83 protein-coding genes, 2 tRNA genes and 1 riboswitch (1 of these 86 cut by a window edge) are annotated in these 93,013 nt (G+C 38.4%); of the genes, 40 read left to right on the top strand and 45 right to left on the bottom strand.

The genetic code is table 11. The features are described 5' to 3' along the window. Positions 1-97: 97 nt before the first annotated feature. Positions 98-928, top strand: a complete 831-nt coding sequence (locus tag DES39_RS03315; RefSeq protein WP_281271068.1) for an IS3 family transposase — start codon at positions 98-100, stop codon at positions 926-928. 252 nt (positions 929-1,180) lie between these two features. Here DES39_RS03315 and DES39_RS03310 read toward each other — a convergent pair whose 3' ends face one another. From DES39_RS03310 to DES39_RS03235, 16 genes are all read right to left on the bottom strand, one after another. Further along, positions 1,181-1,930 carry an ABC transporter ATP-binding protein gene (locus tag DES39_RS03310; protein WP_121144330.1) on the bottom strand — a complete coding sequence of 250 codons (750 nt, stop codon included), beginning with the start codon at positions 1,928-1,930 and terminating at the stop codon, positions 1,181-1,183. Next, entirely contained in the window at positions 1,914-2,741 is an 828-nt protein-coding gene (locus DES39_RS03305) for an ABC transporter ATP-binding protein (protein WP_121144329.1), read from the bottom strand. Before DES39_RS03305 ends, DES39_RS03310 begins: the two co-directional genes overlap by 17 nt. Further along, the gene (opp1C, locus tag DES39_RS03300) at positions 2,734-3,600 is read right to left on the bottom strand and encodes a nickel/cobalt ABC transporter permease (RefSeq protein ID WP_121144772.1); all 867 of its coding nucleotides are present in this window, start codon (positions 3,598-3,600) and stop codon (positions 2,734-2,736) included. Before opp1C ends, DES39_RS03305 begins: the two co-directional genes overlap by 8 nt. Before the next feature lie 2 nt (positions 3,601-3,602). After that, the gene (opp1B, locus tag DES39_RS03295) at positions 3,603-4,532 is read right to left on the bottom strand and encodes a nickel/cobalt ABC transporter permease (protein WP_121144328.1); all 930 of its coding nucleotides are present in this window, start codon (positions 4,530-4,532) and stop codon (positions 3,603-3,605) included. A 61-nt stretch (positions 4,533-4,593) separates the two neighbouring features. Then, positions 4,594-6,165: a nickel ABC transporter substrate-binding protein gene (nikA, locus tag DES39_RS03290; protein ID WP_121144327.1), complete on the bottom strand. Its 1,572-nt coding sequence runs from the start codon at positions 6,163-6,165 to the stop codon at positions 4,594-4,596. 21 nt (positions 6,166-6,186) lie between these two features. Next, positions 6,187-6,957: a class I SAM-dependent methyltransferase gene (locus tag DES39_RS03285; RefSeq protein WP_121144326.1), complete on the bottom strand. Its 771-nt coding sequence runs from the start codon at positions 6,955-6,957 to the stop codon at positions 6,187-6,189. A gap of 28 nt (positions 6,958-6,985) precedes the next feature. Then, positions 6,986-7,981 carry an urea transporter gene (gene yut, locus DES39_RS03280; RefSeq protein WP_121144325.1) on the bottom strand — a complete coding sequence of 332 codons (996 nt, stop codon included), beginning with the start codon at positions 7,979-7,981 and terminating at the stop codon, positions 6,986-6,988. A 54-nt stretch (positions 7,982-8,035) separates the two neighbouring features. Continuing rightward, entirely contained in the window at positions 8,036-9,016 is a 981-nt protein-coding gene (locus tag DES39_RS03275; protein ID WP_121144324.1) for an urease accessory protein UreD, read from the bottom strand. Next, positions 9,013-9,651, bottom strand: coding sequence for an urease accessory protein UreG (ureG, locus tag DES39_RS03270; protein WP_121144323.1), 639 nt, complete (start codon positions 9,649-9,651; stop codon positions 9,013-9,015). The genes DES39_RS03275 and ureG overlap by 4 nt, the downstream gene beginning before the upstream one ends. Positions 9,652-9,682: 31 nt before the next feature. After that, positions 9,683-10,369, bottom strand: a complete 687-nt coding sequence (locus tag DES39_RS03265; protein WP_121144322.1) for an urease accessory protein UreF — start codon at positions 10,367-10,369, stop codon at positions 9,683-9,685. Between the two features lie 26 nt (positions 10,370-10,395). After that, complete coding sequence (locus tag DES39_RS03260) at positions 10,396-11,031, bottom strand: urease accessory protein UreE (RefSeq protein WP_121144321.1); 636 nt, start codon at positions 11,029-11,031, stop codon at positions 10,396-10,398. A gap of 96 nt (positions 11,032-11,127) precedes the next feature. Next, positions 11,128-12,846, bottom strand: coding sequence for an urease subunit alpha (locus tag DES39_RS03255; protein ID WP_121144320.1), 1,719 nt, complete (start codon positions 12,844-12,846; stop codon positions 11,128-11,130). Positions 12,847-12,901: 55 nt separating this feature from the next. Continuing rightward, positions 12,902-13,315: an urease subunit beta gene (locus tag DES39_RS03250; protein ID WP_121144319.1), complete on the bottom strand. Its 414-nt coding sequence runs from the start codon at positions 13,313-13,315 to the stop codon at positions 12,902-12,904. Positions 13,316-13,363: 48 nt separating this feature from the next. Beyond that, complete coding sequence (locus tag DES39_RS03245) at positions 13,364-13,666, bottom strand: urease subunit gamma (RefSeq protein WP_121144318.1); 303 nt, start codon at positions 13,664-13,666, stop codon at positions 13,364-13,366. Between the two features lie 364 nt (positions 13,667-14,030). Next, on the bottom strand, positions 14,031-14,975 hold the full coding sequence (locus DES39_RS03240) for an AEC family transporter (RefSeq protein WP_121144317.1): 945 nt from the start codon (positions 14,973-14,975) through the stop codon (positions 14,031-14,033). 270 nt (positions 14,976-15,245) lie between these two features. Beyond that, positions 15,246-16,487 (bottom strand): ammonium transporter, encoded by a 1,242-nt coding sequence (locus DES39_RS03235; protein ID WP_170143325.1) that lies wholly within the window; start codon positions 16,485-16,487, stop codon positions 15,246-15,248. A 526-nt stretch (positions 16,488-17,013) separates the two neighbouring features. On the opposite strand from DES39_RS03235, the gene DES39_RS03230 reads away from it, so the two are divergent. From DES39_RS03230 to DES39_RS03195, 8 genes are all read left to right on the top strand, one after another. Beyond that, complete coding sequence (locus DES39_RS03230; RefSeq protein ID WP_121144316.1) at positions 17,014-18,591, top strand: carboxylesterase/lipase family protein; 1,578 nt, start codon at positions 17,014-17,016, stop codon at positions 18,589-18,591. Between the two features lie 781 nt (positions 18,592-19,372). After that, complete coding sequence (locus DES39_RS03225) at positions 19,373-20,032, top strand: XRE family transcriptional regulator (protein WP_121144315.1); 660 nt, start codon at positions 19,373-19,375, stop codon at positions 20,030-20,032. 254 nt (positions 20,033-20,286) lie between these two features. Beyond that, complete coding sequence (locus DES39_RS10920; RefSeq protein WP_170143324.1) at positions 20,287-20,457, top strand: hypothetical protein; 171 nt, start codon at positions 20,287-20,289, stop codon at positions 20,455-20,457. Positions 20,458-20,891: 434 nt separating this feature from the next. Next, positions 20,892-22,205 carry an ATP-dependent RNA helicase SrmB gene (srmB, locus tag DES39_RS03215; protein WP_121144313.1) on the top strand — a complete coding sequence of 438 codons (1,314 nt, stop codon included), beginning with the start codon at positions 20,892-20,894 and terminating at the stop codon, positions 22,203-22,205. A gap of 141 nt (positions 22,206-22,346) precedes the next feature. Further along, complete coding sequence (locus tag DES39_RS03210; protein WP_121144312.1) at positions 22,347-22,949, top strand: peroxiredoxin C; 603 nt, start codon at positions 22,347-22,349, stop codon at positions 22,947-22,949. Between the two features lie 250 nt (positions 22,950-23,199). Beyond that, positions 23,200-24,522 (top strand): 30S ribosomal protein S12 methylthiotransferase RimO, encoded by a 1,323-nt coding sequence (gene rimO / locus DES39_RS03205; protein WP_121144311.1) that lies wholly within the window; start codon positions 23,200-23,202, stop codon positions 24,520-24,522. Between the two features lie 7 nt (positions 24,523-24,529). Beyond that, positions 24,530-25,918: an MATE family efflux transporter gene (locus tag DES39_RS03200; protein WP_121144310.1), complete on the top strand. Its 1,389-nt coding sequence runs from the start codon at positions 24,530-24,532 to the stop codon at positions 25,916-25,918. 161 nt (positions 25,919-26,079) lie between these two features. Continuing rightward, a tRNA-Val gene (locus DES39_RS03195) sits at positions 26,080-26,156 on the top strand. Between the two features lie 279 nt (positions 26,157-26,435). On the opposite strand, the gene DES39_RS03190 is transcribed toward DES39_RS03195, so the two are convergent. The 4 genes from DES39_RS03190 to DES39_RS03175 all read right to left on the bottom strand — a co-directional run bounded on the left by DES39_RS03190 (position 26,436) and on the right by DES39_RS03175 (position 30,830). Next, entirely contained in the window at positions 26,436-27,041 is a 606-nt protein-coding gene (locus tag DES39_RS03190; protein WP_121144309.1) for a hypothetical protein, read from the bottom strand. A gap of 721 nt (positions 27,042-27,762) precedes the next feature. Beyond that, positions 27,763-28,347 (bottom strand): 2-oxo-4-hydroxy-4-carboxy-5-ureidoimidazoline decarboxylase, encoded by a 585-nt coding sequence (uraD, locus tag DES39_RS03185; protein ID WP_121144308.1) that lies wholly within the window; start codon positions 28,345-28,347, stop codon positions 27,763-27,765. Between the two features lie 107 nt (positions 28,348-28,454). Then, complete coding sequence (gene pabB, locus DES39_RS03180; protein ID WP_121144307.1) at positions 28,455-30,251, bottom strand: aminodeoxychorismate synthase component I; 1,797 nt, start codon at positions 30,249-30,251, stop codon at positions 28,455-28,457. 3 nt (positions 30,252-30,254) lie between these two features. After that, positions 30,255-30,830: an anthranilate synthase component II gene (locus tag DES39_RS03175; RefSeq protein WP_121144306.1), complete on the bottom strand. Its 576-nt coding sequence runs from the start codon at positions 30,828-30,830 to the stop codon at positions 30,255-30,257. Positions 30,831-31,090: 260 nt separating this feature from the next. Here DES39_RS03175 and DES39_RS03170 point away from each other — a divergent pair. From DES39_RS03170 to DES39_RS03155, 3 genes are all read left to right on the top strand, one after another. After that, a tRNA-Cys gene (locus DES39_RS03170) sits at positions 31,091-31,164 on the top strand. A gap of 518 nt (positions 31,165-31,682) precedes the next feature. After that, positions 31,683-32,537, top strand: a complete 855-nt coding sequence (locus tag DES39_RS03160) for a pertactin-like passenger domain-containing protein (protein WP_121144304.1) — start codon at positions 31,683-31,685, stop codon at positions 32,535-32,537. Beyond that, positions 32,525-33,583, top strand: coding sequence for an autotransporter outer membrane beta-barrel domain-containing protein (locus tag DES39_RS03155; protein WP_121144303.1), 1,059 nt, complete (start codon positions 32,525-32,527; stop codon positions 33,581-33,583). The genes DES39_RS03160 and DES39_RS03155 overlap by 13 nt, the downstream gene beginning before the upstream one ends. Positions 33,584-34,418: 835 nt before the next feature. On the opposite strand, the gene cspE is transcribed toward DES39_RS03155, so the two are convergent. Beyond that, complete coding sequence (gene cspE / locus DES39_RS03150) at positions 34,419-34,628, bottom strand: transcription antiterminator/RNA stability regulator CspE (protein WP_121144302.1); 210 nt, start codon at positions 34,626-34,628, stop codon at positions 34,419-34,421. A gap of 641 nt (positions 34,629-35,269) precedes the next feature. On the opposite strand from cspE, the gene dcm reads away from it, so the two are divergent. Beyond that, positions 35,270-36,265, top strand: coding sequence for a DNA (cytosine-5-)-methyltransferase (gene dcm / locus DES39_RS03145; RefSeq protein WP_121144301.1), 996 nt, complete (start codon positions 35,270-35,272; stop codon positions 36,263-36,265). Positions 36,266-37,213: 948 nt separating this feature from the next. On the opposite strand, the gene DES39_RS03140 is transcribed toward dcm, so the two are convergent. Further along, entirely contained in the window at positions 37,214-38,083 is an 870-nt protein-coding gene (locus DES39_RS03140; protein WP_170143323.1) for a LysR family transcriptional regulator, read from the bottom strand. Positions 38,084-38,196: 113 nt separating this feature from the next. Here DES39_RS03140 and DES39_RS03135 point away from each other — a divergent pair, with 113 nt between their 5' ends. Further along, positions 38,197-39,222 carry a YeiH family protein gene (locus tag DES39_RS03135; protein WP_121144299.1) on the top strand — a complete coding sequence of 342 codons (1,026 nt, stop codon included), beginning with the start codon at positions 38,197-38,199 and terminating at the stop codon, positions 39,220-39,222. A 71-nt stretch (positions 39,223-39,293) separates the two neighbouring features. Here the strand turns inward: DES39_RS03135 and DES39_RS03130 are convergent, their stop codons facing one another. After that, entirely contained in the window at positions 39,294-39,665 is a 372-nt protein-coding gene (locus DES39_RS03130; protein WP_121144298.1) for a rhodanese-like domain-containing protein, read from the bottom strand. 317 nt (positions 39,666-39,982) lie between these two features. Between DES39_RS03130 and trhP the strand changes: the two genes are divergently transcribed. Next, positions 39,983-41,359: a prephenate-dependent tRNA uridine(34) hydroxylase TrhP gene (trhP, locus tag DES39_RS03125; protein ID WP_170143322.1), complete on the top strand. Its 1,377-nt coding sequence runs from the start codon at positions 39,983-39,985 to the stop codon at positions 41,357-41,359. 49 nt (positions 41,360-41,408) lie between these two features. Here the strand turns inward: trhP and proA are convergent, their stop codons facing one another. The 4 genes from proA to gpt form a co-directional block, all read right to left on the bottom strand. Then, a complete protein-coding gene (gene proA, locus DES39_RS03120) occupies positions 41,409-42,662 on the bottom strand; it encodes a glutamate-5-semialdehyde dehydrogenase (RefSeq protein ID WP_121144296.1) in 1,254 nt (417 codons plus the stop codon). 9 nt (positions 42,663-42,671) lie between these two features. Next, a complete protein-coding gene (gene proB / locus DES39_RS03115; protein WP_121144295.1) occupies positions 42,672-43,772 on the bottom strand; it encodes a glutamate 5-kinase in 1,101 nt (366 codons plus the stop codon). 26 nt (positions 43,773-43,798) lie between these two features. Then, positions 43,799-45,058: an alpha/beta hydrolase gene (locus DES39_RS03110; protein WP_121144294.1), complete on the bottom strand. Its 1,260-nt coding sequence runs from the start codon at positions 45,056-45,058 to the stop codon at positions 43,799-43,801. Positions 45,059-45,119: 61 nt separating this feature from the next. Next, on the bottom strand, positions 45,120-45,653 hold the full coding sequence (gpt, locus tag DES39_RS03105) for a xanthine phosphoribosyltransferase (protein WP_121144293.1): 534 nt from the start codon (positions 45,651-45,653) through the stop codon (positions 45,120-45,122). Between the two features lie 154 nt (positions 45,654-45,807). Between gpt and DES39_RS03100 the strand changes: the two genes are divergently transcribed. Next, the gene (locus DES39_RS03100) at positions 45,808-47,271 is read left to right on the top strand and encodes an aminoacyl-histidine dipeptidase (protein ID WP_121144292.1); all 1,464 of its coding nucleotides are present in this window, start codon (positions 45,808-45,810) and stop codon (positions 47,269-47,271) included. Between the two features lie 71 nt (positions 47,272-47,342). On the opposite strand, the gene DES39_RS03095 is transcribed toward DES39_RS03100, so the two are convergent. Beyond that, the gene (locus DES39_RS03095) at positions 47,343-48,527 is read right to left on the bottom strand and encodes a sugar efflux transporter (protein ID WP_121144291.1); all 1,185 of its coding nucleotides are present in this window, start codon (positions 48,525-48,527) and stop codon (positions 47,343-47,345) included. A 100-nt stretch (positions 48,528-48,627) separates the two neighbouring features. On the opposite strand from DES39_RS03095, the gene DES39_RS03090 reads away from it, so the two are divergent. The 11 genes from DES39_RS03090 to DES39_RS03040 all read left to right on the top strand — a co-directional run bounded on the left by DES39_RS03090 (position 48,628) and on the right by DES39_RS03040 (position 60,037). Further along, positions 48,628-49,371, top strand: a complete 744-nt coding sequence (locus DES39_RS03090; RefSeq protein ID WP_121144290.1) for a copper homeostasis protein CutC — start codon at positions 48,628-48,630, stop codon at positions 49,369-49,371. Between the two features lie 344 nt (positions 49,372-49,715). Then, the gene (gene licT, locus DES39_RS03085) at positions 49,716-50,576 is read left to right on the top strand and encodes a BglG family transcription antiterminator LicT (protein WP_121144289.1); all 861 of its coding nucleotides are present in this window, start codon (positions 49,716-49,718) and stop codon (positions 50,574-50,576) included. Positions 50,577-50,747: 171 nt separating this feature from the next. Next, positions 50,748-52,625 (top strand): beta-glucoside-specific PTS transporter subunit IIABC, encoded by a 1,878-nt coding sequence (locus tag DES39_RS03080; protein ID WP_121144288.1) that lies wholly within the window; start codon positions 50,748-50,750, stop codon positions 52,623-52,625. A gap of 3 nt (positions 52,626-52,628) precedes the next feature. After that, positions 52,629-54,020: a glycoside hydrolase family 1 protein gene (locus DES39_RS03075; protein ID WP_121144287.1), complete on the top strand. Its 1,392-nt coding sequence runs from the start codon at positions 52,629-52,631 to the stop codon at positions 54,018-54,020. A 29-nt stretch (positions 54,021-54,049) separates the two neighbouring features. Next, positions 54,050-54,841 (top strand): histidine phosphatase family protein, encoded by a 792-nt coding sequence (locus DES39_RS03070; protein WP_121144286.1) that lies wholly within the window; start codon positions 54,050-54,052, stop codon positions 54,839-54,841. Between the two features lie 123 nt (positions 54,842-54,964). After that, complete coding sequence (locus DES39_RS03065) at positions 54,965-56,296, top strand: OprD family porin (RefSeq protein WP_121144285.1); 1,332 nt, start codon at positions 54,965-54,967, stop codon at positions 56,294-56,296. 54 nt (positions 56,297-56,350) lie between these two features. After that, positions 56,351-57,103 (top strand): histidine phosphatase family protein, encoded by a 753-nt coding sequence (locus DES39_RS03060; protein ID WP_121144284.1) that lies wholly within the window; start codon positions 56,351-56,353, stop codon positions 57,101-57,103. 159 nt (positions 57,104-57,262) lie between these two features. Further along, positions 57,263-57,955, top strand: coding sequence for a phosphate regulon transcriptional regulator PhoB (phoB, locus tag DES39_RS03055; RefSeq protein ID WP_121144283.1), 693 nt, complete (start codon positions 57,263-57,265; stop codon positions 57,953-57,955). A gap of 12 nt (positions 57,956-57,967) precedes the next feature. Next, a complete protein-coding gene (gene phoR / locus DES39_RS03050; RefSeq protein ID WP_211324599.1) occupies positions 57,968-59,266 on the top strand; it encodes a phosphate regulon sensor histidine kinase PhoR in 1,299 nt (432 codons plus the stop codon). Between the two features lie 31 nt (positions 59,267-59,297). Next, positions 59,298-59,540 carry a hypothetical protein gene (locus DES39_RS03045; RefSeq protein WP_121144281.1) on the top strand — a complete coding sequence of 81 codons (243 nt, stop codon included), beginning with the start codon at positions 59,298-59,300 and terminating at the stop codon, positions 59,538-59,540. A 32-nt stretch (positions 59,541-59,572) separates the two neighbouring features. Beyond that, entirely contained in the window at positions 59,573-60,037 is a 465-nt protein-coding gene (locus tag DES39_RS03040) for a GNAT family N-acetyltransferase (protein ID WP_121144280.1), read from the top strand. A 135-nt stretch (positions 60,038-60,172) separates the two neighbouring features. Here DES39_RS03040 and DES39_RS03035 read toward each other — a convergent pair whose 3' ends face one another. Continuing rightward, complete coding sequence (locus DES39_RS03035; RefSeq protein WP_121144279.1) at positions 60,173-61,612, bottom strand: 6-phospho-beta-glucosidase; 1,440 nt, start codon at positions 61,610-61,612, stop codon at positions 60,173-60,175. 12 nt (positions 61,613-61,624) lie between these two features. Next, the gene (locus tag DES39_RS03030) at positions 61,625-63,493 is read right to left on the bottom strand and encodes a glucose PTS transporter subunit IIA (RefSeq protein WP_121144770.1); all 1,869 of its coding nucleotides are present in this window, start codon (positions 63,491-63,493) and stop codon (positions 61,625-61,627) included. Between the two features lie 294 nt (positions 63,494-63,787). Here DES39_RS03030 and DES39_RS03025 point away from each other — a divergent pair, with 294 nt between their 5' ends. Beyond that, positions 63,788-64,492: a GntR family transcriptional regulator gene (locus DES39_RS03025; RefSeq protein WP_121144278.1), complete on the top strand. Its 705-nt coding sequence runs from the start codon at positions 63,788-63,790 to the stop codon at positions 64,490-64,492. A 1-nt stretch (position 64,493) separates the two neighbouring features. Here DES39_RS03025 and DES39_RS03020 read toward each other — a convergent pair whose 3' ends face one another. The 5 genes from DES39_RS03020 to yejK all read right to left on the bottom strand — a co-directional run bounded on the left by DES39_RS03020 (position 64,494) and on the right by yejK (position 69,405). Further along, positions 64,494-65,174: a methionine ABC transporter permease gene (locus DES39_RS03020; protein ID WP_121144277.1), complete on the bottom strand. Its 681-nt coding sequence runs from the start codon at positions 65,172-65,174 to the stop codon at positions 64,494-64,496. A gap of 11 nt (positions 65,175-65,185) precedes the next feature. Beyond that, a complete protein-coding gene (locus tag DES39_RS03015) occupies positions 65,186-66,247 on the bottom strand; it encodes a methionine ABC transporter ATP-binding protein (protein ID WP_121144276.1) in 1,062 nt (353 codons plus the stop codon). 38 nt (positions 66,248-66,285) lie between these two features. Further along, the gene (locus DES39_RS03010; protein ID WP_121144275.1) at positions 66,286-67,113 is read right to left on the bottom strand and encodes a MetQ/NlpA family ABC transporter substrate-binding protein; all 828 of its coding nucleotides are present in this window, start codon (positions 67,111-67,113) and stop codon (positions 66,286-66,288) included. A gap of 296 nt (positions 67,114-67,409) precedes the next feature. After that, the gene (nfo, locus tag DES39_RS03005; protein ID WP_121144274.1) at positions 67,410-68,252 is read right to left on the bottom strand and encodes a deoxyribonuclease IV; all 843 of its coding nucleotides are present in this window, start codon (positions 68,250-68,252) and stop codon (positions 67,410-67,412) included. A 154-nt stretch (positions 68,253-68,406) separates the two neighbouring features. Beyond that, complete coding sequence (yejK, locus tag DES39_RS03000) at positions 68,407-69,405, bottom strand: nucleoid-associated protein YejK (protein WP_121144273.1); 999 nt, start codon at positions 69,403-69,405, stop codon at positions 68,407-68,409. Between the two features lie 203 nt (positions 69,406-69,608). Between yejK and DES39_RS02995 the strand changes: the two genes are divergently transcribed. Next, positions 69,609-70,982, top strand: coding sequence for an MATE family efflux transporter (locus DES39_RS02995; protein ID WP_121144272.1), 1,374 nt, complete (start codon positions 69,609-69,611; stop codon positions 70,980-70,982). On the opposite strand, the gene DES39_RS02990 is transcribed toward DES39_RS02995, so the two are convergent. From DES39_RS02990 to DES39_RS02975, 4 genes are all read right to left on the bottom strand, one after another. After that, on the bottom strand, positions 70,979-72,874 hold the full coding sequence (locus tag DES39_RS02990) for a DNA topoisomerase III (protein ID WP_121144271.1): 1,896 nt from the start codon (positions 72,872-72,874) through the stop codon (positions 70,979-70,981). The genes DES39_RS02995 and DES39_RS02990 overlap by 4 nt on opposite strands. A 119-nt stretch (positions 72,875-72,993) precedes the next feature. Continuing rightward, positions 72,994-74,034, bottom strand: a complete 1,041-nt coding sequence (gene zntB / locus DES39_RS02985) for a zinc transporter ZntB (protein WP_121144270.1) — start codon at positions 74,032-74,034, stop codon at positions 72,994-72,996. Positions 74,035-74,138: 104 nt separating this feature from the next. After that, positions 74,139-74,717 (bottom strand): acyl carrier protein phosphodiesterase, encoded by a 579-nt coding sequence (locus DES39_RS02980; RefSeq protein ID WP_121144269.1) that lies wholly within the window; start codon positions 74,715-74,717, stop codon positions 74,139-74,141. Between the two features lie 21 nt (positions 74,718-74,738). Further along, positions 74,739-75,545, bottom strand: a complete 807-nt coding sequence (locus DES39_RS02975; protein ID WP_121144268.1) for a siderophore-interacting protein — start codon at positions 75,543-75,545, stop codon at positions 74,739-74,741. 235 nt (positions 75,546-75,780) lie between these two features. Here DES39_RS02975 and ychF point away from each other — a divergent pair, with 235 nt between their 5' ends. The 6 genes from ychF to DES39_RS02945 all read left to right on the top strand — a co-directional run bounded on the left by ychF (position 75,781) and on the right by DES39_RS02945 (position 83,552). Next, positions 75,781-76,872, top strand: coding sequence for a redox-regulated ATPase YchF (ychF, locus tag DES39_RS02970; RefSeq protein ID WP_121144267.1), 1,092 nt, complete (start codon positions 75,781-75,783; stop codon positions 76,870-76,872). 342 nt (positions 76,873-77,214) lie between these two features. Further along, entirely contained in the window at positions 77,215-78,447 is a 1,233-nt protein-coding gene (gene moeA / locus DES39_RS02965) for a molybdopterin molybdotransferase MoeA (protein ID WP_121144266.1), read from the top strand. Positions 78,448-78,646: 199 nt separating this feature from the next. Next, complete coding sequence (locus DES39_RS02960; RefSeq protein ID WP_121144265.1) at positions 78,647-79,942, top strand: 2-hydroxycarboxylate transporter family protein; 1,296 nt, start codon at positions 78,647-78,649, stop codon at positions 79,940-79,942. A 49-nt stretch (positions 79,943-79,991) separates the two neighbouring features. After that, complete coding sequence (locus DES39_RS02955) at positions 79,992-81,149, top strand: NAD(P)-dependent malic enzyme (RefSeq protein ID WP_121144264.1); 1,158 nt, start codon at positions 79,992-79,994, stop codon at positions 81,147-81,149. 112 nt (positions 81,150-81,261) lie between these two features. Continuing rightward, positions 81,262-82,875, top strand: a complete 1,614-nt coding sequence (gene dcuS / locus DES39_RS02950; protein WP_121144263.1) for a DcuS/MalK family sensor histidine kinase — start codon at positions 81,262-81,264, stop codon at positions 82,873-82,875. Next, positions 82,875-83,552: a response regulator gene (locus DES39_RS02945; RefSeq protein ID WP_121144262.1), complete on the top strand. Its 678-nt coding sequence runs from the start codon at positions 82,875-82,877 to the stop codon at positions 83,550-83,552. The genes dcuS and DES39_RS02945 overlap by 1 nt, the downstream gene beginning before the upstream one ends. Positions 83,553-83,578: 26 nt before the next feature. Here DES39_RS02945 and DES39_RS02940 read toward each other — a convergent pair whose 3' ends face one another. The 4 genes from DES39_RS02940 to folB all read right to left on the bottom strand — a co-directional run bounded on the left by DES39_RS02940 (position 83,579) and on the right by folB (position 85,718). Further along, a complete protein-coding gene (locus tag DES39_RS02940; protein WP_121144261.1) occupies positions 83,579-84,007 on the bottom strand; it encodes an EamA family transporter in 429 nt (142 codons plus the stop codon). A gap of 3 nt (positions 84,008-84,010) precedes the next feature. Further along, complete coding sequence (locus tag DES39_RS02935; RefSeq protein ID WP_121144260.1) at positions 84,011-84,217, bottom strand: hypothetical protein; 207 nt, start codon at positions 84,215-84,217, stop codon at positions 84,011-84,013. A gap of 151 nt (positions 84,218-84,368) precedes the next feature. Continuing rightward, positions 84,369-85,346 (bottom strand): MBL fold metallo-hydrolase, encoded by a 978-nt coding sequence (locus DES39_RS02930; RefSeq protein WP_121144769.1) that lies wholly within the window; start codon positions 85,344-85,346, stop codon positions 84,369-84,371. Between the two features lie 15 nt (positions 85,347-85,361). Next, entirely contained in the window at positions 85,362-85,718 is a 357-nt protein-coding gene (gene folB, locus DES39_RS02925) for a dihydroneopterin aldolase (RefSeq protein ID WP_121144259.1), read from the bottom strand. Positions 85,719-85,823: 105 nt separating this feature from the next. Between folB and rsmE the strand changes: the two genes are divergently transcribed. The 5 genes from rsmE to ruvX all read left to right on the top strand — a co-directional run bounded on the left by rsmE (position 85,824) and on the right by ruvX (position 89,195). Continuing rightward, positions 85,824-86,549, top strand: coding sequence for a 16S rRNA (uracil(1498)-N(3))-methyltransferase (rsmE, locus tag DES39_RS02920; RefSeq protein WP_121144258.1), 726 nt, complete (start codon positions 85,824-85,826; stop codon positions 86,547-86,549). A gap of 222 nt (positions 86,550-86,771) precedes the next feature. Further along, positions 86,772-87,719 carry a glutathione synthase gene (gene gshB, locus DES39_RS02915; protein ID WP_121144257.1) on the top strand — a complete coding sequence of 316 codons (948 nt, stop codon included), beginning with the start codon at positions 86,772-86,774 and terminating at the stop codon, positions 87,717-87,719. Positions 87,720-87,732: 13 nt separating this feature from the next. Beyond that, entirely contained in the window at positions 87,733-88,188 is a 456-nt protein-coding gene (locus DES39_RS02910) for a GNAT family N-acetyltransferase (protein ID WP_121144256.1), read from the top strand. A 34-nt stretch (positions 88,189-88,222) separates the two neighbouring features. Then, positions 88,223-88,780, top strand: a complete 558-nt coding sequence (locus DES39_RS02905) for a YqgE/AlgH family protein (protein WP_121144255.1) — start codon at positions 88,223-88,225, stop codon at positions 88,778-88,780. A gap of 1 nt (position 88,781) precedes the next feature. Then, the gene (ruvX, locus tag DES39_RS02900) at positions 88,782-89,195 is read left to right on the top strand and encodes a Holliday junction resolvase RuvX (RefSeq protein ID WP_211324597.1); all 414 of its coding nucleotides are present in this window, start codon (positions 88,782-88,784) and stop codon (positions 89,193-89,195) included. Positions 89,196-89,292: 97 nt separating this feature from the next. Here ruvX and ribB read toward each other — a convergent pair whose 3' ends face one another. Then, a complete protein-coding gene (gene ribB, locus DES39_RS02895; protein ID WP_121144253.1) occupies positions 89,293-89,964 on the bottom strand; it encodes a 3,4-dihydroxy-2-butanone-4-phosphate synthase in 672 nt (223 codons plus the stop codon). Between the two features lie 104 nt (positions 89,965-90,068). Further along, positions 90,069-90,211, bottom strand: a riboswitch (FMN riboswitch). Between the two features lie 101 nt (positions 90,212-90,312). Continuing rightward, positions 90,313-93,013, bottom strand: partial view of an autotransporter outer membrane beta-barrel domain-containing protein gene (locus DES39_RS02890; RefSeq protein ID WP_170143321.1) — the 3' end only. Its footprint extends 4,796 nt past the window's final position; only the last 2,701 of its 7,497 coding nucleotides appear in the window; its start codon lies off the right edge, out of view — the gene reads right to left on this strand; its stop codon occupies positions 90,313-90,315.

Genomic DNA, 93,013 nt, shown 5'->3' with positions numbered 1-93,013 from the left:
CTGAAGAGAACGAGCTTATCGCCCTACGCAAAGAGAACAAACGCTTGTTAATGGAGAATGATATCCTAAAGCAAGCAGCGTTGATAATGGGACGAAAATCAAGTTAATTGCAGACAATCAGCATCGATCCCCTTTACGTGCATTATGTCGGTGCTTAAACATAGCAAGAAATCGTTTCTATTATCAACGGCAATTCCCCCAGCAACGACAAGATATCGTGCTCAATGAAATAGTGGGAAAAATCTTTAATGATAATTATCAAGCCTATGGTACAAGGCGCATGAAAGCAGCGCTTAGCAAGCAAGGTATAGCCGTATCCCGCCGGCGAATAGGTCGGATAATGGCGAAAAATGGCTGGGTATCAAAATACACCTACAAAAAATACCGTGTTCATGTTGAAAAAAGCAATGAATCGAGTGTGGGTAACGAACTGAATCGTGAGTTTGAAATAGGGCAAGAACGAAAAATATTGGTGACAGATTTAACCTACGTCAGAGTTAAACAGCATTGGCACTACCTTTGTGTGATTGTTGACATCAGTAATCGAGAAATCGTTGGGCGAAGTGCTGGTAGGCATAAAACATCGGCATTGGTCATGCAAGCTATCAGTCAAATTCTGATGAACTTACCGTCTATTGATTTTTTTCATTCGGATAGAGGAAAAGAGTTTGATAATCATCTGATTGATGAGTGTTTAACCGAGTTTGGTATTAAACGTTCGTTAAGTCGCAAAGGTTGCCCGTATGATAATGCAGTAGCTGAAACAACGTTCAAAGCGGTGAAAACAGAGTTTGTGTCAAACTCGGTATTTAATACATTGGAGCAGCTTAAATTAAAATTTAATCACTATGTCGATTGGTTTAATTATAATCGGCTTCATTCAACATTAAATTATCAGTCACCGATTGAATACAAACAAAATCGATGACCTTATCTTTTTGGTACTAAAAAGTGTGGACATTCCAGATATTAAAATATTGCCTTAAGTATTATCTTACTGTGCCTGAGCGATGTGTTCTAACGTTGTCGTTATCTATGTGTAAAAAATGCTTAACTAAAGTAATGTTGATTTATCATAGTGTGTACCGAAAGCGATACGGTGTCACGGTGATGGCGCATGTTATCGATGATAATGTTGAATATACAACGAATAATCCGGTGCAATCAGCTAACGTTTTGATTATATCACTGCATTGAGTAAGGATTGGGCATAAGGATGTTTAACCTTGGCAATATCAGCTGTTTGGCACCTTTCCACAATAGTTTTCTGTTGAAAAAATAACACGCTTTCGCAAAAATAACAGACCAATTGCAAATCATGGGTAATAAAAAAATAGCTGAGTTGCAGATCATCTTTGAGTTTTTCGAGCAGATCGAGGATCTTCACTTGGGTAGGTACATCAAGTGAACTCACCGGTTCATCAAGCACAATTAAGGAGGGACACGTTGCAAGGGCACGGCTAATACACACGCGCTGTGCTTGCCCACCAGAAAGTTCATGAATATAGCGATTCATTAATTTAGGTGATAAACCCACTCTATCAAGCAAAGCACTGACCTGATCTTGTAGCTGTGCACGTGGAATATATCCACCGAGTAATAATGACTCAGCAATAACTTGTTTAACATTCATGGTTGGATTGATTGACGTCGTATAATCTTGAAACACAATGCTGAGCGGTTTTTTGCCACTTTTCTTATCTGTTGTTGATTGACCATTAATCAGAATTTGACCGCTATCGGGATATTCAAGTCCGCAAATAAGATTAGCTAACGTACTTTTACCACTGCCACTTTCACCCAACAAGCCGATACTTTCCCCTTGCGCTAACTGAAAAGAGACATCATCAATAATAAGATGACGGTGACTGGCAGAAAAAGCGTGCTTATGACTAAAAGATTTACTGACATGCTCAACACTTAATAACATGATTTCCTCTAATTTTATCAAATCTCTCGGTTAATTTTTGGCGAGTTGCGAGTAAAAACTGTGTATAAGGGTGCTTAGGTGCTGATAACAAGGCTGCTTTGTTATTAAATTCGATGATTTCACCGTTTTTCATCACAGCAATATCATCAGCAATTCCTTTAACTAATCCCAGATCATGTGTAATAAAAATCAATGTGGCTTTGTTCTCATCAATTAAAGCCGTAAAGGCTTGCATGACTTCGAACTGCGTAATGGCATCTAAGGCAGTTGTCGGTTCATCAGCAATAATAATGTCAGGTTCTAAGGCTAAAGCAATGGCAATCATGACGCGCTGTAGTTGTCCGCCACTTAATTGATGCGGATAACTGTTGAGTAAATTATGGACTTGCAATAATTTCACTTTATCTAAACTGGCCATAATGCGTTGTTGCCGCTGCACGACTGATAAAGAAAAATGGGTATTTAAGGTTTCATCAAATTGATGACCAATCGTCATTAAGGGATCAAAGGCACTCATGGCATTTTGTACCACTAGGCTTATTTTCCGACCTCTCATCTGTTGCCACTGCTTTGCACTGAGATCGGACAATCGCTTATCATGAAAAAAAATATCACCTTGTGCACTTAATGAAGATGGTAGCAATCCCACAATCGCTTTGGCCAGAAGACTTTTACCACTACCACTTTCACCAACAATTGCCAGCGAACGGTGGGGATAAATCGCCATTGAAAGATGATTTATCAGTGGATGTTGATTTAACGTATCGATAACGCTTAAATCGACAATATTTAAGATGGGATTATCACTCATGGTGGTCACCGAGTGGTACCGTATTATCAAAACGATTCATCGGATCAAACACATCACGCAAAAAATCCCCCAGGCCATTAAAGGCAATAACCACTAAAGTAATAGCAATACCTGCTGGTAGCATCTGCTCGGGGTGAGATAACATCACCTGTTTTGCCATGCTCAGCATGCTTCCCCATTCGGCAACAGGGGGCTGAATACCTAATCCCAAAAATGATAGCGCAGAAATAGTCAAAATAATCGTTCCTATATTGGTCGAAGCCAGAATCATCATATCTGCTGCGGTCATTGGTAGCAGGTGACGGTATAAAATATAACTGTTTTTAGCGCCAATAATTTGCGCGTAACGAATATAATTTTGATGGGTATATTGCAAAACAGCGCCACGAATCATTCGCGCATACCAAGCCCATTTTACCAGCACAATAGCAACAAGAATATTTCCAATGCTGGGGCCTAGCACGCCGACAATAGCCAGAATCATCACGACTTCAGGATAAGATAGCAGCATATCGCATAGCCGCATAATAATACTATCCACTTTGCCGCGATAAAAACCGGCAATCATACCCATAACGGCACCAAAAGTAATGGTTAATAACATGGCCAGTAAAGCATAAAAGATGGTGGTTCGAATACCATAAATTAATCGAGAAAAAACGCATCGCCCTAGGTAGTCGGTACCGAGTGGATAAGTCAGACTCATCATTTGATATTTTATGCGGGGTGAAGCAACATTGGGATCGTGAAAAGCAATCAATGGTGCAAATATTCCCGCTAATAATACCAACAGTAAAATCGCAAAGCAGATCTGGGCAAAGCGATCTTGTTTGAGCCGATAGTAAAATAGTCGCATCATCATTAATGTCTCTTTAATCTTGGATCTAGCTTCATTTGTAATATATCAATGACAAAATTAAACACTAAAAATAAGAGTGCAATTAATAAAATATAGGCTTGAATCATCGGATAATCCCGACTAAATATCGCATTAATACACAGTCGGCCAATGCCAGGCCAAGCAAACACATTTTCAATCACTGCTGTGCCAGCAATTAAAGTCGGAATGCTCATTCCAAGACTAATAAGTGAGGTATGAAACGCATTACGTAATACGTGCTTACGAATAATTTGCCATTGTGATAAACCTCTAGCTTTAGCATAAAAAACATAAGGTTGTTGCAGCTCAGTCAACATTGCCCCACGAATTAACCGCAGGTAAATACCGATATACCCTAATGATAATGTGACGGCAGGTAAAATAACCGATTTAGCCTCTCGCATTCCGCTCACCGGCAACAGATCAAATTGCACCGCAAACAGCCAAATCAATAATAGTGCCAGCCAGTAATCAGGTAAGGCAATGAATAAAAAAATCACACTGCGTAATAGTTGATCAATCCACCCCTTTTTATTTATCACACACAGTAACGCTAAGGAAAAAGCCACAAATGAACTGATCAATAAGGTTACCAAAGATAAATATAACGTAGCGGGTAACGCATGCATAATTTCGTCGAGTACCGGCGTTCTTAACGAAAATGATTGACCAAAATCTAAATGCAAAATCTGCCAAAGCCATGTTAAATAACGGATAAAAAAAGGTTGGTCTAAACCAAGTTCATGACGCACTAAAGTGATAGCGTCACTAGTTGGGACGATTTTTCCCACGCGCAGCGCCACTTCTGCAGGATCAGATGGAATTAAATTAAGAAGCACAAAGGCGATAAATGAGATGATTAACATCAAGGGTATCATCATCAATAACCGGTATATTATATAACGTCTCATTATATGCCCTCACATACAAAAATTTATCCGCGACTTGGTAAGCACTAATTGATTAGCCAAATTAAGGTGATTTAAAATACATTTTTTCAAAAGGAATTTCATATTGTGATACATTAAAATCAACGCCGCCAATTTCGTGACGATAAATGACTTTCGTTCGAGAATAAGATATCGGGATATAAATTGCGGCATTTGCTAAACGTTGGAACAGCTGAGTATACCTATTTTGCCGCGTTTGCTCATCATTGGTAATCAGCAGTTCACCAATCATCTGATCGAGTTGCACTTTATCCTCTAAGCCTAATTGCGCTTGATAATCCGCATGAGCAGGTACTCTAAATGAGGAAACAAACGACGCAGGATCATAAGGTTTCCCCCAAGAGAGAGAATATTGTAAATCAAAATCGCCACGCTTTTGGCGATCCAAGTAAGCTTGCTTTTCCTCACCAACTAAACGCAAATCGACGCCGACATCCTTAAAATTATCTTGTATTAATTCAGCGATCTCTTTTTCTGCGGCATTACTCGTATCATAAGAGAAAATCAGTGTTAAGGATTGTCCGTTCTTTTCTCGAATAGATCGTCCAACGGGTAATAACCACCCGGCGTCATCGAGTAAATGACGCGCTTTTTCCGGATCAAATGAGTAGGTCTTAACCGCGATATTACTATAAGGTGCAGAAGGTGACATTAACGTATTGGCTAAGGTCTCAGAGCCATTTAACACAGCGCTCACAATGCCTTCTTTATCAACTGCATATTCTAATGCTTGGCGCACATTGATATCGTGAGTAATTGGCCGGCGGCTATTTAGCACAACGGCTCTAGACGCAATTGGATCACTCATGCGCGCCACAAATTGATGATTGTCGGTTAAGGCTTGATAACTGTCCATATCAGTCATATCACCATCAGCACCAAATATCATTTGAATATCACCTTTTTTTAAGGCAAATAACATGGTTTGTCTATCGGGGATCACCTGCCAGACTACCGCATTTAATGCGGGCTTGTTGCCCCAATAATGAGGATTGACTTCAAATCGAGCATATTGGTTTTTTTTATGCTCTGTTAATACCCAAGGTCCCGTGCCGGCATAACTGCTTACCCCATTTTTGGTTTCACCATTGATAAAGGCCTTCGGCGAGATAAAACGAAATGGCCGAGTCACACCAAGTTCCGTCAAGGTCGGGTAATAAGCGTGATGTAATACCAATTCAACCGTCATATTATCAATAATATTCACTTGCTCAATTTCATTAACCAAGCCCATCCAAGCATGACGATCTTTATTTGCCAGTATCGCTTGCATATTGAGTTTAACGGCCTTGGCATCAAACTTTTCACCATCATTAAAATAGACATTATCACGTAAATAAAACGTGTAATGCTTACCATCTGGCGAAATATCCCAATGCGTTGCAAGGCAAGGCTCAATACCACGCTCGGTATTAACAACAAGCGGTTCAAAAACCATATTTTGTGCGGCCATTTCCCCCAAATATAGATGAGGATTAATATCAAGGATATCTTTTGTACTGGCATAATCCAGCTCATTATTACCTTGATCAGCATTCACGCAGCTACTAAATAAAGCTAATGCTGCCACGAATGATAAAAAAATCTTAGTCATATTTGCTTCGCTATCCTACGCTTATTTTTGGGCGGTTATCACAAACATTGGGGTTGAACCATAGTTAATTTTTTCCTCCGTGTCCCACACCTGTTCACTGATATTTTTATCAATCAATAATTGATCAAAACCAATATCAAGTAAGGCCTTCGCATCCCATTGTGGACGCAATTGCTGACTAAATGGTAATTGGCGGGCAATCGCTTCCATCGCTTTTGTATCGGTGTTAACATAATGATCATTGACGTTATGTTGTTGTGTATTAAGGCGATCTTGTTTAAAACCTCGCATAAAATGTTCATTAAACAAATGCAAATACCAATTAGCATCAAAAGTAATCATTCTACCATTGACATCTAATACTCGATACCACTCTTGATAGGCTTGCAGCGGATCTTTTAAATTCCAAGTTACATTACGGCTCACAATCAGATCAAACTGATTATCGTCAAAAGGTAAGTGATGCACATCAGATTGCACAAATTGAATCTTAACATCTTGCTGCGTAGCATTTGCTTCAGCTTGGTTTAACATCGCCAAAGTGGCATCAACCGCCGTGACATTGTGGCCAGCCTTCGCTAAAATAATGGCAAAAAAACCCGGTCCAGTACCAATATCAAGCACTCGCAGTACCGGCTTTTTGGGGGCTAAATTTAATATGATATTTAACCAAATGTCGCGTTTATGGCTATTTAGCTCAGCAATATTTGACTCACTATAGCCCTCAGCACGGTTATTCCAATAATCAGTCACTGAGTTAAGAAGTGCATCGTTATTTGGGGTTAAATCCATTTTAATCTCCTAAATGATATTCATGATATTATTGGCGCTCATCGGGCATTAGATCTTGATTAGGTACTAAGAATAACCATGTAGCCAGCACAAAAGGCATCGTTAAGGTTGGAATGCCAATTGGTACTAATGCCACATCAAGTGCGCCTTGAACAAATACAGTAAAAATAACACCAATCACGGTATAGAGAGCAACGCGTAATGTGGGTTTATTAAATGTAGAGCCTAAAGCAATCGCAGTTAATACCGCACTAAATGAATATAATCCGGTATGTACATATATGGAATTGGCTTGTAATAATGAAGCCGTTGCATAAGCTAACAGCGATCCAATAACAGCAAAAATTGCTGACCAAATTGAATTTACGGCCAAACCAATAAGAAAAATAATCCCGATAATAATATTACTAAAAAGAAAAACCTCAGATATACCGCGAAACATATCTGGTGTAAGCTGTTGAATATAATCAATTGATTGTGCTGAATTATCAACATATTGATTTGGTAATAAAGGTTTAGGTAGCGCAATTCCTTTTATTGAAAAAAAGGCATAACTGGCTAATAAAATCGTCCAAGTCACTAAGACGAACGGCGCCGTTAACGCCGCAACTTTCCAATTTTTAAGAAAGTTAGCTAACGAGATCGTCGCGATAACAGAAACAATACTTGCTAATGCGATACTGAACCATAACATCGGTGTATTTTCTAAAAATGTCGGTAAGGCAACTCCCACCAAGCATGCATTATAACCATATAAACCAGCACGTAACGAAGACGTATCAATTTTACTCACGTAGGCTGTTAGAGTGGCGAGCACCGTTGCAAATAAACTGGCAAAACCAATCACCGGTAAATTTTCAAAATATCCCCCTAAAAAAATGGCGATAAAAAATAACAGCCCAGTTAAAGGATTATTTTGGAACATTACCTGCCCGCAGCCTCTTAAGGTGACATCAATAAATTGAATTACAATATGATGTTCAGCAAGATCATTCCAACGTTTACTCATCGTTGTACATAACATGACTCTTTTCTCCCAAATTGATCATCATCGCTAACGTTTGTTAGTGCATACGATCTATTTCCACAAAAACGGTTTTTGCAGTGATATTCCCAAAATCTCTTCCCTGACGATTTGCCAAAAATGTCGAATCGCCTTTTTGGCGTTGGGACTATCCACGCTCAATACCTTAAAAATGATGCCACTTTCATTAGGCAGTTGCGTTGCACCATAAGCAATCTGCTGACTAACATCATATTTAGCGTCTAAACGTTCTAAAATAGCTTGATGATATTGTTTCGGCGTCAGTAGGATTACGTTACCAAATACATCAAAAGACTCCATTACGCCAACCGCCATTAATTCATTTTTTTTCGGCTCCAGAATATATTTTTCAACAAATAATTCTTTGCCATTGTGTTCACCCTCTGTTTGATACTCGGCCCTAATACGGGACGAGAAAATATCGAAACCAAATAACTCATCTTGGTGATGATATTTACGACCGGATTGCAATATCTCACTATAAATAACCGTTGCACTTGGATGTAATTTAATCAAGGTATCGGTAATAAAGCGTGAATCACGGTGTGGAATAATGGGATCAGGAATTAACTCTAAATAACCATTTTCAGCCACATCAATTTGTTGTACTTGTGAAGCATAATTGGCATTCATCATGTGAATTTTTGTGGCAGACTGGGTCGTGATATGCGCACAAGCATCCTTTTCAACAATCACATCGAGTGCCTGTCTATCACCTTGTAATAGGCAACCTGATGTTGAAATCATGGTTACGCAGGGTAATTGCGGCATTTCCTCATCCCAGTATAAGGCTTTTTGGACGAGCGAAGGAACTCGCCGTTCCATCTCGACCAGTTCACTTCGATACTCACCTTTAGCAAAACGTAGTTTTAAATAGCCACTTTTACCAATATCGCCACTTTGCATTTGGATGGGTTCATTTTGATAACAAGCCATCTCAGGCGCATTTTGACCTAAAGTATGAGCATAAACACGGCTAGGCGTGTTTTTGATCTCTTCCCTTAGATTATTCATGCATGATTTCCTTGTGGTGAATGAGTAAATAAGAATTTATCCATGATCATATCGACGAGTTCTTTTACACCTTCGCCCGTTTTACAGTTGGTCAATATATACGGCCGGTTACCGCGTACTACTTTGGTATCACTTTCCATCACCGCTAGGCTGGCACCGACATAAGGCGCTAAATCAATTTTGTTGATGACTAAAATATCGGCTTGCACTAAACCCGGTCCATTTTTTCTTGGTATTTTTTCACCTTCAGCCACATCAATGACATAAATATAAAAATCCGCTAACGCTGGGCTAAATGTCAGGGTTAAATTATCGCCACCGCTTTCAATCATAACTACATCACTATCAGGAAAACGCGCTTCCATATCTTCAACTGCGGCGATATTCATGCTTGGATCCTCTCGCACAGCCGTATGAGGACACGCGCCAGTTTCAACCCCGATAATTTTCTCTTCGTCTAAAATTCCTTTTAGTGTTCGCTTAACTTGTTTCGCATCTTCTGTCGTCACAATATCATTGGTGATAATCAATGGTTTGATACCACGCTCAATTAAAATAGGGGTAATGACCTCGATAATTGCTGTTTTACCTGAACCAACCGGTCCACCAATACCGATTCGGGTGATTTTTTTCATGTTATTTTCTCCATTTAGCCATTATTCTGTATTAATTCATAAATAAACGTACAAACGATTTAGTGTGCATGGCCGCAAGCACATCCATAATCGGTGTGTAAGACGACATTTCATTAATGTTGCCACTGCCGGCAATATCACAAAATGATTCAATTTCTTGGTTGAGTTCAAATAAAATCTGCTGCGTCTCGAAGTGGGTTATGCGCATTAAACGCATAGCGGCACTTAAAATCGTCATTGCAATACCATATTGATGCATAACAACCACTTCACGTTCCGCGATCCCTTGAATCGCCATCACCATCGCTTGGGCAACAGGCTGAGTGCCTGGTGTGACGTCAGCTTTAATTTGTGATAACCACCAATTTAACCATTCATCATCCATAATATGAACAGAAAGTTCGGCAAACTTTTTACCCATTCGGCAGGCCATTAACCGAGCTTCTTCATTTAACTTACGATTATTAACCGCCCAGTCAATAGCAATAATTTTTGCTCGATCATCGGCCAACACCGCGCGATGAGCGGCAACAACCGCAATACCATCACAAGATGCAGCTTGTTTTAGCGATGTTCTAATAAATCCTTTTAAGGTCTCAGGATTATGAACTACGCCACTTTGAATCGCTGATTCAACACCATTTGAAAAAGTAAATGCCCCAATAGGGAGGGCTGAATCACCAAACTGCATTATTCTAATTAATTCTGATGCCTTCACCTTATATCACCCTGTCAAATTATCATTTAATGTTTATGATGATGCCCGTGGTCATGAGCGTGATGGTGATCATGTGAATGCTCGTGTTTATGATCGTGATGATGTTCAACATGGACATGCACATCAGAATCCTCAGCGCCACCAAATAATAGACGTGACTCAGAGTTTGTTAATTTATCTAGTACGGTGGCGCCTTTGACAAACTGATAAGTATCTTGACTAAAACCATGTGTTTTCATTACTGAGCTCATCACTTTTTCATTCACCGTCAAAGGAACATAAACATGGTTATCTTTGATTACCGCTTTCCAATGTTGATTACCCAAGGCATGGCCTAATTCAAAACTCTTGCGGATCTGCTGTTCAGGGCTACCTGTTTTTAAACTCTGTAAATTAATCACCATGATATCGCGCAAGGTAATTTCGACGATAGTCGCGCTGTTCGTTGTTTCATCGAAGAAAATGATATCACCATCACTTAATAGCACATTGCGTTCAAGTGATATGCCAATATCCACGCCATTTTGAGTATTTTTTCGACAACGACTTTTTTGTGCTTCCCATTGATCAAGAATTAACACATCAATTTTCGCGTTGGCGAGCTTTTCTTGCCATTGATGATCTTTCGCAATATTACCTAAAATATGTTCAACAATGATCATATTATTGTCCTTTTGTTGAGTTAATCGCGCTGATGTACTGATTATTTAGCACCTATTAATCTATCATTAATAATAGATGCTAAAAATACAGCAAAATTAGCTAAAGAAATAACGTTGGTTCATTGAGGCTGTTGTAATAGGCTTGCATGTTGCATGTTCACCATTAACTTTAACCGCAAAGGTTTCAGGGTCTACCTCGATGTTTGGTGTTTCACTATTACGCACTAAATCTTTTTTACCAATAGCACGACAGTTATTTACGGCAATCACTTGGCGTTCTAATCCCGCTTTTTCCTTCACACCATCATCTAAAGCGGCTTGAGATACAAATGTAACACAGGTATCTTGAACCGTTTTACCAAATGCGCCAAACATCGGACGATAGAAAACGGGCTGTGGCGTCGGTAATGAAGCATTCGGATCGCCCATTGCCGCCCAGTTGATAATACCGCCTTTTATAATCATTTTCGGTTTAGCACCAAAGAAACGCGGATCCCATAGGACTAAATCAGCCATTTTTCCAACTTCAACTGAGCCAAGTACATGGCTAATACCTTGTGCTATAGCAGGGTTAATGGTGATTTTAGCAACATAACGTAAAACACGAAAGTTATCATTACCTTCGGCATCTTCAGGTAATTTACCTCTAGCGGCTTTCATTGCATTAGCCGTTTGTATGGTACGCAGCCAGTTTTCTCCAACTCGCCCCATTGCTTGAGAGTCACTGGAGAACATTGAAATCACGCCCATATCATGGAGAACATTTTCAGCAGCAATAGTTTCTGATCTTACCCGGCTTTCAGCAAATGAAACGTCCGCTGGCACATTCGGATTGAGGTTATGACACACCATAATCATATCAAATAACTCTGCCTGACTATTTATGCCAAAAGGGAGTGTTGGGTTAGTTGAACTCGGTAGAACATTAGCTTGGCTGGCAACGCGAATAATATCAGGAGCATGCCCACCTCCCGCACCTTCAGTATGGAAAGTATGGATAGTACGGCCTTCAAATGCTTCGATGGTATTTTCAACGTAGCCACCTTCATTCAAGCTGTCAGTGTGAACAGCAACTTGGATATCAAATTCATCCGCAACCCGTAACGCATAGCGAATCGCATTGCGCGTGGCGCCCCAGTCTTCATGAACTTTTAAACCAGCAACACCCGCAATAATTTGCTCCGCGAGTGGATTACGCGTAAAGGAATTTCCCTTGCCAAGTAAACCAATATTAACGGGTAGATTTTCAAATGAACGTAACATGGCACGAATATTTTGTGGTCCAGCTGTTACGGTTGTACCATTTGTGCCATCGGTTGGCCCCACACCACCACCAAAGAAGGTTGTGACACCATTTGACAGCGCGGCATAAGCCTGCTCTGGAGAAATTAAATGAATATGGGTGTCAATACCGGCTGCAGTTAAAATAAGATGTTCACCTGAAATCGCATCAGTTGCAACACCTACAACCATACCTGGTGTGATATTGTCTTGTATATTAGGATTACCACTTTTACCAACACCAACAATTTTACCATTTTTCACACCCACATCAGCTTTGATAACCCCGAGTTTGGCATCAACAATGGTGACATTGGTAATAACAAGATCGAGTATACCATTATCACTTGTTAGTGTGTTATTTGCGCCCATACCATCACGCAATGATTTACCACCGCCATAAACAGACTCTTCACCATAACCACGTAGATCTTTTTCAATTTCTACATAAAGATCTGTATCACCAAGGCGAATTTTATCACCCACTGTTGGACCAAATAGTCCGCAATATTCTTTTCTTGAGATTTGAGGCATTTATTCATTCCTTCTGTCATTCAACATAAATTATTACCGATTTACCATGTAACGCTTACGATGCTTTATGTTTAAAACCTTGTTTAACTGCATTTTCAAGTGCTATATCTTGCTCTGGACGTTGCTTACCACTACCATTATTCCCTGTCCAACCATCAACTAAGTTATTAAAACCATAGACGGTTTGTTTCCCCCCATAAGGAATAAGCGACACTTCAATTTCATCACCAGGTTCAAAACGTATTGCCGTCGTTGCAGTGATATTTAACCGTTTGCCATAAGCGGCATTACGATCAAACTCAAGTGCATTGTTTGCTTCAAAAAAATGGAAATGCGAACCAACTTGGACAGGTCTATCGCCGGTATTACGTACTTTAATTTTGATTTCAGATTTATCGGTATTAAATTCAATTGGGGTCTTTGCTAAAATAACACCACCCAATGGAGTCGTTGGTTTTGTCTTACTCATTTTGTCTCCTCAGTACAATCGTTTCTTTGATAGCATAAATGATCCATTTTATTTGATCGGGTTATGTACCGTGACAAGACGGCTGCCATCGGTAAAAATCGCCTCAACTTGTACTTTATCAATCAAATCAGCGATACCTTCCATAACGTCATTTTTTGTTAGTACTTTACTTGCTTCCGCCATCACATCTTCTAGTGTTTTTCCATCACGAGCACCTTCTAAGGCTGCGACAGAAATAATAGCAACTGATTCTGGGTAATTTAATTTTACACCTCGATTTTTACGCTTCAGTGCAACATCAGCCAGTGTATACAGCATCAATTTTTCTATCTCTCTTGGGGTTAGCTCCATAATGTCCTCCGTAGGTTTACATTTTTGTTACTCATTGATAATAGTCGAGTTTATGTTTTAGAAGTATTCCATAATACTTAAAATATTTGATACTATAATGAAAATTAATTTAATTAATTAATGATTGAGTAAATAAATTGTTAAATAAATGAAAATTATATGATTCAATACTTCAGCTAAATGATTAATTCCACATTTGACAGTACGTCGGTAGGGGTTAAATAACGATGAGACTCAAAAACCAACGGGAGTTAAAATAGATTCATTAATAAGCAGTTTTCGATTTAAATTAAACAAAAAAATCCGATTTAGTGTATTAAAGTTTAAATAAAAAAGATAATAACCCACTTTATTACAGACTAAATTAATATGGTGAGATATAACGCACAATCATAATCCAAAGTGGTGCAGCAACCATAAAAAAAATCATGCTCATTGCTAAAGAAGAGGTACCGGTTTTGACATAAATTTGATATCGATGACCAATAATTGTACCCGTAAACGACGGAGGAAGTACCGAGATTAAAATTAACATTTGTAATATTTCACCATGAATACCAAAAATGATTGCAATCACCAACGCCATAGCCGGCATTAAAATCAATTTTAAAACTGTATTAAAAATCACCTCACTATCGAATTCAAATTTCTGTAAAGATAAAGTAACGCCTGCTGCAAATATTGCTAAACCGGATTTGGCATACGCAATCAGATCTAAACTTGGCGTTAATTGTTCTGGAAATTTAATATCAAAAAGCACCAATACAATTGCTATCAACGGGACAAAAACAATCGGCTCTTTGATAGCAGCAATAGCCGGATTATTGTGCCTTTTATTCCCCAATTCATCGCTTGGATGCAGTAAATATACACCAAAAGGAATAACCAGCACATGTTGAGCGATTGCCATAATGGCAACAACTAAACCGGTTGTCGTGCCAGAGCCATAAATAGGACTTAACGTTGCAAAACCTAATACTCCAACCGTTGGTGAACCGGCTATCATCGCAGCCACCGACGATTCACCGCGATTATGCTTAAAAAGGGTTAAACTACAAACATAACTGAGCGCAAAGCCTGCAATTAAAATCAACGTACCGACAATCGTCAGTGATATATCGTCAAAAAGCATCTTTCGATCGGCTTTAGCAATCGAAATAAATAATGCCGCAGGCAGTGCATAATCTAGAACTAATTTATTAAATGCTTGCGCATTTTCTTCAGTAAAACTACTACGACCTCCTGCAATATAGCCTAAAAAAAGAATAAAAAATATTGGCACAAGATCATTTATAAAAATATTTTCCATAAATCTAACTCACGCTAGTTTTACCAAACTAATAGCCCATTACCCTCATCATAAGTCGGGTTATCTGTGCCTTGGATTTGAAACTAAACTAGTATTATATTTGTGTTATTCATGCTCAGCTTATACTAGCTTAATGCAATGATGACCGGGTGATATGTCTACTTCGTGCTGGACATAATTACAACGTATTAAATTGTAATGATTTTAAGAGGATGATAACAAAAAGCGCCCATAATATAGAACGCTTTTTGATAGCAGTGATTTGCATCACTATTCATAAGCATTTTCACCAAAGATGGTATCATCAATGGTTCCTTCTTGATCTTGATTTACTCTAACTGGCGTGATTTTGTTTATGCTCCAAAGTAAAACTATCGTGAAGATAAATGACCAAGTGGCAGCAATAGCCACGGCAACAAGTTGTTTACCGATTTGAACAAAACTACCACTTTCCAGTAATCCAGATGGACCGGTATGATTCCAAAGCGTTGCTGCAAAAACCCCGACTAAAATCGATCCAACCATGCCACCAATGCCGTGCACCCCAAAAACATCTAACGCATCATCTAAGTAACGACGCACAATCAATACGGCAAAATAACAGACGAGGCTAGCAATAATACCGATGATAGCCGCAGATTGAATCGACACATAACCTGATGCAGGCGTTATCGTTGCTAAGCCGGCAACTGCACCGGTTAATATGCCAACAAGTTTGGGTTTACCTACATGAATGATTTCAATGATCATCCAAGTAATTGCAGCAAAAGCCGCAGCGATATCTGTCGTAATAAAGGCAGATACGGTTATTGGATTGACTTGTAGTTCTGAGCCCGCATTAAATCCATACCAACCAAACCATAACAAACCGGCACCTAATGCAACAAAAGGAATATTATGGGACTTGTCTTTAATTAGAACACGGCGTCCCACATAAATGGCTGAGGCTAAGGCTGCTAAACCTGCTGTCGCATGAACCACAATACCACCAGCAAAATCAACGACGCCCCATTGATTTAATATACCATCTGAACTCCATATCATATGCACAAAAGGGCAGTACACGAATAAAGTCCAAAATGTTAAGAAAATCAAATAAGGGATAAAATTCACACGATTGGCAAACGCCCCCGTCACTAATGCGGGTGTAATAATTGCAAACATCATTTGGTAAACAAAATGCACAAGGATAGGAATACCGCCAGTATTACCAGTATACATAGTATCAGGTTTGATATTGTTGAGCATAAAATAAGCTGTTGGATCGCCAATAATTCCATTCGTTGTTGGACCAAAACTTAACGAATAACCGACGATGAACCATAAAATGGCCACCCACCCCATCGAAACAAAACTTTGAAACATAATAGTCACAATGCTTTTTTTCGAAACTAGGCCACCATAGAAAAATGCTAATCCAGGAGTCATTAGCATAACTAAGCTTGAGCACAGTAACATAAATGCCGTATTTGGCATATCAAAAGATTGGGCTTGAGTTAACAGCTCATTCATGATTAATCCTCTATTGATTTTTTAACTAAAATTATCCACGTTCAAGTACCTAATAAAATACAGGATGAAAATGTTTATTTATTAGGTAATTATACCAATTCATGTTGATTAAAATCATATAAATCCGGCTAAATATAGCTGTAATCCTTAAAAGAGGCAAATTTCATAAATTGATAAATAATCAAATTAATCATGTAGATAATATTTTTTAATAGTAAAATAACATAAACTTAACGCGATATTTACTATTATTTCTTTTATAAAGTTTGTTGTTTATTTTATTTAAGATAGCGCAACTCATCTGCAACAATACAGTTATGGCCCTAACCCCCTACTTTAGCTTAACTTTGTAATTGATAGGTGGATATGACATATTGTTATAACAGCCCTAAATTATCAGCAAACAACTAATACGTTATTTTCGTTAATGACATCACAAAAGAACAAAAATAGGTTTTTAACAACAGTTTTTTTAAATTAAATTAATGGAGCAATCAAATTTTAAATTTATAAGGGTATTGTTCATATGAAATTTATTCCTAAAGTAATATGTTGCTCGTTCTTATCTTTACTCCTAGCTAATCAACTCTATGCAAGTATTGGAGATACAGTAAAAATAGAACATGGCACGATTCAAGGTGTTGTTTCTGATGATGGCAGTTTATCTATATTTAAAGGTATTCCCTTTGCGGCACCACCAATCAATGAATTGAGGTGGAAAATACCACAAGTACCAACAAGTTGGGATGCGATAAAAAGCACAAAACAGTTTAGTGCAGGCTGCATGCAAACCGTTGTTAAGGGTGATAAATTACCTTGGAGTAACGAGTTTTTGCACCAAGGACCAATTAGTGAAGACTGTCTTTATTTAAATGTCTGGTCGCCAGCTAACGATTCACAAAAGGATAAACTACCTGTAATCATTTGGATTCATGGCGGTGGATTTATTGAAGGATCTGCAAATGTTCCATTGTACGATGGATATAATATCGCTAAAAAGGGGATCGTTTTTGTGACATTTAATTATCGACTTGGTGTATTTGGTTTTTTTCAGCATCCTGAACTCACTAACGAGGCGGGAAGCTCAGGCAATTACGGTTTATATGACCAACTCGCCGCAATAAAATGGGTAAACAAAAATATTGCTAATTTTGGTGGTGATCCAAATAATATTACTATTATGGGTCAGTCAGCTGGTGCTAATTCTATTGTATTGCTTATTGCATCCCCCCTATCGGCAGGATTATTTCAAAAAGCGATTATAGAAAGTGGTCCTGGCACCACTATTTCAGATTATGGCGTTAGACCATTAGATATGGTCGCACAACCATTGGTTGAAGCGGAAAAAATTATTGTAGAGTGGAGTAATAATAACCAATATCACTCTTTAAAAGCGTTACGTTCGGCTCCCGCTTTAGAATTGTTGAAAAAATTCAATCAACGTCCCCCATTCAAAGGTGCCGTTATTGAGGGTGTTTTGCTACCCGATTCAATTGCAATGATTTATGCTCAGGGTTTACAAAACGAGATCCCAGTCATATCAGGAATGAATAATGATGAACGTGGAAGTGAAAAAGATTACGGTAAGATGACTAAAGATCAATTAACTTCATATGCGCAACGATACTATCCATTTAATACTCAGCAGTTTCTATCGATTTACCAAGCAAATAATGATAAACATGCGGGAGAACTTCATAAACAAATTATGCGAGATGAAAGAATCTTTTCATTGCAGTGGTTAGCAAACACCAGAATGAGTAAAGGTATAGCAAAAAATTATGTGTATTATTTTGAAAAAGCAATTCCTTGGCAAACGCACCCTCAATATGGTGTATTTCATTCAAGTGAATTCGTCTATGTGTTACAAAACCAAGATAAATTATTCAGGCATTGGGATGAACAAGATAAAAAAATATCATCAACAATCGGTGATTATTGGATCAATTTTGCCAAAACTGGAGATCCTAATGGCGATGGATTCGCTTTATGGCCTAGTTTTGATCAATCAAACAATCAAGTCATGGTTTTTGGCAACACCATTGAAATGAAAGAAATTTTACCGAATTCAAAAGCGTTAGTGATTTCAGAAAAAATTAAATAACCCGTTAAACATCACAATGAATTAAAAATTGATGTGAAATAATTGATGCAAAGTTTAGTGCTAGATAGTTTGCTCTTACTTTACGATTTCAATCGAATTTAGGTATTCATCAAAATCTTATAAGACTAAAAACCACTATCGACCATAGTGGTTTGATTTAAATTAAAATCATTACTTGCTGTGTATAAGTCCTAACTTAATCTGAAAAAGCACATCAAACAAAGATTGTTAGCCCGTTGATATTAGCATTTGATATCTAATCATGATAATACAATCATCTTAAACTCAGTCTATACGCATTGTTATTTATCATAATAATCGTTACCAATCCATATTCAAATAAGCAACTAATGACTCAGCCAAGTTATCTTAAGATTTATCTTCTTAGTGAATTTGTCTTCCCAACTCAACAAACATCGAATATTAAAAACCCCTTTAGCTTAATAATCTGCGTAACGCTTTTATATCATCAATCGTAGTGGTAAAATTTTACTTTATGTCGCAAGTTCAAAATACACAATTCAATTAGCCAAAATAAATAAAAGAAATGAGTTCAACAGTGTTTTTTCCACAAAATACTCATTTTTCAGCTCGCAAGCATGTTAATTGCAAGCATGACAACAATGGGCAGTTATGTCGTGTGTGTTAAAACATAAACTGTCAAAATTAACGGTATATCTCTATTTTAGCATTGTATTTGTAAGTCGCTATCGGAATAGATTTATAACTAGTAAATTTAGTCAAAAACCATAATATGTGCACACTGTTATAAGGAATATAAATGACTTTATCAAATAGAATCAAGTCAAGAAGGAAAGCACTAAGTTTAACCCAAACTGAATTAGCACAGCGTGTTGGTACAACACAACAAAATATAGGTAAATTAGAAAAAGAAGGTAATCCTAAGACGGGCTTAATTGTTCCACTTGCGATCGCATTAAACTGTGATGCTGTGTGGCTTGAGCGTGGTATTGCCCCCGCCCCTGATGATAGTGTAGTCAATCAAAATTCACTTTGTATTAACATGTTACATCTGCCGCTTCACCAGAAGAATAATGCTTTAACTTCCGATGTGCAAACGGTTATCAGGTCAATCGAATACGATAAAGAGCAAGCCAAAAAACTCTTTAGCACGTTAGATGCTACAACAATTAAAATTATCAATTTTGCTGGGGATACAATGCAGGGAACATTTGAAAATGGTGACACCTTGTATGTTGATATTTCAAAACAAAGATTTGATGGTGATGGAATTTATGTATTTTCATTTGAACAGCATTTTTATATAAAACGATTACAATTAGTCAAAAAAAAACTAATTGCTATTTCTGACAATAAAAATTACCGAAATTGGGATATCACTAGTGATAAAATGAAGCAACTGACCATTCATGGTAAAGTTGTATTCAGTCAATCCATAAGATTAAAAAAACATGAATGAGAATTATCTCTAGACAATATAAATCAATGCCTAGTTGAATTTTTTCATTTTAAGCTATTTAATGCACTATAATACAACTACAGTTGTTTACAAAAAACAACTGTAGTTGTATTATACAATTTTTAAATAACCTATAAAGAATACATTATGAAAAAATACTATTTACTCATTGTCATTATTTCAGCAAGTCAAGTTATAACAAGCTGCGCGCTTTATTATCGGTAATGATTATGCAAGCAATATTGATATTAGCAATGGCTTCCTTATTAGTGGGCTGCATAACAATACACGAATGCGAAGGCGATCATAAAGAGACATATAATAATATCTCACCGACAACGCAAGCACCTGATACATCAGCAACGCAATCATCTGATGGCAACACCGATGAAGACAGTCAAAAAACGAACAAAACAAAGATCTAATAAAGATAAATGTGCGGGCTTTCAAAATGATTAATTCGATAGGCAAAAGGAAAAAACATGCAATACACCGCCTCGCTGATTAAGTAATGTCCGTAAACTAAATAGATCGATTTTAGATCTAACAGCCCTTTGTTGGACAAATCCGCATAACAACGATAAATGCATAACCGTAATATCATCGTTTTTTCAAAACGATGATAGCAAAACCACTTGTAGCAAATCATTGATTAAAAGAGAGACAACAAATAATCGCACGTCAAGTAAAGGACATATAATTAATCAATAATGCAGCTTTCGCTAATGCTGGCTTAACAATATCATTAATACATCTATCACTGTTTATACGGTTTTAAAATAAATATCACTGAATTGAACGCGTGTAAAGCTAACAAATATGTTACACTATGCTCATAAATTCTAATTGTGAACAGACCATGACGACAGATGATTTTTCATCCTTTGATTTAGATGATTTAATTTTAAAAGCACTGAGCTTACAAAATATTGCAATACCCACTGCCATCCAATCGCAAACGATTCCTTATGCGTTAGATAATCGCGATATTTTAGGTTCAGCCCCAACAGGAACAGGTAAAACGCTGGCCTATTTAATTCCAGCCGTGCAACATTTACTGGATTTTCCAAGACGTAAACCTGGTGCGCCTCGTGTACTGATTTTGACTCCGACACGTGAGCTGGCAATGCAAGTTGCTGAGCAAACAAAATTACTAACCCAGTTTACTTCATTATGCACGGCAACCATTACAGGTGGTGTTGCTTATATGAACCATGCTGAAGTTTTTAGCAAAAATCAAGATATTGTGATTGCAACGACCGGTCGTTTACTGCAATACATCAAAGAAGAGAACTTTGATTGTAGAGCCGTTGAAATGTTAATTCTTGATGAAGCAGATCGCATGCTCGACATGGGCTTTGCCCAAGATGTTGAAACCATTTCGGCTGAAACTCGTTGGCGTACACAAACGCTATTATTTTCAGCTACTCTGGAAGGTAATAATGTTTATGATTTTGCAAAACGAATTCTCCATGAGCCGGTAGAAATTAATGCTGATCCGTCACGTAAAGAACGTAAAAAGATTTTGCAATTTTATTATCGCGCAGATGATATCAAGCACAAGATCGCATTATTAGTGCATTTATTAAAGCAAAGTGATGTAACTAAAAGCGTTATATTTGTGCGTAAACGTGAGCGAGTTCATGAATTGGTAAACTGGTTAAATGAAGCCAAAATTCGAACCTGTTATCTCGAAGGGGAAATGGTGCAAGCTAAACGTAATGAAGCGATTAAGCGTATGGCAAATGATACCGTTAATATACTTGTCGCAACCGATGTCGCATCGAGAGGACTTGATTTTGATGATATTAGCCATGTATTTAACTTTGATATGCCACAAACTGCTGACGTTTATTTACACCGAATTGGTAGAACAGCAAGAGCCGGCAAAAAAGGCACCGCTATTTCATTAGTTGAAGCGCATGATTATGAGTTACTCAAAAAAATTGAACGCTATATTCAAGAACCACTCAAACTAAGAGTCGTTGATGAACTACGTCCAAAAAGTAAAGCACCATCGATAGTTAAAAAGAAAAAATTGTCCGAAAAAGCTAAAGCTAAAAAAGAAGAAAAGCATAAAGAAACCAAAAAGAAAAAACTCAGACACCGCGATACTAAAAATATCGGAAAACCCAAACGAGCAATAGTGGTAGCTGAAGAGAAAGCACAATAGCCAGTACTTATTCGAGTAATTGATTTTAACGTGTTGGACAATCATGATTGATGACTATAATGTTGACTGGCTCAATTTAAGTTATTGATAATAATAGTTGGCACATCCGATAAACTTATAAAGAAAATAAGGAGATATAAGATGGTATTAGTAACGCGCAAAGCACCTGATTTTACATCAGCAGCGGTATTAGGAAACGGTGAAATTGTTAACGATTTTAATTTTTCTAACTTTACTAAAGGCAAATATGCCGTGGTATTCTTTTGGCCAATGGACTTCACTTTTGTTTGCCCATCAGAAATTATTGCATTCGATCACCGTTTAGATGAATTCAAAAAACGTGGTGTAGAGGTGATCGGTGTATCAATGGACTCTGAATTTGTTCATAATGCATGGCGTAAGACCCCACAAGACAAAGGCGGTATTGGCGAAGTCAGATTCCCTATCGTTGCCGATGTAAAACATACTGTTATGCAAGCATATGGTATTGAGCATCCAGAAGCAGGCGTTGCACTACGTGCTTCTTTCTTTATTGATAAATCGGGGATCGTTCGTCACGAAACCGTTAACGATCTACCAATTGGTCGTAATATTGATGAAATGCTACGTATTGTTGATGCTTTCCAATTCCACGAAGAGCACGGTGAAGTTTGTCCGGCGCAGTGGAGTAAAGGTAAAGCGGGAATGAAAGATAGCCCTGATGGCGTTGCAAGCTACTTAAAACAACACGCAAAAGAGCTATAAGTTTTATTTTCACCCAGATAAACCGGAAATCATTTTCCGGTTTTTTTGCTTTTTAGTGACAGCTTTGTGTTATTTTTATCAGCCGATATTTTTATCGTTTTATCTTACTAAACCAGGCGATTTTGTTCAGCAAAACGTCGTAGAAACCATTAGGGAAGTTATGTTTTCTATGCTAAAATACGCGTCACAAGATCATTTCATAATCAATTGATTTTAAACAATTTTACTCTTCACAACAGACAATATAATTATGATTAATATTACTCCGACTATTGGATTTGTCAGCCTTGGCTGCCCTAAAAACCTTGTTGATTCAGAAAGAATACTCACTGAGCTGCGAACGCAAGGCTATCAAGTTGTTCCCAGCTATGATAATGCTGATCTGGTTATTGTTAACACTTGCGGTTTTATTGACAGCGCAGTACAAGAATCACTCGAAGCAATTGGTGAAGCATTGCACGAAAATGGTAAAGTGATTGTCACTGGCTGTTTGGGTGCTAAAGAAGATCAAATCCGTAAAATCCACCCGAAAGTACTGGAAATCTCAGGCCCTCATAGCTATGAAACGGTGCTAAATCACGTCAATAAATACGCACCTAAACCCACTTACGATCCCTATACGAGCTTAATCCCGGCACAAGGCGTTAAACTGACACCAAAGCATTATGCTTACTTAAAAATCTCAGAAGGCTGTGATCATCGCTGTACCTTCTGCATTATTCCATCACTGCGCGGTGATATGGTCAGCCGCCCTATTGGTAATGTGCTTGATGAAGCTAAACGTTTAGCCGAAAGTGGTGTGAAAGAGTTATTAGTGATTGCACAAGATACCTCAGCTTATGGTGCTGATCTGAAAAACCGTACTGGTTTTTGGAATGGCATGCCGGTAAAAACCGATATTCAAACCCTTTGCGAGCAGCTATCATCATTAGGAATATGGGTACGCTTACATTACATGTACCCTTACCCACACGTTGATAAATTAATTCCATTAATGGCTGAAGGTAAAATTTTACCTTACCTAGATGTGCCATTACAGCACGCAAGCCCGGCTATCTTAAAATCAATGAAACGTCCCGGCTCTATTGAAAGAACACTTGAACGCATTCATAAATGGCGCGAGATTTGCCCAGAAATCACCCTACGTTCAACCTTTATCGTCGGCTTTCCAGGTGAGACAGATGAAGATTTCGAGTTACTGCTTAACTTCTTAGCGGAAGCCAGACTTGATCGCGTAGGCTGCTTTACTTACAGTGCGATTGAAGGTGCTGCGGCTAATGATTTAGCCAACCAAGTACCGGAAGAAATCAAACAAGAACGTTTTCATCGATTTATGCAAGTACAACAACGTATTTCAACTGAAAAACTCGCGGGCAAAATTGGGAAAACATTATCAGTTATTATTGATGAAGTTGATGAAGAAGGAGCCATTGGTCGAAGTATGGCTGATGCACCAGAAATTGATGGCGTGGTTTATCTCAATGAAGAGTTTTCGGTCAAAGTCGGTGATATTGTCAATGTATTAATTGAACATTCAGACGAGTACGATCTTTGGGGTAGTTTAATAAACTGAGTAAACGATGAAACAGATTTATAGGAAAGAAGTTAAAATTATTATTAGCTTGGCAATACCGGTCATCATTGCACAACTGGCGCAAACAGGCATCACCTTTGTTGATACAATTATGGCAGGGCACTATAGTGCTGCTGCGTTATCAGGTGTTGCAATTGGCGCTTCCATCTGGTTGCCTACCATTTTATTTGGCCAAGGCCTATTATCTGTTCTCACCCCTATTATTGCCAATTTGAATGGTGCTGCTAAGCGCGACCAAATTGCTAACCACACTCGGCAAGGGTTAGTTATCGCTTCGGTTTTATCGCTATTTATCATGTTATTTTTATACCATTCAGATAAAATCATTGCGTTGCGTAGCACCGCTGAGAATCCGATTGATCCCGAAATGGTTTATGTGGCGGTGCACTTTTTACGGGCCATTATGTGGGGCGTTCCTGGCTTCTTATTTTATTTAGTCTATCGCTTTCAATGTGAAGGATTATCTAATACCAAGCCCGCCATGTTTATTATGTTTTTTGCCTTGCTTGCCAATATTCCCATTAACTATGTCTTAATTTATGGCAAGTTTGGGTTACCTGAATTTGGTGGGATTGGGTGTGGTATCACAGCGGCGATTATCTTCTGGTTAATGTTTATCCTCATTAAGTGCTTTACGCTATTTTCAGACAGTCAGCGCGATATTCGTAAAACGCCATTGACACAGTTAATTAATCAAACAATTATTAAGCGCATTACCTTACTCGGCATCCCACTCGCCTTAGCTTACTTTTTTGAAGTGAGCTTATTTGCGATCATTGCTTTAATGATAGCGCCACTTGGTAAAGAAGCGGTATCTGCCCATCAAATCACCTTCACACTCAGCAGCATGACATTTGCCATTCCGCTGTCATTAGGTGTGGCAACCAGTATTCGTGTTGGTTATTTACTCGGTAATAAAAAGCCTGCACAGGCTAAACAAACGGCTTATATTAGCCTTAGCATCGCGTTAATTTGTGCTTTAGTCATCGCCGTATTGCTGGTTGTATTTAGATCGTTCTTAATCTCATGGTTTACCGTTGATCCTGTAATTGTATCGATCTGTATGCAGCTCATTATCTTATTAGCGATTTATCAATTATCTGATTACTTACAAGTGACCGCCAGTAACGTGCTACGTGGCTATAAAGACACGCAAAGTATTTTATATATTACTTTAGTTTCATATTGGGTAATCGGTTTACCGTTAGGTTATGTGCTAGCCTTAACCAATTGGATAAGCGCACCAATGGGCCCTGCCGGTTTTTGGGTTGGGATCATCGCCGGTCTGTCATGTGCCGCAGTGCTATTGATATCTCGTATGGTCTATATCCAAAAACAACCGATAGTAAAAATTTTACAACAAGCTTCTCGATAATTGATAACAATAAGACATATCGCCATAAAAAAACCAAAAGTAGCCTATTTTATAACCAAAATAATTCAATAGTTGAAATTTTAGGCTCTTTTTATCTTTTTTTACTTGCGATAAACAGCGAAGATCGTTAATATTTGCGCCTGTAGTATCCATTAATTAATACGCCCGTAGCTCAGTTGGTTAGAGCATCACCTTGACATGGTGGGGGTCGGTGGTTCGAGTCCACTCGGGCGTACCATTCTAAAGCCTTTAACGGCAATGGTTCGTAGCGTTTTATTAAATTCATTATTTACTTAGATTAAATTCACACTAATTTAATATTAATTTATCTAATACTTAAGATTTCGCATCCTAGTCGTAAATCAGGTACTTGATCTACTACTAACAATAAAACTCTTCTTATTAATAATGAGATAACTAATATCTGTCATAAACACCTTGAGTTTAGGTATAACAAAGCCCCATTTAAGGGCTATGTATCACAAAAATTAAACTAAGTTTGCTTTATTAATTTAAATTACTTACCGTTATTTAAACAATTTGTTATTTTTGCAACTTCACTATCTAAAGAACCAATAACCTTTAATGGATCAGCACTAGACCATGCTCCAACATAAGAAAATCCGTTGTTAGTTCCAGCACCAGTATCTTTTGATGCTTGCTCTATCTGAGTAAATAAATATTGTGTGCTATTCTTTTGCGGAGAAACAGTAACAATATATCTAGCATATTGTAAACGAGGGATTATCCCACTTGAGTAATACTCAGCAACACCACTGCCTACAACTTTATCTTTAGATTCTGTAATTATTGAACTACCACCCTGAACAGTACTAGTATTAGTATTTTGGTAATAATGTCCTGAATATGCACCAAAATAACTTCCGGTATTATCATTCAATGTTACAGTTGCATTACTGATGTTACTAGCCAAACAGATTTTCACATTATCTACATTTGAACCTACATTCTTAGTAACTGTATATGTGTCAATAGCTTGCTGACCATATCCGACATCTTTAAGTGTTACGCCTTGCATTTCTGACAAACCTTTATCAACCGATGTATGAGCACATCCAGTTAAAATAACACTAATTAAACCTAATAAAAATATTTTTTCCATAGCTTATCCCTATACTAAATAATCGTTCAACATTATGCATTATTCAGATTAGCCGATCAACAAAATAACCTTGTTGCAATCTTATTGTGCTATGCAATTTAGACTATCGAGAAACCCTTTAGCGTATCGAACAAAATATTTTATACTCCATTTTAATTATCAGCATACTACGGATTAATGAGTAATATTGCTACGACTCTATTCATATCTTGATAATAATTCCTTTTTTACCCACATAGTAAAGTATGAACAAAGACAAAAGGCAGCTTTTCTTAACTGAAGAACAAGAACTTTAATCGATAATAAACTGTTTACAAATTATACAGATTAATGTATTTTTTATGCAAAACCGATAAATAAAGGAGAGTAACATGAGAAAATTGATGTTAGTGATTAGTGCCGTTTTAGCGATAACATTTATATCTACGCCGTCTTATGCCAACAATCCCGGCATCGCTGACAGTTATCTAAATACAGGGATTAGGCTGGTAGATTCGAGTTCAAACGTATTTTTTAATTTTTGCCATTATGAGTTATACAATAAAGACACTGGAACAATTATCTATTCTTACGTAACAACCTATACAAAATTCTTTTTCTCCAGCTGCCCTACGCATTAATGACTACAATTGCCCTAGCTTTCATGCGGGGCTCTTATCCCCCTAAGCAAAAAGCCCACTCATCACGTAGTAGGCTTTACTTAAAGATCAGTAAATAGCGATTACTTAACCAAGTCTAACATTCGCAATAACCGCACTTTATAATATTGTTGCATCGCAATGTTGAACTCAGTATCCGGGTCATTAGTGATACGTTGTTGCATCTCAACAAAAATATCGTCTTTGTTATAGCCTTTTACCGCCAATAAAAATGGGAAACCAAATTTATCTTTATATTGCTGATTCAGGAGCTGTAGACGACTGGCTTCTTCTTCAGTGCATTCATTAAGTCCTGATTTAGTTTGTTCCGATTGTGACGTTGCTGCAATGCCAGCCGCTCGCATACTTTTACACGCTAAATCAGGATGCCCGGTAATTAATTTGATTTGCGTTTGTTGATCTGTTGCTTTAATAACATTAAGGATCGCTTGTAGCATATCTTCAAATCCCATAAAAGGGCGTTTTTTACTTGATTCCTCAATAATCCATGTATTGTCATTAAATAATGGCCGAAATGTTTCAATATAAACCGTATCGGTCATGTTATTAATATCTTGAATACGATAAGGTGCAGATAAGTCTGCGTTAGCACTAAATACAGATGATGACAGCATAAAAAAGCCCAAATAAAGAGTCCTTAACTTCATTATATCTCCTTGATAACACCGTTTAAATTGATTCCCTCAAGCCAAACCAAGCTGTATTGATAATCAAAATGATAGTAAAATAACAAGATAATATAAATTTTTTGATACTAAGTATATTGTGTTATTTTGTTTTCTTGATACAGCTCACTTTTTTCACTCAGTTCAATCGGTTTTATTAAATCGCGTTTAAATTGCTGTAACGTATCGGCTGAAATTTCAATCCACTGCCTAACGCTGTTAATAAAAGCCATTTTTTCAACTCGTTCAAGATCGGTTAACAAGATCGTCTGTTCCGTCATCTTACCGCTATCAAGATAAAACTGCCGCATGGTTCCCGGTAGCAAACCTGACGTAATGGGCGGTGTAAACCACTGGTTATCGAACAATACCGCAATATTACCATTAACAAACTCGGTGATTTCACCCTTTTCATTATGCGAGATTGACTCGTGACCCGCTAACAAAATGGGAAAATGTGCCCGATTTGATGTTTTATGATATAAATAGGTATGATGACTGTGCACGGGTGTTGAGGCAAGTTCGATATGATTCAGCGGCATCGCGTGCGTAATCGCATCGATATCGATCGCAAGCTCGCCCTGCTTATTCAGCCGCACTCTCACCTTAAACTGACCATGATGATGGCTGTTAGCAAGTTCATTGAGCTGACTTCGCAGTGCCGAACTATTTAGTGGATACGAAAAATAGTCGGCAGAATCAGCCAACCTTGCTAAATGTGGTTCAAGTAATAAAAACTCACCACCATCAAGCAATAATGACTCCAAAATATAAGCGGGTAATGGCGTTTTAGCATTTAAAATGGCTGTTTTTTGTAACAGTTCATTATATTCACCCTGCTGCGTCGAATCCCAAGTAATACCGCCACCAACGCCATAACGCGCTAGGCCATTTTTTATCATTAATGTACGAATCGGAATATTAAACACCGCTTTTTGCCGCTGTGGTGCAATATAACCAATCGTACCGCAATATACTTCTCTTGGTGATATTTCACGTTCGGTAATCACTTTCATGGTACTTGCTTTAGGCGCACCGGTAATCGATCCGCAAGGAAATAAAGCTTGAAAAATGTGATACAAGCTAGTATCTGCTTTTAGCTGGCTTTCAATCGTTGAGGTTAATTGCCATACAGTTGGATACTTTTCAGCGGCAAAGAGTGAAGTAACTGTAACCGCTCCTGGCTTTGAGATACGGCTTAAATCATTGCGCAGCAGATCAACAATCATCATGTTTTCGGCCTGATTTTTTTCCGATAACAGCTCTTGTAACTGCAGTTTATCCTCCGCTATGGTTTTTCCCCTTGCTGCAGTTCCCTTCATCGGTTTAGTTTTAATATGATCATGATCTAATTCAAAAAATAATTCTGGCGATATCGACAGAACTTGCATATCCCCCCATTCAATATAAGCGCAGTAATTCGCCTGGTTATTGCTTTGCAAAAATCGGTAATAACGGTAAGGATCATTAACACATTGACCAGAAAACTGAATCGTATAGTTGGTTTGGTAGGTATTACCAACCTTAATCTGCTGCTTAATATGGTCAATAGCATCAGCATATTGTTGTCGCGTGATATTGCTGGTTAAGTCGATCGATTGAGGCGTAAAATTATCAAGTTCGTCTGTTACAGAGATATAATCATTAAATACCCCAAAAAGTAACAACGGTAATTGATTATCAGCCGGATCATGAGTTTGATTAAAATGGTTAAAGGCAGCGGAGCTCTCATAAGCAAGGTAACCTACTACGTAGTAACCTTGTTCAACATAAGCGTGCATTTTTGCTAAATAGGGCTCAATATCAGCCAGCTGATTCGTCATTAAAATATCGATTGGCTCATTAAATAGCATTGCTTGGCCTGCAAAATCAAGGCGAATTATCATAAATTAGCCGTCCTTGTTGATAAAATTGTCTATTAACTTGAGCCCCTGCTCGGTTTTTATCGCTTCAGGATGAAACTGTACCGATTCAACGGCACATTGCCGATGCCTTAGCCCCATAATTAATCCCGCCTTATTACGCGCGGTGACCATTAAAGGCGATTGATGCTGCCTGTGATATTCATCAACCATTAATGAGTGATAGCGCACGACTGAGAGCGGATTATTGATGCCACTAAATATCCCTTTACCATCATGATCAATCATATCGGTTTTACCATGCATTGGCATCGGCGCATGAATAATTTGATGACCATAATGCTGGGCGATAATTTGATGGCCTAAGCAGATACCCAAAATAGGATGACTGTCGGCAAAATTTGCAACAACATCAAGTGAAATCCCGGCATTATTAGGATTGCCTGGACCAGGTGAAAGAATGATTTTGCTGAAATGAAGCTGTTTAAGCTGCTCAATGGTGAGTTCATCATTCTTTATTATAATGGATTTTCCGCCAACCCGATAAATATAATCATAGATATTAAAAGTGAAGGAGTCATAATTGTCGATAAGCAGTATCATTATTGCGTTGCCAATGTCGATTTAAGATCAGGAATAAACGCGCATTATAACGATTTATTTAGCGCTTAGACTATTTTTTCAGGGCAAGTGGATAAATATTTTGCCACTTAGCGAATAAAACACAGCACCTACATCAGCTAAAAATCAAGTACAATACAGACCTAACGATAAAAAGGTGATTATTTATTCAATAAAACAAGAATTATAAAAATTTTCTTGTCATCATGACAAAATAACGCCATAATTAGCCTCGCTTATTTGGCGCGTTGGCAGAGTGGTTATGCAGCGGATTGCAAATCCGCGGACCTCGGTTCGATTCCGGGACGCGCCTCCATTAAATCCCTCAAAGAAATCAATTAGTTATATTTTATATCATCGAAAATAAATACTAAAACTGTGTTGAAATATTCAGTTAGAATATTATTGCCCCTTTTACTGCTTGTCGTATCATCTTGCACTCCCCTAATTCGCTAATTTAATATCAATTAAACTCATGTATCAGAATGTTAACCACCATATATGAACATTGATATGATCACAACCAACGATTTAACAACTATTTATATCAGATTTCAATACCATGCACATGACACCATTAAGGATGATTCTTATATCATAGCTGTTATTGAAAATGATCACATGGTTATGTATAAAGATGAAATAACGATAAAAACAGCCACATCTAAGCAGTTAGTTAAGGCTATATTAGATTAAGTTATTTATGTTTACTTACTCAAATCTGATCGCCTTAATGTTGATGATGTGTAAAGTGTTTTGCAAAAAATTAACACTGTATTACATTAAAAAAGCGCCCTAACAGCCTTTTCTGATAACTAAATTTGAGGAATAAATATGAAAAAATCAAAAAAAAACCGAATTGCTATATGTATTTGTGCGGTAACTTTTACAACTTTTTTAAATGCAATTAAAGTTTCTGCTGATACGAATGACGGCATCTATCATATTTCATCGGACTTGCAAAATGTTACCTTTGAGACAATAGAAGATAGTAATGGTATGTCTATCATGGTCGATCCAAATGTTAAAGTTACTAATGTTAACTTTTTATGTGGAGCTCATATTAATGGCGGTATTTCGATTAATAGCTTATACTCTAGCAGCTTTATTAGTGATGCGGGCACTTTAAACGGCAATACATTTATAAATGCTTTAGTAACTTTTCATGATGACACAAAGGGCTCTGATAATACTTTTAAAGATACAGAAATTGCTCAAGCTTACAACACTTCACTAGAAAATACTGTATTAATTAATTCATCTCTACATGCGCAACGTAATACTTCGATGATGGGTGAAACTTTTGTAACATCGAATAGTCAACTTGGACTTTCTGGAGTGACTCTTGAAAACCTTACTGTTGATTCGACATCATCCGTTTTTGCTTCTTTTTCGGGTGAGTCAGATATTAATATTTCTAAAATAGTTAATGATGGTTATTTTAACATATATGTTTCAAGGCCTGATTTAAGATCGCATATTATAAACATTGGTGATTACTCGGGTAGTGGCATTATACATATGTATATCAATTTAGCAGATAACCAAGCTGCTGATTTGACAATCAATCAAACTGCTGCTGGTGTTAAAAACTTAGTTAATATTAAAAATGATGGATCGAAAGATGCTAATGAAAATAGTCGAGTTAACCTAATTAAAGTTAATTCGAAGGATCTATTTTTTCGTTAGATACTAATGCTGTAGAATCCGGTGGATATGAATTTAAACTGTTTAAAAAAGCTAATGGTGAGGGGGACCTTTACTACCTAGCAACTAAAGCGGACAAGGATGATGCGACAAACCCAACTTTACCTGAGGATAAACCCACCATCACAACCACGGCTGATGCAGCAGGCAATGCATTGCTATCGAGTTATTTAATTAACTTTTCAGAGATTCAATCATTAAGCGACAGATTACGCAATGCTAATGAAGACAACACTGGAGCATGGGGTAAAATTTACGCAGGTAAGTTTGATAGTTTTGGCTCGGACAGTCTTAATGGTTTCGATCTTAATTATTCAGCAATTCAACTGGGTGTTGATAAGCAGTTTGCACTAACAGAACACGCAAATATTGTACATGGCTTTAGCGCACAATATACCGACGGCAGTATCGATTATTCACGCGGCGGTGACGGTAACATTAAATCCTACTCGTTTGCATATTATCTGTCATTCTTCAACGCAGATAACTTTTATAACGATGCTATTTTTAAGTTCTCACGCATGAAGTCTAATTTCTATGTTCAAGATACTGCGGGAATGAGCGTTAGCGGCGATGCGATGATGAATGTCTATAGCTTCAGCAATGAGCTAGGTAAAAAGATTTACTTTAACCAAGATAAAACAGGATTCAATATCAATCCATTTGGCCAAGTAATTTTATCTAAGTTTAGCAGCAGTAATTATTCGGCATCAAATGGCTTGAACGTTCATTTAGATTCAAGGCAATCAGTTATCGGTAAAATCGGCTCATATTTTAGTTATGATGTAGATAGCAATAGTAAACTTTATGCCAAAGCGGCATATGTTAAAGAGTTCAACAAAGGTACTCAGTTTTACTTAAACGCTAGTGATGAATCATTAACAATGAATGGGCATTGGATGGAGTACCAAGTCGGCACTAAATTCAATATCACAGATAACCAAGAGATTAATTTGAGCGGCACATTTTTAGCCGGCGACAAGTTCAATCAAAAACAGTTGTCTTTAAGTTATAGATACAGCTTTTAAAATCAAGCCCTTCGGGGCTTGTTCCCCTCGTAAAATATTAATAATTTATCTATTAGTTAATTAGGACTACTGGAGCAAGCAGATGGTATCTAAAATCCGCGCAACATGCGGCAAAACATTCTATCGTACTAAAAAAATGAGCACACACCGCTACTGAAGATAAAAACGTGTTGTTTACGTAGTTCATTAATGGTTTGGCGTTAACCATCAGCTAGGTAATGAGTAACATTGCAAATAACCGATTGTTTAGTGAGATTATCCACGCAATTTTTAAGATTGGGTTTGATATTGAAGCATCCAATCTGCTTTTATCAACGAGTCCTTTATAACGATAAAAACATATCTCTTGAAACTCCTATCACTTTACAGGCTTTAAATACGTTTAAAGTTCTTCTACTAAATTTATCCGCTTACTTTCTATTTTATGATTTGATTGTTTGTATAAAGCGTACGCGTTACCTCTTGTTGTTTTGATTGTAGATTTGACACCTAATATCAAAACCGCGGACGCTCACTTCTACAAGCACCGTGTCAGATTAGAGCGGAACTAATACACATAATTCATACAGTTTTATATCTTGCAGCAAGATTTAAGATAACTATCACGTGAATATTACTTTTGAGCAACAACTAGCTGCAATCATTTATTTAGAGAATGGCATAATTTTTAAAAAATATGAACATACAGTGCGGTTAGTGTTATCAAATAAGATAAATTATTGCCATAAAAAAAGCCTGACTGTTTATGGTCAGGCTATAAATCACTTGTGTAATCTATTTGATTTTTGAAACGTTTTTATTTTTACGTTTGACAAGAAAATAGTATTTTTTCAAATTATACGACCACAACATCATTTGCGGCTGGACCCTTAGGGCCACTTCCAACAATAAATTGAACTTTTTGTCCTTCGTATAATGTTTTAAAACCATCACCAATTAATGATGAAAAGTGAACAAATAAATCTTTGCTACCATCATCAGGCGTAATAAAACCAAAACCTTTACTTTCGTTAAACCATTTAACTAAACCTGTTTTATTTGACATCTAAATATATCCTTTTATAAATTAACCTCAGTCTCTTGACTGTAATTGGCAAAATTTCTTCGCTAGACATGCACATGATTAATATAAAGAAAATAGAAGAAAACAAAAAAGGATTATTTTGACTAAAAACTAGGTATTTAAAATGCTTCATTAACACTGAACTTCTGCTACACCCATTAACTCATGTAATGAATTATATAGCAAGCTTTATTTATCTCATTTCATAAAATATAACCATCAACATCAAAAATCATACGAAACGCAATAAAACTAAAATCGAAATAATAAGTGTATGTTTGGCTGATTATTCCTGTTTGCAATACCGTATAAATCGTGCTTTTTCTTATCTAATATACTGTTGTTTATCACTTTATAGCATGGAGTGATAAATTAAAATCAAACAATAAGCATAATCTTACTTTAAAGATGAACTCTATCTTTTATTTAAATCTGCACGTTTGTAGGGAGAACAACTTCAAATCATTTTGGCCATATTCTCATCATTGAGCTGATCACCGTTTTTATCGCTATTAATACACATAGAATCCTTTAATCGATCACACTCTAATCAGCTAATTCTATCCTTCAACCTGCTTTTTAACGCATTTATTGATTCTATTACTCATAAAAAGGAACTAACAATGAACATACTCTCACTGTTTGATGGTATTAGCTGTGGTCGCATTGCATTAGATAGAGCAAACATCAAAATAAATAAATACTATGCCAGTGAAATCAATAAATACGCCATCAAAGTGAGTCAAAATAATTATTCGGATATTATCAGACTTGGTGATATCAATAATTGGCACACTTGGGATATTGATTGGTTGAGTATTGATTTGATTCTTGCTGGTTCACCTTGTCAAGGTTTTTCATTTACGGGTAAACAATTGGCATTTAATGATAGCCAGTCAGCACTTTTTTTTCAATTTGCCAAAATTCTTAAGCATGTAAAATCACTCAATCCAAATATCAAATTTTTGCTTGAAAATGTTCGCATGAGAAAAGAATTTGAGAATATCATTACTTTTGTGGTCGGTGTTAAACCAATAACAATGAATAGTAGTTTAGTCTCGGCACAAAATAGAGTACGTCTTTATTGGGTTAACTGGAGGTTTAGCTATCCCAAAAATAAACAGCGCTACTTAAAAGACATTATAGAAACCGAGTTAAGCCAATATCATAATATCAAATATGGCACATACGATCAGATAACAATCAAGTGCAAAACACCGCTATCTCAAACAAATGTAAGTGATAGAATGATGAAGATTCTTACGCAATCCTCATCATCTAGCATTAAGTTAGATAACAAGCAGAATATGGGGATTAACGTTATTGGTATCGCTAATGATACAAACAACAGAACTCAATACAAAAGGGTTTATTCAACCACCGGCAAGTCACCAACTATCACCACCGCATCAGGGGGAGGACACTGCCCCAAAATTGCTATCAATCACCACGACTATCGTGATATGTTAGCGATCGAAGCGGAACGTTGCCAAACATTGCCGGACAATTATACGCAAAGTATCAGCACAACCCAGCGTTTTAATGTGATTGGTAATGGTTGGACTGTTGATATTATTGCTCATATTTTATCTGGTTTAAATGAGCTAAATGATACCTAAATTGAATGCCTATAATGCCATAACCAATTGGTACTAATAGCACTAATTTAATCCCCATTTTGGCTTAACAAGTCTGTTTATAACTGATATTTTATCAATTAATTCATATCGTTGAATAACTGGTTAAATTGTACTCCCCGTTTAATTAACATTCAAAATTTTATTCTGTTTAATTGCAATGAAATTCTAATATAAACCAACAAAAAAGCTCACCAAAGTGAGCTTGATTTGCTATTACATTACGTTATGTAAGCAGTGAATGATGGTGAGCAAAAATGATAATTACTTAATTGTCAATTTTGGACTTGAATTATGCTTTTCTGCTCGTTTACGAATAAAAAAGTAATGTTTTTTCATGATGAAAATCCTCCATGCTATTGGCTATAATGCCCTATTACTATCGCAAGTGAATTTAACTTTGTTTCAATAAATTTGATATTATAAAATATTACTAGCACGCTGATTAAACACGCTTTCTAATTATTATTAGTTATTCTTCACGATAGTTACCGTAACTACAATTATCTACATGCTATTTTAAACAGTAAAAAGATAGATTAAAGACGAAGCGGAAAAACGGTGAGGATACTTAGGCTAAAGACTATACTTACAAATACTATTATTATGAATATGGTAATTCAAAATGATGCAGCGTGATGCAGTTCTTTTATTAACGCATAAATATTGATATAAAGCAAGTTTTAATTGAAACAATACCCCCTTTCAATTATCTTAACCGATAATAGACAATTAGCTTATTTATGAAAATAAATTTAACATTTACCATACATTATAACTGTATTCTTTAATACTCTATTACCATTCCTTAACAGACATAATTGCAAAAAAAACCGATAATACAACCTCAATGATTGCTTTAACTGATTCATTGATTCCTATTCCTTATTTTTTTGGCGAACTATCTCCTAGTTCGCTTTTTTTTCAAATTTATTCACGAGTGGCCATCATAAATTTTAAAAAAAGCTCTATTCCTTTCGTATTGCTCTTATTGCGATGAGTGATAATATAAAATGTCCGTTTTAATTTGGGTAATGATGTTTCTATTAAAGTAATCTTGTTTTGTAGTATTAAATCCTCAACCACATAACGCGATAAACAACTGATCCCTAAACCGGCTGCCACTGAGTACTTTATTGCCTCAGAATTACCCAGTTCCATGCGCAAGTTAAATTCCCCTATATAGCTTTTGAGAAATAACTCGACAACCGCTCGTGTTCCACTGCCCTTTTCCCGCAATATCCACGGTGTCTTAGCTAATTGTGTCTTGGTTAAATTGAAAGATTTACTATCATAATGACCAAAAATTACCAACTCATCTTCTTGCCATGGCCTAACAACAATATCGGGATGGCAGCATTCGCCTTCAACAATGCCAATATCAATATTAAAATTGAGTATAGCGGCAATAACTGCTGCACTATTTCCCACCATCATATCTAATTTTGCAGAGGGATGCTGCGCATAAAATTTTGCTAATTGCTCTGGCATCACATAATTAGCAATCGTGGTACTTGCACCTATTTTGATTACGATAGGATTCAGTAAAAATACATGTTCAATACGTTGAGCTGATTCAAGCATATTGAGCGCTAACGGCAACAATAATCCTCCATTCTCATTAAGAATTAGTTGCCGACCATTTCGATCAAACAATTGTGTATTTAAGGCGTTTTCAAGCTTCAATAGAGCCTGACTTGCTGCTGATTGCGTCATATTAAGCGCATCAGCTGCGGCCTGTACTGTTTTATATTTAACAATACAATAAAATACATTCAACGCCTTCAAGGTAATTTTCATCGGAGTGTGCCCATTAATCATTAATTAAATTAATATAGCAGGTAAATTAAATTAATTTTATTTATTAAAATAATTTAGTTATAGTGCTTTTATTTTTTAATGGATTTTGAGGTATGAACGTTTTAACAAAATACTTTCCTGGGTTTGTTTTATCACTTAGTATCGCAATCGGTGCGACCTATATTGCCACTTTCAGTTATATACAAACTATTGGTCTTTCAGCCATTGTGTTGGCTATTATCATCGGTTTAATCATCGGTAATACAGTTTATCCGCAGCTCAGTCGAGCTTGTCAGGCAGGTGTTGATTTATGTAAAGGTAAAATCCTACGGATAGCAATTGTTTTATTTGGTATTAAACTGACCTTTCAAGATATCGCTTTAATTGGTTATCAAGGTGTACTGATTGATATTTTGATGGTGAGCTTGACCTTTTTGCTTACTGTCATAATCGGTATTAAACTCTTTCACATCGATCAAGATAGTGCCATTTTAATCGGTAGTGGCTGCTCTATTTGTGGCGCAGCGGCGGTAATTGCAACTGAGTCCACTATCAATACCACGGCCGAAAAAGTCACCATAGCGGTTGCCGTCGTTGTGGTATTTGGTACACTGAGCATGTTTATTTACCCAATAATCTATGCTTACCTTGTTCAGATTTGGCCTGTGTCACAAAGCCAGTTTGGTATCTACATTGGTTCAACCATTCATGAAGTCGCACAAGTTGTTGGCGCGGGAGATGCTATCGGTAAAGCAGCCGTTAATACAGCCGTCATTAGTAAAATGATTCGGGTACTACTGCTTGCACCTTTCTTATTAATATTATCGACCTACTTGCGCCATAAACAACAGGGTAATCAACAAAAAAGTAAACTGATTATTCCTTGGTTTGCGGTTGGATTTTTAATTATGGCCTGTATTAACTCACTTGGTTTTTTACCTGCAGAGTTAGTTAATATCATTATTGTCATTGATAATGTGCTATTAACAATGGCAATGGCTGCGCTTGGCTTAACTAGTCACTATTCAGCTTTTAAGAAAGCCGGCATTAAACCCTTATTATTAGGTTTAGTGATCTTTATTTGGTTAATTATCGGTGGTGCTACGATTAATCTACTGGTGACATATGTCTTGTCATGATAATAAAAGGGAATCATTTCCCTTTATAATTCAGACATATATGTATGGCTATACCGGTATTAGTATAGCCATTATTCGTTAACCAATGGATAACCCGCCTCTTTCCACCCGCGATAGCCGCCGGCCATAGAAAGCACATTGCTATAGCCCATTTTTTGTAAACTTTCAGCAGCAAGGACAGAGCGATATCCGCCACCACAATACAAAATCATCGTCGTTTGTTTGTTAGGTACCAGCGTTTCAATATCACGTTCAATCACACCTCTTCCCAGATGTTTAGCATAAGGTAAATGATTGTTTAGCCATTCGTTATCCTCTCTCACATCAATAAAAAGCGGTAATTGCTGGCTATCCATCAGGTGTTTAACCTCGTCAATAGTGATTTCTTTGACGTGTTTTTGAGCGGTCGAACAAAGCTGTTCAAAAGCGGGATTATGCTGCATGGCTGGGCTCCTTATTACGGTAGGCAAAATAAAATAGACACGCTAAATAATAGCACACACAATAAGAGATTGGAGAGTCTAAAAAATAATTTGCTGCGTTGATAAAAAAGATAACACAATAATGATAAAAAAAACTTGAAGTCAACAGCAAAGATGGTGATAATTCAGCGCAATTTCCCTAATAGGAAAAACAGTTCATTTACAATTCCAATTGTAACATGATGCAATATTGAACCAGTAAATTGTATTACACAATATGCTAAAAACGAATTAACTTACCGTTAATTCACTGACCTGACATCAGAGGCATGACTAAAATGACAACTCTTTATGCAAAACCTGAGCTGCTCTCTCCGGCTGGCTCGTTAAAAAACATGCGCTACGCATTTGCCTATGGCGCAGATGCAGTATACGCAGGACAACCTCGATATAGTTTACGCGTGCGTAACAACGAATTTAATCATGAAAATTTAGCTATCGGCATTAATGAAGCCCACGCGCAAGGTAAAAAATTCTATGTCGTTGTGAATATTGCCCCACATAATTCCAAGCTTAAAACCTTCATTCGTGATTTAAAACCGGTTGTCGATATGAAACCTGACGCATTTATCATGTCTGATCCCGGACTTATTATGCTGGTTCGAGAACATTTTCCTGAGATGGAAATTCACCTGTCCGTGCAATCTAATGCCGTTAACTGGGCAACAGTCAAATTTTGGCACAAAATGGGCCTAACTCGCGCTGTACTATCACGCGAACTGTCCATCGATGAAATTGCTGAAATCCGTGAAAATGTGCCAGAAATGGAACTAGAAGTGTTTATTCACGGCGCATTGTGTATGGCCTATTCTGGGCGCTGTTTACTATCTGGTTACATCAATAAACGCGATCCGAATCAAGGGACTTGTACCAATGCCTGCCGCTGGGAATATAAAGTTGCTGAAGGCAAAGAAGATGACGTCGGCCAAATCGTACATAAGCAGCAGCCAATTCCATTTAAACAAATTGAGCCGGTTACAAGCCTAAGCTCCCCAACTAATAAAGTCTTTATGCTAGAAGAGTCAGGTAGACCGGGTGAATACATGCAAGCTTTTGAAGATGAGCATGGCACTTATATTATGAACTCAAAAGATTTAAGAGCGGTTGAGTTAGTCGACGATCTGACCAAAATCGGAGTCCATTCACTGAAAATCGAAGGCCGAACCAAATCGTTTTATTATTGTGCCCGCACAGCCCAAGTGTATCGCCGTGCTATTGATGCCGCAGCAGAAGGTAAGCCGTTTGATCCAACGCTATTAATGGAGCTCGAATCGTTAGCAAATCGTGGCTATACCGAAGGATTCTTACGTCGTCATAATCATGAAGATATGCAAAATTATGTCCATAGCCACTCAGTCTCTGAGCGCCAACAATTTGTCGGCGAATTCAGTGGAAAACGTTTAAATGGCCTTGCAGAAGTCATTGTTAAAAACCGTTTTTCGGTCGGTGATAGCGTTGAACTGATGACGCCAAATGGTAATATCAATTTTATCATTGATCGCATGCAAAATAAGAAAGGTCAAGAGGTCACAGCAGGCCTAGGTGATGGTCATATCGTTTATCTCCCTATTCCAGATGAAATCCCGCTTGAATTCGCCTTACTTATGCGTAATTTTCCTAATGGGGCAACGACGGATAATCCGCTGAGCAAATAACATAAAAAAGGCGACAATTGTCGCCTTTCGTTTTTTAGTTCCGTTAATGCTAAGCGCGAATTAGATCATCGCCATAACCGATCCATTTATACGTTGTAAGCGCTTCTAACCCCATTGGTCCTCTGGCATGTAATTTTTGCGTACTGACTGCCACTTCAGCACCGAGCCCAAATTGCCCACCATCAGTAAAGCGCGTTGAGGCATTAACATAGACAGCGGCCGAATCAACCAAATTAACAAACCGCTCGGCACAGGGTAATGAGCGCGTTAAAATCGCATCAGAATGCGCACTACCGTATTCACGAATATGTTTAACAGCCATATCGAGTGAGTCCACAATTACGATATTTAAATCTTTTGATAACCACTCATTACGCAGCTCTTCATCCGTCACAGGCAACACATTAGCAACGCCGGACTTTAAGATCGCAAATGCGCTTTCATCAGCATGCAGTATGACGCCATTATCAGCCATAATTTGGCTGAGTTTTGGTAAAAATTTATCCGCAATTTCAGTGTGTACCAGTAAGGTCTCTAGTGTATTACAAGTACTTGGGCGCTGAGTTTTAGCATTAATAATCAGCGGTAAAGCTTTATCAAAATCCATACTCTCATCTGCAAACATATGACAAACACCAATTCCACCAGTGATAACTGGAATGGTTGAGTGTTCTCGGCATAATTTATGTAAGGCAGCTCCACCACGTGGAATAATCATATCAACATACTGGTCGAGTTTTAATAATTGATTGATATACTGACGATCTGGGTGATTAATCGATTGCACCGCCGCCGCCGGTAAATTTGACTGACTGAGTGCTTGTTGAATAACAGTAACCATTGCACGATTAGTATGAACGGTCTCTTTACCACCACGTAAAATTACCGCATTGCTGGTTTTTAAACACAATGCCGCAATATCAATGGTGACATTAGGACGTGCTTCATAAATCACCCCAATCACCCCGAGCGGCACTCTGTGACGTTGTAACTTTAATCCGCTATCAAGGGTGCTCCCATCAATCACTTGTCCAATCGGATCAGTCAAAGTCACCACCTTTCTCACATCATTGGCTATTGAGGCTAAGCGAGCTGTTGTTAACAATAAGCGATCCAAAATCGCCTCACTGGTACCATTAGCTTTCGCAGCTTGCATATCTAATTCATTGGCGGCTAAAATGCGCTCTGCTTGCTGCTCAAGTAATTCAGCGATGCAATTTAAGGCCGCATTTTTTTGTGATGTCGAGCATTGTGAGAGCTCAAATGAGGCGTGTTTAGCCGCTTTACCTATTTCGATTAACATGCCATTCTCCTACTTAACTATCATATCATCACGATGCACAGCGACTGATCCATACTCATAACCGATGAGCTTGCTGATCTCTTGTGAATGATGCCCAGCTATCTGCCGCAGTGCATCACTGTTATAACGCGATACGCCACGCGCAATGCTAATCCCTTCTTTATTACAAATATCAATCACTTCACCGCGTGAAAAGTTATGTTCAACTTTGATAATACCTGTTGGTAATATAGAGCGACCTTGATTTAAAATTGCATTTACCGCGCCATCATCAAGCGTGATACTCCCAGCTGGCGGTGCACCAAACAACCAATATTTACGGTGTTCAAGTGGCGTTTTATTAACTAAAAAGCGTGTACCTACTGCAATATTACCCGCAATATCAATGATCACATTCGCTCTGCTTCCAGCCGCTATAATCACTTCAATTCCCGCTTTACCGGCAATTTCAGCCGCTTGTAATTTAGTGCCCATTCCTCCCGTTCCAAGCCCCGATACGCTATCGCCGGCAATCGCTTTTAATGCGTTATCAATCGTTTCAATTTCCGTAATGAGCTGCGCATTAGGATCTTTGCGAGGATCAGCGGTAAAGAGCCCTTCTTGATCGGTTAAGAGAATCAATTTATCTGCTTGTGCAAGAATCGCCGCTAACGCCGACAAATTATCATTATCACCGACTTTGATTTCAGCTGTCGCCACCGCATCATTTTCATTAATGACTGGCACAATGTGATTATCAAGCATGGCTTTGAGCGCATCTTGAGCATTAAGAAACCGCTCTCGATCCTCTAAGTCAGCTCGAGTTAATAGCATTTGCCCAATAAAAATATTATAAATTGAAAACAACTGTTCCCATAGTTGAATCAATTTGCCTTGCCCAACAGACGCTAATAACTGCTTTGAAGCAATCGTTTTAGGCAAATCAGGATAATTAAGCTGCTCACGACCTGCCGCAATCGCACCCGAAGTGACAATGACAATTTTATGCCCTTGTTGATGTAGTAAATGGCATTGCCTCACCAACTCAACAATTTTAGAGCGATCTAATTTTTTTGAACCACCAGTTAAAACACTGGTACCCAGTTTTATAACAATAGTTTGTCGCTTCATTTTGAACCATTACTTTGTGCTAAAAGTTATTTAATCAATGCGTTAATCCATTGGGTCGATTGTTCTGCTGCCTGCTGCAAGCCTTGTTTAAAAGCTAGCGCTTTGATATGAATCAATGATACTTTTTGCGCTGAGGTGAGTAATTTAGCCTCTTCTAACGAACTCAGCATATCGCCTTCATAAGCAATATTGAGCATCGGCACGCGACAAGGTTTGGTTAACAAACGCTGCTCTTTGAGTGAAAAAAACTGTAATTCAGCCATCAACTGCTGATCCGAAACCGTATTCAACCCTAAACGACTGGCAATGATATCGCGATAAATAGGCGATAATTGAGCCTGCATTTGGCGATCGATAAACAGCTGATGCACAATGGGTGCAATATTAATGACGCCTTTAATTTTATGTGGCATTAAATAAGCTAAACGTGTAGCCGTATTTGCCCCAAAGCGATAACCAAATAAAATCACCTTATCAGGATCAATTAATGGCACTGACTTGATTTGCTCAAGTATCGATTGATGAATAACACTGGTGTTTTGCGACAAATTAAATTGCTTACTGTGACCAATTGATGGTGTATCGACAGTCAACAATCCAACGCCTAAAGGTGCTAAATAGCGAGAGAAATAGTGATAAAAATCAATTTGTAAATGACTTAATCCCGCACATAAAAAAACAACCGGACAAACTCTCGCCGCTTCATTTTTTTTGGATGGTGTGTGCAAAATTGCTTTTACATTTTTATTCTCAACCTTAAAATCCAGTTCTTTGATCTGATATGGTGACGCATTCATCGCTTCATGATAATAACGGTTGGCAAATATTTGTGCTTGATTAGCCAAGTCATCATTACGGAAATAGGGATAACCGGCCAAACTTGCTAAGGCACTGGCGGTTAACCAAGCTTGACAATTCGATTCATTACACTCAGTAGATTGATTTTTTTCAGCTTCTTGCTGCCATTGTACCGCTTCAGCTAAAAACTCATAAATCCAGTTACCTGATTGATAACCGATGACCGAATCCAACCAATTATCATTGCTGCGTTTACGTGTGGAAACGGCAATGCGGGATAACACATCGCCCACTTCTAATAACGGTAAACCATGCCAATGCCAAGACATTCGATTAATAACACGGTACCAATTAGAACGTGCTTCACCATCAAGTACAGAAGGTGTAAATGTGCTATTTGAATCAGGCCGTGCAATTAATGCCGATGTTTCTGGATAATTAAACTGCGGAGTAAATAATTTCTCTGATCGATTTTCATGTTCAGTCATACATCATCTCCTCCCCAACATAATGAATAAATAGAATAGTGCAATACCAGGCTATTTTACGTTATTCTTTGTCACTTAATGGTTTAACAAAAGCAATACCGGTATCCCACGGTTGCTCTATCCAAGTATCTTGAGGAATGTCGATGACGTAATCATCAACAAGTGGTTTTCCAGCGGGTTTAGCAAAAATCGTTACAAATCTTGCTTTCGGGTACATATCACGGATTGTGTGGGCGGTGCCACCGGTATCAACCAAATCATCAATGACAATAAACCCTTCACCGTCGCCTTCTGCGCGTTTTAAGACGAGTTTTTCACGTTGATGATCATGGTCATAGCTTGAAATACAAACGGTATCGACGTAACGAATGCTAAGTTCTCTTGCTAAAATTGCCGCTGGCACAAGTCCACCGCGACTGACTGCAATAATCCCTTTCCATTGACTTGCAGGTAATAATCGAGCTGATAACTCTCGACCATACATCTGCAATAAATCCCATGTTACGGTATATTTTTTCTTTTCAGCAATTTTTTCAGCTTTAATCTGTTTTTTTGCTTGAATCTCTTCTTGCAATAATTCTTGTTGTGTTGACATAAAAACCTACAATTTTAAATAGAAAAATAGATAAAATACCGCGCTCAACAAATTGCGATATCAATCTATCCAAAATGAATGTAAAATTGCACCTAATTATAGAGTGAGTAGTAAATAAAAACTACTAATTATTAATAGAATCTTGAGGTTTATTATGCTTTCATCATTAACGCCTAAATCACTTTGGACTATTTTTGAGCAGATTTGTCAAATTCCCCACCCATCGCATCATGAAGAGATGATCAGCAAATATATCGTTGATTTTGCCGCTAAACATCAGATTGACTGTCAATTGGATAAAGTCGGCAATATTTTATTACGCAAAGCAGCGACGGCCGGAATGGAGCACTGCCCATCGATCGTACTACAAGCCCATATGGATATGGTTCCGCAAAAAAATGAGGAAACACAACATGATTTCCTTATCGATCCGATCAAACCTTATATTGATGGCGAATGGGTCAAAGCACAGGGAACAACATTAGGCGCAGATAATGGTATTGGGCTAGCCTCAGCGTTAGCTGTGCTGAGTGACCCAGCCGTTGAACACGGGCCAATTGAAGTGTTAGTTACCGCTTCAGAAGAAACGGGCATGGTTGGCGCGTTTGGTCTGCAACCAAACTGGCTAAATAGCCGTTTTTTAATTAATACTGACTCGGAAGAAGAAGGCGAAATTTTTACTGGTTGCGCCGGTGGTATCGATTTTAAATCAACCTTTGCGATTACTTATGCCATTATTCCTGATGTGCACGATACCTTTTTACGTCTTTCATTAAAAGGTCTGAAAGGTGGTCATTCTGGTTGTGATATTCATTTAGGTCGTGGAAATGCGATTAAATTATTAATCCGTTTCTTAGCGCAATATGCACAAGATATCCCATTTAGACTAGCTGATTTTCGTGGTGGTTCTCTACGTAATGCTATTCCTCGTGAGGCCTTTGCTGAAATTACCTTAAATCAAAAAGATTTACCTCGCTTAGCGGCACTTATTGGTGAGTTCCAACAAATTTTGCAACACGAATTTAAACATGTTGAACCAAACGTTACCTTTAGCTATACCCATTTAGAAAAAGATAATGTGAAACGCGTCATTACCGCCGAACAGCAACAAAAAATTCTTAATTGGCTCAATAGTGCACCAAATGGCGTGGTAAGAATGAGTAATGAAATCAAAGGCATCGTTGAAACGTCATTAAATTTAGGTATTGTAGAAATTAAAGACAATCAAATCGCCGCTTACTTCTTAATTCGTTCTCAGGTTGATTCAGCTAAAGATGCTGTCGCTTCAACTTTGATCTCACACAGTGAGCTGATCAATGCAAATTATGAAATCAATGGCGGATATTCTGGCTGGACACCAAATTTAGACTCAAAATTGCTCAAACTAGCCGAAAGTAATTATCATAATATTTTTGCTAAAAAAGCCAAAATTATGGTCATTCACGCTGGGCTTGAGTGTGGCCTTTTCACTAAACATTATCCACAAATGGACATGATATCTATCGGGCCAACTATCGTTTCCCCACATTCGCCAGATGAAAGAGTAAATATCGAATCGGTGACAAAATATTGGCAACTACTTGTATCAATCCTTCGATCGGCTGACAACCTGAAATAAAGTTAATTACAATTAAATTAAAGGGCATTTTAGCCCTTTTTTAACGTTTAACCAATCAGACTTCACAAAAGCTATTTATCTGACTTGACTTGTAGGCAAAAGAAAAATGAGATAATAAGCATCACTAATGCAATCGAATAAATAACGTGATGTCCATACCAATCGGATATAATTCCCTGCATCAGGCCGCCAATAATAACGCTACATGTAACGCCATTATTAAATAATGTTGAGGCCACACCAATTCGAGTGGGCAGTAAATCTTGAAAATAGATAATACCAATATTTGCGACGATACCAATAAATAGCGCATTTAAAATTTGCAATGCTAACAAAGCGAACTCATGTGTAAATAAAAGTAACCCAATATAAAACAGCGCACCACATACAATAGCCGCTAGCATTAAATTACGTTTACCCACATAAGGTACCAAATAGCCAGCAATTAACATGACGGGAATTTCAATTCCTGCCGCCATTCCCATCAAAAATCCGGGCAAAGATGTCGATAAATGCAGCACACTATCAATATATAATGGCATATCGATTAAATACATCATATTTGCCGTCCACATAAATACGGTTGCTAAAAACAAGAAAACAACACTTTTATTTTTAATCAATGGTATATCAGGATTAACGTCTAAAGATGCAATATCTAATGCATTAACCGGATTACGATCAACAATGGGTAAAAAAGACACAATCACTAACATTGCCACCAAATACATCACCACAGCACATAAATACATAGTGGTAAAACCATAATTTACTGCTAATGCGAATGATAATGGCGGGCCAATGACCCAAGCTAATGACAACTGAGCGCGAATGAGCGAGTTAAATGTCACCACATTACGCCCGGTTTTTACTGCATATTCTCTGGCTAATGCAAATATTTGTGGCATTGCAGCTGAAGCAAGAGAAGCAAAGCAAAGGCTGGCCATTATCAAAACAAAATAGTGACGAGTGAATGCAAAAGTGAGGCTATTGGCCATTCCCATTAGACAGCAAAATATGACAATGTCGCGTCGTTTGCTTTTTTTATCTGAATATTTTGCTACCCAAAAACTACCGATAATACTTGCCATCGCATTAATCGAATAAAATAGTCCCACATAAACAGGACCAACATTAATCTCATACGATAAGAATCGGCTCAATGTTGGCGCTTGCAATGCTCCGGCAATACCAATAATAAACGTGCTGATTAAAAATGCAGCAAAAATAACCAATTTTTTTTGACTAAAAAGCATAGCAACCTAATCCTCAAGTTGAATGATTGTTTATAATTGTGTCACATTTATCAATAAACGATATAATCTTATTTATCTTTATTACTTATAGGTCCTAATCATGATGAAACTTGAAATCTGCTGTTATAGTATTGAAGATATTAAAACTGCTTTGCACCATGGCGTCGATCGCATCGAATTTTGCGCGGGCCGAAGTGATGGTGGCTTAACCCCCAGCTATGGTGATTTGTTGCAATTATCACAACTTAACTTACCCATTGCAATTCATCCTATTGTCAGGCCAAGAGGTGGTGATTTTCATTATAATCAAACTGAAATTAACACCATAATAAATGATATTAAATTAATTCGTGAGCTTAATTTTGCTGGTGTCGTTTTTGGTGCATTAACCCCAAATGGTCATCTTGACCTGAAAACACTTGCTAAATCTATTTGTGCCGCAGATGGTTTATCCATGACTTTCCACCGAGCCTTCGATGTATGTAAAGACCCTTTTACCACGTTAGATCTACTTGATGATCTTGGTTTTGATCGACTACTAACTTCTGGCCAGCAATCAATAGCGATTAATGGTTTGGATTTAATTCAACGTTTAAACGAACGCAGTAAAACCATTACCGTTATGCCAGGTAGTGGTGTTAAATCACATAATCTTAAGCAATTTATTATCAGTGGACTGACTGAATTTCATTCTTCAGCCACTAAAACGATTCCCTCACCCATGCAATACCTAAATCCTGATGTCTGCATGAGCCATTGTCAAAATGATGAATCGATAAGGTACACTCTTGATATTGATGAGATCAACAAAATGAAAATGATTATGGCTAATAACGGCGGTTAATTCCTCATATCTTATCTGCTTTTTTATGATAACGCCATTGGCCTGAAATAAATCACATGCATTGTCGCCTCATCAATCATATTAAGGGCGATTAAATTGCTAATTGCGTCAAAGGCAATAAAATCGCACCCATTTTAATTGGGTCGTTTGTCTAGAATATCTAAACCTTTTCATATCGTTAAGGATGAGTAAAATGACATAAATAACAGCATAACGATGGTCCGATTTTCTATTTTTTTAGTAAAAATCAGAGCTAAATCACACAATTTTATATTTATACTATGCAGATTAATCGATATCACAATAATATAACCAACCTCAATTGAATAAAATATTAAATCATAATGATAGTTCATAAAATATTGAATAATAATGTTATTGTCACGCTTGATGATTCAAATAATGAGCTTATCATTATGGGAAGAGGTATTGGCTTTAAGAAAAAAGAAGGCGATACCATTGACCAATCACAGATTGAAAAACAGTTTTCACTCAGTAATAAAGAGATATTACCTAAATTCACAGAGCTACTTTCTGAAATTCCTCTCGAGGTGGTCAGTGCGAGTGAAATTATTATTAATCATGCCAAATCACTGCTCGGTGGCAAACTGCAAGATAGTATCTATATTTCGCTAACTGATCACATCCATTTTGCGATTGAACGGCACAAACAAGGATTGAATATTGCCAATAATTTTTTATGGGAAATTAAAAAATTCTACCCACAAGAGTTTAAAATGGGTAAATATGCGCTCGATGTGATTAAAGATCGATTACACGTTGAGTTACCCGAAGATGAAGCGGGCTTTATCACGTTTCACATGATTAATGCTCAGCTTAACGATACGATGCCAAATATCGTCACCATGACAAAAATCATGCGTGAAATGCTCAATATCGTCAAATACCATTTTAAATTTGAATATGATGAAGATAGTCTCACCTACCAACGCTTTGTCACTCATTTAAAATTCTTTGCTCACCGTATGTTAAGTCATCATACCATCGTGAGTACCGATATCTCGTTATATGAAATGGTGAAAGAAAAATACCATGCCTCATACCGGTGTACCAAACGTATTGATTTACATTTGATTCAACAATATAGTCATGCCTTAACCGATGATGAGAGCTTATATTTAACGATTCATATCGAACGATTGAGAAAAGAACTCGAAAATCTCGCCACGTCGACAAAATTGTGATGACTATCACAAAATTAAATTTATCTCCTCTATACTCTCTTTTCGATTACCAAAAACAGTGTTAATCTCATCTTAAATGTTTGGATTGTTACTGTAATTTTTACAGGCAAAACCTAAATCTCTCATTATTGAGGGATTTAGGTTTTTTTTTGGCTTAAATATAGGATTTTTATGAAAAATAAAGCACTCTCTGAGTCAATCATTAAGAATGTCGGTGGACAGGAGAACATTATTAGTTTAGTTCACTGCGCGACTCGCTTACGTTTTGTCCTAAAAGATCATGCCATAGCCGATGCAAAGGCGTTGAAAAAACAAAAAGGCATTATTATGGTCGTTGAAAGTGGCGGTCAATTCCAAGTTGTCATTGGTAATAATGTTAGCGATGTTTTTAGTGACATTATGGAAATCATTCACATCGATAATGAGGCGAAAGCCTTAAGCAACAATAAACAAAATATTCTCTCTAAAGCGATCGATATCATTTCAGGCATCTTTGCGCCCATGCTGTCGGTATTAGTATCGGCTGGGATTTTAAAAGGTGTCGTCTCATTTTTACGTATCATTGATGTTATCACGCCAGGATCATCAGCTGATGTGTTCTTATCCGTCATCGCTGACTCAGCGTTTTACTATCTACCGATTATTTTAGGTTACTGCGCCGTTAAAAAATTTGGTGGTAATCCATTCATTGGTATGGCATTAGGCGGCACATTAGTTCATCCCGATATTGTCAATATGCTAGGTGGCGCGTTCCAAGCCAAAACCTCGTTTTTTTCAATCCCAATCACGCTAGTGCCTTATCAATCTTCGGTGATTCCGGTTGTCTTAGCGGCGTGGCTTTATAGCTTACTTGAACAGAACTTTAATAAGATTTTTCATGATTCATTTAAGAAATTTATTTCACCATTATGTGGTTTACTTATTACCGTACCACTCACCTTTATCCTTATTGGCCCAATTTCAACATTTTTAAGCGATATGATTGCTGGTGGCATTTTATATGTCTACCAACTGAACTCGGTCATTGCATCGATGATTCTCGCAGCTGTGTGGCAAATCTTAGTCATTTTCGGCATTCATTGGGGACTGATACCGGTATTTATGAATAATTTAGCAGTCTCCGGTACGGACTTTATTGTCCCGATTCTTATTCCGGCTGTATTTGCACAAACTGGGGCTGCATTTGGCGTGATGTTACGGGCAAAGGATAAAGAATTTAAAGCGTTAGCAAGTTCATCAGTGTTATCGGGGTTATTTGGTGTCACTGAGCCCGCTATCTACGGCGTGAATTTACCGTATAAAAAACCGTTTATTTTTGGCTGTATCAGTGCCGCAATCGGTGGTGGCATTGTTGGTTTATATCAAACGCTAATCTTCTCGTTTGGTTTCCCAAGTATTTTTACTTTCATACAAATCATTCCCAATTCTGGTATTGATGCAACCGTGTATGCCGCAATTGTCGCGACGGTTATTTCGTTTATCCTTGCCATGACATTAAGCTACTTTTTTGGCCTGCCAACATCACCCAAAACAGCGAGCCTTGACGAAACAGCAAACAATCCAAACGCAGCGGCTCAAATCAATACGATTGAGATCAGTAGTCCTATGACGGGTAACGTGATTCCGCTTGCGCAAGTTAATGATCCCACTTTTGCCAGTGAACTGATGGGGAAAGGCGTCGCCATTATCCCAACCGAAGGTCAAGTGGTTGCGCCAGAAGATGGCGAAGTTGTATCGCTATTTAGAACCAAACATGCCATCGGCTTTTTAACCGATTCAGGCGCAGAAATTTTAATTCATATCGGTATTGATACGGTAAAACTTGATGGCAAGTATTTTGATGCGCATATTGAAATGGGCGATAAAGTCAAAAAAGGCACGCCATTAGTCAGTGTTGATATCGCAGGAATTACAGCAGCTGGGTTTGAAATCACAACCCCAATTATTATTAGTAACAGTGATAACTATCTTGATGTGGTGTCAATTGCAAAGCAAGATGATATTCAATCGGGTCAGCCACTATTAGCACTATCGCAAAACGAGGAGTAATGTATGTCTATTCAATTTCCGAATCATTTTCTTTGGGGCGGCGCCTTATCCGCTAACCAAGTCGAAGGGGCCTATTTAACCGATGGTAAAGGTCTATCCACCGCTGACTGTACAATAGCGGGCATATTTAGTGATGTGGTTGATCGCAATGCAGTTGATACCACCGCCATTAAAGATGTTGCTATCGATTTTTATCACCGCTACCCAGAAGATATCGCCTTATTTGCTGAAATGGGATTTAGCTGCTTACGTATCTCAATTGCCTGGTCGCGCATCTTTCCAAATGGCGATGAAAAGCAACCCAATGAGCAAGGTTTAGCCTTTTACGATAAAGTATTTGATGAAATGGCTAAACATAATATTGAGCCACTTGTTACCCTATCCCATTATGAAATGCCGTATGAGCTAGTCAAAAAATATGGCGGCTGGGGTAATCGAGCCTTGATTGAATTTTTCACGCATTATGCCAAGACTGTATTTGAACGCTATCAAAATAAAGTGAAATATTGGTTAACATTCAATGAAATTAACATGTCATTACATGAACCCTTTACTGGGGTTGGTTTACCTCGTAGCAGCACAAAAGAGCAGATCTATCAAGCAATCCACCATCAACTTGTTGCCAGCAGCCGCGCCGTAAAACTTTGCCATCAAATGATGCCAAAAGCCAAAATGGGTAATATGTTACTTGGTGCGGTCGCGTATCCACTGACTTCCAAACCAGAAGACGTTTGGGCGGCACATCAAGAGAATCACGGCTGGCTATATTTTGGCGATGTCCAAGCTCGCGGTTATTACCCAAGCTATATGACACGTTATTTTAAAGATAATAATATTAAGCTCGATATTACCCAGCAAGATCGTGAAGACTTAAAAGAGACCATCGACTTTATTTCATTTAGTTACTATATGAGTTGCTGCGCCACCGCCGATGATTCATTGCGTAAAAAAGGCAATATTCTTGATATGGTACCTAATCCGCATCTTAAAGCATCGGAATGGGGATGGCAGATCGATCCAGTCGGTATTCGTTATTTACTTAATCTGCTCTATGAACGTTATCAAAAACCATTATTTATTGTTGAAAATGGTCTTGGTGCTAACGATAACGTCGAAGCCGATGGCTCAATCAATGATGATTACCGTATCAATTATATGAATGATCACTTAGTTCAAGTTGGCGAAGCCATTGAAGATGGCGTTGATGTACTGGGTTACACCAGCTGGGCGCCAATCGATCTAGTCAGCGCCTCAAATGCACAAATTTCTAAACGCTATGGCTTTATTTACGTTGACCGTAACGATGATGGCAGCGGCACTTTAAAACGCACACGGAAAAAAAGCTTTTATTGGTATCAATCCGTTATTCGCTCGAATGGACAAACATTAAAATAACACCATATAGACGATAGTAGGAATCATTAATGACAATAAAAACACTATTATTGGTAGGGTTAATCACCCTATCTACCGCCCTAACCGGCTGCGCTACTCCTAAAAATAGTGATGACGATATCGTCACTGTCTACTTTGCCAGACACGGTAAAACCTTGTTCAATACCTTTGATTTAGTGCAAGGTTGGGCCGATACCCCGCTGACCGAACAAGGGATTGAAGTGGCTCGTTATCTGGGAGAAGGCCTTAAAGATATTCAATTTGATGCCTATTATACCAGTGATGCCGGACGGCAACGCGAAACCATGCAAGTTATTTTGCAACAAATGGGCGTTAGCAACTATCATATCACTGAGCTTAAAGGCTTAAGAGAGGTCTTTTACGGCGGCTACGAAGGTAGTCCAAACCAAAAAATCGTTACCGATAGCATGAAGTTAATTGGTTATAAATCGGTTGAATCTTATTTCAATGACTACAAAGCAGGCAAATTACCAATTAAAACCATTATTGATCCGATTGCCAAAGTCGATCCTAAAGGGCTAGCAGAAAACTATGATCAAGTTAAAGCCAGAACGCAAGCAGCACTCAATACGATTGTTGACAATGCACACCGAAATGGCGATAAAAATATTCTTGCGGTCTCATCAGGTATGTCAATGCAAGTACTGATCGCTGACTTAACAGATAGTATTGATAAAAATAAACCATTAAGTAATGCAACCGTGATTAAAATTACCTACAAAAATGGTCAATACCGCGTTGATGAAATCGGCAGTATGGCTTATGTCAATATCGGCAAACAACGTTTAACCCACCCATAACGGTGTATTTTAAATCCCAAATAATAATATAGGATTGTTACTGCAATAGCAGGCAAAACCTAAATGACTAAATAGAGCACCTATTTAGCCATTTAGGTTTTTTTATTTTTAAGGAAGATAAACATGCAAAAACCAGCCATCGCCTTATTAGGATTGATACTCACAACCTTATCAGTACAAGCAAACGATAATAGCCATTATTCGCTCTTAGACCTACTAGCCGAAGATGCCTTTTTCAAAGACAGCAAAATTGACTTAACATTAAGAAATTACTGGAAATATTTAAAAGAGAATGAAGCTAACCCCAAAGAAGTGCATAATGCTTGGGGGCAAGCGTTTGGCGTGGATTATAAGTCTGGCTATTTCTTTGACTTTATCGGTGTCGATGCCACCATGACAAGCGTGATTAAACTCGGCGCAAGCGACTACTTCTCAACGCGTGGATTACTCTATAACGATGGTAGCGGTTTTAATAAAGACAATGCCAAAGGGTTTAACAAAATTGGACAACGTTATATAAAAGTGAAATTAGGCAATAAACAAGCCAATTTTAATGGTAAATACGGTTGGCAAATTCTAAAAAACTACGGCGTGTTAACCGCCTCAAACCGTTTAACCGAGAACAGCTATTTAGGTTATAGCGGCACATTTGTTTATCATAATGTATCGTTAGATACCGCTTATGTGAAAAGTTCGATCAATCGAGATTCACCCAATAAAACCACCTTTCAAACTAAAGATAAAAAGAGGATCGATTACATTGCAACAGCCGGTTTGACTTATCGCGATAACGATCTTTATCTAACTTATAACTACGGTGAAGCAGAAGATTATCAAAGGCGCCATGTTATTGAAGGATCTTATCATCCAATCAAACAACTGACCTTGGGTAGCCAAATCTATGGCAGCTACGCGTTAGATGCCTATAAAAACATGCCCGCGAGTAAAAAAGAGTATGATCATGACGCCTGGCATTATGCTACCGATATCAAATGGAAAGAACAAGACTGGAGCCTAAAATTTGGCATCGCTTATACCCGAGCGAAAAAAGACAATGCGGTGGGTTACTATGGTCGTCATCTCACGCAAAACTCACGCGGCCGTTTTAATGCCCTCACCTCCTCAGGCGTTGATTATATGCGTGATGGCGAGCTGGCATTAACCGCACTAGGTACTTATGATTTTATTAAGGATATCATGACCGGTTTACAAATAAACTATGGTCAATTTAATTATCAAGGTAACACCGTTCGTACTGGGGAAATTAATCTCATTAACCGCTGGGTACCGAGTGATGCACGATTAAAAAATTTATCGGTCTTCTCAATGTTTGGCTACGGTTGGTCGTATAAAAATAATAATAAAACACCGATCTTAGATGCCAATAATAAATATCAACGCTCACCAAGCTTATCAGGTGAAGTCATTATTGAGTATCGCTACAACCTACTTTAAGCTCTATAATGGGATATTTAATTTTATCAATTTATACAATAATAGGAGTACATCATGAAAATATTATCGAAATTTATCAGTGTCATTTTTGTGCTAGCATTTACCTTATCCCATGCCTTTGCCGCTGACGTCTATCTTTACGTAACACGTCATGGTAAAACGATGTTTAATACTGCGCATCGCGTACAAGGCTGGTCAGATACCCCGCTCACCGCGCCGGGTATTGAAGTGGCTAAAAAATTAGGTAAAGGCTTACAAGGTACTGATTTTATTGCCACCTATGCCAGTGACTTAGGCCGGGCAAGACAAACCGCTAGAGTGATTTTAGAGGCAAAAGGTGATCAAGTCGATATCATTGAAATGCCCGAATTACGTGAAACGTGTTTTGGTTTATTTGAGGGTGACTTGGATCCCAATATGTGGGCACCGGCGGCCAAACAATTAGGTTATCCATCAGATAACGAATTAATGCAAGATTTTGCCAACGGTAATATCACTATCGATAAAATGATGGATGCCATTAAAGCGGTTGAACAATCAGGTGAAGCCGAAGGCTATCAACAAGTTAAAACACGGATGCAAAATGCGTTAACTCAAATTGCCAAATCAGCGCAAGAACAAGGTGGTGGTAATGTCCTTGTTGTCTCGCACGGCATGGCGATTTTAGCCATGATTAATGACATGACCGATACACCGATTCATAATCAATTAGGTAATGCGAGTGTCACAAAAATCCGTTATACCGATGAAGGTAAATTTATCGTTGAAACCATTGGTGATACAAGCTACATCAATAACGCCAAATAATATTATAGCTTAATAGACTCACCGATACAGTGAGTCTATGCTTTCTCTTGCCACGTTCAAACGCTATTTTGAAAAATTTTTAGCTCATTTCATAAAACTGTCATATAATTGTTACACAATTGTCGCATCAATAAAGTTTTATCGGGCTATCATCCAGTTATGACCAAAACGATTCTTATTGTTGAAGATGACCAATCCATTCGTGATATGCTAAAAATGTTACTTGAGCATCACGACTATCACGTGCTTGAAGCAAAGGATTATCCTGATGCAATCAAGCTCAGCCAAAGTGCGCCTTTTCATCTGGTATTATTAGATTGGATGTTACCTGGCGGTAATGGCATCCAATTTATTAAGCATCTTAAAAAACACGCGATTACTGAGCGAATCCCAGTGATTATGCTAACGGCGAAGCAACAAGAAAGCGACCAAATTCTAGGCTTTGATAGCGGCGCGGACGATTACATGACCAAGCCATTTTCCAATAAAGCATTACTCGCCCGAATAAAGGCTTTATTGCGGCGATCTTATCCCGTTGGTTGTGATATCCTCGAATTTGGCGATCTTAAACTCGATACCCAATCACATAGTGTGATTGCTGAAGATCATGAAATTGAACTTGGCCCAACGGAGTACAAATTATTACTATTTTTTATGACTAAACCGGAACGCGTATTTACTCGCGATCAATTAATTGATCACGTCTGGGGACATGATGCTTATATTGATGACAGAACCATTGATGTCCATATTGGCCGATTACGCAAACAGCTCGAACTATCAGCACATGATAAGTTTATTCAGACAGTGCGAGGTGCGGGTTACCGATTTTCAGCAAAAATACAAAAATAATCGGGAGTCATTTTGTTAAAACATCATTTTTGGCAACGAACTATGCTTGAAACGTTACTCATGTTGAGTTTAGCGGCAATCTTAGGCATGATTTGCCAGCATATTACCGGTTTTTTACTGCTATCAACAGCGCTGTTACTGCTATGGTATATATATAATTTACACAAATTATCCGCTTGGGTTTGGCAACAAAACACGCTGTATCCGCCAAGTAGTATTGGTAGCTTTGATATAATCTTCTATGGTTTACATAAGCGGCAAAAACGAATACGCGACAAACAAAAAGAGTTGGCCGAGATTATCAAACGCTTTCGTTATGGCGCTGAATCAATTCCAGATGCTTTATTACTGACCAATAAAGAGGGGGGAATTGAGTGGTGCAATAAAATTGCACAATATCAGCTTTATATTCACTGGCCTGGCGATAAAGGGCAAAATATTATTAACTTGATTCGCCACCCTGAATTTGCCGCTTATATGAAAAAAAAGGATTTCTCTGCGCCGTTAACCCTCTTTTTTAATCATAAAAATTACGTTGAATTTCGCATCATCCCTTATATTGATGAACACTGGATTATTATTGTACGCGATGTTGATCAGCTCTACTTGGCCGAAAAACAGCGCCATGATTTTTTCACCAACGCTAGCCATGAGCTTCGCACGCCGCTGACAGTGGTGAAAGGTTACCTAGATATGCTAACAGATGATCTCATCTCGACTGATAAGCAAGCACAAATTTTTACCTCAATGCAAGGCCAGATTGCCAGAATGGAGTCATTAGTTGAGCAGATATTAACCCTTAGCCATATTGAAAACAGCCCTATCAAGCACCAATTACAACCGGTCAATATACCGGAAATGCTGCATAAAATTAAGCATAATGTTAAACAGATTTATACCAATTATCAGTTTACCTTTCATATTGATGACACACTGCAAGTCATGGCACATAAAGATCAGCTCTATAGTGTCGTCAGTAACCTTATTTATAATGCCATCAAACATACGCCAGATAATACGCACATTACCGTTTGCTGGCAAAAAGTAGCGACCGGGGCTTATTTTAGTGTTACCGATACAGGATCTGGCATTGCAATGCACCACCTGCACCGCCTCACTGAGCGGTTTTATCAAGTCGATAACGCCAGAACCTACAGCAAAAACAGTTCAGGTCTTGGCCTTGCGATAGTCAAACACGCCTTACTTAATCACGCCAATACCAAGCTTGAAATCAAAAGTGAATTAGGTAGAGGAAGTTATTTCGCATTTACTTTACCATTACAATACCTCCTTACCGTTAAAGAGACTTGATCTAGATTTGATAAGCCAGAGAGGGGCAACAATGAAAAAAGTCACTATCGAAAAATTTGTTCAAGGCACGCTCGATGAATCATTTACTGTCCCGGTTGCCTTTATTCGGACGTTAAACGCCTTATTGCCGCATTTCGCCCTGCAATCATTAAATGAAAAAGGCTTTAACCTAGAACAGATCATGACGGCACACAAACAAAATACGACTTATCAAGCTGAAACCGAAGTGAACGAAAAAGGCATTGATAAAAAAGTCGTTATTCAATTAAAATAACTTAACCGCCAACTAATAGATCAAAAACAGTTATGCAAATCATTTCGATACGCCAGCAGCCGCAGTGGGCAAAGCGTGCTATTGATTATTTTCAAAAGCAATGGGCTAGTGCTGAGTCGATGATGGTGTATGAAGATGCGATAAATCGCGCTATTGATGCCAATAATCCCCTACCGCAATGGTATATTTTACTCAATGATAATCATATCATCGGCTGCGCAGGGCTAATTCCCAATGATTTTATCAGCCGCTGCGAACTCTATCCTTGGCTATGTGCGCTATACATTGACGAGGCTTATCGAGGTCAAGGGTTGGGGAAAAGATTAGTGAATCATGTAATCCGACAAACTCAGTTATTAGGTTTTAACCAGCTGCATTTATGTACCGACTTGACTGGCTATTACGAAAAATTAGGCTTTTTTGATAATGGCTTAGGCTATCACCCATGGGGTGAAACATCGAACGTTTACTCCATTAATACTCCACTTTTGAGTTAATCAGCTATTTAGCAATCATCAACTATGCCATAAGCTTTTTAGGCAGTAAAACATCGATGATTAAAATACCTGCAATTACATGCAACAAGTAGCCAATAATTTGACTACTTGTTGATACACACATAATTAATAAAATTATGGATAAACCGATTTACCGTCGGTAGCAATCACGTTTTGATACCAATCAAATGAGTCTTTTTTATAGCGTTTCATTGAACCATTGCCTTGATTATCGCGATCAACATAAATCACACCATAGCGTTTTTTCATTTCACCGGTGGTAAATGAGACCACATCGATAATGCCCCAAGCCGTATAGCCAATCACATCAACGCCATCTTCCGCCATTGCCACTAACATCGCCTTGATATGCGCATTGAGGTATGAAATGCGCGACTGATCATGAACTTGATGCTTTGAGTCAATTTCATCAATTGCCCCAAAACCATTTTCAACAATAAACAGTGGTAACTGATAACGTTCGTAAAGGCGATTTAACGCATAACGAAGTCCCTCTGGATCAATAGCCCAACCCCAATCACTTTTTTGGATATAAGGATTATCAACTGAATTCGGTAAAGCACCATTAACAACATTACTGTCATTATCATTATTAACATCCGCTTTCACCACCGTCGACATATAGTAGCTAAAGCCAACATAATCCACCTTGCCTTGTTTCAGGATAGTTAAATCTTCGGCAGTGATATCGAGCTTATAACCACGTCGTGCAAACTCTTTAAGCGCATAAGCAGGATAATAACCTCGAACATGGATATCTGGGAAAAAGAAACGTTGGCGCATGGCAATTTCAGCCGCCATAATGTCGTGCGGATTACATGAATAAGGATAGATAGGTACATGGGAAATCATACACCCAATATGGAAATCAGGATTGATTTTTTTACCGGCAATCACCGCTTTAGCACTTGCTAGCAGTTCATAATGCGCAACTTGATACAGAACCTGCTGTGGATCCTCACCCGGTTCGACTTTAACACCTGAATTGGTCCAAAAGAAGATCGGGTTACTGGTATCCATTTGATTGTTAATCTCATTAAACGTCATCCAATATTTGACCTTATGCTGATAACGTTCAAAACAGGTGATCGCAAATCGTTCAAAAAAATCGACCAATTTACGATTTTTAAAGCCGCCATACTCACGCGCTAAATGCAATGGAATTTCAAAATGCGATAATGTAATAACTGGTTCAATACCATGTTTAATTAACTCGTCAAACATATCATCATAAAAACGTAATCCCGCTTCATTTGGCACTAATTCATCACCATTAGGATAAATACGGCTCCAGGCAATAGAGGTACGAAAACATTTAAGACCAAGTTCAGCCAGTAGCTGAATATCACTTTTATAATGATGATAAAAATCAATCGCAGTATGATTGGGATAAAATTGGTCAGACTCAATATCCTGAGTAATTTGCCGTGGCACACCATGAGCGCCAGCAGTCATCACATCAACAACATTAGGACCTTTGCCACCCTGATCCCATCCCCCTTCAAATTGGTGAGCGGCAACCGCCCCCCCCCATAAAAATTGTTTCTGTTGCATAAAATATCCTTGTTATTGTTTAATAATCAGTATGGTGTCAGCGGTGGTGACCGAAATATTATCAATCGGATCAATATATTGGTACTCAGCTGAATTAGTAATAATAACGGGAGTAATAAGCGCGCAGCCGGCCGCTTTGATCTTATCCATATCAAATGTCATCAGCAAATCGCCTTGTTTAACCTGTTGCTCAAGTTCAACATGGTAAGTAAAGTAAGGCTCGGTCAATCTGACAGTATCAATACCGACATGAATTAATAATTCAATTCCTTCATTTGACACAATGCCAACGGCATGGCGCGACTTATCAAACAAGACTTTAATTTTACCGTCGCACGGTGCATAAACATGATTATCCAGCGGCTCAATCGCAACGCCTTCGCCCATTAACTTTTCAGCAAAAACCGGATCTGGTACCGCCGATAATGGTAATACATTACCAATCATTGGACTTTTTATTTGTACGCTTTCAAACAAAATTTTAGCGTTATCATCAGCAATATCACTGGTTGGTGGTTTTTCTCCGGTACCAAAAATTACCGTTAATACAATTGGCCCAACTAAAGCAATTATCGAACCAATCGCAATACCAATAATTGAACTCGGATATTGATCACTAATACCATTAACGATGGTTAAAGGGCCAGGTAATCCAGCATAGGCAAAATAGAACGGATCAAAAAATCCGGATATCACCCCGCCAATTAATCCGCAAAGACAACCATAGATAAATGGCTTTTTAAATCTTAAGTTCACCCCATAAATTGCCGGTTCCGTTATACCAAATATCCCCGTAACAAACGCTGATAAAGAAATACCGCGCATTTCACGATCTTTCGATTTTAAGTAAAAACCTAGTGCTGCGCCGACCTGACCAATGACCGCAATGGTTTGAAATGCCTGAAAAGAGTCGTGACCATACATATCAAAATTAGCCATCACAACAGGCGTAATTCCCCAATGGACACCAAAAATGACAAAAATTTCCCACACCCCGCCAATAACCCCACCAGCTACTGGCGGCGCAAAAGCGACTAACGCGTTATAGCTATCAGCAATAAAACGCGCGCTCCCAGAGGTAATCGGCCCGATTAATACAATCGTTAGCGGGATCATAATTAACATACACAGTAATGGTAACAATAATGGTTTAACCACTTCATTAATCAAAGGTTCTAGAAAACGCTCTAAATAAGCGAGCAACCAGACTAAAAATAAGGGCGGTAAAACGCTTGAGGTATAAAGGGTTTGCGATAATGGAATGCCAATAAAATCGACACTTTGGCCATTGGCAATCAGTGTAGCTAATTCAGCCCAACCCGGGGAGACCAAAGCTGCGCAGCATGCCACTGCCACATAAAGATTACATTTAAAGTGTTTTGAGGCGGTCATCGCAATAAAAATCGGTAAAAAGACAAACGGTGACCATGACATAAAACTCAGCACTTGATAGGTGCCTGTCGACTTAAAGGCTGGTAAGACTAACGAAACTAAAATCAATGCACCCTGTATTAATCCAGCAGCAGCGAGAATATACACAAAGGGCGCAAAAACAGCTGACATTGTGGCAATAACGCGATTTAACACCGAAGATTTGTGATTAATTGACTCCGTATCGGTCAAGTTAACTAGCTGCATAAACGCATCATAAACTTTATCAACATTTGTGCCGATAACGATTTGCAGCTGACCGCCTTTTTCAACGACAGTGATAACACCAGCTAACGCCATAATATGGTCTTTTGCCATATCAGGCTGGTTTTGTATCACTAACCTTAGCCTAGTTGCACAGCGGCTGACACTGATAATATTTTGTTCACCACCTAACTCATGCAGAATCTGTGCGGCGAGTTTGCCATAATCTCTTACTTTGCTTGTCATAATAAGATAACTCGGTTGGGAAGGTAAATTCATACTACACACAAACAATAAAATTAGTAACTAACAATTTTATTGTTTGTGACTTAAGTCACGAGTTATGGCGATTTTGGCTTTTAAAAATGGGTTAATTAACCTAAACTACTCAGCATGATTTTCATCGCGTGAATAGATAGATTGCATTCGAGATAACAAGTAAAGTCACTAATAATGAATAGAGTCGAGCAATTTTGCTAATAACGCAGCACAAAACAGACTAATCCAACTAGCCCTATAACTTAAAATTTGAGATGTCACATGTTGAAGTACGATGAAGTAGCACAAAAAATAGAACAAAATATCTATACAGCTGCACTAGCTGCTGGTACCCGATTAGCTAACATTGAAGAGCTCATAAAGCAGTATCAAGTCAGTCGAACGACGATCATTAAAGCGTTAGATATCCTTGAACGTCGCGGCATCATCTATCAACAACAAGGCAGCGGTATTTTTGTTAGACAAAAAAAGAAACCGGGCTATATCAGTTTTATTGAAAGTCATGGCTTTACCAATGATCAAAAGCAACAGCCCAGTTTTACTAAAGTCATTGAATTAACCCAAGTCAAACCAAGCCAAACTATCGCAAAAGCGCTACAGTGTGACTTAAATGAAGATCTCTATTTAGTCAAACGTCTGCGTTATATTAATAACCAAATTCACTGTCTTGAGTGCTCTTATTATCGTAAAAAAATAGTTCCTTATTTAAATATTGAGATTACTTCTGGCTCAATTTTTAACTACATTAAGCAAGTATTTAATATCAATATAGGTTTCTCAGATAAGTACTTTGAAGTCACTACGTTGGAGGCCGATAATGCGGCACTATTAGAGCTGCCACAAGGCTCACCCACCTTGTACGTCGAAGAGATATTTTATACCTCAGCAGGCGAACCGTTTGATTACTCCATCAAACATTATCACTACAAAAACAGTAAATATTTTGTCCAGAGCCAATTAAGCTAATTTAATGGCTCACCTTTTTGAGCAAAACATGACATATCCACTGCGTGATAAACACTAGCACCAAAATAATGAGTGTGCTCATCACCGCCACGTCATTTTTAAAGCCATTATAACCAATATTAATCGCTAAGCTGCCTAAGCCGCCGGCGCCAATTGCGCCAGCCATCGCGGTCAAGCCAATTAAGCTAATAATACTTACGGCTGACGCGCGAATAATTGCCGGTAATCCTTCTTTTAAATAAACATGAATAATGATCTCAACTGGCGATGACCCCATTGATTTTGCCGCTTCAACAATCCCCTCATCCACTTCCAATAACGCATTTTGAATCTGGCGGGCAAAGAAAGGGGCAAAACCGACGGTTAAAGGCACTAATGCCGCATTCAGTCCCACCGTTGTGCCGACAATAAAGCGCGTAATGGGATAGATTAATGCCAGTAAAATCACAAATGGAATAGATCGTAGCAAGTTAATGAGCTTATCTAATACGCCATGGCAGATTTTGTTTTCGCTAACACCATTCGCTTGGGTGGCAACTAGCATAATCGCTAATAGCACGCCAAATATGCCGCCAATTAAACCCGAGAAAAAGGTCATATAAAGGGTTTCAAGTGTACTTTGTACAAACTTATCGGGCATCATGACAACATTCGGAAAATAATCGACAAACCAAGAATACATGTTATTCCCTCTTAGATTGAATAATAATTGTCGTTTTGCAAAGCATTTAGTCGGCTCACGGCAATGTTGTGCTGATTTAAAAAAGACTCAGCGTCAACCATCGCCGGATCGCTGCCATGAAGTATCACAATTAAATGGCCCACGGGTTGATGTTGAATAATCTCTAAATGGCTATACAAAATCGTCGTTTCAACGTGGTATTTGGCATATAACTGGCTAATAAAAGGCTGAAAATGATTATTACCGGCAAAACGTAATTCAAATAAATTTTGATGCTTTAGCTGTGCAGCTAACTGCGGATGATTAAAAATCGCATCATAAGCTTGTTCAATATTCGATGCTGTGCGAATAAAATCTTGCGTTAATCGCTGAGCTGGATGACTAAAAATACTCACAATATCATTTTGCTCAACGACCTTACCATGTTCCATCACCGCCACTCGGTGACAAATTTCTTTGACAACCTGCATTTCATGGGTGATAAGCACAATAGTCAAATTCAAACGCTGATTTAATTCTTTCAATAATTTTAAAATCGACTGAGTTGTTTTTGGATCTAAAGCACTCGTTGCTTCATCGCATAAGAGCACATGGGGATCATTTGCTAAAGCACGCGCTATCGCAACTCGCTGTTTTTGCCCGCCCGATAACTGCGCAGGATAAAAATCACGTTTATCCGCTAAGCCGACCAATTCAAGCAGTTGCGCTATTTTTTGTGCTTTTTCATGGCTAGACAATGATGAATCACGTAACGGATATAACACATTGCCATACACCGTACGTGAATTCATCAAATTAAAATGCTGAAATATCATGCCAATCTTTTTACGTGCCTGACGAAGCTGACTTGGGCTCAAGTTTAACAAGTTTTGCCCATCAACCATCACATTGCCAAAATTGGGCTTTTGTAACAAATTAATCACCCTGACCAAAGTGGATTTACCGGCCCCGCTGTACCCAACAATGCCAAATATTTCACCTTTGTTAACCGATAAAGACACCTCATTGACTGCATGCAATGTTTGATTATGGTTATCATTAAAAATAACGTCAATATTGTCTAATTTAATCATAGTTCGCAACTTAACTGATGTATCAATATACCGATGATTTATTTTAATTGTTCAGGAATAAACCAGTAATGATTTTGATTGTGCTGATCCAAATAGGCTTTAAATGCATCAGAATGATAAGCCGCCACGACCGCTTGTGCCCATGGTTTATCTTTATTACTCGCTTTCACGGTGGCAACTAAAATCAAATGATCAAGCAAATCCTCTTGCAGTAGCACTTTACTAATATCAACATTGGCGGCATAAGCAACGCTACCGGGAATAATGGCATAATCCAAGTCAGCTAACGAACGGGGAATCGTTGCCGAATCAAGCTCAATAATATTAATACCATATTTATTTTCGCTAATATCACTCGCTGACGCTTTAGTTAATACGGTGCCTGGTTTTAATGTGATCCAACCGGCTTTTTGTAACAAGGCATACGCCCTTGCAGCATTAGACGGATCTTGTGGGATAGCCACTTTATCGCCTTTGGCAATTTGAGCTAATGAGGTTTTGTTAGCGGCATATAAACCCGCTGGCACCGTTGGAATTTGAGTAATCGCGACTAAGTCAGCGCCGGCACTTTGGTTAAAATCTTGATAATAGGCACTGTGCTGATCGACATTCAAATCGATATCACCATCGTTGAGTGCAATATCCGCCAAACGTAAATTGGAAAAATCGAACACTTCAACTTTGTAGCCATCTTGCACTAAAATCGGTTTGATGGCAGTTAAAAAAAGCTCGCTATATGGCCCGGGTGATGTGCCAACGTTAATAACTTGTTGGCGCTGAGCATTGCCTGAATTATCATTTTTATCGCACGCAACTAATCCTGTAATAAAAAACAGTGGTAACACTAACTTTAATAGCGATTTCATCTGAGCCCCTAATTCATATTTAAGTGATGGTTATTGCCGATAATCTAACAACAAATCGAGGCGACGCTAAATATGAATTAGGTATAATGATATAGCATTTTGTTATATACACGCTAATGATTAGCGATTAAGCATTAATTAAACACTGAGGCAATATTGCCTTATTAGCCTAATACTCAGCAAGTGTATGCCCTGTTCAACATTTGCCATCAATAAAATAACCTAATGTCTCATATGAGTAAAAAACACTGAAGAGCTGCGCTAACAATCAAGCTCACCTAGCTTTACCGTACATTTTATTTTGCTAATGATTTTAACCAGGCGATTTCATCAATCCAAATATCAGGATCGATGGTTTCTAATATCAGCGGAATTCCATCAATACGGGGATCTTGCATAATATATTCAAATGCGATTTTGCCGATGTTACCTTTACCTAAACTATGATGACGGTCGACATGGCTCGCAAGTTCGCTTTTAGCATCATTAAGGTGCATGCCACGTAAATATTGAAAACCAACTATTTTTTCAAATTCGGCGAATGTTTCAGCACAGGCTTTTTGCGTGCGTAAATCATAACCCGCCGCAAAAGCATGACACGTATCAATGCACACGCCGACGCGGCTTTTGTCTTCGACTTGATCAATAATTTGCGCCAAATGTTCAAATTTATAGCCTAAGTTTGAACCTTGCCCAGCAGTATTTTCAATCACTGCCACCACGCTGGTTGTTTTATCTAGCGTGATATTAATAGACTCGGCAATGCGCGCTAAACATTCATCAATCGATATTTGGCGTAAATCACTCCCCGGATGAAAATTTAGCAACGTTAACCCAAGCTGCTCACAGCGCTGCATTTCATCTAAAAATGCTACCCGTGATTTTTCTAATGCCTCAGCTTCAGGATGACCTAAATTAATCAAATAACTATCATGGGGTAAAATTTGCTTGCTACTGTAGCCATACTTTTCACAGTTATGCTTAAATTTGTCGATAGTTGCGCTCTCGAGCGGCTTAGCTTGCCATTGACGTTGATTCTTGGTAAATAAAGCAAAGGCAGTTGCATTAATTTGATGCGCATTGAGCGGCGCATTGTCAACGCCACCCGATGCACTTACATGAGCGCCAACATATTTCATGCGCTTTCTCCATTGTTATATTATTGATCTTGTTAGGGTCATATCATAGCCAAATTATCGTTGCGACAAAGCAATTGTAATAATTCACTTATCCTATGTTGTGGTTGGCGATGTTGACAAAACCATCGCCATGATTGGCTTGGTGTATAAAAAATTAGTTATTATTACGCTGCAATTGATCGCGTAAATTCGGCGGGATCCCTTTAATCACTAATGTGTCACTTTGCGCATCCCACTTAATGCGTTCACCTAATAGATCGGAATCAAAATTAATCGTCAATCCACCGCCACTACCAGAGAATTTTTTCAGTTGACGTAAAGTTGAGCGATCAACCGGAAACTCTTCATCCAGTTCATAATCTTGACTGGCAACAAATGCACTAAAGTTATTATCATCAGAGGTCGGTAGTTCTTTAGCTAAATTGGATAATTTAATCTCTTCGCCGGCTTCTAATTGCCCTTTACAATAACCATAAACTTGTTCGCGTACTGCCCGTTTTTCTTGTTTATCAAGCTGTATCTCTTGGCAATAATCATCCACCGCTTGTACCAAGTTTTTGTTTTGATTTTTGGCATTCAGCCCTTCACTCGCACCAAGATAATCCATAAAAAAGTCCGATACTTTACGACCAACACGGCCTTTTAAAAAGGTTAAATAGCGTTTTGAATCAGGTTCGGTTTGCCACTCGGTAATATCGATACGCGCAATAATATCGGCATGGTCAATATCCAAATATTGCGTTTGACTAATCTCGAGCTGATCATCGACCAACATGCTGTGACAACTGTTTAAAACAGCAATAAGTAAATATTCCACCGCTAAATAACGATATAAACAAAACACCACTGTTCCGCCTTCAGCAAAGGGATATTTGGCTAGCTCATTACGCAATTGTTTGACCGATTGTTGGGTAAAGTTTAAAAAGTCCTGATTACCCTGTTTCAACTCTTTGACCGAACTTTCAAATAAGCTATTTTCATTAAATAACCCATAAGCTTTTGATTTATTATTATAAATACGATTAATATCAGCAATAAGATCGGTTACCACTTGATGATTATCAAGTAATGAATCACGCAACACCACATCAATGTCTGTTTCACTTTTCCGGATCAATTGATGAAGTACGATTTGCTCTATCTGTAGGCTCATTACACATTACCTTTTTTGCATTGAATTGTGCTATTTTAACAGAATTAACGACAAAATACCTATCAACAATTTGATTGTCTGTTACAATAAATGCACTTTAGATAGGGTATTTTCTGCATTTTTTTATCATACCTTAAGTAATACTCTTACCTTGTTTCTACGGTATAACACTAACAAACTGAAAATAATAATTAGACATTTTTATGAAAAACTATAATGACTTTACTGAACAAAAAATCAGTAAACTGTTCTGGCGGTATGCCTTACCCGCAATAATTGGCACCACGGTTAATACTCTTTATAATATTATTGATGGCATATTTATTGGTCACTGGATCGGTCGTGAGGCATTGAGTGCGGCAGGATTAATTCTACCAGTCATGACGATTGCCGCCGCAATTGGCTTATTAGTTGGCGTTGGCTCAGCCAGTCGAATCTCGATTTTTTTAGGTCAAAAAGCCCAAGATAAAGCGGAGCGAATCGTGGGATCTTCGTTCGTGTTAACGTTAATATTAAGCGGCATTACGCTCACGCTGTTGCTGATTTTTATTGATCCATTACTGTATGTCGTTGGTGCGAGTGAAATTACCCACAACTACGCTAAACAATTCTTACAAATATTCCTACCGGGTAGCTTGTTTTTAACTTTATCATTCAACTACGCCAACATGATGAGAGCGTGTGGTTATCCACTAAAAGCAATGCTAATTATTTTATCAAGCGTGGTTGCCAATATTATTTTGGCGCCGATTTTTATCAAAGTATTGGGTTGGGGAATGGAGGGGGCCGCCCTCGCAACAACGCTGGCGATGATGCTAAGCTTTATATTAGTGATGATTCATTTTACCGGTAAAAACAGCTTAGTGCGCTTACGGTTAAAAAATCTACGATTAGATAAAGAATCAATCATCAGTATCTTATCGATTGGTGTTTCACCCTTTGCCATGCAAGTTGCCACCTCTGTAGTTGTGGTATTTATCAATTGGCAGCTAAATTCTTATGCGCCACTAAGCCATATCAGTGGTGATGATGCTATCGCGGCTTATTCGAATGCCAACCGTTTAATTACCTTGTTTATTATGATCGTCATTGGTATCAATCAAGGTATGCAGCCGATCGTAGGATATAACTATGGCGCACAAAATTTTGACCGCGTCAAAGAAACCTTTTTTTATGCTATTAAAATTGCCACCGTGATTACCGGCGTTGGATTTCTATTAGGCATGTTTATCCCTCATATTTTAGTCAGTGCCTTTACACCAGATAAAGATATGATCGATTTATCATCGACTGCGCTACGCTATACCACACTTTTATTTGTCTTAATTGGCTTTCAAATGGTTACCACTAGTTTCTTTCAATGCATCGGCATGGCTAAAATTTCGATTATTTTGAGCTTATCAAGGCAGGTATTGATATTACTGCCTACGCTCTATATTCTACCGCTATTTTTAGGATTGAATGGCGTGTGGCTGGCAACGCCAGTATCGGATTTACTGGCGAGTTTATTAGCGTATTTAACGCTTTATTGGTATTTTAAATCAGTCAAAAAACGCCATGGCCTAACGAACAACTAGCGGTTGTTCGTTTCATGACTAAAGCGAGCAGCGCCGAGTTTATCAATTAGCTGATAGATGGATTGTGTGAGCTCAACCATGAATTGATGGTAGGTAAACGACTTTTGACTGATCGCTTCTAGCTGCGATTCCCAGTGTGCGGTCATATCAGGCACGCTCATCACCGTCGGTAGCATATTAATCAGTTGCCGGCCAACGGCCGTAGAACGAATGCTTTTACCCTGACGGATTAAAAACTCACGCTTAAACAATAACTCAATAATACCCGCTCGCGTTGCTTCCGTCCCCAAGCCATCTGTTTCACGTAGAATTTTTTTGATTTCAGCGTCGCTAACAAACCTTGCAATCCCAGTCATTGCCGATAATAAAGTAGCATCAGTAAAAGGCTTTGGTGGTGAAGTTTCTTTACTAACAAGTTCAGCATCAATGCACAACGCTTGTTCGCCCTTTTTCACCAGTTTAGTTAATAATGGTTCAGACTCATCTTGGCTAACACTGCTTGCGCTTTTAAACAGTTGTTTCCAACCTTCCTCTAACATTTGGTGGGCTTTAGCAATAAATTTACCGCCAGCAATCGCCACATCAATTTGCAATTCAGCATAACGGTAATTAGGATAAAATTGCGCTAAATATTGTGTGGCAATCATCGTATAAACGGCAAACTCATGTTGTGTAAGCCGTTTGGTATCCGCTTTACGTAAAGTCGGTATGATGGCGTGATGAGCCTCGACTTTTTTATCGTTCCAGGTCTTGGTGCGTAGCATTAAATCAGCTTTAGCAATCGCATCATTTAACTCAGCACAATTATGGCGAATCGCCGCAATGACGCCATCAATTTGATTCAGGTGCTCTTCAGGCAAAAAACGGCAGTCTGAACGCGGATAAGTAATTAGCTTGTGTTTTTCGTACAGCGCCTGACACACATCGAGTACTTCTTGCGCGCTTAAACCAAACTTTTTCGCCATTTCAATTTGTAAGGCAGATAAATTAAATGGCATTGGCGGCGCTAACTCTTTTTTCTTATTACTGACATTTTCAATTAATGCGGTTTGATGACGAATACGTTTACAAACATTTTCAGCCAGCGCCTTAAGCAGTAAGCGGCCTTCCTCATCTTGATAAGGTGCGCATGCCTCGCTCGGTTGCCATTTCGCTTTAAATATTTCACCATGCTGGGTTTGTATCACCGCAAACACGTCATAAAATGGCTTACTGACAAAATGCTCAATTTCAGCATCTCGTCTTACCACTAAGCCTAAAACAGGAGTTTGCACTCGGCCAATTGATAATACCCCTTTATACCCACGATTTTGCCCTTTAATGGTACATAAGCGGCTCATGTTGATGCCATATAGCCAATCGGCTCTAGCCCTTGCCAATGCCGAAGTCGACAACGGCACAAAATCATGATTATTACGCAGGCTTCTGAGTGACTTTTCTACCGCACTGGCATTAAGATCACTAATTAAACAGCGTTTCACCGCACGCAGTTTTTCACTTGGAATTTGGCAATAATTGAGCACTTCATCAATCAACAACTGTCCTTCGCGATCCGGGTCGCCGACATGCACGATATCGGTGGCTTGACGAATTAAACCGACTAAAATATTGAACTGTTTTTGTGTACTATTTTTGGGCAATAATATCCAAGAGTTAGGGATAATTGGCAAATCACTAATTTGCCATTTTTTATAGCGCTCATCATAACTATCTGGCGGAGCTTGCTCCAATAAATGACCAACACACCAACTGACAATGTCACCATTGCCAGCACGAATAAAGCCATCAGATTTTTGATGTGGCTTAGGTAATACATCGACTACCGCTCTGGCTAAGCTAGGTTTTTCAGCAATAAATAATCGATAGTGATTAGATGATGGCAAATGCGGCATAAATACAAACGATTCCTAATCACAATGGTTACGGCAATGATACCAAACAAAATATACTATTTTAAAATTTCTCGTCCAATGATCCATACATGATAACGCATTTATGTGCATCGCATTGACTACATCCATTTTTTTGATTTTAACCAAATAATCGATCCTAGGCAAACCACTGCAATTAAACCAATAAAGGCGCCAAATCCCCAGTACTCCTCGCTAAACGGAATCCCCGCTAGGTTAACACCTAATAAACTGGTTAAAAAAGTGATAGGCATAAAAATTAATGTCACTAAGGTCATTAGATAAATTCGCTTATTGGTCGATTCAGCTAACAAACCATTAATTTGTTCCATTAGCGAACCAAGCCGCAATAGACAACTATCAATATCACTAATATAGTGGTTTTGTTGATTTGAAATATCGTGTAAATGCTGCCGATCGTTATCATCAATCCATGATATTCTCTCGGTTGAAATACGAACAAAAATATCACGTTGTGGTGAAAGTAAACGCCGTAATAAAATTAACTGCTTACGTACTCGGCCAATCTCTTTATACGAGAATGTACGCTGATTTACCGCCTCATCTTCTAATTTAACAATTTTATTGTGCACATTATCAAAGGACAAGTTCAATTGATCACTAATGATTTCTGAAATTTGAATTAACCAATCTGCAACATCAACCGGTCCAATCCCTTTATCCAATCGATCTTTTAACAACCCTACCGCATCAATCCGTTGATGGCGAGCTGAAATAATTAAGTTATCGGTAATGTAAAAACGAAAATTAACAATCGGATCGGGTAACGAATTAGGCGTAATATTCACCCCTTTTAAGATAACCAAAATACCTCGATCAAAACGAACCTCTTTTGCGATTTGATTGGGCTTGATTAACTCTTCTTTGACTAATTCCGGCAAAATATCAGTTGAATTAATCCAATCAATTGTTTCTTGGCTGGCAAAATCAAGATGTAACCAACCCGGCTGTTTAGTGGTTGATTCTCCGTTAGGATCAAGACTAATAATTTTGCCATTGCCATCTAATTGACCACAATACAGGGGATTAGAGGCAATAAGCAACGCATTTTTTATCGGTAATACGTTAGTGGATTTAACAACATTCTGAGTTGATTCAACTGTTAATGACGTCTCATTCATTTGTTAGCCAATCCTTTTTCACTGACATTAAGCCATAATATGAATTAGATCATAATATATTTTATTATTTTGTAAATATTTAATAAATTTACCTTTTAGATAAATTAAAGACAGTGATTTATTGCCTTTTCCATCAACTGAGGATAAAAATCACCAAATACTTGCTCTAATTGGCGGTAGTTTTGCTTAAAATCAACAAAGGTATCACCTAGCGCCACTAACTTTGGACGACGATTAGCCATACCATTTAATACCCGAGCAATAAAATCAACCTCACCATAACGAATCAGCCACTTTTCTTGCCAAAGGTGATGCATAAAATGCGCAAATTCATCTGGGAGAGTTGATATATCCTCATCAATGATTACTTTCATCGAGGCATTAAACTGTGCAAGCTGGCAATCGGCATAACACTGCCAATGCTTAGATAAAAAATGATCCCAAACAATATCAAGCGTAATGGGAGCAACGCGTTTAACTTCTGGCCGAAAAAAATTTTTTGCCGCTTTAATCGCTGGCAATTCATCGACCAACTTATCTAACCGCCGATGCATCATCACGCCATCAGCTATCGTGTGATCATAGCGTAAATACGGATCGCCTTTAATAAAATCGGCTACCGCATTACCACTGATAGAGCTACTGGCCAGCGAGGCCAAATGAAGATGCGCTAAAATATTCATACTAGTTTGGCATTAATACTCTTAATCATGGTGTTTAAACTGCCCTTCAGCATAGCCTTCACGCCAATAGCTAATTAATCTTACGCAGTCCCCAGAAAGCGCTGTAAACTGCGCTTTGATATAATGGCGTAGAGACTGGGCAAGTGATGATTCCATCCCGCCCCAAAAAACCAACTGACTATCTGCGGTGTCTAACTTGAGTTGCGTCAGCGTTGAGATTAATTGACTTGGCTGATCCTTCGGTGTCACTAACCAACTTAAAGTTGCAGACTCAGGTAAATTTAAAGTAACTTTATCTTGCTCATCTCGCACTTCAATAATCGCGGTAACATGTTGCTTAGCAGGTAAATGCTCTAAGGTATAACAAATAGCTGGCATTGCCGCAATATCACCTAATAAAACAAATTTTACCGTTTCATCAAACCGATTTTTTGATCCCATTGCCACTAATCCAATGCAATCACCGATTTTGGCTTGCTGTGCCCAGCTCGTTGCAACGCCGTGTTGATGCACCACAAAATCGACGCTCAAACTATTGTCGTTTTCGTTGTAATCACGAATACTGTATGTTCTAACGCGTTCCCTCACGCCATCTTGCCAAATGATTTTATTCTCTTCATTAGTTTGAGGAAAAATAATATCCTGACTATTTTCAGCGGGAAATAATAATTTCAAATGTGGTCCAATCCAATTAGGATCAACGGCTAGCTTTTTATCGCAGCACAATACAATACGAATCAGGTTGCTTGATAACGACACAATGTTTGTTACAGTCAGTAACCCGTTAATAACATTACGTTTGTGCCCTGAGGTTTGTTCTTTATTCATCGACTTAACTCCGTTCTTTTTCCAATAACTATCATACACGCTGTTAAGATAGAATAAAACTGACGAATCAAAACATGAAATAAATATCTTTATGAATTTATAGCCCAGTCATCATATTGCCGTAATATACCCAGATCAGCTAAAAAAGCGCCGTACTTCAATATTTATCTGTATCGCTAAAACTGAAATTAGTATATAATCGCGACCATTTTTGATGTCTAAATAAGGTATTATCATGGGATTTAAATGTGGCATTGTCGGTTTACCAAATGTGGGAAAATCAACACTATTTAACGCACTGACGAAAGCAGGAATTGAAGCGGCAAACTTTCCGTTTTGTACAATTGAACCAAATACAGGTGTTGTGCCTATGCCCGATGCGCGTTTAGATCAGTTAGCTGAAATTGTTAAACCGCAACGAATCCTACCGACAACGATGGAGTTTGTCGATATTGCCGGTTTAGTAAAAGGCGCGTCTAAAGGTGAAGGATTGGGTAATCAGTTTTTATCTAATATCCGTGAAACAGAGGCAATTGGCCACGTTGTACGCTGCTTTGAAAATGATAACATTATCCATGTAGCGGGTAAAATTGATCCTGCCCAAGATATTGAAATTATTAATACTGAATTAGCGCTTGCTGACTTAGATACTTGTGAACGTGCGATTTTACGCGTGCAAAAAAGAGCAAAAGGCGGCGATAAAGATGCCAAATATGAGCAAGAGATACTGGAAAAATGTTTACCGCATTTGGAGCAAGGTAATAAACTTATCACGCTTAAATTGGCTAAAGAAGAAGTCGAAGCAATCAAATATCTCAGCTTTTTAACGCTAAAGCCAACAATGTATATCGCCAATGTCAATGAAGACGGTTTTGAAAATAATCCGTTTCTTGATCGTGTGCATGAAATTGCCACACAAGAGCATGCTGTCGTCGTACCGGTGTGCGCAGCAATTGAAGCTGAAATCGCCGAGCTTGACGATGAAGAACGCGATGAGTTTATGCAAGATCTTGGTCTAGAAGAACCGGGACTTAACCGCGTGATTCGTGCTGGCTATCGTTTACTTAATCTACAAACTTATTTTACGGCTGGGGTCAAAGAAGTCAGAGCTTGGACAATCCCTGTTGGTTCAACCGCGCCACAAGCCGCCGGCAAAATTCACACAGACTTTGAAAAAGGATTTATCCGCGCCCAAACGATTGCCTTTGATGATTTTATCAAATACAAAGGTGAACAAGGCGCAAAAGAAGCAGGTAAAATGCGCTCAGAAGGTAAAGATTATATTGTGCAAGACGGCGATATCATGAACTTCTTATTCAACGTTTAATTGACTAGAGTATCAAAGTCCGCTTAATGTGGACTTTCTTATTATGGTATGCCGCGTTGGTAAAAAAAAACTTAAATAATTGCAAAATTATTTAAGCTTCATTTTAGGTTGGTTTTTTAACGTTTCTTTATTAAAGCCAAGCTTTAACTGAAATTCTAGTTCTGTGTCTACTATAATACTTATTTATTAACTAATCATATCTTTTCACTAGTTTTGTGATCTATTTCAACTTTTTAGTAGGTTTAATTCAACTATAGTATAATTTATATGACATTAATCATTTTATTACGGCATCAGTATTAGACTATAATCCACAATTAGTGAATAAAGCAGGAGATCGTAATGGATAAAGCCCCTCTTTTACTGTTTAGTGAAGCAAGAGATCTGATTTTACAAGCAGCAAAATCAATTAACTATCACAAAACGGAATCAATACCTTTATTTGAAGCAGTGAATCGTATCGTTGCCCATCCGGTTATTTCACCGATGAATGTGCCCTCTTTTAATAATTCAGCTATGGATGGTTACGTCATTAGGCAAACCGATTTGGCAAGTAGCCAAGCATTACCTATTGCTGGGAGCCTTTTTGCAGGCCAAAAACAATCGGTTAGTTGGCCTAAAAACAGCTGTTTAAGAATTATGACCGGTGCTAAGGTTCCGGATGATGCATACGCCGTCATTATGCAAGAAGACGTGCAAAAACAGGGTGAATCTATCAGCTTCGATGCCGATAAGATTAAGCAAGGACAGAATATTCGTTATATTGGCGAAAGTATCAAAATCGGTAGTGAAATCTTTACGACAGGTGAAAAACTCTCTATTGCCAAATTATCGACCCTAGCAACGTTGGGGTTAAAAGAGATCACCGTATTTAAGCCACTCAAAGTTGCGATCTTTTCTACTGGTGATGAATTAACGCCTATTGGCGAACCACTTGTCTCAGCAAATCAAATTTACGACAGTAACCGCTTTACGCTTCATCTAATGTTAAAAGCATTAGGTTGTGATGTCATTAATTTAGGCATCCTTCAAGATGACTTGGCCTTAATTACTGACACCTTAAAACAAGCGGCTAATCAGGCTGATATTGTCATCACTAGTGGCGGCGTGTCAGTTGGTGATGCAGATTATACCAAAATGGCACTTGAGCAAATTGGCAAAATTGATTTTTGGAAAATTGCTATCAAACCAGGTAAACCTTTTGCCTTCGGCCAAATAGATAATGCCTTTTTTTGCGGATTACCCGGTAACCCCGTGTCAGCGCTTGTAACTTTTTATCAATTAGTTCGACCACTGATTCTAACTCAGTATCAGGTCAAACACGATCAGCATACCTTGTTGTTAAAAACGACATCCCAGCTCAAAAAATCACTTGGTCGGGTCGATTTTCAGCGCGGTCGTATCTACAGCAATGCGCAAGGTGAGCGGGTTGTTGAATCAACTGGAGAACAAGGATCACATATTACCTCATCATTTAATCAAGCTAACTGCTTTATTATTTTGGAAAAAGATCGTGGTCATGTCCGTCAAGGCGAACTGGTCACTGTCGAACCTTTTGATTCGACATTATTATAAACAACGTTTAAAACTAACCTACTGTTTAAATTTAATAAATTGTTAAACAGTAGGTTACTCATCACCGAATCATCACACTTACATTAGTTACATAATAGCTTAGATTACTTTCAAATGATTCCCATTTTTAACGAACAATTTAGACTGATAGGGAAAATAGGAAACAGTAAACTATAATTATCTATTATGAGGTCTATTTATGAGTGTTTTGCAAGATATAAAAGAAAACAAATTCTATGTTGGTTCGCTTCCCCTGCCCGTCTTTATTGGTTTTTCACTTATCGTTTTTATCGCGGCTTTATTAGATCTTTTACCAAAAAGCATGATCGGTGGGTTTGCCGTTATTTTACCTTTAGGCTGGCTACTTGGCACAATTGGACAGAACTTGCCTGTCTTGAAAAAGTTCGGTGCGCCGGCAATTTTATCGTTGATTATCCCATCAATTATGGTCTACAACGACGTATTTGATCAAAACACGCTAGCTGCAACTAAAATGCTAATGAAAGAGTCAAACTTTTTATTATTTTATATTGCAAGCTTAGTGTGTGGTAGTATCTTAGGCATGAATAGAATCATCTTAGTCAACGGATTTATCCGTATGATGATACCGATGCTATTAGGGATGATTTTAGCTGCATTCGTTGGTGTTGGCGTCGCGGTTGCTTTTGGTGATACATGGGAACATGCTTTCTTTTATACTATTGCACCAGTAATGTCCGGTGGTGTTGGTGAAGGCGTCTTGCAATTATCAAATGCTTACAGCAATATTTTAGATCAGGATTATGATTCTTTTGTTAGTGCACTTATTCCTGCAACCGTTGTAGGTAACTTTTTTGCTATCACCTATACCGCAGTTATTAACCGCGTCGGCGAGCTTAAGCCGCATTTAAGTGGGCAAGGCCAATTGGTTAAAATGAAATTTGAAGGAATGGATGAAGCACTAAAAGACGATACCAGTCCACTTGACGCTAGCGCAATGAGTGGTGCGGTCATGACATTAGTTGCTATGTTTATGCTAGGTTCACTACTTGAGCACGTGACTCACTTCCCGGGCCCAGTATTAATGATTATTGCAACAGCTGCAATTAAATACCTACGCATTCTACCGGCAAGTGTTGAAAAAGGCAGCCAGCAGTGGTACAAATTTATTTCAGGCAACTTTACTTATCCATTAATGGCCGGGCTTGGTTTACTGTATATCGACTTAGGTAGTGTAGTTAATGTCTTAACTATTCCTTATTTTCTAACAATCGTATCAGTCGTATTTACCGTGTCGATGACCGGATTTGTCTGTAGCTATTTTTTCAAAATGTACCCTGTCGAAGCATCGATTATTTCATCATGCCAAAGTGGTATGGGCGGTACGGGAGATGTGGCCATTTTATCAACCGCTAACCGTATGAACTTAATGCCATTTGCTCAAGTGGCGACTCGTTTAGGTGGGGCATTAATGGTAATTGGTGCCACAGCACTATTACGTTATTTACATCTATAATATTTATATTAACTAAAATCGATTAATTAAAGAAAGAAAAGGTAATATTATGACAACAGTTCAAGAAAAAGCATTAGCGATCAGTAAAGAAAAACACGGTAAATTAGAGATTCGATCAAAAGTTGAAATTAATTCAATGGCAGATCTTAGTGTTGCTTATACCCCAGGTGTTGCTGCTGTTTGTACTGCTATTGCACAAAATAAAGATGATGTATACGAATACACCTCAAAACGCAACTTAGTTGCGGTTATTACCGATGGTTCGGCTGTACTTGGCCTTGGTAATATTGGTCCCGAAGCGGCGATTCCAGTGATGGAAGGTAAAGCTATTTTATTTAAACGTTTTGCCGATGTTGATGCCATTCCACTGTCAGTTAATACCCAAAATGTTGATGAAATTGTCAGCCATATAGCGGCATTTGCCCCATCATTTGGTGGTATCAACTTAGAAGATATTAGCGCGCCACGCTGCTTTGAAGTTGAAAGACGATTAAAAGAGATCCTTGACATCCCAGTATTCCACGATGATCAACACGGCACTGCAATTGTCGTATTAGCAGCCTTATATAATGCTTTAAGAGTGGTGAATAAATCAATCGACAAAATTAACGTGGTCATTAATGGAGGTGGCGCAGCTGGATTATCCATTGCGAATATGATGCTTGCAGCGGGTGTTAAGAATATTAAAGTGGTTGATAAAATTGGTATTCTGTGTGAAAACGATAGTTCATTACCCGCTCACCATAGGGAAATGGCGAAGAAAACTAACCGCGAAAAACAAATGGGTACCTTGCAAGATGCCGTTAAAGGTGCCGATGTATTCGTTGGTGTTTCAGCGCCTAATGCACTGAAAAAAGAGTGGGTTAGCACCATGGCTGAAAAATCCATTGTGTTTGCCATGGCCAATCCAACACCTGAAATCTTCCCTGAAGATGCCAAAGAAGCCGGCGCTTACATTGTTGGCACAGGCCGCAGTGATTATCCAAATCAGATTAACAATGTGTTAGCCTTCCCGGGTATTTTTAGAGGAGCGCTAGATGCGAGAGCCAAAGATATCACCTTAGAGATGCAACTTGCTGCAGCTAAAGGACTAGCAAGCATTGTCACCGATGAGAAAATCTCACCTGATTATATTTTACCAAATGCCTTCGAACCTAATGTCGCCAAAGTTGTTGCGCAAAGTGTATCAAATGCTGTGAAAAAATAGTCACCATATTTTAGTTGATCTTTGTCATAAAACCAGTTGTTATCCCATAGACAGCTGGTTTTTTTATGTATAATACCGCAAATAAAAATTTCAACGATCTGGCACCAAGGAAATGAAAATATTTTTTAAGCGTTTAAGATTAAAAACTAAACTGATTATTTTGATATGTATTGTTTTCATTTTAGCGGTTATTGCTGAAAATATTTACATCATGCGCATTGTGAATAATCAGTTCCATGAGCGCGCAATTCAAGACGTTGAAAATATAGCCAATATTTTAGCAACCACACCTGAAATTATTACGGCAATTGAAACCCCTACTCCACAAAATTTAGCCTTTATACAACAATATGCGCAAAATATTCAAGCACTAACGCAAGTTGAATTTATTACTATTTTTGATATGAACGGTATCCGTTTTTCCCATCCAGATAAAGATAAAATTGGCCAGATGATTGTCGGCGGTGATGGCGATCGGGTTTTACAAGGTGAATCATATATTTCTACCGCACAAGGAACATTGGGGCTATCTATCCGTGCATTTAGACCGATTTTTGCTCCTAATCATAACCAAATTGGTGCATTGATGGTTGGACAAACAGTGAATAAGTTGGCGTATTTAGCCTCGCGTACCAATCAATCGATTTTACTAACATTAATCACTTGCCTAATTATCGCTATATCCTTAGCTGTCTGGTTTTCTAAAAGTATTAAAAATATTTTACTCGGCCTTGAGCCGTTTGAGATGGTAAAATTGTTTGAAGAGCGAGATGCTATTATACGCACGGTAAAAGAAGGTATTTTAGTCATTAATCGCTATGGCATTATTACACAAATCAATGATGAAGCTATTCGTATATTACGTATTAAAGAGAACAAGGCCAGTATTATTAATCACGATGTTAGACAAATTATCCCTAATACTCGTTTACACGAGGTGATGCTAACAGGTGAATCAGAATATGATCGCGAACAAAATATTAATGGCATTGTGATTTTAACCAACCGGACACCGCTTTTTGTCAATGGTGAATTAACTGGCGCCATCGCCTCCTTTCGTGATATGACTGAAATACGCCAACTCGCTGAAAACCTAACTGGCGTTAACCGCTACGCCGATGCCTTGCGCTCTCAATCCCACGAATTTAATAATAAACTCCACGTCATTTATGGTTTGGCTTTCAACCAAAATAATCAAGAGTTAATTGATTATCTTGAAGAACTGATGGGCAGTAATGAAAAAGAATACGAGCATATCTCACAATCCATTCATGATCCGATTATTTCAGGGTTTTTAACCAGTAAATTCAGCCGGGCACGGGAATTAGATGTCACGTTGAGGTTTGATATTGACGGGCAATTAAGTCCGATTGCGCGTAGTTCTGTCACGCACTGCTTAATTACGATTTTGGGTAATTTAATTGATAATGGTTTAGATGCCGTGCAGTTTTTAGATGATAAGCAAATCGCCGTGCAGCTAAGCATCACACCAGAAACGTTCATTATTGAAGTGACCGATAACGGTCACGGAATTAGCGCAGATGTATCAGATAAAATTTTTACCAAAGGGTATTCGACTAAGGGGAATAACCGAGGAATTGGCTTGTATCTTGTTTTGGCAAGTGTCAATGAGCTCAACGGCCATATTGAATTAGCCCCGCAAAAAGTATCAGGTACTTGCTTTCGCATTTGTTTACCATTAAACACACTCTATCAGGAGAAATAATGATCAATGTGTTAATTGTCGAAGATGATCCGATGGTTGCCGAGCTCAATAAACAATATTTGACTATGGTGCCGGGATTCAAATTAGTGGGTCAAGTGAATAATGGTGAAGATGCGCTACATTTTATTCATGATAATCCGGTTTCATTGCTACTACTTGATGTGTTTATGCCAAAACTCAATGGACTTGAGCTCTTGCAACATATTCGTATCAGTTATCCGAATATCGATATTATCATGGTCACCGCAGCTTGTGATAGTGAAAGTATTCAATCAGCGTTGCGACTTGGCGTCATTGACTATATGGTCAAACCGTTTACGTTTAAACGATTTCGCACCGCGTTAATTACCTATCAAGAGCGAATTCGCTTGCTGAGTTCGAGTGATATACTCGATCAAAAGCAGCTTGATCATCGAATTTTTAGCCAAACATTACAGCAACCTAAAGTACTGCCTAAAGGTATTGAACCTGATACGCTCAATAAAGTCCGGCAAATCGTCGAGAATCTGGCCCAGGATTTTGCCATGAGTGATCTATCACTGTTAAGTTCGCTTTCGCGAATTTCATTAAAAAAATACATTAATTATTTAGAGGAAAGTGGTGAATTAGAAAGCTATTTGAGTCACCTGTCAGTTGGGCGACCGGTCAGAATGTACTCACTAAAAAGAAAACAATAGGTGCCATGGCACCTAATGCTCACCACTTAGTTTAATGCCACCAAAATAGCGCCTATCGCTATCATTGCAACGCCAACTCCGCCCCACACCGAAATTTTTTCACCAAATAGCACCACCGCAAACACCACTGCAAAGACCACACTGAGTTTATCAATCGGCGCCACTTGTGACACGTTCCCCACTTTGATGGCCATAAAATAAAAGAGCCAAGATAATGCGCCAGCAATGCCACTCAATGCAATAATAAAAATCGCTTTACGATCTTGTATAATCGTTTGTACAAGATGCATTTTCCCTTGTACAACAACCACGCCGACTAAAAAAATTGCCATCACTACAGCGCGAACAGCCGTTGCAGTATTGGCATCTAAATGTTGTAAACCGATTTTACCTAAAATAGCCACCGCAGCTGCAGTCATTGCTGATAGTAAGGCGTATATTAACCATGCACTCATCGATTAGTTCTTATCAATTTGGATCATCATTTGCTGCGCATTGGGATTTTTTTGGCACTGCTGAGAATTACTCATTGCACCATCACAGCCTTCAAGCACGCGTTGAGGTTTTGACCAGCGCACATCTTGTGGATCTTGTTTTGGACCACCGCAAGCGACAAGCGCGAAAGTAGTGGTAATCAAACTAACTAACATTATAATATTTTTCATGATATATTCCTTTTTAACTAATTGTTATTTATGGATTTTTACGTAATATTAACTCAATATTAATATGCTATCACACCGTATAGTGCACTCACCAAAGCGTACCTGAATATATTCACATGTGATGTAATCAATTTTATCATTCTATCGTCATCTAGATCATTTGAACACTACCACCGATTTTTATTGTTAAAAAATCGGTGGGTGATAGCATGTATTGTTCAATTAATTGCCGTAATAATCGAGGCGGCTCATCCAATGGTTCATCGGCCAGTTCAAAGGCCCCCCAATGAATAGCAATCGCCTTTTTACAACCAATATCATGAAAGAGCTGCAAAGCTTGCTGCGGATCGACATGTTGGTTATGCATAAACCAACGAGGCGCATAACTACCAATTGGAATCAGAGCGATATCAATATTGGGAAAGCGCTTTTTGACTTCGGCAAATCGCTCACTATAGCCAGTATCACCCATAAAATAAACACGGCGGGTATTCGATGTGAGCATCCAGCCACACCATAAAGTTCGATTCGTATCATGCAGTGTGCGCCGGCTCCAGTGTCTGGCTGGCACCGATGAGACCGTAATACCCTCAACGCATACACTGTCCCACCAATCGAGTTCAGTAACATTTTTCGCACCCCAACGCTGCATTTTATGCTTTAAACCGAGCGGCACAATCAATGATACTAGCGGGAAGCGTTTAATCAGTTGACGAATACTACGGTAATCTAAATGATCATAATGGTTATGTGATATCACTATCATATCAATATGTGGTAACTGAGCAATCGAGCTAGCACAAGGTGTATGCCTTTTAGGGCCAATAAATTGCACCGGCGAAGCTCGCTCAGAAAACAGGGGATCAGTCAGGATTGTTTTATGATTCATTTTGATGAGTGCAGTGGCATGACCTAGCCACCAAACCGCATCATCTTCTATTAAAAAATCGGCCTGTTGATACCAATTAGCATAAAACTGCGCATAGCCACCTTCCGGCGGATAGACCTTACGCTGTTGCCGCCATTTTTTAACATCACTGTGACGAATTAAAAAGGGGTCACTGTTACGAAACCCTTTAGGCGTATGGTGAGATTTATTCTGGTCATAATACTCATTTTTATGGCTCATCATCAAACCGCATACTTATCGCTGCCGCTCAATCATCACCGCCACATTTTGTGCAGCTGGGATCGCGCCAGGCTTGCTGACTTTAATTTTCACGCGTGAAACCGAAAAGTCATTGATGACCAATTGTGCCACTTCCTCAGCAACTCGCTCAATTAAGCCAAATTGCTGATGGGTCACATAATGCTCAATCGCTTGTGATACTTTCGCATAATCCAAGCAAAGCTCGACATTATCGCTTAAGCCTGCCGGGCGATTGTCCCAAGCCATTTCCAGATCAAGCACCAGTTTTTGCTTAATGGTCTTTTCCCACTCATAAACCCCAATTGTGGTAATTACCGCCAAACCCTCAATAAAAACGCAATCTTTAGTCATATTCGTCACCTTAAAGATGTTATTGCTAATGAGATTACCCAATCTCAATAAATTACGCTATAATTTATTATAAAATTTTTTGATCAAGATAAAAAGTTACTTGCTATGGTACGAATTTTTCAGCCAACCCCAATTTTATCCAATAGCGTTATTGAACTCGATGATAATGCGTTTAATCACCTTGTTAGAGTCTTACGTATGCGAGAAGGGGAAACATTAACGCTATTTGATGGTAGCAACAAAATTACGCCCGCTATCATTCAACAAATTCATAAAAAGACGCTAGTTGTTCAAACGTTCGATAGTACCGTCGATAATCGCGAATCACCACTAAATATTCACTTAGGTCAGGTGTTATCTCGTGGTGAAAAAATGGAATTTACCATTCAAAAATCGGTAGAACTCGGGGTTAACACCATTACCCCGCTATTATCTGAGCGTTGCGGTGTAAAATTAGATGCTGAGCGACTAGATAAAAAAGTGCAACAGTGGCAAAAAATTGCACAATCTGCTTGCGAGCAGTGTGGCCGTAATATTGTACCGACCATAAATCCTATTCAAAAACTTGATAACTGGTGTGCGAGCTTGCAAGATTACACCAAGCTAACGCTGCATCCCAGAGCCCAGCATGGTATTAATCAGCTCTCCTTGCCAAATGCTAATGTTGCACTACTAATTGGCCCAGAAGGTGGATTAACCGATGCGGAAGTGAATATGACAACCGCTTACCAATTTGCTGAAATTCTGTTAGGTCCACGGATTCTTCGCACAGAAACCGTTGCATTAACCGCGATAACGGCATTACAAGTTAAGTTCGGTGATATAGGTTAAGCGACTTTCTTTATTGATAACCATCATCTCATAAAGAAAATTATCACTGTCCAATCCATTTATATCGTGCATTTATTCCCGCAATTAATCATGTTCTCAAGCAATTGCAACTTAATGATGATACAATTTTATGCTACAGCAAAAATTCTGCTACTAAGAAACATTTAGGTATATACTAATTAAATTCACATTATATGTTTGAACATTATTTAAGGAGTTGTCATGATTAAACTCGGCATCGTAATGGATCCTATCAGTCAAATTAATATCAAAAAAGACACGAGTTTTGCCATGTTGCAAGAAGCGCAAAAGCGGGGCTATCAGATCTATTATATGGAGATGAAAGATCTCTTTTTAACTGCAGGTGAAGCTTATGCAACAACCCGTCAATTAACCGTTTACCAAGATAAAAGCCATTGGTTTGATTTTAAAGATGAACAGACGATTGCCTTAAGTGAACTCGATGTCATTTTAATGCGCAAAGACCCGCCATTTGATACTGAGTTTATTTATGCAACCTATATACTAGAGCGAGCGGAAAATGCTGGCGTACTGATAGTCAATAAGCCACAAAGTTTGCGTGATTGTAACGAAAAATTATACACCTCTTGGTTTGCACAATTTACCCCTGAAACACTAGTCACTCGCCAAACCAAGTTAATTAGAGAGTTTCATCAGAAACATCAAGATATCATTCTCAAACCACTCGATGGCATGGGCGGCACATCAATTTTTAGGGTGAAACAAGATGATCCCAATGTATCGGTTATTATCGAGACTTTAACTCACCATAATAGTCAGTACTGCATGGCACAAAACTATTTACTGGCGATTAAAGATGGCGATAAGCGTGTACTCGTTGTGGATGGTAAACCCGTGCCGTACTGTTTAGCGCGTATTCCGCAAAAAGGTGAAACACGTGGTAATCTTGCCGCTGGCGGATCAGGTGAAGTCAGAGCGTTGTCAGATAACGACTGGGCAATCGCCAATGCGATTGGGCCAACACTAAAAGCCAAAGGCTTATTGTTTGTTGGACTCGATATTATTGGTGACAAACTGACCGAAATCAATGTGACTAGCCCAACATGTGTACGAGAAATTGAAGCTGAAATTAGCAACTTATCCATTACCGGCATGTTAATGGATGCGATTGAAGAACGTTTAAAATAATTAAGGATATTAAATGATTAGGGAATACCGCGCATCTGACCTCGATAGAATCATGGCAATTTGGCTACAAGGTAATGAGCAAGCACATCATTTTATTGACGCGAACTTTTTTAAAAATAATTATGAGTTGGTAAAATTATTGATTCCCATGTCTACTGTGTATGTTCAAGATATCGATGGCACAATAACTGGGTTTATTGGCTTAACCGAAAATTATATTTCAGGGCTATTTGTTGATAGCGCCTATCAACATCAAGGTAACGGTCAAGCACTAATCGCGAAAGCAAAACAGCAACATAATGAATTATTTGCCCATGTCTATGTGCAAAACACAGCGGCTATCGCATTTTATCAATCGCAAGGGTTTGAAATTGATTCTCAGTCAATTAATGAAGAGACAAACCAACCTGAATATTTAATGGCTTGCCGTGTGGAGCACAATGTAAAAATCGGTAAATGTGCCTTATAACCACAAATATTCACTCTTGATAAAGTAAATTATTATGAATTTAAAAAATCATTTTATTATTGCGATGCCAACATTAAACGACGCATTATTTGGTCGCTCGGTGGTCTATATTTGTGAACATAACCAAGATGGCGCAATGGGGATTATCATTAACAAACCTATCGAGGATCTGACGATTCAAACCGTCTTATCCCGATTGGATATTACCCCTTATAAAAACTGCGCCGAACTTGAACAGCCGGTATTTATTGGAGGCCCCTTAGCGGAGGAACAAGGTTTTATTTTACACAGTCCACAAAAAGGATTCTCCTCGAGCATTACAATATCCGATGACGTGATGATAACCACCTCATTAGATGTGTTAAAATCAATCGGCTCTGTAGAGCAGCCCAAAGACTTACTATTGTCACTCGGTTATGCTAGCTGGGGAGATAGGCAACTCGAATATGAAATTGCCCAAAATGACTGGTTAGTAACACAAGCTAAATCGGATATTATTTTTGAAAGTCCAATTGATGAAAGGTGGCGTCTTGCCGCTCAGTCAATTGGCGTCAATATTGAAACTATGTCAATTCAAATGGGTAAGGCTTAATATGGCAACCGTAATTGCATTTGATTTTGGCACAAGTAGCATTGGTGCAGCTATTGGACAAGATATTACCAAAACCGCCCACCCGTTATGTGCCTTCAAAGCTCGCGATGGCAAACCCGTTTGGCAAGAGATAGAAAAAAAACTCAAAGAGTGGCAACCCGATTATTTAGTTGTTGGTTTACCTTTAAATATGGATGGCACAGAGCAAGAGCTGACGTTAAGAGCCAAAAAATTTGCCAATCGTTTACACGGCCGCTTTGGTTACCGGGTTGAACTACAAGATGAACGTCTGTCAACGGTAGAGGCGAAAGCCAGCCTTTTTGAATACGGCGGTTATCGCGCCTTGAATAAAGGTAAAGTTGATGCTAGCTCAGCCATGATTATTTTGGAAAGTTGGTTTGATAATTTACCGTAATAGTATGACTGCATTGCCGGTAGCCTTTAAATACGATGAGCTAAACATCATACTTAAACAGATCAAATCGTACTGATTTGATCTGTTTAAGCAGCAATTAACGCTGTAAATACTGTACCAAATCTTCAATGGTCACGACGGGAAAGTCGAATTTTTTGGCAAAAGCAACAACCTCTGGCGCCCGTGACATTGTTCCATCGTCATTAGTCAATTCACAAATGACCGCTGCCGGTTTAAAGCCCGCCAGTTTAACTAAATCAACCGATGCTTCAGTATGCCCTCGACGCGTTAATACCCCCCCCTCTTTAGCTACCAATGGGAAAACATGGCCAGGATGACTTAAATCTGCTGGTTTTGCATGATCCGCCACCGCAGCCTTAACCGTTGTCACACGATCAGCGGCAGACACGCCAGTTGATACACCTTTGGCAGCTTCAATGGTAATGGTAAAAGCAGTATGATTTTTGCTGGTATTGTTTGATACCATCATCGGTAATTCAAGCTTATCGCAATAAGCCTTAGGCATACATAAACAGACAATGCCACTACCATAACGGATTGTTAAGGCCATTTGTTCGGTTGTAATATGCTGCGCCGCCCACACAACATCACCTTCATTTTCACGATCTTCATCGTCAAGAACTAATACGCCGTGACCGGCTTTTAGTGCCTCAATCGCTTTTTCAACGCGTTCAATCGGAGAGCCAAACTCAGTTAGGCTAAAAGTATTGTGCACCACATTTGGTGTATTTTCGAATTTCTGATTCATGGTAAATATCATCCTATTAATTAATTGAATACCAGAATCAGGGCTATTGCTTGACCATCAGATACATTGCATAACAGCAATCATGATTATATGAAAGGTAAATAAGCAACTCTCTTTTATCCAGACTATCACTGTCGGCCTTGGAATTTCACCAAATCTGCTAGACCTTAATCGTGTTTAATCCACCATTAAGCGCTCGTGGGCTATCACCACCGGTGGGGACTTACACCCCGCCCTGAGAATTATCAGCTAAGCTGACGTCATTACTATAATATGAAATTAATAAAAATTCATCCATTTACATAAAAAAAACCGGCATAATGCCGGTTTTTAATGCAAACATAGCACTTAAAAACTATATTTAAGTCCCAGCATAATCGACGCGTTTTTATAATCATGATCGCCACGCTGACCGGCTAAATTAAGCCAAAGACTGGTATTTTTTTCAATGTTACCTTCAACACCAACTTTGATCTCACCAATATTTCGAGCGCCATCTTGGCCAAGCGTTAATTCATCATTTAGTGTCACATCATACAACTTCGTATTATGTAACCAATTTGCTTCAACAAAGAATTGTGCTGACTGATTAGTGATAGCCTGAATTTGTGCATTGCTGAGTAAGGCGGCGCGAATCCCGAAACGAGTTTGCAAATTACCATGGCTAAAACTTACTCGCGTACCATTACTTTCGGTAAAGTCATCCGCTTTAGCATTAGCCCAAATTGCTTGAGCTTGTGGTTGTAGCCAAACATCATAGTTACCTAATTGCCCGGTTTTAAATGAGTACCCCGATTCGATAGATGCAGTTAAGCCACTAATGTTATAACTTTCAGAGAACTTCTCACCGGTGACCGATGCATCAAAATGATTCCATAACGCCCAAGTATCAAGATAAAAACCGGTTTTATCTTGGTCATTATCATACCATGTAGCGTAAGCGCCATAACTGTAACCATCAACAGTTGCATCAGATTTTGAACCATCAATATTGGAGGTTGAGGTTGTTTTACTTCTACCATACCCCACCATGACCCCTAAATGCAGTCTATTTTGCTCATTGGAACTCCATTGAGCAATATCTCCACCGATCTGAGTGATATTCCAGTGATCTTTAGCGGATAAATCTCCGTTTGCTACATTATACTTATCATAACCGTATTGATGGCGTATCCACATACTGGTAACTTTCTGCTCGCCAGTGAATAAATCGATATATTGAGTTTCACCTACTCTGTCATACAAACGTAAATTGAATAAATTATTCGCCGAGAAAAGATTACCCACATAACTCCCAATTTCAGCTCGTGCAGTCAAATCGCTAAACAATACCCAATTATTGTTATTACTTTCACTACGTTGAAGCTTATACTCATATGCCCCAGCAATAATGCGATCTGATTGTGAAAACTCCGCATCCGATTGACCATTAACATCAATAATGGCAATACCATTAATGGTTTTCGCACCTAATCCACCAATATTATTTACGGTGACAATGCTATTACCTGATGAATTACCATTAATAATCAGTTTACCAATTGGCGAGCTATCATCGGTTAAGGTGCCATTAAAAATCAAATGGCTACCTTCATTACCTTGATAATCATTCACCGTTACACTACTTTGACTAACCGTCGTACTGTTAGGTAATTGACCGATAAAGACATTCCCCTGATTATGCATATTGCCGTTAAAGACGGCATTTTCTAGGCCAATTAATGCACTACCTTTATCTATATTTAACTCACTTGCCTGATAACTATCACGGGTAGCATTATTATCGCCTTTAAATACAATCGCTCCCCCTTTAATATTAATCTCACCCGTATAGTCTTTCGCTTGTGCTAGTGAAAAGTTTAAGGTACCTGAATTATATTTATTAACCATGCCATTACCCGATAAATGGCTGTTGGTCAGCACACTTTCATCAGACAAATAGAGGTTAAGTTCACCATTATTGGTAAGCGAACCACTGCCTAAACCACCTTGTGAATCGAGGTTGACTTTACCATTAATCGCATTGGTAATATCAGCGGTTAAGGCAGAATTTTCACCAATAACGGTCAGCGTCGCCGTACCAGCTGTTGCTCTTGTCAAACTAGTATCACCAATAATCAATTGACCACTACCTTGTAGCGTGCCAGATGAAAGATAAGATGTCATATCGTTGGTAAGACTCGTAGCATCTTGACCCGTAATAGTTAACTGACCATTATTCAAATTGATTATCGCGTTTTGATCACTGTATAAACGGCCAACGCTCTGGGCATGGCCACTAAGATCGAACAGCGTATTGGCATCAAGTTTTAATAAACGTGTTAATCCTAACGCATTATCAGCGCCGGCGATTAAGGTACTTGTATCTTTGATAAAGGTTGAACCATGATAACTATTTGTGCCACTTAGCGTGACGGCTTTGCTGCCACGTATTTGCACATCGCCATAGCTCCAAGTGCCATCACCATTATCATAATCGGTAATTAATGCATCAAGTTCACTACTGCTAGCTTTGCTAGGATCACTCCCTGTCGCATCAAGAATTAAGGCATTTCCCACACCTGTTACGTCATTTTTAGCCTTAAGTTCAATCTGCGTTAAGCCATAACCCACATACAGTCCATCGCTATTTTCACCTTTAGTTAATCGGGTATCATAAGTCGCACGGGCAACAACTTCACTATTTTGCACGAGATCAGTTTTTGCTGAAGAGGCAATTTCATGACCTGTTTCATCTATTAACTTTATCTGCGTGCGATCGATATCAACATTAATTGCACCGCCTGATACATTATTAGCCGCAACTAATTGCGTTAAAATAATACCGTCATCTTGCTCTAATAAAGGTAATGATGTTGGGATGCCTGGATTATAGATAGACCCACTTGCATCAATTTTGATATTGCCTTTGTCTAAGACTAAATTATCCACCGAAATATGATTGGTTGATTTATCATTAACCAAGTCAATTTTACCGAAATCAACCGTGCCGCCATTGAGCGTTAAACCTTTTATAATTTGTTCACCAGCGCCAACCGTTACATAACTA

Origin of the sequence: Orbus hercynius, from assembly GCF_003634275.1 — a bacterium.
Lineage (GTDB): Bacteria > Pseudomonadota > Gammaproteobacteria > Enterobacterales > Orbaceae > Orbus > Orbus hercynius.
This window is presented reverse-complemented; position numbering and strand designations above follow the sequence as displayed.

What these genes read in the sequence shown, in the direction of transcription:
- DES39_RS03310 (WP_121144330.1), bottom strand. Translation starts at nt 1,930, where the DNA reads ATGTTATTAAGTGTTGAGCATGTCAGTAAATCTTTTAGTCATAAGCAC.
- DES39_RS03305 (WP_121144329.1), bottom strand. Translation starts at nt 2,741, where the DNA reads ATGAGTGATAATCCCATCTTAAATATTGTCGATTTAAGCGTTATCGAT.
- opp1C (WP_121144772.1), bottom strand. Translation starts at nt 3,600, where the DNA reads ATGATGCGACTATTTTACTATCGGCTCAAACAAGATCGCTTTGCCCAG.
- opp1B (WP_121144328.1), bottom strand. Translation starts at nt 4,532, where the DNA reads ATGAGACGTTATATAATATACCGGTTATTGATGATGATACCCTTGATG.
- nikA (WP_121144327.1), bottom strand. Translation starts at nt 6,165, where the DNA reads ATGACTAAGATTTTTTTATCATTCGTGGCAGCATTAGCTTTATTTAGT.
- DES39_RS03285 (WP_121144326.1), bottom strand. Translation starts at nt 6,957, where the DNA reads ATGGATTTAACCCCAAATAACGATGCACTTCTTAACTCAGTGACTGAT.
- yut (WP_121144325.1), bottom strand. Translation starts at nt 7,981, where the DNA reads ATGTTATGTACAACGATGAGTAAACGTTGGAATGATCTTGCTGAACAT.
- DES39_RS03275 (WP_121144324.1), bottom strand. Translation starts at nt 9,016, where the DNA reads ATGAATAATCTAAGGGAAGAGATCAAAAACACGCCTAGCCGTGTTTAT.
- ureG (WP_121144323.1), bottom strand. Translation starts at nt 9,651, where the DNA reads ATGAAAAAAATCACCCGAATCGGTATTGGTGGACCGGTTGGTTCAGGT.
- DES39_RS03260 (WP_121144321.1), bottom strand. Translation starts at nt 11,031, where the DNA reads ATGATCATTGTTGAACATATTTTAGGTAATATTGCGAAAGATCATCAA.
- DES39_RS03255 (WP_121144320.1), bottom strand. Translation starts at nt 12,846, where the DNA reads ATGCCTCAAATCTCAAGAAAAGAATATTGCGGACTATTTGGTCCAACA.
- DES39_RS03250 (WP_121144319.1), bottom strand. Translation starts at nt 13,315, where the DNA reads ATGAGTAAGACAAAACCAACGACTCCATTGGGTGGTGTTATTTTAGCA.
- DES39_RS03245 (WP_121144318.1), bottom strand. Translation starts at nt 13,666, where the DNA reads ATGGAGCTAACCCCAAGAGAGATAGAAAAATTGATGCTGTATACACTG.
- DES39_RS03240 (WP_121144317.1), bottom strand. Translation starts at nt 14,975, where the DNA reads ATGGAAAATATTTTTATAAATGATCTTGTGCCAATATTTTTTATTCTT.
- DES39_RS03235 (WP_170143325.1), bottom strand. Translation starts at nt 16,487, where the DNA reads ATGAATGAGCTGTTAACTCAAGCCCAATCTTTTGATATGCCAAATACG.
- DES39_RS03230 (WP_121144316.1), top strand. Translation starts at nt 17,014, where the DNA reads ATGAAATTTATTCCTAAAGTAATATGTTGCTCGTTCTTATCTTTACTC.
- DES39_RS03225 (WP_121144315.1), top strand. Translation starts at nt 19,373, where the DNA reads ATGACTTTATCAAATAGAATCAAGTCAAGAAGGAAAGCACTAAGTTTA.
- DES39_RS10920 (WP_170143324.1), top strand. Translation starts at nt 20,287, where the DNA reads ATGGCTTCCTTATTAGTGGGCTGCATAACAATACACGAATGCGAAGGC.
- srmB (WP_121144313.1), top strand. Translation starts at nt 20,892, where the DNA reads ATGACGACAGATGATTTTTCATCCTTTGATTTAGATGATTTAATTTTA.
- DES39_RS03210 (WP_121144312.1), top strand. Translation starts at nt 22,347, where the DNA reads ATGGTATTAGTAACGCGCAAAGCACCTGATTTTACATCAGCAGCGGTA.
- rimO (WP_121144311.1), top strand. Translation starts at nt 23,200, where the DNA reads ATGATTAATATTACTCCGACTATTGGATTTGTCAGCCTTGGCTGCCCT.
- DES39_RS03200 (WP_121144310.1), top strand. Translation starts at nt 24,530, where the DNA reads ATGAAACAGATTTATAGGAAAGAAGTTAAAATTATTATTAGCTTGGCA.
- DES39_RS03190 (WP_121144309.1), bottom strand. Translation starts at nt 27,041, where the DNA reads ATGGAAAAAATATTTTTATTAGGTTTAATTAGTGTTATTTTAACTGGA.
- uraD (WP_121144308.1), bottom strand. Translation starts at nt 28,347, where the DNA reads ATGAAGTTAAGGACTCTTTATTTGGGCTTTTTTATGCTGTCATCATCT.
- pabB (WP_121144307.1), bottom strand. Translation starts at nt 30,251, where the DNA reads ATGATAATTCGCCTTGATTTTGCAGGCCAAGCAATGCTATTTAATGAG.
- DES39_RS03175 (WP_121144306.1), bottom strand. Translation starts at nt 30,830, where the DNA reads ATGATACTGCTTATCGACAATTATGACTCCTTCACTTTTAATATCTAT.
- DES39_RS03160 (WP_121144304.1), top strand. Translation starts at nt 31,683, where the DNA reads ATGAAAAAATCAAAAAAAAACCGAATTGCTATATGTATTTGTGCGGTA.
- cspE (WP_121144302.1), bottom strand. Translation starts at nt 34,628, where the DNA reads ATGTCAAATAAAACAGGTTTAGTTAAATGGTTTAACGAAAGTAAAGGT.
- dcm (WP_121144301.1), top strand. Translation starts at nt 35,270, where the DNA reads ATGAACATACTCTCACTGTTTGATGGTATTAGCTGTGGTCGCATTGCA.
- DES39_RS03140 (WP_170143323.1), bottom strand. Translation starts at nt 38,083, where the DNA reads ATGAAAATTACCTTGAAGGCGTTGAATGTATTTTATTGTATTGTTAAA.
- DES39_RS03135 (WP_121144299.1), top strand. Translation starts at nt 38,197, where the DNA reads ATGAACGTTTTAACAAAATACTTTCCTGGGTTTGTTTTATCACTTAGT.
- DES39_RS03130 (WP_121144298.1), bottom strand. Translation starts at nt 39,665, where the DNA reads ATGCAGCATAATCCCGCTTTTGAACAGCTTTGTTCGACCGCTCAAAAA.
- trhP (WP_170143322.1), top strand. Translation starts at nt 39,983, where the DNA reads ATGACAACTCTTTATGCAAAACCTGAGCTGCTCTCTCCGGCTGGCTCG.
- proA (WP_121144296.1), bottom strand. Translation starts at nt 42,662, where the DNA reads ATGTTAATCGAAATAGGTAAAGCGGCTAAACACGCCTCATTTGAGCTC.
- proB (WP_121144295.1), bottom strand. Translation starts at nt 43,772, where the DNA reads ATGAAGCGACAAACTATTGTTATAAAACTGGGTACCAGTGTTTTAACT.
- DES39_RS03110 (WP_121144294.1), bottom strand. Translation starts at nt 45,058, where the DNA reads ATGACTGAACATGAAAATCGATCAGAGAAATTATTTACTCCGCAGTTT.
- gpt (WP_121144293.1), bottom strand. Translation starts at nt 45,653, where the DNA reads ATGTCAACACAACAAGAATTATTGCAAGAAGAGATTCAAGCAAAAAAA.
- DES39_RS03100 (WP_121144292.1), top strand. Translation starts at nt 45,808, where the DNA reads ATGCTTTCATCATTAACGCCTAAATCACTTTGGACTATTTTTGAGCAG.
- DES39_RS03095 (WP_121144291.1), bottom strand. Translation starts at nt 48,527, where the DNA reads ATGCTTTTTAGTCAAAAAAAATTGGTTATTTTTGCTGCATTTTTAATC.
- DES39_RS03090 (WP_121144290.1), top strand. Translation starts at nt 48,628, where the DNA reads ATGATGAAACTTGAAATCTGCTGTTATAGTATTGAAGATATTAAAACT.
- licT (WP_121144289.1), top strand. Translation starts at nt 49,716, where the DNA reads ATGATAGTTCATAAAATATTGAATAATAATGTTATTGTCACGCTTGAT.
- DES39_RS03080 (WP_121144288.1), top strand. Translation starts at nt 50,748, where the DNA reads ATGAAAAATAAAGCACTCTCTGAGTCAATCATTAAGAATGTCGGTGGA.
- DES39_RS03075 (WP_121144287.1), top strand. Translation starts at nt 52,629, where the DNA reads ATGTCTATTCAATTTCCGAATCATTTTCTTTGGGGCGGCGCCTTATCC.
- DES39_RS03070 (WP_121144286.1), top strand. Translation starts at nt 54,050, where the DNA reads ATGACAATAAAAACACTATTATTGGTAGGGTTAATCACCCTATCTACC.
- DES39_RS03065 (WP_121144285.1), top strand. Translation starts at nt 54,965, where the DNA reads ATGCAAAAACCAGCCATCGCCTTATTAGGATTGATACTCACAACCTTA.
- DES39_RS03060 (WP_121144284.1), top strand. Translation starts at nt 56,351, where the DNA reads ATGAAAATATTATCGAAATTTATCAGTGTCATTTTTGTGCTAGCATTT.
- phoB (WP_121144283.1), top strand. Translation starts at nt 57,263, where the DNA reads ATGACCAAAACGATTCTTATTGTTGAAGATGACCAATCCATTCGTGAT.
- DES39_RS03045 (WP_121144281.1), top strand. Translation starts at nt 59,298, where the DNA reads ATGAAAAAAGTCACTATCGAAAAATTTGTTCAAGGCACGCTCGATGAA.
- DES39_RS03040 (WP_121144280.1), top strand. Translation starts at nt 59,573, where the DNA reads ATGCAAATCATTTCGATACGCCAGCAGCCGCAGTGGGCAAAGCGTGCT.
- DES39_RS03035 (WP_121144279.1), bottom strand. Translation starts at nt 61,612, where the DNA reads ATGCAACAGAAACAATTTTTATGGGGGGGGGCGGTTGCCGCTCACCAA.
- DES39_RS03030 (WP_121144770.1), bottom strand. Translation starts at nt 63,493, where the DNA reads ATGACAAGCAAAGTAAGAGATTATGGCAAACTCGCCGCACAGATTCTG.
- DES39_RS03025 (WP_121144278.1), top strand. Translation starts at nt 63,788, where the DNA reads ATGTTGAAGTACGATGAAGTAGCACAAAAAATAGAACAAAATATCTAT.
- DES39_RS03020 (WP_121144277.1), bottom strand. Translation starts at nt 65,174, where the DNA reads ATGTATTCTTGGTTTGTCGATTATTTTCCGAATGTTGTCATGATGCCC.
- DES39_RS03015 (WP_121144276.1), bottom strand. Translation starts at nt 66,247, where the DNA reads ATGATTAAATTAGACAATATTGACGTTATTTTTAATGATAACCATAAT.
- DES39_RS03010 (WP_121144275.1), bottom strand. Translation starts at nt 67,113, where the DNA reads ATGAAATCGCTATTAAAGTTAGTGTTACCACTGTTTTTTATTACAGGA.
- nfo (WP_121144274.1), bottom strand. Translation starts at nt 68,252, where the DNA reads ATGAAATATGTTGGCGCTCATGTAAGTGCATCGGGTGGCGTTGACAAT.
- yejK (WP_121144273.1), bottom strand. Translation starts at nt 69,405, where the DNA reads ATGAGCCTACAGATAGAGCAAATCGTACTTCATCAATTGATCCGGAAA.
- DES39_RS02995 (WP_121144272.1), top strand. Translation starts at nt 69,609, where the DNA reads ATGAAAAACTATAATGACTTTACTGAACAAAAAATCAGTAAACTGTTC.
- DES39_RS02990 (WP_121144271.1), bottom strand. Translation starts at nt 72,874, where the DNA reads ATGCCGCATTTGCCATCATCTAATCACTATCGATTATTTATTGCTGAA.
- zntB (WP_121144270.1), bottom strand. Translation starts at nt 74,034, where the DNA reads ATGAATGAGACGTCATTAACAGTTGAATCAACTCAGAATGTTGTTAAA.
- DES39_RS02980 (WP_121144269.1), bottom strand. Translation starts at nt 74,717, where the DNA reads ATGAATATTTTAGCGCATCTTCATTTGGCCTCGCTGGCCAGTAGCTCT.
- DES39_RS02975 (WP_121144268.1), bottom strand. Translation starts at nt 75,545, where the DNA reads ATGAATAAAGAACAAACCTCAGGGCACAAACGTAATGTTATTAACGGG.
- ychF (WP_121144267.1), top strand. Translation starts at nt 75,781, where the DNA reads ATGGGATTTAAATGTGGCATTGTCGGTTTACCAAATGTGGGAAAATCA.
- moeA (WP_121144266.1), top strand. Translation starts at nt 77,215, where the DNA reads ATGGATAAAGCCCCTCTTTTACTGTTTAGTGAAGCAAGAGATCTGATT.
- DES39_RS02960 (WP_121144265.1), top strand. Translation starts at nt 78,647, where the DNA reads ATGAGTGTTTTGCAAGATATAAAAGAAAACAAATTCTATGTTGGTTCG.
- DES39_RS02955 (WP_121144264.1), top strand. Translation starts at nt 79,992, where the DNA reads ATGACAACAGTTCAAGAAAAAGCATTAGCGATCAGTAAAGAAAAACAC.
- dcuS (WP_121144263.1), top strand. Translation starts at nt 81,262, where the DNA reads ATGAAAATATTTTTTAAGCGTTTAAGATTAAAAACTAAACTGATTATT.
- DES39_RS02945 (WP_121144262.1), top strand. Translation starts at nt 82,875, where the DNA reads ATGATCAATGTGTTAATTGTCGAAGATGATCCGATGGTTGCCGAGCTC.
- DES39_RS02940 (WP_121144261.1), bottom strand. Translation starts at nt 84,007, where the DNA reads ATGAGTGCATGGTTAATATACGCCTTACTATCAGCAATGACTGCAGCT.
- DES39_RS02935 (WP_121144260.1), bottom strand. Translation starts at nt 84,217, where the DNA reads ATGAAAAATATTATAATGTTAGTTAGTTTGATTACCACTACTTTCGCG.
- DES39_RS02930 (WP_121144769.1), bottom strand. Translation starts at nt 85,346, where the DNA reads ATGAGCCATAAAAATGAGTATTATGACCAGAATAAATCTCACCATACG.
- folB (WP_121144259.1), bottom strand. Translation starts at nt 85,718, where the DNA reads ATGACTAAAGATTGCGTTTTTATTGAGGGTTTGGCGGTAATTACCACA.
- rsmE (WP_121144258.1), top strand. Translation starts at nt 85,824, where the DNA reads ATGGTACGAATTTTTCAGCCAACCCCAATTTTATCCAATAGCGTTATT.
- gshB (WP_121144257.1), top strand. Translation starts at nt 86,772, where the DNA reads ATGATTAAACTCGGCATCGTAATGGATCCTATCAGTCAAATTAATATC.
- DES39_RS02910 (WP_121144256.1), top strand. Translation starts at nt 87,733, where the DNA reads ATGATTAGGGAATACCGCGCATCTGACCTCGATAGAATCATGGCAATT.
- DES39_RS02905 (WP_121144255.1), top strand. Translation starts at nt 88,223, where the DNA reads ATGAATTTAAAAAATCATTTTATTATTGCGATGCCAACATTAAACGAC.
- ruvX (WP_211324597.1), top strand. Translation starts at nt 88,782, where the DNA reads ATGGCAACCGTAATTGCATTTGATTTTGGCACAAGTAGCATTGGTGCA.
- ribB (WP_121144253.1), bottom strand. Translation starts at nt 89,964, where the DNA reads ATGAATCAGAAATTCGAAAATACACCAAATGTGGTGCACAATACTTTT.